The sequence below is a fragment of the Runella sp. R0.1_18 genome (assembly GCF_057652155.1).
In genome coordinates this window covers 22,441-132,824 of the sequence record NZ_JBYFCK010000018.1, presented here as the reverse complement: position 1 = coordinate 132,824, position 110,384 = coordinate 22,441, and the positions used below count along the sequence as shown (strand labels likewise).

The 110,384-nt window shown below is 40.9% G+C and carries 101 protein-coding genes and 2 pseudogenes; 68 read left to right on the top strand and 35 right to left on the bottom strand.

The window, feature by feature from the left end; all coding sequences use genetic code 11:
• Window positions 1-41: 41 nt before the first annotated feature.
• Entirely contained in the window at window positions 42-368 is a 327-nt protein-coding gene (locus AC23P2_RS24675; RefSeq protein WP_487775653.1) for a hypothetical protein, read from the bottom strand.
• Window positions 343-876: a hypothetical protein gene (locus AC23P2_RS24670; RefSeq protein ID WP_487775652.1), complete on the bottom strand. Its 534-nt coding sequence runs from the start codon at window positions 874-876 to the stop codon at window positions 343-345. Before AC23P2_RS24670 ends, AC23P2_RS24675 begins: the two co-directional genes overlap by 26 nt.
• 178 nt (window positions 877-1,054) lie before the next feature.
• Between AC23P2_RS24670 and AC23P2_RS24665 the strand changes: the two genes are divergently transcribed.
• From AC23P2_RS24665 to AC23P2_RS24635, 7 genes are all read left to right on the top strand, one after another.
• Window positions 1,055-1,342 carry a hypothetical protein gene (locus AC23P2_RS24665; protein WP_487775651.1) on the top strand — a complete coding sequence of 96 codons (288 nt, stop codon included), beginning with the start codon at window positions 1,055-1,057 and terminating at the stop codon, window positions 1,340-1,342.
• 117 nt (window positions 1,343-1,459) lie between these two features.
• Window positions 1,460-1,672 (top strand): helix-turn-helix transcriptional regulator, encoded by a 213-nt coding sequence (locus tag AC23P2_RS24660; protein ID WP_487775650.1) that lies wholly within the window; start codon window positions 1,460-1,462, stop codon window positions 1,670-1,672.
• Window positions 1,665-1,994 carry a HipA N-terminal domain-containing protein gene (locus tag AC23P2_RS24655; protein ID WP_487775649.1) on the top strand — a complete coding sequence of 110 codons (330 nt, stop codon included), beginning with the start codon at window positions 1,665-1,667 and terminating at the stop codon, window positions 1,992-1,994. Before AC23P2_RS24660 ends, AC23P2_RS24655 begins: the two co-directional genes overlap by 8 nt.
• Window positions 1,991-2,929, top strand: a complete 939-nt coding sequence (locus AC23P2_RS24650; protein WP_487775648.1) for a HipA domain-containing protein — start codon at window positions 1,991-1,993, stop codon at window positions 2,927-2,929. Before AC23P2_RS24655 ends, AC23P2_RS24650 begins: the two co-directional genes overlap by 4 nt.
• Window positions 2,930-3,029: 100 nt before the next feature.
• A complete protein-coding gene (locus AC23P2_RS24645; RefSeq protein ID WP_487775647.1) occupies window positions 3,030-4,157 on the top strand; it encodes a hypothetical protein in 1,128 nt (375 codons plus the stop codon).
• The gene (locus AC23P2_RS24640; protein ID WP_487775646.1) at window positions 4,158-5,795 is read left to right on the top strand and encodes a hypothetical protein; all 1,638 of its coding nucleotides are present in this window, start codon (window positions 4,158-4,160) and stop codon (window positions 5,793-5,795) included.
• Entirely contained in the window at window positions 5,792-6,907 is a 1,116-nt protein-coding gene (locus AC23P2_RS24635; protein ID WP_487775645.1) for a DUF2135 domain-containing protein, read from the top strand. Before AC23P2_RS24640 ends, AC23P2_RS24635 begins: the two co-directional genes overlap by 4 nt.
• A gap of 3 nt (window positions 6,908-6,910) precedes the next feature.
• Here AC23P2_RS24635 and AC23P2_RS24630 read toward each other — a convergent pair whose 3' ends face one another.
• From AC23P2_RS24630 to AC23P2_RS24575, 12 genes are all read right to left on the bottom strand, one after another.
• Window positions 6,911-7,474 (bottom strand): conjugal transfer protein TraO, encoded by a 564-nt coding sequence (locus AC23P2_RS24630; RefSeq protein WP_487775644.1) that lies wholly within the window; start codon window positions 7,472-7,474, stop codon window positions 6,911-6,913.
• Window positions 7,475-7,495: 21 nt separating this feature from the next.
• Window positions 7,496-8,431 carry a conjugative transposon protein TraN gene (traN, locus tag AC23P2_RS24625; protein WP_487775643.1) on the bottom strand — a complete coding sequence of 312 codons (936 nt, stop codon included), beginning with the start codon at window positions 8,429-8,431 and terminating at the stop codon, window positions 7,496-7,498.
• 14 nt (window positions 8,432-8,445) lie between these two features.
• Window positions 8,446-9,921: a conjugative transposon protein TraM gene (gene traM / locus AC23P2_RS24620; protein WP_487775642.1), complete on the bottom strand. Its 1,476-nt coding sequence runs from the start codon at window positions 9,919-9,921 to the stop codon at window positions 8,446-8,448.
• A 253-nt stretch (window positions 9,922-10,174) separates the two neighbouring features.
• A complete protein-coding gene (gene traK, locus AC23P2_RS24615) occupies window positions 10,175-10,789 on the bottom strand; it encodes a conjugative transposon protein TraK (protein ID WP_487775641.1) in 615 nt (204 codons plus the stop codon).
• Window positions 10,786-10,995, bottom strand: coding sequence for a hypothetical protein (locus tag AC23P2_RS24610; protein WP_487775640.1), 210 nt, complete (start codon window positions 10,993-10,995; stop codon window positions 10,786-10,788). Before AC23P2_RS24610 ends, traK begins: the two co-directional genes overlap by 4 nt.
• A gap of 4 nt (window positions 10,996-10,999) precedes the next feature.
• Window positions 11,000-12,265, bottom strand: coding sequence for a TraJ family protein (locus AC23P2_RS24605; RefSeq protein WP_487775639.1), 1,266 nt, complete (start codon window positions 12,263-12,265; stop codon window positions 11,000-11,002).
• A gap of 1 nt (window position 12,266) precedes the next feature.
• Window positions 12,267-13,268 (bottom strand): hypothetical protein, encoded by a 1,002-nt coding sequence (locus tag AC23P2_RS24600; protein WP_487775638.1) that lies wholly within the window; start codon window positions 13,266-13,268, stop codon window positions 12,267-12,269.
• 11 nt (window positions 13,269-13,279) lie between these two features.
• Window positions 13,280-15,802 carry a TraG family conjugative transposon ATPase gene (locus AC23P2_RS24595; RefSeq protein WP_487775637.1) on the bottom strand — a complete coding sequence of 841 codons (2,523 nt, stop codon included), beginning with the start codon at window positions 15,800-15,802 and terminating at the stop codon, window positions 13,280-13,282.
• Window positions 15,799-16,131, bottom strand: a complete 333-nt coding sequence (locus AC23P2_RS24590) for a DUF4133 domain-containing protein (protein WP_487775636.1) — start codon at window positions 16,129-16,131, stop codon at window positions 15,799-15,801. Before AC23P2_RS24590 ends, AC23P2_RS24595 begins: the two co-directional genes overlap by 4 nt.
• Window positions 16,128-16,547 (bottom strand): DUF4134 family protein, encoded by a 420-nt coding sequence (locus tag AC23P2_RS24585; protein ID WP_028666164.1) that lies wholly within the window; start codon window positions 16,545-16,547, stop codon window positions 16,128-16,130. Before AC23P2_RS24585 ends, AC23P2_RS24590 begins: the two co-directional genes overlap by 4 nt.
• Before the next feature lie 2 nt (window positions 16,548-16,549).
• On the bottom strand, window positions 16,550-16,939 hold the full coding sequence (locus tag AC23P2_RS24580) for a DUF4134 family protein (RefSeq protein WP_487775635.1): 390 nt from the start codon (window positions 16,937-16,939) through the stop codon (window positions 16,550-16,552).
• Window positions 16,940-16,943: 4 nt separating this feature from the next.
• Complete coding sequence (locus AC23P2_RS24575) at window positions 16,944-17,261, bottom strand: DUF4134 family protein (RefSeq protein ID WP_487775634.1); 318 nt, start codon at window positions 17,259-17,261, stop codon at window positions 16,944-16,946.
• A gap of 267 nt (window positions 17,262-17,528) precedes the next feature.
• Here AC23P2_RS24575 and AC23P2_RS24570 point away from each other — a divergent pair, with 267 nt between their 5' ends.
• The 5 genes from AC23P2_RS24570 (at window position 17,529) to AC23P2_RS24550 (ending at window position 21,685) form a co-directional block, all read left to right on the top strand.
• Complete coding sequence (locus AC23P2_RS24570) at window positions 17,529-18,125, top strand: nucleotide-binding protein (RefSeq protein WP_487775633.1); 597 nt, start codon at window positions 17,529-17,531, stop codon at window positions 18,123-18,125.
• A 14-nt stretch (window positions 18,126-18,139) separates the two neighbouring features.
• A complete protein-coding gene (locus AC23P2_RS24565) occupies window positions 18,140-18,409 on the top strand; it encodes a hypothetical protein (RefSeq protein WP_487775632.1) in 270 nt (89 codons plus the stop codon).
• Window positions 18,410-18,412: 3 nt separating this feature from the next.
• Complete coding sequence (locus tag AC23P2_RS24560; protein ID WP_487775631.1) at window positions 18,413-18,853, top strand: hypothetical protein; 441 nt, start codon at window positions 18,413-18,415, stop codon at window positions 18,851-18,853.
• 105 nt (window positions 18,854-18,958) lie between these two features.
• Window positions 18,959-21,112, top strand: coding sequence for a YWFCY domain-containing protein (locus AC23P2_RS24555; protein WP_487775630.1), 2,154 nt, complete (start codon window positions 18,959-18,961; stop codon window positions 21,110-21,112).
• Window positions 21,113-21,160: 48 nt separating this feature from the next.
• Entirely contained in the window at window positions 21,161-21,685 is a 525-nt protein-coding gene (locus tag AC23P2_RS24550) for a hypothetical protein (protein WP_487775629.1), read from the top strand.
• 39 nt (window positions 21,686-21,724) lie between these two features.
• Here AC23P2_RS24550 and AC23P2_RS24545 read toward each other — a convergent pair whose 3' ends face one another.
• Window positions 21,725-22,246, bottom strand: a complete 522-nt coding sequence (locus AC23P2_RS24545; protein WP_487775628.1) for a M23 family metallopeptidase — start codon at window positions 22,244-22,246, stop codon at window positions 21,725-21,727.
• Between the two features lie 197 nt (window positions 22,247-22,443).
• On the opposite strand from AC23P2_RS24545, the gene AC23P2_RS24540 reads away from it, so the two are divergent.
• From AC23P2_RS24540 to AC23P2_RS24525, 4 genes are read left to right on the top strand one after another with little or no spacing between them, the layout of a single operon-like run.
• Entirely contained in the window at window positions 22,444-22,725 is a 282-nt protein-coding gene (locus tag AC23P2_RS24540; RefSeq protein WP_487775627.1) for a hypothetical protein, read from the top strand.
• A 20-nt stretch (window positions 22,726-22,745) separates the two neighbouring features.
• The gene (locus AC23P2_RS24535; protein WP_487775626.1) at window positions 22,746-25,061 is read left to right on the top strand and encodes a toprim domain-containing protein; all 2,316 of its coding nucleotides are present in this window, start codon (window positions 22,746-22,748) and stop codon (window positions 25,059-25,061) included.
• Window positions 25,062-25,068: 7 nt separating this feature from the next.
• The gene (locus AC23P2_RS24530; RefSeq protein WP_487775625.1) at window positions 25,069-25,506 is read left to right on the top strand and encodes a DUF1896 family protein; all 438 of its coding nucleotides are present in this window, start codon (window positions 25,069-25,071) and stop codon (window positions 25,504-25,506) included.
• A complete protein-coding gene (locus AC23P2_RS24525; RefSeq protein WP_487775624.1) occupies window positions 25,496-30,493 on the top strand; it encodes a helicase-related protein in 4,998 nt (1,665 codons plus the stop codon). Before AC23P2_RS24530 ends, AC23P2_RS24525 begins: the two co-directional genes overlap by 11 nt.
• Window positions 30,494-30,509: 16 nt before the next feature.
• Here AC23P2_RS24525 and AC23P2_RS24520 read toward each other — a convergent pair whose 3' ends face one another.
• Complete coding sequence (locus tag AC23P2_RS24520) at window positions 30,510-31,562, bottom strand: helix-turn-helix domain-containing protein (protein WP_487775623.1); 1,053 nt, start codon at window positions 31,560-31,562, stop codon at window positions 30,510-30,512.
• Window positions 31,563-31,781: 219 nt separating this feature from the next.
• Here AC23P2_RS24520 and AC23P2_RS24515 point away from each other — a divergent pair, with 219 nt between their 5' ends.
• The 12 genes from AC23P2_RS24515 to AC23P2_RS24460 all read left to right on the top strand — a co-directional run bounded on the left by AC23P2_RS24515 (window position 31,782) and on the right by AC23P2_RS24460 (window position 45,354).
• Complete coding sequence (locus AC23P2_RS24515; RefSeq protein WP_487775622.1) at window positions 31,782-32,357, top strand: restriction endonuclease subunit S; 576 nt, start codon at window positions 31,782-31,784, stop codon at window positions 32,355-32,357.
• Window positions 32,350-33,849, top strand: coding sequence for a type I restriction-modification system subunit M (locus AC23P2_RS24510; protein WP_487775621.1), 1,500 nt, complete (start codon window positions 32,350-32,352; stop codon window positions 33,847-33,849). Before AC23P2_RS24515 ends, AC23P2_RS24510 begins: the two co-directional genes overlap by 8 nt.
• 12 nt (window positions 33,850-33,861) lie before the next feature.
• A complete protein-coding gene (locus AC23P2_RS24505; RefSeq protein ID WP_487775620.1) occupies window positions 33,862-35,022 on the top strand; it encodes an SAVED domain-containing protein in 1,161 nt (386 codons plus the stop codon).
• A gap of 2 nt (window positions 35,023-35,024) precedes the next feature.
• Window positions 35,025-36,236: a nucleotidyltransferase domain-containing protein gene (locus AC23P2_RS24500; protein ID WP_487775619.1), complete on the top strand. Its 1,212-nt coding sequence runs from the start codon at window positions 35,025-35,027 to the stop codon at window positions 36,234-36,236.
• Entirely contained in the window at window positions 36,217-36,702 is a 486-nt protein-coding gene (locus AC23P2_RS24495; protein WP_487775618.1) for a type II CBASS E2 protein, read from the top strand. Before AC23P2_RS24500 ends, AC23P2_RS24495 begins: the two co-directional genes overlap by 20 nt.
• Window positions 36,703-36,713: 11 nt before the next feature.
• A complete protein-coding gene (locus tag AC23P2_RS24490) occupies window positions 36,714-37,793 on the top strand; it encodes a Fic family protein (RefSeq protein WP_487775617.1) in 1,080 nt (359 codons plus the stop codon).
• Between the two features lie 133 nt (window positions 37,794-37,926).
• Complete coding sequence (locus AC23P2_RS24485) at window positions 37,927-39,117, top strand: restriction endonuclease subunit S (protein WP_487775616.1); 1,191 nt, start codon at window positions 37,927-37,929, stop codon at window positions 39,115-39,117.
• 5 nt (window positions 39,118-39,122) lie between these two features.
• A complete protein-coding gene (locus AC23P2_RS24480) occupies window positions 39,123-39,869 on the top strand; it encodes a DUF3800 domain-containing protein (RefSeq protein WP_487775615.1) in 747 nt (248 codons plus the stop codon).
• 220 nt (window positions 39,870-40,089) lie between these two features.
• A complete protein-coding gene (locus AC23P2_RS24475; RefSeq protein ID WP_487775614.1) occupies window positions 40,090-40,974 on the top strand; it encodes a CBASS cGAMP synthase in 885 nt (294 codons plus the stop codon).
• Between the two features lie 77 nt (window positions 40,975-41,051).
• On the top strand, window positions 41,052-44,300 hold the full coding sequence (locus AC23P2_RS24470; RefSeq protein WP_487775613.1) for a type I restriction endonuclease subunit R: 3,249 nt from the start codon (window positions 41,052-41,054) through the stop codon (window positions 44,298-44,300).
• Entirely contained in the window at window positions 44,287-44,997 is a 711-nt protein-coding gene (locus AC23P2_RS24465; RefSeq protein WP_487775612.1) for a M48 family metallopeptidase, read from the top strand. Before AC23P2_RS24470 ends, AC23P2_RS24465 begins: the two co-directional genes overlap by 14 nt.
• A gap of 54 nt (window positions 44,998-45,051) precedes the next feature.
• Complete coding sequence (locus tag AC23P2_RS24460; RefSeq protein ID WP_487775611.1) at window positions 45,052-45,354, top strand: hypothetical protein; 303 nt, start codon at window positions 45,052-45,054, stop codon at window positions 45,352-45,354.
• Window positions 45,355-45,516: 162 nt separating this feature from the next.
• On the opposite strand, the gene AC23P2_RS24455 is transcribed toward AC23P2_RS24460, so the two are convergent.
• Together AC23P2_RS24455 and AC23P2_RS24450 are read right to left on the bottom strand one after the other, a co-directional pair.
• Window positions 45,517-46,476 (bottom strand): tyrosine-type recombinase/integrase, encoded by a 960-nt coding sequence (locus AC23P2_RS24455; protein WP_487775610.1) that lies wholly within the window; start codon window positions 46,474-46,476, stop codon window positions 45,517-45,519.
• Entirely contained in the window at window positions 46,466-46,864 is a 399-nt protein-coding gene (locus AC23P2_RS24450; protein ID WP_487775609.1) for a hypothetical protein, read from the bottom strand. The genes AC23P2_RS24455 and AC23P2_RS24450 overlap by 11 nt, the downstream gene beginning before the upstream one ends.
• 205 nt (window positions 46,865-47,069) lie before the next feature.
• On the opposite strand from AC23P2_RS24450, the gene AC23P2_RS24445 reads away from it, so the two are divergent.
• From AC23P2_RS24445 to AC23P2_RS24320, 26 genes are all read left to right on the top strand, one after another.
• Window positions 47,070-47,510 (top strand): HYC_CC_PP family protein, encoded by a 441-nt coding sequence (locus AC23P2_RS24445; protein ID WP_474721866.1) that lies wholly within the window; start codon window positions 47,070-47,072, stop codon window positions 47,508-47,510.
• Window positions 47,511-47,631: 121 nt separating this feature from the next.
• Window positions 47,632-48,195 (top strand): helix-turn-helix domain-containing protein, encoded by a 564-nt coding sequence (locus AC23P2_RS24440; RefSeq protein ID WP_474721867.1) that lies wholly within the window; start codon window positions 47,632-47,634, stop codon window positions 48,193-48,195.
• Between the two features lie 18 nt (window positions 48,196-48,213).
• Window positions 48,214-49,692 (top strand): multicopper oxidase family protein, encoded by a 1,479-nt coding sequence (locus AC23P2_RS24435; protein WP_474721868.1) that lies wholly within the window; start codon window positions 48,214-48,216, stop codon window positions 49,690-49,692.
• 2 nt (window positions 49,693-49,694) lie between these two features.
• Entirely contained in the window at window positions 49,695-50,981 is a 1,287-nt protein-coding gene (locus AC23P2_RS24430) for an efflux RND transporter permease subunit (protein WP_474721869.1), read from the top strand.
• Window positions 50,978-52,912, top strand: a complete 1,935-nt coding sequence (locus tag AC23P2_RS24425) for an efflux RND transporter permease subunit (protein WP_487775608.1) — start codon at window positions 50,978-50,980, stop codon at window positions 52,910-52,912. The genes AC23P2_RS24430 and AC23P2_RS24425 overlap by 4 nt, the downstream gene beginning before the upstream one ends.
• Window positions 52,878-54,176 carry a TolC family protein gene (locus AC23P2_RS24420; protein ID WP_487775607.1) on the top strand — a complete coding sequence of 433 codons (1,299 nt, stop codon included), beginning with the start codon at window positions 52,878-52,880 and terminating at the stop codon, window positions 54,174-54,176. Before AC23P2_RS24425 ends, AC23P2_RS24420 begins: the two co-directional genes overlap by 35 nt.
• Entirely contained in the window at window positions 54,151-55,752 is a 1,602-nt protein-coding gene (locus tag AC23P2_RS24415; RefSeq protein WP_487775606.1) for a heavy metal-binding domain-containing protein, read from the top strand. The genes AC23P2_RS24420 and AC23P2_RS24415 overlap by 26 nt, the downstream gene beginning before the upstream one ends.
• Entirely contained in the window at window positions 55,749-56,957 is a 1,209-nt protein-coding gene (locus AC23P2_RS24410) for an efflux RND transporter periplasmic adaptor subunit (protein ID WP_487775605.1), read from the top strand. The genes AC23P2_RS24415 and AC23P2_RS24410 overlap by 4 nt, the downstream gene beginning before the upstream one ends.
• A 162-nt stretch (window positions 56,958-57,119) precedes the next feature.
• Window positions 57,120-57,587 (top strand): 5-fold beta-flower protein, encoded by a 468-nt coding sequence (locus tag AC23P2_RS24405; RefSeq protein ID WP_487775604.1) that lies wholly within the window; start codon window positions 57,120-57,122, stop codon window positions 57,585-57,587.
• A 75-nt stretch (window positions 57,588-57,662) separates the two neighbouring features.
• The gene (locus AC23P2_RS24400; protein WP_487775603.1) at window positions 57,663-58,229 is read left to right on the top strand and encodes a DUF3347 domain-containing protein; all 567 of its coding nucleotides are present in this window, start codon (window positions 57,663-57,665) and stop codon (window positions 58,227-58,229) included.
• An 8-nt stretch (window positions 58,230-58,237) separates the two neighbouring features.
• On the top strand, window positions 58,238-58,684 hold the full coding sequence (locus AC23P2_RS24395) for a heme-binding domain-containing protein (protein ID WP_487775602.1): 447 nt from the start codon (window positions 58,238-58,240) through the stop codon (window positions 58,682-58,684).
• On the top strand, window positions 58,681-59,553 hold the full coding sequence (locus AC23P2_RS24390; protein ID WP_487775601.1) for a DUF2911 domain-containing protein: 873 nt from the start codon (window positions 58,681-58,683) through the stop codon (window positions 59,551-59,553). The genes AC23P2_RS24395 and AC23P2_RS24390 overlap by 4 nt, the downstream gene beginning before the upstream one ends.
• A gap of 14 nt (window positions 59,554-59,567) precedes the next feature.
• Window positions 59,568-60,215, top strand: a complete 648-nt coding sequence (locus AC23P2_RS24385) for a class I SAM-dependent methyltransferase (RefSeq protein WP_277341183.1) — start codon at window positions 59,568-59,570, stop codon at window positions 60,213-60,215.
• Between the two features lie 7 nt (window positions 60,216-60,222).
• Window positions 60,223-60,432 (top strand): GDCCVxC domain-containing (seleno)protein, encoded by a 210-nt coding sequence (locus AC23P2_RS24380; protein ID WP_277341238.1) that lies wholly within the window; start codon window positions 60,223-60,225, stop codon window positions 60,430-60,432.
• Window positions 60,432-61,682, top strand: a complete 1,251-nt coding sequence (locus AC23P2_RS24375; RefSeq protein WP_277341184.1) for a hypothetical protein — start codon at window positions 60,432-60,434, stop codon at window positions 61,680-61,682. Before AC23P2_RS24380 ends, AC23P2_RS24375 begins: the two co-directional genes overlap by 1 nt.
• A 50-nt stretch (window positions 61,683-61,732) precedes the next feature.
• On the top strand, window positions 61,733-62,206 hold the full coding sequence (locus AC23P2_RS24370) for a DUF3347 domain-containing protein (protein WP_277341185.1): 474 nt from the start codon (window positions 61,733-61,735) through the stop codon (window positions 62,204-62,206).
• Window positions 62,206-62,967, top strand: coding sequence for a hypothetical protein (locus AC23P2_RS24365; RefSeq protein WP_277341186.1), 762 nt, complete (start codon window positions 62,206-62,208; stop codon window positions 62,965-62,967). The genes AC23P2_RS24370 and AC23P2_RS24365 overlap by 1 nt, the downstream gene beginning before the upstream one ends.
• A 5-nt stretch (window positions 62,968-62,972) precedes the next feature.
• On the top strand, window positions 62,973-65,006 hold the full coding sequence (locus AC23P2_RS24360) for a copper-translocating P-type ATPase (protein ID WP_277341187.1): 2,034 nt from the start codon (window positions 62,973-62,975) through the stop codon (window positions 65,004-65,006).
• A 149-nt stretch (window positions 65,007-65,155) separates the two neighbouring features.
• Window positions 65,156-67,567: a TonB-dependent receptor gene (locus AC23P2_RS24355; protein WP_277341188.1), complete on the top strand. Its 2,412-nt coding sequence runs from the start codon at window positions 65,156-65,158 to the stop codon at window positions 67,565-67,567.
• A 5-nt stretch (window positions 67,568-67,572) separates the two neighbouring features.
• A complete protein-coding gene (locus AC23P2_RS24350) occupies window positions 67,573-68,247 on the top strand; it encodes a response regulator transcription factor (RefSeq protein WP_277341189.1) in 675 nt (224 codons plus the stop codon).
• Window positions 68,248-69,507 carry a sensor histidine kinase gene (gene porY / locus AC23P2_RS24345; protein WP_277341190.1) on the top strand — a complete coding sequence of 420 codons (1,260 nt, stop codon included), beginning with the start codon at window positions 68,248-68,250 and terminating at the stop codon, window positions 69,505-69,507.
• A 101-nt stretch (window positions 69,508-69,608) separates the two neighbouring features.
• Complete coding sequence (locus tag AC23P2_RS24340; protein WP_277341191.1) at window positions 69,609-70,019, top strand: PepSY-like domain-containing protein; 411 nt, start codon at window positions 69,609-69,611, stop codon at window positions 70,017-70,019.
• Between the two features lie 100 nt (window positions 70,020-70,119).
• A complete protein-coding gene (locus AC23P2_RS24335) occupies window positions 70,120-70,509 on the top strand; it encodes an EamA family transporter (RefSeq protein ID WP_487775600.1) in 390 nt (129 codons plus the stop codon).
• 41 nt (window positions 70,510-70,550) lie between these two features.
• On the top strand, window positions 70,551-71,228 hold the full coding sequence (locus AC23P2_RS24330) for a response regulator transcription factor (RefSeq protein ID WP_487775599.1): 678 nt from the start codon (window positions 70,551-70,553) through the stop codon (window positions 71,226-71,228).
• The gene (locus AC23P2_RS24325) at window positions 71,197-72,507 is read left to right on the top strand and encodes a sensor histidine kinase (protein ID WP_487757733.1); all 1,311 of its coding nucleotides are present in this window, start codon (window positions 71,197-71,199) and stop codon (window positions 72,505-72,507) included. The genes AC23P2_RS24330 and AC23P2_RS24325 overlap by 32 nt, the downstream gene beginning before the upstream one ends.
• 71 nt (window positions 72,508-72,578) lie before the next feature.
• On the top strand, window positions 72,579-75,041 hold the full coding sequence (locus AC23P2_RS24320; RefSeq protein ID WP_472490390.1) for a TonB-dependent receptor: 2,463 nt from the start codon (window positions 72,579-72,581) through the stop codon (window positions 75,039-75,041).
• Here AC23P2_RS24320 and AC23P2_RS24315 read toward each other — a convergent pair.
• The 13 genes from AC23P2_RS24315 to AC23P2_RS24255 form a co-directional block, all read right to left on the bottom strand.
• Window positions 75,031-75,288: an acyl carrier protein gene (locus tag AC23P2_RS24315; RefSeq protein ID WP_277341196.1), complete on the bottom strand. Its 258-nt coding sequence runs from the start codon at window positions 75,286-75,288 to the stop codon at window positions 75,031-75,033. The two genes, AC23P2_RS24320 and AC23P2_RS24315, sit on opposite strands and share 11 nt — an antisense overlap.
• The gene (locus AC23P2_RS24310; protein WP_277341197.1) at window positions 75,288-75,722 is read right to left on the bottom strand and encodes a DUF2147 domain-containing protein; all 435 of its coding nucleotides are present in this window, start codon (window positions 75,720-75,722) and stop codon (window positions 75,288-75,290) included. The genes AC23P2_RS24315 and AC23P2_RS24310 overlap by 1 nt, the downstream gene beginning before the upstream one ends.
• A 15-nt stretch (window positions 75,723-75,737) precedes the next feature.
• On the bottom strand, window positions 75,738-78,263 hold the full coding sequence (locus tag AC23P2_RS24305; RefSeq protein WP_277341198.1) for a DUF5686 and carboxypeptidase-like regulatory domain-containing protein: 2,526 nt from the start codon (window positions 78,261-78,263) through the stop codon (window positions 75,738-75,740).
• 13 nt (window positions 78,264-78,276) lie between these two features.
• Window positions 78,277-79,143 carry a sterol desaturase family protein gene (locus AC23P2_RS24300; RefSeq protein ID WP_277341199.1) on the bottom strand — a complete coding sequence of 289 codons (867 nt, stop codon included), beginning with the start codon at window positions 79,141-79,143 and terminating at the stop codon, window positions 78,277-78,279.
• A gap of 79 nt (window positions 79,144-79,222) precedes the next feature.
• Entirely contained in the window at window positions 79,223-80,140 is a 918-nt protein-coding gene (locus AC23P2_RS24295; protein ID WP_277341200.1) for a DUF4249 family protein, read from the bottom strand.
• A gap of 5 nt (window positions 80,141-80,145) precedes the next feature.
• Complete coding sequence (locus AC23P2_RS24290; RefSeq protein WP_487775598.1) at window positions 80,146-82,446, bottom strand: TonB-dependent receptor; 2,301 nt, start codon at window positions 82,444-82,446, stop codon at window positions 80,146-80,148.
• Window positions 82,447-82,778: 332 nt separating this feature from the next.
• The gene (locus AC23P2_RS24285; protein ID WP_277341202.1) at window positions 82,779-83,033 is read right to left on the bottom strand and encodes an acyl carrier protein; all 255 of its coding nucleotides are present in this window, start codon (window positions 83,031-83,033) and stop codon (window positions 82,779-82,781) included.
• A gap of 1 nt (window position 83,034) precedes the next feature.
• Window positions 83,035-83,985, bottom strand: a complete 951-nt coding sequence (locus tag AC23P2_RS24280; RefSeq protein ID WP_277341203.1) for a PepSY-like domain-containing protein — start codon at window positions 83,983-83,985, stop codon at window positions 83,035-83,037.
• Window positions 83,986-84,012: 27 nt separating this feature from the next.
• Window positions 84,013-84,858: a hypothetical protein gene (locus AC23P2_RS24275; RefSeq protein WP_277341204.1), complete on the bottom strand. Its 846-nt coding sequence runs from the start codon at window positions 84,856-84,858 to the stop codon at window positions 84,013-84,015.
• 52 nt (window positions 84,859-84,910) lie between these two features.
• Window positions 84,911-85,003 (bottom strand): hypothetical protein, encoded by a 93-nt coding sequence (locus AC23P2_RS24270; RefSeq protein WP_487775654.1) that lies wholly within the window; start codon window positions 85,001-85,003, stop codon window positions 84,911-84,913.
• A gap of 41 nt (window positions 85,004-85,044) precedes the next feature.
• Entirely contained in the window at window positions 85,045-85,191 is a 147-nt protein-coding gene (locus tag AC23P2_RS24265) for a hypothetical protein (RefSeq protein WP_472490396.1), read from the bottom strand.
• Window positions 85,192-85,416: 225 nt separating this feature from the next.
• Window positions 85,417-86,961: a hypothetical protein gene (locus tag AC23P2_RS24260; protein ID WP_487775597.1), complete on the bottom strand. Its 1,545-nt coding sequence runs from the start codon at window positions 86,959-86,961 to the stop codon at window positions 85,417-85,419.
• A gap of 47 nt (window positions 86,962-87,008) precedes the next feature.
• On the bottom strand, window positions 87,009-87,569 hold the full coding sequence (locus AC23P2_RS24255) for an RNA polymerase sigma factor (RefSeq protein ID WP_277341206.1): 561 nt from the start codon (window positions 87,567-87,569) through the stop codon (window positions 87,009-87,011).
• A gap of 392 nt (window positions 87,570-87,961) precedes the next feature.
• Here AC23P2_RS24255 and AC23P2_RS24250 point away from each other — a divergent pair, with 392 nt between their 5' ends.
• The 11 genes and pseudogenes from AC23P2_RS24250 (at window position 87,962) to AC23P2_RS24200 (ending at window position 100,175) form a co-directional block, all read left to right on the top strand.
• A complete protein-coding gene (locus tag AC23P2_RS24250; protein ID WP_487775596.1) occupies window positions 87,962-89,173 on the top strand; it encodes an IS256 family transposase in 1,212 nt (403 codons plus the stop codon).
• A gap of 197 nt (window positions 89,174-89,370) precedes the next feature.
• Complete coding sequence (locus AC23P2_RS24245; protein WP_487775595.1) at window positions 89,371-89,709, top strand: hypothetical protein; 339 nt, start codon at window positions 89,371-89,373, stop codon at window positions 89,707-89,709.
• Window positions 89,700-90,119: pseudogene (locus tag AC23P2_RS24240) on the top strand (transposase family protein); the annotation flags it as partial. The gene AC23P2_RS24245 and the pseudogene AC23P2_RS24240, both read left to right, overlap by 10 nt.
• 97 nt (window positions 90,120-90,216) lie before the next feature.
• Window positions 90,217-90,537 (top strand): DUF6660 family protein, encoded by a 321-nt coding sequence (locus AC23P2_RS24235; protein ID WP_310586047.1) that lies wholly within the window; start codon window positions 90,217-90,219, stop codon window positions 90,535-90,537.
• An 88-nt stretch (window positions 90,538-90,625) separates the two neighbouring features.
• On the top strand, window positions 90,626-94,996 hold the full coding sequence (locus AC23P2_RS24230; protein ID WP_487775594.1) for a CusA/CzcA family heavy metal efflux RND transporter: 4,371 nt from the start codon (window positions 90,626-90,628) through the stop codon (window positions 94,994-94,996).
• Between the two features lie 12 nt (window positions 94,997-95,008).
• Entirely contained in the window at window positions 95,009-96,259 is a 1,251-nt protein-coding gene (locus AC23P2_RS24225; protein WP_487775593.1) for an efflux RND transporter periplasmic adaptor subunit, read from the top strand.
• A gap of 44 nt (window positions 96,260-96,303) precedes the next feature.
• On the top strand, window positions 96,304-96,927 hold the full coding sequence (locus tag AC23P2_RS24220; RefSeq protein WP_487775592.1) for a hypothetical protein: 624 nt from the start codon (window positions 96,304-96,306) through the stop codon (window positions 96,925-96,927).
• A gap of 13 nt (window positions 96,928-96,940) precedes the next feature.
• Window positions 96,941-98,944 (top strand): heavy metal translocating P-type ATPase, encoded by a 2,004-nt coding sequence (locus AC23P2_RS24215; protein ID WP_487775591.1) that lies wholly within the window; start codon window positions 96,941-96,943, stop codon window positions 98,942-98,944.
• A gap of 58 nt (window positions 98,945-99,002) precedes the next feature.
• The gene (locus tag AC23P2_RS24210; RefSeq protein WP_028523419.1) at window positions 99,003-99,371 is read left to right on the top strand and encodes a DUF3703 domain-containing protein; all 369 of its coding nucleotides are present in this window, start codon (window positions 99,003-99,005) and stop codon (window positions 99,369-99,371) included.
• Window positions 99,372-99,484: 113 nt separating this feature from the next.
• Entirely contained in the window at window positions 99,485-99,853 is a 369-nt protein-coding gene (locus AC23P2_RS24205) for a hypothetical protein (protein WP_487775590.1), read from the top strand.
• A gap of 91 nt (window positions 99,854-99,944) precedes the next feature.
• Window positions 99,945-100,175: a hypothetical protein gene (locus AC23P2_RS24200; protein WP_487775589.1), complete on the top strand. Its 231-nt coding sequence runs from the start codon at window positions 99,945-99,947 to the stop codon at window positions 100,173-100,175.
• Between the two features lie 218 nt (window positions 100,176-100,393).
• On the opposite strand, the gene AC23P2_RS24195 is transcribed toward AC23P2_RS24200, so the two are convergent.
• Window positions 100,394-100,999 carry a recombinase family protein gene (locus AC23P2_RS24195; protein ID WP_487775588.1) on the bottom strand — a complete coding sequence of 202 codons (606 nt, stop codon included), beginning with the start codon at window positions 100,997-100,999 and terminating at the stop codon, window positions 100,394-100,396.
• 196 nt (window positions 101,000-101,195) lie between these two features.
• On the opposite strand from AC23P2_RS24195, the gene AC23P2_RS24190 reads away from it, so the two are divergent.
• Window positions 101,196-102,647: a DUF4158 domain-containing protein gene (locus tag AC23P2_RS24190; RefSeq protein ID WP_487775587.1), complete on the top strand. Its 1,452-nt coding sequence runs from the start codon at window positions 101,196-101,198 to the stop codon at window positions 102,645-102,647.
• A gap of 8 nt (window positions 102,648-102,655) precedes the next feature.
• Window positions 102,656-103,045 (top strand): Tn3 family transposase, encoded by a 390-nt coding sequence (locus tag AC23P2_RS24185; protein WP_487775586.1) that lies wholly within the window; start codon window positions 102,656-102,658, stop codon window positions 103,043-103,045.
• Between the two features lie 645 nt (window positions 103,046-103,690).
• On the opposite strand, the gene AC23P2_RS24180 is transcribed toward AC23P2_RS24185, so the two are convergent.
• Complete coding sequence (locus tag AC23P2_RS24180) at window positions 103,691-106,654, bottom strand: Tn3 family transposase (RefSeq protein WP_487775585.1); 2,964 nt, start codon at window positions 106,652-106,654, stop codon at window positions 103,691-103,693.
• A 66-nt stretch (window positions 106,655-106,720) separates the two neighbouring features.
• Between AC23P2_RS24180 and AC23P2_RS24175 the strand changes: the two genes are divergently transcribed.
• Entirely contained in the window at window positions 106,721-107,374 is a 654-nt protein-coding gene (locus AC23P2_RS24175) for a recombinase family protein (RefSeq protein WP_487775584.1), read from the top strand.
• Window positions 107,375-107,570: 196 nt separating this feature from the next.
• On the opposite strand, the gene AC23P2_RS24170 is transcribed toward AC23P2_RS24175, so the two are convergent.
• Together AC23P2_RS24170 and AC23P2_RS24165 are read right to left on the bottom strand one after the other, a co-directional pair.
• Window positions 107,571-109,580 carry an Ig-like domain-containing protein gene (locus AC23P2_RS24170; protein ID WP_487775583.1) on the bottom strand — a complete coding sequence of 670 codons (2,010 nt, stop codon included), beginning with the start codon at window positions 109,578-109,580 and terminating at the stop codon, window positions 107,571-107,573.
• A gap of 65 nt (window positions 109,581-109,645) precedes the next feature.
• Window positions 109,646-110,384: pseudogene (locus AC23P2_RS24165) on the bottom strand (hypothetical protein); the annotation flags it as partial.

Genomic DNA, 110,384 nt, shown 5'->3' with positions numbered 1-110,384 from the left:
ACCTTAATTTATTAAAAGCCTTCTAACCTTTGGCTTCTGATCTATCTTACTTTTGGCCCGAATCGGGAGTTGCAGCCATCAACAATAATTCCTTGGACTTTGTACCGACAGATTACACCTGATTCTATATCATTTTGGAAGCCGATTGAACGAAGCCGTTCATCCAAATTTCCATAATTTTTGTAAGAAGCGAGTTCAATAACCACGTCAACGTCATTTGTTGGCCTGATTTCTACTGATTTTTGAACGTCGGCATAGAGCGCAACAGTAGCTCCACCAACAAAGACCACATTTTCATTGAGTTCTTGTAAAGCCGTGGCCACAGCTTTAATTCGCAATAAATTAATATGCTGGTTGTACTGAGGCATCGAAAAGGGTTTTAAGTGCTTGATTTGCTAATTTAATTTCACGTGGTCTTCCAATTCTTAATATGTCAATAGAAGCTAATATTTCATACAAAATAGGGTCATTTTTAACCGCATTTGTTACTGAAACATATAAAGGTTCAATTACTTGTCCACGGATACTTCCTTCAGGGTTAGGCCAAACAAACGCTTCATTTGAAATAAATTGGGCTTGGAAAAATGGGGCAGAGTGTGCCGTCGGCGTACCTATTGATAAGGGGCCAGGTATGGCAGGAAACACATATTTGACGCCATGTTGCAAAAAATCCAATAAGTTATTTCTAAATACTTTACGTTTTTCATTGTCTATTAAACCCGCAATCATGGAGCGATTGAGTGATTCGCTGATTTCGGATAAACTAATACCCAAATCATTCGACAAATTACGGGTTTTCCACTCGTCATGCCCGTAAGCGATAATTTTTGATAGAACCACTATATCAAGTGGTCGCATTCCATTGTGCTTTTTCATGTTCGTTGTTCGCAAATTGCGATATGCGAACAAAAATAGGTATTATTGTCGTAACTCAATCATTTTCAAATCAAAAATGTTAATCCATTGGATAAAAAAATTAGGCATTAAACCCTCATTTTTGGTGAAATAGTTTATTATCTGTATATTTAGATATTAAAATATCTAACTATTTCCAATGGAAACAACAACTTTACCCATTGAACAATCATCTAAACGACGAGCCGAAGCATTGGGGTTTCGATTGGTTCGAGTACAACAGCAATCGGCAGATATGTATCAGATTTTTGATACAACAGGGTATTTGTGGCAAATCAGGCTTTGTGATGAATGGAACGAGCTACCAAGTTGGCAGCGTAGGAGCGAGGCCGAAAGAGATGCCTTGTTCACCTTGGCAATGGATGAATACTACGGCTCACCTTGGTGGGAAGAAGGTGGAAGCTTAGGAATAATGCCTTGTTTATAATAGGATTGAAAATAGTCTGTACCCATTCGGGTATAAACTGAATAATATTTGCTATATTCGTACCCGAACAGGTATAAAATAGCTAAGTATTAGTAAAATAACCCCGAACAGGTATAAATGAAAAGCCTTATTGCTCAATATGTGAAGGATAAACGCAAGTTGTTAAAATTGACCCAAGTGGATTTGGCCGAAAAATCGGGCGTAGGACTTCGCTTTGTTAGAGAGCTTGAACAGGGTAAAGAAACCTTACGACTTGACAAGGTAAATCAGGTTTTAGATTTGTTTGGATGTGAAGTTGGACCCGTTAAGAAGGAGGTTGACCATGAATAGGAGCGGAGAAGTTTATTACCAAGACCAATTAGCGGGCATCATTAGCGAAGAAGATGATGGATACGTATTTACGTACGAGGCGGGGTATTTGATGAATAATGATTTACCAGTGAGCTTAACTTTACCTTTGAGGGGGGCTCCCTATAAAAGCAAGGTGCTGTTTCCATTTTTTGACGGATTGATTCCAGAGGGTTGGTTATTAGATATTGCCATTCAAAATTGGAAGCTCAACCCACGAGACCGAATGGGGCTATTACTTACCGTTTGTCAAGATTGCCTTGGGGCAGTAAGTGTAAAGAACATTGAAAATAGTGAGCCATGAACCAACGCTGCCTTTATTGTTATCAGCCTTTGAGTGAGCAGGAACAAGACTTCCATACCAAGTGCTGCAAGAAGTTTTTTGGAACAACCATACCGCCAACCCTCAATTTGGGAACTGATGATTTGCGAGAAATGGCTCGACGACTTATCATTCGTAGTGTAGCTGTAACGGGTGTGCAGCCTAAACTTTCGTTAGATTTAGAAAAAGTAAATGCCCAAACAAGCCGCCTTACAGTGGTAGGGTTGTGGGGCAGTTACATTCTCAAACCACCAACCGACCTTTTTGAATCACTACCCGAAAATGAAGACTTGACTATGAAGTTGGCGGCTTTGTGTGGGCTCAAAACGGCAGAACATACACTGATTCGACTGCAATCGGGTAAATTGGCATATCTGACCAAACGATTTGACCGACAAAAAAATAGAAAAATCCACATAGAGGATTTATGTCAATTGACGGAGAATCTAACCGAACACAAATACCGAGGCTCTATTGAAAGAGTGGGTAAAACGATTCGTACCTATACAACCAACAAAGGGTTGGAAGCGTTGGCTCTATTTGAGTTGGTGGTTTTTTGTTTTATCACGGGTAATGCCGACATGCACCTGAAAAATTTCTCGTTGATTCGGTTTGACAACGGAGAAGTGGCTCTATCTCCTGCCTATGATTGGGTTTCTACTAAATTGGCTATGCCTGAAGACCTGGAAGAGTCAGCTTTAACGATAAATGGCAAGAAAAACCGACTCAAACGAGCCGATTTTGACGAATTAGCCACAAAGCTGGGTATTCCTGCCAAATCTTGCGAACGGGTTTATGCTAAGTTTGTCAAGAAACAAACGGCCCTGTTAGGGCTGATTGAACAGAGTTTTTTGTCGGATGAGATGAAGGAGGAGTATATAGCGTTGTTGGTGGGCAACATTGAAAAATTAAAATAGTTGAGTATTTAGATAGGAAGATATTTTAGTATTTTGCTTAAAAAGCAACACCAAATAATTCGATAAATTATATATTGCAACTTTAACACCATAATATAAAATGACCACCAAACCCATCCAAAGAATTCTTTTCGGAAGCCCAGGAACTGGCAAAAGCCATAGAATTACAGACGAGATAATACCTAAAAGGCTTGATATCCAAAGTTTGACCAACGTTTTCAAGACTGTTTTTCACCCTGAATATACTTATGGTGACTTCATGGGTAAACTATTGCCCATTTCTAAAAAGAAAAAAATGGAGCATAAAGTTGAATATAACTATTACGCTGGACATTTTCTCAAAGCTCTTGCTCGTGCTTACAGGAATATTATAGACACATATATAGATGAAAATGGAAACATTTCTGACAGCCCTTCGAGACAGGCGGATAATGTTGTATTAGTTATCGATGAAATAAATCGAGGGAATTCAGCAGCAATTTTTGGTACAGTATTTCAATTGCTCGACAGAGAAAAAGATGGTTGGTCGTCTTACGGCATAACTATTTCAGATTTAGAATACGAAAAGCTCTTGGCTGAAATTGGTTTTGAGAATAAGTCCAGCTACAACGACTATGATGAACAATTGAATAATAATTTTAAGTACAATCAGCACACAGGCCTGTCAGAAACTAAAAAGGATAAGTTGTTAGAAAACCTTTTTAAGAATCTAAATGAAAGAGAAAAAAATCAGGTAACAAAAGTAGTATTCAAAGAGAAATGGATCTTTATTCCCCCGAATCTATCGCTACTAGCCACCATGAACACCTCCGATAATTCCATTTACTTCATGGATAATGCTTTTAAACGAAGATGGGACTGGGAGTTTGTGGATGTGGACGATGACGACCAACGGGAATCCGTAGCACACCGAAATGTGATGTTGTATGGAACAAAAAAATGTACTTGGGTAGATCTTGTTGGTAAATTGAACGACTACATACGTAGCAAACACATACGCAAGATTGAGGATAAGCAAATCGGTTATCGTTTTATCAATGAAGAGGTTATCACCGAAGAACATTTGAAAAACAAGTTGATGTTTTTCTTGTGGGATAGCGTTTTCGGCAATAATAAAAAGCCTTTGGCTGATTTATTGGGCGTAACTGAGAGTGAAATAGTCACTTTTGGACAGTTTACTCGCAGAGAACAGGTTGAAAACTTTGTTGATAAAATTCTGAATCGTTAGATGTTTGACCTCTCAAAAATAGATTTTATCAGAACCGACGAAGAGCACGGACGTAGGCACTATTCGTTTGTAGGGATTCAACGTAGCCAATCCAGCCCTGACCGTTTAGAGTTTTGGCTTCCGCTTGGTTTCGACGATTTTAACCCCAATAATGATTATGAAACTACTAAATCATTCTTTTTTAGGATGTATCGTACGTTCAAAGTTTACCTATCTCGAAAGGTAGAAGGCTTGAACGATGAAGAACGAAAAACCGACCGTGACGGAATTTATGAGTTTGAAAATGGTTTTAGTTTCGTCAATCAAAATCAAGAACAGACCGTATTTTACGGAAAACTCAATGCCCTTGATAAAATTTTGGAAGGCTATGACGAACTCAAAATATCATCTTTGGAGAAAAAGCAAGTTCGTACCACCGACATAGATTACTCAAAGATTCACCGTTATCTGCACCAAGCCACCTATTTAGAAAATGACGTCATTTATTTAGACGAAATGACTATCGCAAAAAGTGTCTTGGTACAAAGCAGCCCGCCTATTCTTCAATTTTTTAGTTTTATTTACACTGAAATCAAGAAAGAGTTGGGTGAATTAGACACCGTCCCTGACAAAGCATTTGAGTTATCTGAGACTTTCAAAGAGCATCATTTACAACCAGATAGTAGCCTTTTTGATGAGATTACATTTGCTGAAACCTTGCAGGTATTAAGAATACAATTAGAAGACATCGAAAGCGAAACAGTTTATAAAGACGAAGATTTTTGGCATTTCTATGATGCCATAGAATCGTTTTTGTATGGAGAGAAAACAAACGATACCGAAGGAATTTTTTGGGGTATCAGCAACTTCTATGATGTTTGGGAGGATATGTGCCAAACGTATATGTTGCAAAGCTATTTGAAGCCACAAATTTTATTTGCTGATATTAATGGTAAATTATGGCTACGTGACGGCATCAGAAACAGCCCCTTTGTATTGAAAATCAACGATATTAGCCGCAACCCTCCAAGAGAGTTAAGACCTGATTTAGTTTACTTGGAATTAGTTGATTTTAGAGGTGAAGTTCTATTAGAAAAACTTTACACAAAACAATCTCTTACTAACGCACAGGGACGTGAATGGGGATATAAAGTACTATTCAATCAGTTACCCAAAAGGGTTTTTGACAGGTGTAAACAAATTTTAGACGATCATTTACAAAAAGGGCCAATATATGGTATAAATTATGAGTCTCTGAATAGAGGATTATTGCAATATGTCTATAATGAGCTGAACTATGCTGATGCAATTGAAACAGATTTAGCAAAAATTGGCCTTAAAATCATTGATTACAAGTATATGAAAGAAGCTGACTACCACAACTATCATGAATTTGCAGTTGATGAAAGAGGAGAGAACAAGATTAAAGCCGATATTCAGAAGCAGTTGATATATGAGTGGACAATTCAACAAAACATAGAAAATTCTCAAACAGAAAGCGAATTTTGGATTCCATATTACTCTGAAAATCCGAACTTTGAAGCATTTAAAAAAGTGTTAGATACTCCAAGCGACGACTTCAATAAATCACAGATTAAGGTTTGTAAAATTAACTTCAACATTTTACAGCAACACTACGTCAGCCTTTATGCCGTATGATAAAATACAACGCTTCTCATAATGTCATCAGCCCATTTAATCCTATGTTGGCGCTTCATCCAAAAATGCGTAGGGAGGTAAATGAGCGTTTCATTCAGCCTATTTTAGAAACATTTTTCAAAGACAAAAAAGGGGCAAAGGGTGAGTGTGGCATTGCAAACTTCGAGGCTCTGGATGTTGATAGACTCAAAACAGAAATAGAGTTTCAGCAGGAAGAGAACTATGTGCAAAATTATATCTATGCGGAGTTAATCAAAGATATACAGAAAGACAACAACGGAAAAGTTATTTTCAAAACAAGATATTCGATTTCGTTTGATTGGGATTTGACGTATTACAGAATGGATGGCTTTAAAAACAGTCCTAAAAACTATCCATACAAACAGATTTTCGGAGATATAAAAAAAGAGGAAAAGCAAATCAGATACGGTGCTTTACGCCTTGGTGATACCCCAATTCTTTACATCATCTTCATTGATTTTCAAGAGGTTTTGAAGTTTATTAAGAAGGGAATAGAGGTAAACTTTGACAATGAGACCGAATCTGTAAAAGTCGTAGAAGAACCAGAAATAAAAAAAGAGCGGCTTTTTGATACTGTCATTCAGCAGACTCAAAGAAAATTACGTGAAACCACTGATAGTGCAGCCAAAGAAAGATTACGACAAGAACTGAATAGACTTAATTACTTGCGAGATGAACCACTACAAGGCACAGCAGGTAAACTTCGGGTCAATCTGGCTTGGAACACCACTGATGACTTAGACTTACACGTAGAAACACCAAATGGGACTATTTCTTACAATAAAAAGATAGTTGAATATCAGGGCGTTATTGGTGAATTAGATATAGATAAAAATGCCAGTGGTGAATTTGTAAGCAATCCCCAAGAAAATGTCAATTGGGACAGTATTCCTTTGGGAAAACACACGATTCGAGTTAATCTATATAAGAGCCGAGAAAAAGCCAAAGTCCCTTTTACTATTACAGTTCTGAACGAAAATGGAGATGGGCGTATCTATAATAGTTATGTTGAAGTAGGAACGATTCCCAACAGAAGTGTGGCATCTTTTGAGTTTACTAACGGAAAATTAATTTTTGATGATATTGAGTGATTATCACCTCCCATGCCACCTCACCCCCACAAACACCGTTGAATGAAAAGCCTGCACCGAGGAGGTAGGGTTCCACCGTTGGCGGAAACCGAAGACAACGGGGTTTATTTCTACTTCGAAGCCAGCGTCCAGGCCTACCAGAAACTTGGAACGTTGAGTTGCAGTTTCGGAAATAGCTTGGTCATGGTTGATTGACTCATATCCAGCGAAGGGTTGAGCCAATCCCCGTACAAAAAAAGTACGGGTGGCATTGCGGTGTAAAATAAATTCGTAGCCATATCCCAAGGTAAATTGTTCTTGTGGGATGTTGGTTGAATCAACGAGTTCAGAGGTTTTGCGTTGGTAACTGGCAGTGGCTTTCCAGGCGTTGTAATGACGGTTGTATCTTCCTGTTGAAAGTAGTATTTGGAGGCCACTAAGCGGGCGAAAACCGTCCACTGTTCCCAAATAACCTTCAAAAAACCGTTGCCCTTTTAAGTGGTTTTGGGCATTTGCCGCAAGTCCAAAGACGAACCAAACGGTAGCTATTTGAATAGAAAAATATTTTGATAGTTTAGTATTCTTCATTGTTGACTCAAAATCAAAGGATTAAAGATTCTTGGCTTGCAGCATGATGTCGCTTTCCACTTGGAAACGCAAATGGCGACCACCGTCTTTTTCGTATAGCTCTACTTCAATTACCTTGTCTTCAGGAAAAGTTCGTAAGGGAAGGGCATACACTGTGGTGTATTCGGTATTACTGCGGATGGTAGTCAATGTTTTGGGATAATTGGTAAAAGGTTTTATCTCTACTTCTTGGGCCGCCATTCGTTTGAGTACATCTTTGTCTCGCAGGTAAAATTTGAAAAAATCAATTTCGTAATCAATCTCTGAGTCATTTTTGATGCTCATTTGAAAATAAATTGTTTTGTTTTTCACGTATAGGCTGGTGAGTAAACATGTCATTTTCATTTTAGAAGCACCTATATTCCGAATGTATGAAGTCAATTTTTGAACCTTCTGACATTCGGTTAGCATCTCGTTTTCATTTTTCTCACTGGACAATGAAATAATAGGGCTGTGGTTTATCCCTTTTTGGTCAGAAGTAAAATTGTCTGCCAATAGATTATTGGCGATGTTGATGTTTAGGATTTCGGGATCCTCTTGAAAACGAACCAAGAAACTGTAAAAACCGCCTTCTTCGGTGATAACCGTCATGTTGGTTTCGCAGAAATCGGCTTTTTCTTTGGCTTTTACTCGCAGGATATTCGGCACAGTTTCGGGTATTTGGGTAATTACATCGCCTGTGCCAGCGTCAAATTCTCTGATTTTGGCGGGAAAAATAATATGAGTTGTTTTTCGATTAGAAACCCCAATGGGGTAACTTCCTTTTACTGAGCCTTTGTCAATGGGTAAAATGTAAGGAGTGCTGTTTATTGATTGGGTCAATATTGGGTTAGCTACTGAAACCCCTTCTTTTTGAGCATAACCTGAAAACGACAAGATGAGACCGACCAACATAGTCGGATAGAAAAATAGTTTCATATTAAGATAGTTTATTATTCGTTGATTGTTCCGAACGAACTCCCCCGTTCGGTGGGTTTGAGTAAGATTTTGTAATTGGGTTTTACGGTTACTTTCACATTCGCAATTTTCGCTTGGGCATAGGCCCTGACCCCAGAGAATAGTGAGTTACCTGCTTGCAGGGCCATTTGAGTACCCACTTGTTGCCCTAAACTGCCTTGCTGAATAAAGAAAGATGGTGAAGCCACCGCCGTTTGTGCTGATTGACCCAAACTATTGGCCATGATGTTTTTCTCTCGAATTTTAGGAACATACAACCCCGCTCTACCATCTAAGTCGTAAACAGTAAGATTGGTTTGGTAAAGGGCCGCTCCGAGTCGAATGCTACTGACGATAATGCTGATTCTTTCTCCGTTAATCTGACAAGTTCCTGCCAGTAGTGTGTGGGCTGGCAAGGTAACTCGTTCGCTATTTAGCAGAAGTTGTACGGTTTCAGTCAATCGAATTTTCAGCGTACTTCCATTTTCCACTACCACTTTGTCACCGTCGCCGTGTATTACTGCTTCAATGGCCGTGTTGTTTGTTTGGGCTGATTTTGGGTTGGTTTTTGTACTGTTAGCTCCGTAGAAACCGTTAGTACTTTTCTTTTCGGATCCTGTCAAAATTAAGGTACTGGGCTCTACAGCTTCATTTTTAAGCAGCCCCTTGTTCTCTGCTTCTATTTCCTTTTTGAACAATGTACGGTATTCGGCAGGTAACTGGCCTCCGTAGGCTTTTTTGAGGGTCAAATATTCTTTGCTCATTAGTGGCTCGGCAGATAGGGTAGGGGATGCTCCAACTTCGGGTTGCCCACCCATATTTCTTTGATTGGCCATTTCAATTTGACGCAAAACAGTTTCGGTTGCACGGCGATTAAAATCACGGTCGGCTTGGTCTTGGCGTTCCTCGGTTAATTGCTCCTTACTTTTCGGACTGCGATACATCGTATTCAACACCCGTTGCTGTTCCCTCAGTTGTCGTTGGTTTTGCTGGGTAAACTGACGCTTTTGAAATGCTTTTTGCTGAGTAGGTGAAGCGTATTGTAGTTGATTATTCCGTTGTTCAATTGCTTGCAAATCATTTTCAGTCAAGTATTCATTTGTACCCAGGCGTTGCGTCGGGTTCTGCCCCGTGAGGATTTCGGTATTTTGAGCAGCGTGTTGATCAAGGGGATTGGTACCCGAACGGTTCGGGCTTAGGTCGGAGGGGGTAAAGTCTTTGTCATACTTCTCATCCCCCTTCACATTTTTTAGCTTTGCTTCGGGTGGAGCTAAGTCGAGGTGAGTACTGTCAGTAGAAGTACTTTGGTCAGTGGAAATAAATCCCCCCATCACGCCAAAAATTCCAATTCCAATCAAGCAAGCAATTGGGATTAGAAACATGGCCAACTGTTTTTTGTTCAAACTCAATTTTTTAGCCGTTTCAGCTCCTGCTGTTATGGGTATGTGGTGCGAATTTGGGTTATCATTCATGTGCATTATTTGAGAAAATATCAATCGCTGTTAAAAACATTGCTTAGTTGCCAGATGAACCATACAAATAAAAAAAGCAAGACAGTTAAAATCAGGACGTTCCTTACTCGAAAACCTGCTCGGTATTGCCAACTATTTAGATAGATTGCTATTTTAATAGCTTGTTCTGAAAACCATTTGCCAACTTGTTCGCCTACTTGAAAAGCAGTGAGTTCTTCCTCTTTTTTGGTTTTTCTGAATAATGAGCGCATACCTATTTTGAACGTTCCCGTACGATTTTGGAGGTAAGAATTTGAAAGTCACGCATCAAAAAACCATTCGGTGAGTTATCAGAACGATTGATGTCCACCAGATACGATTGCGTAATAAGTTGCCTCTCTGAAATGGCGGTAGCTCGTTCTTGAATCAGCGTAACGTAGGTAATCGCTCGGTAAGGGTATGCTCGTAAATCTGCCAGAACAGAGTCTATTTTAACCCGTTGAGTTACGTTTCCTTGAATCATTTCACGATAAAAATTTTGCTCGCTAAGGTTATCATGTAACTTCTTGGCTGACTCATCGCAGAGAAACAATGCCTTTTTCATATTGTCATCAATGGATTTTGGGTCAGGCGAAACATTGAAGAATAGTTCGTGAAAACGGCTTACATGATGACGGGCTTCGGCAGGACGATTGTCAGTAACGTCTCCGCAGGTTACTTCGATGGCCTCACCTCGATTGACCAGATAGATGCGTTTTGAGAAATCGTTACTGTATTTGAACGCCAGCACCACTGCCGCAATAGAGATGAGAAACGAACAAGCAAACGCCACGATGACCAGCAATCTACCTCGCTGGAAGTCCTTTTCTAATTGCAATAATTCTTTCATTTTTTGTCGTCGTAAATTTCTATGGATGCCCCTTTTTGATGAAAAACATAGGTTTTAGCCGTGTTGCGTTGGTATTTTTTAAATGACCAAATTACTATTGCAATCGTCATGAAGGCCAATAACCCCAACGCTCCAAGATTGAAATTGAGCGCTTTTCGGTGGCGGTACAGTAGGTTATTTCGGTATTGAATTGATTTTAAAAGCATGGGTTTACAGACGGTTAATTTTACGATTCAAGCGATTCTTTTGGCGTTTAACTTCCTGTTTAGTAGCATTGAAGGCTCCGAGGGCTGTTGCTCCAACGGTAGATTTAGCCAAGCCACCAACTCCACCAATTACCCCGCCGACTACTTTCCCTTGTGAACCATAGCTTGCACCTTTGTTAGAACCTTGTTGGGCACCTGCTGAAACGTTCTTGGGAATGTTTACTAAACCATCCAATGAAGCTTTGCTCGTATCTCTCAATATTCGAGTACCTGCCCCAGTCGTTCCTTTGGTAACTGATGAGGCTGCACTACCAAGCGTTTGATTAACCATGCGAGTAGCTCCTTGCACCATTGCACCAACACCTCCTACGGTTACGAGCATATTGGTCATAGAAGGAACTTGAAAATAGCCGATCAGAAACATGACGAGTAAGGCGATGTAGGCCAATCCTAAATACTCAGGTTGCTGAGCCTCAGCTCCTCCCGACTGTATAGCAGCAGCAGCATCGTAGGCATTCAGGTAGGCATCAGAAGCGGCAAAGGCAATGCTGCTGTACAAAGCCGCAACGGTAGGCATAAGTGTGTAGTTGATGTAACTACCAAACCAACTGGCTATATTTTGAGTAAAGCCAGGAAATATAGCTAATACAAAAGCAATGGGTGCGCCCATTCTTAGCACGAGGCGGTAACAAATGGAAATCAAGAATAAAATGGCTTCGGCCAAGTGCATGATTGCCATTAAAATATCTTGAAGGGCAGACAAAATCTGAAACTTAAATTCCTCTGAAAAACGTTGGAATCCAATTTTGAAATCAACGCCTACACTACCCAAACCCATGAATGCTTCACGGTCTTCGTTTAAGTCACCACCGAAAATTTCTCTGTAGCGTTGTGGGTTGGTACCAATTTCGTCCCACTTCTCCCGAATTTTCTTTTGTATCATTTCGGTGTTCTTCTTGACCTTTTCGTACAAATCTCCGTTTGATGCGTTGACCAAACCTACTGTTTTCTTGCCAAAAGCGTCCATCACATCACACATTTTGGGAGCGGAAGCAATGAGTAAGACCATAAGAAACGGACGTAGATACGGGAAAAAGTCAATCGGTTCGTTACGGGAAATTTGCCCAATCAATCTCGAAAAGATATAGACCAACGCACCAATCCCCGCCACTGCCCGTATGCTGACTTCTATTTTCTCCGCTGCACCATTAGAACTGGTGAGTGTACTTTGATAGACGTATTCGAGCGTTTTTAGAATATCGAAATTCATGCTATTTTAGTTTGATACCCTCGTCAATTCGGTATTTTCTGGTCAGTTCTTCTCGCATCGGAACCAGTAATTCTCTTCCGAGTATTTTGACAATGACCTCAAATTCTTCTTTGGAAATCTCTTTACCGTCAGGGGTTGCCCAACCTACCGTTTTTGTCCCAGCCCAGTTTTCAATCGGTCGGTATCCTTCTGCAATTTTCATGGATAAAGCTATGCGCTGTGCCTTCATTTCGGCGATTTGTAATTCATCTTGATAATTTAAAAGACGTTTGTTAAAATCCTCTTGTGCCTGACGCATTTTGACAGCATCCTCGGTTTCGGTGTAGTTGTCCAAAACAGAACTTCCTTCTGGGTAAAAAGCATCATAAGCTTGTTCGTTGCCATTGTTAAAGTTAAAATTTCCCCCTAATGGGTTACTTGTAACGTTTGCTAAGGCAATGTCATAGAGCTTGGCCGTAGCCTGTCGATCTCGTAAATTTCCAGCTCTCCTCATGGACATAGCTCGGATTCGATTGTAGTATGCTTGTACCAGATTTTGAAATTTTCCCGCTCGTTCGTGCGCCATGTTGAGCCAGTTCATTCGTTCGGAATCATTCATTTCAAGGATATTTTGTGAGGTAGATTGCCTCATATCTTTCAAAATATCCGTTCCTGCTTTGGTTAAACCTTGAAAATCCTGAATAATTAGCTGGTACTCGGCAGGATAAATATGCCCATCCCTTCCAATTGAATTAGCCATTTGATTGAGCATCGAAGTTGTTTGGGTAATGGTTGAAACCAACTGGGTTCCCCTGTGAAATTGTTGTACTCCACTGGCTACTTTTTTCAACTTTTCGACATTTTTGACCAAGGTTTTAAATGAAGGGTCTTGCAGCAGTTTGATGAGTTGTGTAACTGCCGTATGCAAAGGGTCAGAGACTACAAACTGTGCATTGGCTTTCAATTGAAAAAAGGCCAAGAAGCCTATTAGAGCCAGTAATTTTAAGGGTTTTAAGCGTAACATGAGAGTAAGTATTAAGGTTGAAAAACAATTGTTCGTTCACCGTTTGCCCACGCTTTTACGGCACTTTCAAGGTTGCCATTGTACTTGTTTTGGGCTAAATCTTGAATTTCCTCCACTTCTCGTCGTTCAGTGGTAAAAGTCCCATAGGCCGTTTTGGAAACTTCAACCCCATAAACTTTGCAATAGTCCCCCACTAACAACGCCAATTCTTTGTATGGTGGACGGTTTGGGTTTTTACCTTTGTTGATACTCAAAATGATGTTCGCTTGCTTTTCGGAGAGTGCCAGTGTCTGCATGATTTCGCCAAAACGTTTCTCATAATTGCTCTGGTCGAGCAGAAATTTAATGGGCGAATTGTTGATAATGGCATCTTTGACGATGACATTTCCAACCAAATCATCTACTTCCTGTGTAACAACCCCCAATGAGCCGTAATGCTTCCTAACGGTCTTTGAACACCATCGCAAGAAGTCAGAAAAACTGTCTTTTGCCAAAGCTTTCCACGCTTCTTCAATGACCAACATTTTTAATACTCCTTTTACACTGAATAGTTTACGAACGTAGGTGTTCATAATCATAATGGTTGTCACGGGAAACAATACGGGGTGGTCTTTGATGTTGTCTAACTCATAAATTACGAAAGGTAAATCCATGAGGTCAATGTTTTGCCGAGAATTGAGCAAGTAGTCATATTGCCCACCTTTGTAATAGGGACGTAAAACGTATAGAAAGTTTTGTAAGTCAAATTCCTTTTCTGAACGCCCCTGGTTTTGCTTAAAGATGCCAGGATAGTGATTTTGAGTGAACTCATAAAAGCTATCAAAACATGGAAAAATATCATTTCCGTCATTTCGATTGCGACGTAGAGCCACGTAGTATTCGTGAACAATGCTCGAAATTGTTACTTCTTCGGATTTGGACGACCGTTCCCCGTCTTTTTTCCAAAGGGCCATCAATAAATTCGCCAAAGCATCCTTTGTTTCTTCATCAGGGTTCAAGTCCTTCATGTAGAAGGGATTGAAATTAATGGGGTTATCTGTTTCGTAGGTAATGTACCTTCCGCCCATGAGTTTGCACAGTCGTTTGTACGAGTGCCCCACATCCACCATGCTGATGTGTACACCATGGGAAAGCAAGTAGTAAATGATGTTGTTCATTGTGAACGACTTACCTGATCCTGATGGGCCAATGACCATAAAATTTCGGTTGGAAATCAACCCTTTTTCCAACGGGGCAAAGAATGGGTCAACCATACATGGACGCCCAAAGCGATCGGTCAGTAGAATTCCGTTTTTGTTGAAAAAGCCGTCTTGGTAGTTGGTTTCTACGTTCCAAATGCTCGTTGCTTCCTCCAAAAAACAGGTAGCCAAGTTATCCGTTCCAATTTCAGAAATATTCCCAGGGATGCACGCCCAGAACAACGTTTCAGCATCCCAAGTGGCTAACTTTGGTTTGAAACCTAACTTAGAAATTGCCGCCGCAGTCAATGAACGATAATGGTCGGCGATTTCGGAATCTCGGTGAAAAACCATCACATTGAAGTGTGCTTTTACGACTTTGCGGTTGTTGGCTTTCACTTCTGCCATAAAGGCATCTTTGGCTGAAATACTCACTTCGTTTTCCTTTGACCATGCCGAAAAAGAATAGTGCCGTCGTACTTCTCCGACCATTTCGTTTACCATCGTATCACCATCGCAAATCACTAACGCTTGGTTATATACGTGATTGCAAGATAGCATCATTCCCAGCGTCGAACCCGTTGAAATGGGAAAATGACTGCTGTCGGTGGAGAACTGTTCGAGCCGAGCCGAATTTTGTAAATCGTTCGGAAAATCGTTGAGTTCGGTAATGGCGTAGGTGTAAGTTGTATTACCTGCCACTTTTAACCCGTCTTTTGTTTCGAGGTCATATAACACTTCGTCATCGAATGAAAGCGAAAAGTATTTTTGAAAAAGACCTGTTTCAGTTTTTGTACCGAGAATTTCGTCTTTATTTAGCCTGTTTAGCTTTACCTTTCCTGAATCGTTGAAGATTGCCTCGAATTGATTCACAATGTCCGTAAATTCAATCCATGTTTTTGGGTCTTGGATTTCCTTGGGTACTAAATGACGTTTGAGGAACGAGGACTGCTGACTGGTTCGTTTTAAAGGTGAAGAAGCAGGACGAGTAATGTACAAATAACACCGATGCCGTAGGTAGGGGCGCTCGGCAAAGTGCCGTTCGTTTTCCCACGCCACATAATTGTTAGATTGCAGATAGGCACTCTCAAAATTTGGATGGTATTCGTCCTCAATAAACATATCCTGCTTATGAATCATGTATCCGATGGGTAAAATCTTGATTGCTCGAACCAACACATCGTGCAGCGTATCGTATTCGCCGTCCGAAATGGCGAAGATTTCAGGCACCTTCATTTCAAAAGCTACCGTCAAATCTGCATTTTTGGAAACAATGATGTCTGTTTCGGCATCCACCGCCAAAATTGGGAACAGCGTTTCAAGGTTTTTTGCTTTGTTTTGGTTGATACTTTTCACTTGCGTTTGGATAAAGTTTGTACTTCAATCAATCGAGCAAACGAACGGTTTTGGTAAACAAAAAAGGGTTTGTGATTTTTGACCGCTAATTTGATTTCTCCCCAGCGTCCGTGCCGTTTATTGGCATCATAGGTATAAAAAAGCGTGCTGCCTGCACTCATCAACAATACCGAAATAGCAATCAATGTATTCAACCCGATGATGTACAAAAACAACGTCAGGAAAATACTGGCAATGATGCCGACAGCGGCGTAATAGAAATATTTGCCTCGTAATCCTCGAAACTCAATTTCATTGTCAACGCCCCTAAAAACAGGAAAAGACTTCATAGAATTGCACTGATTAAATAGCCCATACTGAACAAAAACAACAATGACCCGAACCATTTGAGCATATATTCATAAAGGTCTTCTTCACCATTTTGAAATTTTCGGTAGATTTTGATGATACCCACAATTGTAATGACAATACCAAGTAATAGTGAAGCATGATAAAGTTCAATGGAAAGTCCTTCTGCTGTCCCCGAAATACCAGTGAAGAAGACATAAGCTCCACCCACAATAAAATTATCTACCATGACTACGATACCACCCGCAAACAGGATTCCGATTAACCAAATAAAAATCATGCCTTCCACTTCTTCACCTCGATTCCATTTTTGGAACAGTCGCAGTCCAGCTATCACCGCAGCAGCAGCAGCCAGTGATAGGCATGTATTTCGGGCTATGGCGTAGAATGAATCCATCGTTAAGGGTTAATGCCAAAATCTTGTTCAGTAACCCGCGGAGAACCAACTTCCATTGCTGAAACATAAGCACTCAGCCCCGTAGTGATAGCAATCACAGCAAGTATTGCGGCTGCCCACCGCCAAATTTCAGTGGTAATGCGTTCGCTTTCACCTAATTGCCAGCGAGTATAAATCCGAAGCCCTCCAATCATACCCATGAATCCACAGACCAAATAAGTAAAGGTGACGAACATAGAAAGATTATTGTGTAGAGGTTCGGTAAACTGTTCACCAATTCCCACCCTCGAAAATCCACTTTTCTTTGTCAAATCCACTGATTGAGCAAATGTATATTCATTCATTAGTGTAGCCAGCAAAAATGAAGAAACGATATATTGAAGTCGTTTCATTGGCTTAAAAGAACACAGCTTGTAGTGTAGCTGCAATGGCCAAAATGAACAAAATGGCTCCCATCCAACCCACGGCGGCTTTTTGGGTATCTTGGTCTCCGTTTTGCCATTTGCTGTAAATTCTAAACCCTCCGACTAAGCCAACAATAGCTGCAATGACGTAAATAATGGTAGTCACTGGCGTAAAATAAGCTTGTAAAGCAGCTGCTTGTTGTTCTATCACTTGGGCTCCTCTTTGAACACCCGCGTTCTGTGCATTGACTTGTTTTAGGGCTACTGTCGCTAACAGAAGCGTGTACAAGTAGCAATTTTTCCTTTTCATAAATACATGAATTATTTGGGCTTATTACTAATTTGATGTGCAAAGTAAATAACAAAACAATTATAATGTCAATTAAAATAAAAAATATTATTTATTTAAAACTTGAAATGTATTATTGTTCATGTATTGATTTAGGGTAGAGATGTACAAATACAAGGAGGTAGTTTATATAAAGATATTTTAATATTTTTATATTCTAGTATATCTTTATTTTGATATTTTCCTATTTATTGGTTCATTTGTGGCAGAAAAAAGCAAATAAACGCAATGAAAGTAATCACCGTAGCGCATCAGAAAGGAGGAGTCGGTAAAACGACTTTGGCACTCAATCTTTCTTTTTTGTTTAAGGATACACTCAAGGTAGGTATTCTTGATACCGATTTACAAGGGAGTGTCGTTGGCTTAGGAGATTTACTGGAGGGAGTAACACTTGTACCGAGGGAAGCTTTGGAAACGGGAGAAGTACCCGAATTAGATATTCTGATAATTGATACGCCACCTTATTTGACTGATCAACTTTCCACTTTGTTTGAAATTTCAGACTTTGTTTTGGTACCAACAAAAGTGAGTTACTTAGACGTGATGGCAATTAAAGCAACCATTGCCTTGATTGCAGAAGCGCAAAAGAAAAACCCCGATATGAAAGCAGGTATTGTCTTAAACATGGTTAAATACCGAACGAGTGTAAATGCTGATATAAAGGGAATTTTGGATAGCTATTCTATTCCAACCCTGAAAACAAAAGTAATGGAACGAGTGAGTTACATACGTTCAGTTGTAGCTAATGGGGTAGGGAACATTGAGGATGAAAAAGCCCGTGAAGAAATGATGGCGTTAGCAGAGGAGATAGTTGAACAACTTTAAAAGAGTAATACAAAATGGCAGTAAGTGACGAATTTAAAAATCGGCTTGGTAAATTAAGTACAAAACTCGCAAAAGAGCCAGCTGAATTGCCGATGCAAAAAGTGGAGCCTGTTCAGGCTGTGACTCCTAAAACGGTAAAAGAGCCAGAGGATGAAATCACCCAATTTAATGTAAAAATACCTTCTTCCTTGATGAAGAAAATTAAACTTAAAGCGGTTGAGCAAGATATTAATATTAAAGATATGGTAGCTCAAATCTTAATTGAACATTTTAAGAACATGTAGAGGATGAGGTGGGAATACGAAAAACATCACTCAGAAATTGAGTACCCGATTGGTATTTTAGATTATGAAGCACTGGCTATTGGTATTTATGCAGGGTACAAAGTCTGTAAGGTATATGATTTGCATTGGTCGTACGGTTTACTGACATTCTTCGTTGCTGCGGTGACCTTTTGGGCATTGATTCAGGTGAGGTTTGTTCGTCTAATCTTAATTTGGAGCTTGACGCTCATCATTGGGTTTTTGACCTACTACATGGTACAAGACTCAGTAGATAATTTCATGGGAATTGTGGCTGGCTCATTAGCTGGGGCATTTATCTACTACAAACACACCAACGATTACAAAGTGTATCGCTATTATCAACACCTTAAAGAACGAATGCAGGAGGATGAAACTAAGGATTTTAAGGCATGGGAGTTAAAAAGGGTATTTGAGAACAAATAGTATAAATACAGCCGTTTATCTATTTGAATAACATAAAAATATATTTTAACTTCACACAATTAAATATTTTTATTATTTTAAGCCCCGAATTAAATTGATTGTTCAATGTCGGGGCTTTCGAGCAAGGAAAAAGAGGGATATGCTCAGGGGGTTGAGCTGCTATTGATTATTGCCATACTGTTGTTAGTATTTCATTTTCTGTGGTTTTGCCATGAGATTTTAGCTGAAAGTCTGCCAATTCGAGGCTTTATTTATACGTTTTTGACTAAGCTTCATCGACAATTTGGATTGTTTAACACACCGATTCTATCCAAAATTCTGACCTATTTCTTGATTTTTTTATATTCACTTGGCTCAAAAGGAAAGATTGACCCAAATGTGAAAAGGCAGAAAATAATGATTGATGCTGCAATTGGGACTGCTTTATTCATGGGTTCAATTTTTTTGCTTTACCTCAAAACAGCCTTTTCTCCTATCTTGATTGATACGCTTTATATTATCGTAACATTGGTAGGTACGTTGTTTTTGGTCAAATCAGGCCAATACCTTTCTCGTTTGCTTTTTGCTCAGCCTGAAAATGACATCTTTAATGAAACGAATGAAGAGTTTCCCCAAAACGAAGCATTGGTAACGAATGAGTTTTCTATTCATTTTAAAACAACGTACCATTTTCGAGGTAAATGGAGAGAAGGGCTGATAAATATTGTTAATCCGTTCCGTTCCACAATGGTATTAGGGGTACCTGGGTCGGGTAAATCGTATGCAATTTTGATACCTGCACTTTGGCAGTCTATATATAAAGGATATACTGCTTACGTTTATGACTTTAAGTTTCCTGACTTAACCGAAGAAGCCTACAATGCTTACCTAAAAACACTAAGAGAAAACAGCTTTGCATGGGGAAAAAAAGCCAATGGTGATCCGCTCATTCCCCAATTCTATGTCATTAATTTTGATGATATAGAGTACTCACATCGTTGCAATCCGCTTCTCCCCGAGTTGATGACCGATGTTATGGACGCCTATGAGTCTGCTCAAACAATCATGTTGAACTTGAACCGTACTTGGGCGCAGAAACAAGGTGAGTTTTTTCCTGAGTCAGCAATTAATTTTTTGACCTCTGTTATCTGGTATCTACGCACTGTAAGTATGAAATATCGGGAATTGTACGAACAGGAGAAGCAGAAGGTGGAAGGTGAACAAAGTCCCAAACTGTTACAAGACTTTAAGCGATTGGGACAAATTTGTACGTTTCCCCACACGCTGGAATTTACAAATCGACGTTATGATGAAACATTCCAAGTGATGGAACAGTACCCCGAAGTCGAGATTTATGTACGTCCTTTTATTGACGCTAAAGCAGGAGGGGCAATGGAGCAGTTGGAAGGACAGATTTCATCAGTTCGTATTCCGATGGCGCGGCTTTCGTCGCCAACGTTGTACTGGGTGATGACAGGCAATGATTTTAGCTTAGATATTAATAACCCCGACGAACCTAAAATACTATGTACGGGAAATAATCCTGAGCGGGTCAGCGTGTATGGAACTGCCTTTTCGCTTTACACGTCTCGCATGATGAAATTGGTGAATAAAAAGGGTAAATTAAAGTCGGCATTGTTTTGGGACGAATTGCCGACGATGTTTATCAAAGGAATAGACATGCTTATTGCTACTGCACGGAGTAATAAAGTAGCGACATGGTTAGGATTGCAAGATTTTGAACAGCTAGTTCGCGACTACGGTGAAAGGGAGGCTAAAGTAATTATCAATATTGTAGGTAATATTTTCTCGGGAACCGTAGTTTTTGAAACTGCCGAAAAGTTGGCTCGTCGATTTGGTAAAACAAACCAAGAGAAAGAGTCGATAACGTATTCTAAAAATGATACTACCATCAATGTATCGACACAGCAAGCGGATGTGATACCTGCCTCAAAAATTTCTACCTTAAAACAAGGAGAGTTTGTGGGGCAGTTTGTGGATAATTTTGGCGAAGAGTTTGATTTGAAGACGTTCAAAGCATTTGTGAGCGTAGAAAAAGACCAACTTCAAAAATCGGAGAAGTTACCTAAAATCAACGATTTAGGGAGGTTGGTAGAGAAGAAGTACGAGGTAGATTACTATGCCCTTACCGAGTCTGAAAAGGTTTCTTATAAGAATAAACTCCTACAAGAACATTATCATCGAGTGAAACAAGATATTTCGCTACTCATAGAGTACGAAATGGCGGAATACCAAATAACCATACCCACTAAAAAGTAACTAATCTAACCACCGCTCAAGCGGTTTACCTTGAAAAAGTAAAATACAATGAATCCAAGAGGAAGACCTAAGTTAGCTGCCGACGAAAAAGGAAACTATAACCCGATTTTAGTTGGCGAGGATGTGCTAAAAACGTTACAGATTTCTTCAGAACAGCCTGAAGAACAGGCCGAGTTGCAAGCCAAATTAGCGACTATCAAGGAAAATACTGAAGCAAGTGAGTATTATTGGAAGCTGGTCTTTACGTATTCTTTTTTTGTGTATAAAAATCGTAAAATGACGGATGCTATTTTTGACAGAGCTGATACTACTACCCTTGAGTCAATCAAAAAAATGAACCTAAAGCAGTTAGCGGAGACTGTAGGGATTGAGTATCATAATTTTAAAAATATGTACTCAGGTCGGGGGAATGCCAAAAATTTGCTTCAATATCAGTCATTTTTGTATGAAAACGGAGTCAATTTTATTTCGTTGCAGTACACCGATACTATCATCAATAAAGCGTATTCTTATTACCAACTATTGATAAGCAATAAGTATTCGAACGAGGAACTGAAAAACTTATTTTTTTGACGGTGAGCGGTTTCAACGAGGCTATAGAGTTAATACAGGTTATTTCCATTGTGAAAGTGCTTCAAGAAATTTCAATCCAAGGGTCAAGTACTCAATGGGACTGACATATTGACCATTTTTTTTGATGGCATAATGCAAATGCTTTCCAGTGGAGTGGCCTGTGTTACCTAATATTCCAATGGTTTCTCCAATTTGGAGAAATTGTCCTTCTTGCACATGTACACTTGCCAGGTGCCCATAAATGGATTGATAGGAATTACCGTGATTTATAATAACAAAGAGCCCCAGTCCGTTATCATAATCTATTTGTTCTACTAAACCTGTTCCTGTCGTTCGGATATACTGGTTATTTCCCGCAATGTCCACACCATTGTGATGCCTAAATCGACCATTGAGTGGGTGTTTTCGCCATCCAAAGTTGGAAGAGACTCTATTCCCATCCCAATAGTTTACGGGGGGGAGGCAAGGAATCGTGAAAGCGATTAAAGCATCTGACTGAACGATGTTGGGAAATTGTCGAAGAATATCTGCGTGAGATAGTCTTTTGAGTGTTGTAATCAACTCCCTTTTTGATGATTGAATACTATCTTTAGAGGGCTGACCGTTTGTTGATAATGAAAGTAAAATGCAAATTATTTTCAATATATATTTAATCATAATAGCAAAAATAAATAATTTGTTTTATTAAAATGACTTAACTTACTTTGTGATTGAAAAATAAGTTGTGCCATTTTTCAACTGCTAATCCATAACAATTGATGATGTTATCTCTTAATGACCTAACAAAAAGGTACGGGGCCGAACGAATCAACGTAGCTATTCAGCCGCTTTACATTGCTGATGGGGATGAGCCGCTCGACCCAAGCAGATACGTAATAAATGCTTCAGTCAATGATATTGAATTATGGGAATCTTTATCAAATGACGAGAAAAACTTACTTTACACGGCTCATTTGGATACTCTTTTTGATACCAAAGACTTGGTAAACTCATTGTTTGACATCAACGAGCCCGAAGGTGGTTTTGAAATTCCTGACTAACATCTAAGCCTGAAAAGACCATGCAAGATGTCAAAAACCGAGCTTCGAGAGAGCAATTAGCCATCCTTCGACATTTAAACAAAGAAGCTGTACGCTACATAGCATTTGGTGATTTTGCCTTAAATGGCATTGATAATACTCGTACGATTGGAAATGTTCAACTCTGGATTGAACCTACACCCGATAATGTTGAAAGATGCAATAAGGCCATCAAAAATATGTATGGGGCCAGAAGTATTACCCAATTGCCTCAGAGCGTCGTTACCAATCCAGAAGCCAAACGTACTTTAACGCTGGGTAGTGGCGAGGTTAGAGTTGCTGTTTACCCAGCAATCAGTGGTTTTCATCCTGCCGAGTTTAAAGAAGTGTATCAACGAAGTGAGAAAGGGCGAGCGTATTTGCCAAGCCAAACGGGAAAATTTGATGGTTCTGTTGGGTACAAGCAGTTAAATATGAACGACTTGTATCATAATATTCAAGAATCGAAGTCAGTTCATAAGGCTTGGAATCTGGAGACCATTGAGCGATTTGCGGCGAAAAATGATGTGACCTTAAAAAAGCCTGATGGTAGTGAAATTACGGAACGAGATAAAGTAGCCATATCATCCCAAACCCAACGAAAAGGCGGACGTATGACCCGAGATTTAAGCCAAATAAAGCAGGAGTTAGATTTAGAAATTGTACTACAACATTATGGTTATCAGTTGGATAAAAAGAAGTCCCGTCCCAACGATGCTTGGCGGCTGTACGAAACGGGAATAAAAGGAGATAAGCAACGTTTGGCAGTTGCGGCCGTCAAAGATTATGGGGCTAAATTTTTTGTGGATTTAAACGACCCACAATTCAAAGGTGATATTTTTAAGTTCATGGAACGGATGGAACACGGAAACTATCGCCATATTTTTCAGACGATTGACTCGATCATGATGCAAGATGGATTTGCTGAAAAGAAGAGAATGGTTGAGCCAATGATTGAAGTTCCTGCCAATTATTTCTTGAAAGATACGCAGCTCCGTGAGCAGGATTTGTACAGCAAATATCAGATCGCTCCGTTGACTGATACCGAATATTTGGAAGGACGGGCTATTGAAAAACAGACACTTTTTTCCAAAGAATTTGAGGGACGAATCAAAAACGTGGCGTTTGACACGGGTGTGATTCGACACGTAAATACAGCCTTCCCTATGTACGCCCGTGATGGAAATATTGCATCAATGGATATTCGGAATGTGGCATATAAAGCATTTCCCGAAGGGGAGCGAGGAGAAGCACTTTGGCACTCAAATCGTTTTTTTGAGGCAAGAGAGGCTATGAAAGATGAAAAAGGACAAGAAATTTTACAGGGGACTATTGGTACAATTTACCGCCAAGATGCTAAAAACGTAGTATTTTTATCTGGAGAATTAGGCGAAGAAAAACGTGCTGTTTTGTCTATTGAGCAAGCCAAAACGGGTTTTTATGAAGTCCCCGTTCAACGAATTGTTATTTCTGAATCGGCCATTGATGCGATTTCGTTAAAACAATTGAACCCCGAACAAGCTGATGAACGACGTTTTTACGTCGCTACTGGTGGGCAACCTGGCGGGAAACAAGTGGCTTTTTTGCAAGAAATCCTCAATAGAAATCCGCAAGCGCAATTAGTGATTGCACAAGATGGTGATAATGCTGGGTTACGGTTTGCGGTGAATTATTTGGCTTTGGACCATCCGTCCGAAAACCCTGAGATGAAGGTTAAACCCTACCTGACCTATTCATCACCTACTAATCAGCAAACAAAAAAAACGGATGAAAATACCGAGAACCAAGAATCCGTCGGAACAAATCGGTTGAACTTGGAGCTTCGCTACCCCTTAGCGTTGGGAGCAAGAAAAGCGCAGGAACTAAACGAGAGCTTCATAAAAGATTTGGTCGAAGACATGAATTTGTTTGTGAAACGATATAGCACGGATTTGAACGATAAAGAAAAGAAAATCAATGAGTTTCAACGAGAAACCATGTTGGATGAAAACATGAAATACATGATAACCCGTACTACGATTCACTTTCCGAATGATACTAAATTATTGACTAAGGCATTGAATCGTATTAGTGATGAAATCGAAAAACGGCAAGAACAAAAACTATTTCAAGTCGTGCGTCCAACTCGTCAGCAAAAAGATTTGAACGATGTGTTGAGAGAACGTAAGGGTCAAGCCTTACCTCTTTCTCATAACCTTAAATTGCCCGCACCGCCCGCAATTAAACCTTACCAAGAGATTCAAAAATCAAAACAGGAGGAAATGAAAAATTCTGAATCACAGGGGTTTGGGCAAGGGAAGAATAAAATTAGTTTTTGATGCAACTATGGAGCAGAATTACTTTACCCTATACTTACAGAGTTATTTGCAAAGCGATTTTCCTGATTTGCTGGCTCAACTCGCCCCAGAAGAAATAGAGAATCTTGTATTAGAGCGAGCAAATCAGGCTGCTTCTATTTTTGAAAAGGAACGATTAGCAGGTAAGGACGTTTTACAAGCCCAAGAGGTAGCCATTGCTGAACTCACCAATGGCCTATCTTTCTCGACCTATTCGTTTTTGAATAATTTGCTCGAAACCGAGTTTCTGTCTGATTATCAAAGATTAATCGCAACAGAGAAACGGCAAACCTTTGTCATTGCTATTTGCCCATTGCTCGAAAAACTTGTACACAAGTACGAATCTGAATCGGGCGAGAATCAGCGACTCTGCTACCATTTAATAATCGGTCAACTTGAAAATTTGATTCAAGCTCATGGCCTTTAATCCCAAACACCACCTCGTACAAAATACCGAGGCGATAGCTCTTGCGTTGCAATTGCAAAAAGAAGGAGCTAGTCCAACGTCTGAGCAAGCCGATTTAATTCGTCGCTATGCAGGTTTTGGTGGAATCAAGGCGATACTTTTACCCTTGGAAGACGACAGTGCTTGGCAAACGAAAGCAGATATTGAATTACGCCCCCTTGTTCAAACACTGTGGGAAACAATAAAAAATGCGGCAGGTGAACAACGGGCCGAGGAATACTGGCAAAGCCTTAAAAATAGTGTATTGACCAGTTTTTACACTCCTCCAGCGGTGATTGAAGCGCTGGGAGAAGCTATCCAACAAACGGGGTTTGAAGTGAACAACTTTTTAGACCCTTCGGCGGGGTTGGGGCAGTTTTCGGAAGGATTTCAGCAAAAAGGTTTATCTCTCACCAATTCCCTTTTGATTGAAAAAGACCTACTGACGGCTACGCTGTTGGAAACGCTGTATGGTAAAAATCAAGTAAAACAACAAGGGTTCGAAGACATCAGCAGTCGCTACTTGAATACCTTCGACTTGGTAGCCTCCAACATTCCCTTTGGCGACGTGGCCGTGTGGGATGCCGCCTTTGCCAACAGCAAAGAAAAAACCAAACGCCAGGCTTGCCGAAGTTTGCACAGTTATTTTTTTGCCAAAGCCGTGGACGTAGTTAAAGAGGGTGGGGTAGTGGCCTTCTTGACAACTGATGCGTTGATGAATAGTCCAAGTAATGAGCCTATCAGGCACTATTTGATGCGGAATACAAATCTGATAAGCTCAGTTCGCTTACCTCACAATCTATTTACTGATTTTGCGGGCACAAGTGTTGGCAGTGATTTGATTATTCTCCAAAAAGATACCCAAAAAACAAACCTTAGCCATCGCGAACGGCTCTTTATCCAAAGTCCACGGGGTGAGTATCCGAGCAACCGCTATTACGAAAACTTGGGGCGTATTGTCCATACCCAGCTTCAATTTGATACTGACCAGTATGGTAAACCCGCTCGGATTTTCATTCATAAAGGGGGAGGCGAAGCCATTGGTCACGAATTGAAAAAAATGCTGGACGAGGATTTGGGCCAACACCTCAAAATCGCTGTACCAACTGAAAAAGCGCGGGTTGTCATTAGTAAAGCCCCACCTACGCCTCAACTTGACCTTTTTGCGACGCTTCAACCAACGTTGGTGATTGAATCTCAGCTTTTTGAAGGCATAAAATACCCTCACTTAAAAGAAGGTTCGTTGGTAGAACAAAATGGGCTTGTGGGAAAGGTGTACGAGTTGGCCGAGGCAAAACCTTCTTTTCGTCCTCTGGAAGTCTCGAAGGCCCAACAGGAAAAAGTGAAAAGCCTGATTCAGCTTCGAGATAATTACCAGCTACTCTACAATTTTGAGCAGGAATTTCAAGCCGAAAATGCAGGATTACGCCAGCTGCTAAATGAATCGTATGAGCGCTTCATGGCCCAATACGGTCAGTTAAACCGCAAAGAAAATGTTGGAACCGTCTTGCTCGACCCGCAAGGGAAAGAACTGTTGGCTTTGGAGCGGGTCAAAGAGGGGCAGTTTATTAAAGCCGATATTTTTGAACAGCCTGTTTCATTTTCCACAAAACAACGCATTGAAACGGCCGAAGATGCCTTACTTGCGTCGTTGAATTGGTTCGGGAAAGTCAATCTTGACTACATGCAAGAAGTGAGTGGTTTAAGCGACGAAAAATTGCTGAATCAGTTGCAAGACCGCCTGCTCTTTGACCCGATTCAAGACGAATACAAAACCCGAGAGATGCTGCTCTCTGGTAATGTTTTTGAAAAATTGAGGACGATTGAAGAATACCTCGAACAAAATACGACGGAGCAGCATCAGGCACAGGTGGAAAAAACGCTGGAAGCACTACGTGAAAGCCAGCCAGAAAAAGTACCGTTTGAACTGTTGGAATTTAATTTTGGCGAACGTTGGATTCCGACGCAAGTATATCAAGATTATTTGAGCCATTTGTTTGACCTACCCATTCGGATTCAGTACGCACCATCTACGGATACGTTTACGGTGAGACCCTTGCGAAGTACCCAAAGTAACGCAAAAATTACCACTGAATTTGCCGTAAATGCTCAAACCCGCACCTACGATGGCCTAGATTTAGCCGAATATGCGTTGCTGAATACCAATCCTCACATTACCAAAAAGTTGTGGGAAAATGGCCAGGAAATGACGGTCAAAGACCAGGAGAAAACGCAATTGGCGGCCAGTAAAATTGAACAAATTCGTCATCAGTTTCCTGTTTGGCTAAACGAGCAGTCAAAAGACCTCAAAACAGAGATAGAACAACGTTATAATCAACTGTTTAACTGCTACGTCAAACCTCAATACGATGGTAAGCACCAGCAGTTTCCGCACCTCAATTACAAAAACTTGGGGATAACGAGTTTATACCAAAGCCAAAAAGATGCCGTGTGGATGCTGCTTCAAAACGAAGGAGGAGTGGCAGATCACGAAGTAGGTTCGGGTAAAACCCTGATTATGTGCGTGGCTGCCTATGAAATGAAACGGTTGGGCATTGTCAACAAACCCATGATTATTGGACTCAAAGCCAATGTTCACCAGATTGCGGAAACCTTTCAGTCGGCCTACCCAGAAGCGAAGCTGCTATATCCCCAAGCTAGTGATTTTAGTCCCGAAAACCGTGTCAAACTATTTAATGACATCAAAAACAATAATTGGGATTGTCTCATTCTGACCCACGACCAATTTGGGAAAATTCCTCAGTCGTACCAAATCCAGCAAAAGACGGTTCAAGCGGAATTGAACAACGTAGAACTGGATTTGGAAGTAATGCGTCGCCAAAACAACGAAGTATCCAAGGCTGCTTTGAAAGGACTCGAAAAGCGCAAAGCAAACTTGACGGTTGAGATGGCTCGTATCAACCACCAACTCAAAGAAAAAAGAGACGATGTTCCTGATTTTCAGCAAATGGGCATTGATCACTTGTTTATTGACGAAAGTCACCGCTTCAAAAACCTGATGTTTACCACTCGCCATAACCGAGTGGCGGGTTTAGGCAACCAAGAAGGTAGCCAAAAGGCCATTAATTTGCTGTACGCGATTAGAACGATGCAGCAACGCAAGAACAAGGATTTGTGTGCTACTTTTCTTTCAGGGACGACTATCAGTAACTCATTGACCGAACTCTATCTAATATTTAAGTACCTCCGCCCCAAAGAACTCCAAAAACAGAATATTGTCAACTTTGACGCCTGGGCCGCAGTATATGCCAAGAAAACCACCGATTTTGAGTTTTCGGTCACCAATAACCTGATTCAGAAAGAGCGTTTTCGATACTTTATCAAAGTACCTGAGTTGGCTATGTTTTACAATCAGATTACCGATTTTAGAACGGCCGACATGATTGGCATTGAGCGCCCTCAGTTGAACCAAAAACTCATACACGTATCTCCCACGCCGCAGCAAGAAGATTTTATTCAGAAATTAATGAAGTTTGCCGAAACGGGCGATGCGACCTTGCTCGGCCGTCCCAAACTAAGTGAAGGAGAAGAGGCGGCGAAGATGCTAATTGCGACCAATTACGCCAAGAAAATGGCCTTGGATATGCGTTTGCTCAATCCAAATTACGATGACCATCCCAATAATAAAGTGAGCCAATGTGCCCAAAAACTGGCCGAACACTATCAGCAAACCCTGCCCCACAAAGGGACACAGCTAGTATTTTCGGATTTGGGAACGTACAAACCTCAGCAGTGGAATGTGTATAGCGAATTGAAACGAAAGTTGGTAGAAGAGTACCAGATTCCACCTCATGAAATCAGGTTCATCCAAGAATGTAAAAATGAAGCCCAACGAACCAAACTCTTTGCCGATACCAACGCAGGCAAGGTAAGAATCCTGTTGGGTTCAACCGAAATGTTGGGGACGGGCGTGAATGTACAGCAGCGCATCGTGGCCTTGCACCATTTGGATATTCCTTGGAAACCCTCCGAATTAGACCAACGTATAGGGAGAGGGGTTCGTAAAGGAAACGAGATTGCAAAATTGTACGGCAACCAAGTCCACAACTATGTGTATGCCGTCGAAAAGACCTTGGACAACTACAAGTTCAACCTGTTGCAGAACAAATCGTTGTTTATTAGCCAAATCAAAAACTCTAACTTAGCTACCAGACGGATTGACGAAGGCAGTTTGGACGAAAAGAACGGCATGAATTTTAGCGAATACATCGCAATTTTGTCGGGTAATACCGATTTATTGGAAAAAGCTAAGATAGAAAAGCGGTTGGGCAGATTAGAGTCCGACTTGTTGATTTACAATAAAGACGTGATAACGGCACAACAGAGGTTGAATGCCCAACAACAACAGACCGAAAAAACAGCGCAAAAATTGGAGAGCCTAATCGCGGACAGAAGACTGTTGCGAGAAAAACAGGCTTACACTGAAACGGACCAAATTACTGGACAGCTTAAAGTGGCAGGCTTAGAAAGTGAAGACCCCAAAGAAATTGGTAAAAAACTGGTCAGTATTGATAAAAACAACCGTAGTGCTTCAGAACAAAAGGTGGGGGAATTACACGGGTTTCAGCTAGTAGTGTTCACCAGTACTCATTTTGTAGATGGGTACGCCCATAAGGTGAATTATTTCTCGGTAATTTCACCAAATGGTGCAAAGTACCAACATAATGGCGGCCAAATGCCACGAACGCCAGAGTTGGCCGCTCAGTTTGCCCATAATGCACTTGAAAAAATCCCCAAATTGATAGAAGATCAACGCAAGCGGGTAGGAGACTTCAAACGTGACATTGAGCAATTACGAGATTTTATATCGAAGCCGTGGCCCTACAAACAAGAGCTTACGCAGCTTCGCCAAGACTTGCAAAGCATAGAGCGTAAAATTCAGGATTCGCTCACGGAGAAGGTTTCGGAGAAAAAAGAAGAGAAAAGGGTGGGGGCGAAGGTGGGGTGATAGTGCTTTTTAATACTTATCCATGCGTTAAGCCTGTTAATTCCTGTCTAAACTCCGCTAACTTCTGATTATTCAAGGCCGCCGCTTTCGACATAGATATGATTTCTTCGGCTGCTGCTCGGTAGAGTAGCTGCTTGAAACGTAGGGCTTTTTCTTGTCCAAGGTATCGTCCAGGTTCATTTTTTCGATAGCCTAATTTACTGAATAGAATACTAAAGTCTTGATACCCAGTCTCGCTGATGATGCCCAATGCCTTAGCTCGTGCCATAATGGCCTGAATAGAAACACCATATTGTTCTTTCACCTGCACCAATTCGGCTAAGGAAATATAGCGACGCCGTACGGCCATTTCTTCAATAAAAGTTTCTTTTGGCAACAAAAAGGCTCCTGCAAAAGCGTGGCAGAGTTTTTCAACCTGTTTTTCGGGTATGTCTGGATTAAACCTCAATACGCAGTGGGCCAGCTCGTGCAAAGCGGTAAACCGTTGCCTCACTACATCAAAAACGGTGTTAACTACAATGACAAGGCTATCATTACCCATGGCAGATAATCCATCAAAACTTTCGTTTGCCGACACCTGAAATACTTTAATGCCTCGGTCTTCGAGAGTTCCAATCACGTTTCCAATAGAATCCCGTCCTAACTTCCAAGCGTCTCGTAACCGCTCCGCCGCGGGGTCAATGTCTTCAAAGGAGTTAATAACAGTACCTTCTATTGGATTCTCAAACTTGATTTGAGCATCCAATAGCGATTCTAATTCATGGTATCTTTCTAAAAAATCAACGGTCTGCTCTCGTACTTTTTCTTCTTCGGTTTTGGTAAGTTTTACTCGCTTTCTGAATTCTACATTTTGGAGGATAACCCGCTCAGAGCGAAAGAAATAATTGACTCGAACGCCTAATATTTGGGCGATTCGTATTAAGCGTTCGCTATCGGGTCGGGCTTTTCCTTGTTCGTACTGATGAAGGGCTTGTTTGGAAACATCCCCTAAACTATCTGCGAGTTCTTGTAGCGACATTCCAGCCATTTTTCGAGCCGAAACAAACCTATCGGCAAAAGTAGATTCCATTTTAGTGAATTTTATATTGACAAAATAAGTAAAAAATATATATTTGTCAATACGACTATTGTTTTTACTTTTGTTGTGTCAACAAATAAAATACATAATTTCTATCATTTGGTTATTTTAACACCTATTTTTCTATAAAAAATTTTATTACATTAAAATAAAATAAAAAATATTTAACAAAAATGAACTACTTTTGTATAAAGTAGGTTAATGTGATTGATGGAAACAATTGGAAATATAGCAGAGATACTTTTTGGAGTCAATATCCAAAATCGTCATTCGGCGGGCGAGATACGTTATTTGCAGATGAGTGATTTTGATGATAGTGGGTTGATAATCAACAACCAACCAGCCGTTTTTGTAGAAACTGCTGACCTCACAACTGAGCGACAACTTCTACAAACAGGCGATATTTTGCTTCCTGCTAAGGGAGGGCGTAATACCGCTTTTTATATCGAGGAAAGCTATTTGCCTGCTGTGGCCTCATCGTCGTTTTTTGTCGTGAGACTCCAAACTACTTTGATTGATGCTCGGTTTTTGATGCTTTACCTCAACCAACCCAGTACCCAAGTGAAAATTAAATCCATGATTAGTACCACGGCCACCGTACCCGTACTCAACAAAAAAGATTTTTTGAATCTGCTCGTGCCGATTGTTCCTCTCGCCCAACAGTACCAAATTATTCAACTTCACCACCTCCATCAGCAAGAGCGACAGCTTACAATGCAAGCGTGGGCTCAGAAAGAATTACGTTTTCAAGGAATTTTTACACATATCATTCAAAATCATGTCTAAGCTCATCTCACAAGCTGAAATTAACAATACCGTCTGGAAAGCCTGCGATACATTCAGAGGCGTAATAGACCCCAGTCAGTACAAAGATTATATTTTGACTTTCCTGTTTGTGAAGTACCTTTCTGACCTCTGGAAAGACCGCTATAACTATCATCTGAACCGCTACGATGGCAATACTGAACGAACCGAACGCGCCATGCGAAACGAGCGTTTCCAATTGCCCGAGCATTGCCAATACGATTACCTGTATAACAACCGCAACGAACCCAACATCGGCGAATTGATTAACGAAGCCCTCGAAGAGTTACAAGACTCGAACCGTGCTAAGTTAGAGGGCGTGTTCAGGAATATTGACTTTAATTCAGAGGCTAATTTGGGGCAGACCAAAGACCGCAACCGCCGTCTGAAAAATCTCATTGAAGATTTCAAAAATGTGGATTTATCGCCTTCTCATTTAGAATCGGCCGATGTCATTGGCGATGTGTATGAGTACCTGATTGAACGCTTTGCCTCTGATGCGGGCAAAAAAGCAGGGGAGTTTTATACGCCCTCGCCCGTGGCTACGCTTTTGGCTGAACTCATGAACCCCCAGCCAGGTAGTCGCATTTGCGATCCTACCTGTGGCTCTGGTTCATTGCTAATTAAAGTGGCTCAAAAAATTGGCAACAACAATTTTTCGGTCTATGGCCAAGAAGTAAACGGCTCTACCTACGCCCTGGCTCGTATGAACATGTTTTTGCACGGCATGGACGATGCCACCATTCGTTGGGGTGATACCATCAATAACCCCCTGTTATTGGAAGGCGACCACCTGATGAAGTTTGACATTGTAGTGGCCAATCCGCCCTTTTCGCTTGATAAATGGGGGGCAGAAGAAGCTCCCCACGATCGCTACAACCGTTTTTGGCGGGGAGTTCCGCCCAAATCAAAGGGGGATTTTGCCTTTATCAGCCATATGATAGAAACAGCCTACGAAGGCCGTGGCAAGGTAGGAGTAGTGGTGCCGCATGGGGTATTGTTTAGAGGAGCAGCCGAAGGCAAGATTCGCCAACAACTTATCGAAAACAACCTCCTTGAAGTAGTAATTGGTTTGCCTGCCAATCTATTTTTCGGAACGGGTATTCCTACCGCTATTTTGGTGTTCAATCGTGGTAAGCAGCACCAAAACGTGTTGTTTATTGATGCCTCCCGTGAATACACCGAAGGTAAAAACCAAAATACCCTCAGCACCGACCATATCCAGCACATCGTAAGTACCTACCGTCAAGCTTCCTCATTGGGGGCTGTTGAACCTAAATACGCCTATTGGGCCACGCTCGACGAAATCCGCCAAAACGACTACAACCTCAATATACCACGCTACGTGGATACTTTTGAGGAAGAACTCGAAATAGACCTGAAAGCTACCCAAAACGAGATTGATTATCTTGAAAACCAACTTACTGACATTAAGCAGCAAATGAAAGCCTATTTGCAGGAATTAGGATTTTAAATAATTACAGCCATGAAAACAATTACGAAAAAAGAAAAAAATAGAACTCCCATACCTCCTAAAACAATTTTAAGGCTTTGGGTTAAAGCTGCTGGAAGATGTCAGTTTGAAGGTTGTAACAAGCAACTTTGGCGAGATGATATAACAATGAAAGAATGCAACAAGGCCTACGTAGCTCACATTGTTGCGGCAGAAGAAGGTGGAGAACGTGGAGATCCGATAAGGTCGAAGCTACTTTGTACTGAATATAGCAATTTGATGTTGTTATGCGCTGATTGTCACAATAGAGTTGACGAAAAAGGTATTGGAGGCAAAAATTATCCAGAAGTTGTACTTCTCAAAATGAAACAAATTCATGAAGAACGTATTGAGAGACAAACAGGAATACATCAAGATAAGCATAGTGAAATCTTACTTTTTGGAGCAAACATAGGAAAGCATGATTCCCCGCTGTGCTATAAAATGGCACATCAAACAATCATTGACACACATTATCCATCAAGCCAAAGCGGAATACAACTTGGATTGACAAATAGTGGAATACTTGACCATAATCAACGATTTTGGGAATATGAAGAGGATAACTTACGGATAAATTTTGATAATTATGTAAAACGCCAAAGGCAATCAGGTACAATCAAACACCTATCTGTCTTTGGGTTAGCTCCCCAGCCTTTACTGATTCTTTTAGGAAGCCTATTGGGTGATTTACACCCAACGGAGGTTTATCAGCTTCATCGAGAGCCGAAAACATGGAAGTGGTTGAATGAAACGGATGAGGTAACTTTTGAGATTATAAAACCTCAAAATAATTACCCCACCGTTGCTTTGGTATTTGCGTTGAGCGCTTCGATTACGGAAGACCGTGTTGTGAGCGTATTAGGTGAGGAATGTTCGATTTGGACATTTACAGTGAACAAACCCAACAATGACTTTCTGAGAAACAGAGAGCAATTGGCACGGTTTAGAACGGAGTTGCGATCGCTCTTGAATGAAATAAAAGCCCGCCATGGTCAAAATAACCTCATTCACGTATTCCCTGCAATGCCTAATGCCATGGCCATTGAATTGGGAAGAGTAAGAATGCCTAAGGCAGACTTGCCAATGCTCGTTTACGACCAAAATTTTCAAAACCCAGCTCGTGGGTTTTATCCAACAATTAAAATTGACTAAAAATGACGCCTGAAATAGACAGAGAGTACAGCAAAATTCTTGATAAAATTGCTGAAAAATTAGACCTTACAGATACCCAGTATGAAATCGCTACCCGCAGTTACCAAGCCGTAGCAAGTTGGTTAGATGCCCCCGATTCACCATTAAGGCCCTACCGTCCGCATATTAGCCCCCAAGGGTCTTTTAGGTACGGAACAGTAATCCGTCCGCTTTTGGAAGATGAAGATTACGACGTTGATTTGACCTGTAAACTACATATTTCTGAAAGCCAAATTACGCAACAGTGGTTAAAAAAAGTAGTAGGTGACCGTCTGAAAACGAATGAAACCTACAAGCGTATGCTTGCGCCCGAAAAACGGAGATGTTGGCGACTGCAATACAATGATCAGTTTCGTTTTCATTTAGACATCGTACCGTCTATTCCCGACAGCGCTCAGTATATTCAACAACTCACTACACTACTGGCTGTACCCAGTTCGCTTGCCATTCATGCCCTTTGTATTACTGACAATGAAACGTGGGATACCGATATTGATTTTCCCAAAAGCAATCCTGAAGGCTATGCACTGTGGTTTTTGCAGTGTATGAGGGTCGAATTTGACCGCCGACGTATGCTTTTGGCGGAACAAATGAAAATGAGTGTGGACGCTGTACCTGAATACCGAGTAAAAACCCCTCTACAACGGGTAGTACAACTTTTGAAGCGGCACCGAGATTTGCGCTATGGCGATAACCCCAATGCACCCATTTCGATAATCATTACTACCCTTGCCGCCAAAGCTTACCAAAACGAAACCGATATTTTTGTAGCCCTACGTAATGTATTGAGCCGAATGGCAAGTTTTATTGAGTTGGATGAGCAAGGCAATAGAGTTGTTAAAAACCCCGTAAATCCACTCGAAAACTTTGCTGATAAATGGGCAGAAAACCCTGAAAAGGAAGAATTGTTTTTTGAGTGGCTCAACCGAGCGAAGCGAGACTTTGACCAGCTCGCCCAAAAACGTGGACTACCCGAACTTGCAGTACCGTTGCAACAATACTTTGGTGAAAATATAGTGAGAAAAGCTCTTAATGAGGTGGCTGAACAAACGCTGAAAGAACGAGAAGCCAACCGACTCTTTATGGCGGCAGGAACGGGAATTTTGAGCTCACAACAGACCCCAAAAAGTGTACCTGTAACCCAACACAATCCGTATGGAAGCGATAAAGGTTAAAAAACTGACCCCTATAATGCAGGGAGCAAGGTTAAAAACCTTATTCCCCCTGTCTGATTTTACGGTGCTGGCACATGGTTTGGGTATTAAGTGGAAAGGCTGCCTACAACCCAATCCTATCAGCCAACTTTATCAAATAAGCGTCACGTATTTGCAAGGTAAAGCGCCAATTACCAAAGTCCATACGCCATTAATCATTCCTGATGGCAAAAAACTCCCTCATGTGTATTCGCAAATCAAGCAGGAGCTTTGTCTCTATTATCCCAAAAACAACGAATGGCACAGCGGTTTATGGATTGTAGAAACCATTGTCCCCTGGGCATCAGAATGGCTATATCATTACGAAAATTGGGTAGCAACTGGCGATTGGAAGGGTGGTGGAATTGAGCACGAACAACCCAGCAAAGTAGAGGTAGAATCAAAGAAAAGATTTAGTGTATTACTACCTAAATTATTGAAACGCTAATCAAGCCCAACATGGAATACACCATACCGCTACTGCCACTACCCCAAGACATCGAAACAAGAGTAGTATTGAAAAAAACGGCCAAGGCACATCAGAGTTTGGCCGAACTGAAAGGTATTGCACAAACTATCCCTAACGATGCCATCATTATCAATACGCTGGCTTTGCAAGAAGCAAAAGACAGTTCGGCTATCGAAAATATCATAACTACCCACGACGAGCTTTACCAAAGTGATGCCCTCAAACGTCACTTTGCAACAATGGCCGCCAAAGAGGTGCATAGCTACGCCCAAGCCCTCAAACATGGCTATGAATTGGTACGCTTGCATAGTATCTTGACCAACAATTACATTATTCAGATACAGGGCATCATCGAAGAAAACAATGCGGGTTTTAGGAAATTGCCAGGAACCGCCCTGAAAAACGAACAAACTGGCGAAACGGTTTATACTCCGCCACAGACCCACGACCAGATTGTAGCTTTGATGCAAAACCTCGAACAGTTCATCAACGACTCGGAAAACTCAGACCTCGATCCTTTGGTCAAAATGGCCATCATTCACCATCAGTTTGAGAGTATTCACCCGTTTTACGATGGAAACGGCCGTACGGGGCGTATCATCAATATTCTGTATCTGGTTAAAGAAGGACTGCTGACACTCCCCATTCTGTACCTAAGCCGCTACATCAATCAGTACAAAGCCGAATATTACCGCCTGCTGCAACTGACCCGCCAAACCCAAGATTGGGAGCCGTGGTTGTTGTTTATGCTCGAAGGGGTGGCCCAAACCGCCCAGCAAACCACTCAAATGATTGTGAACATCAAAACCCAAATGCAGGAGGTGAAGCATACCATGCGGAGCCAACTCCCCAAAATATACAGCCAAGACTTGCTTAACAACCTGTTTAACCACCCCTACACCAAAATTGAGTTTGTCATGAACGAGTTGTTGTTGAGTAAACCCACCGCTATCAAATACCTCGACGCACTCATTGAAGTAGGTATTTTGCAAAAACACAAAATAGGACGAGAAACCTATTATATCAATCAACGACTTTTTGAAACAATCATGAATGTTCCTAAAATGTAAACAAAACGCCGTTTTTCTTTACCTATTCTCAAAACAAGTAAACAAAACCCCCATTTTCTTTACCTATTTTAGGCATTGTACTCGATTTCTAATTTATGCAAGTCTCACTTGCATAATTAACCCAATAACCCCCATGAATAACCCCAAAAACTCCCTCCCCAATGGCTGGTCCCTCAAAAAATTGGGGGAGATTGCGAAGATACAAGGAGGCTTTGCATTTGACAGTAAGAAGTTTCAAAACGCTGGTTTATATCAGGTCATCAAAATGAGTAATCTGTATGGCAGTAAGTTAGACTTAGAACGGTCTCAATCTTTTATGAATTCACTGTCAAGTCGTGAAAGAGAATATCTGTTAAAACCAAATGAAATCCTAATAACACTAACAGGTACTGTTGGAAAACGGGATTATGGTTATACATTTCAAATAACAAATGAAGAACGTTTACTATTAAATCAGCGAGTAGCTCGAATTATTGCAAATACAGAGTTGTTAAATCCTAAATATGTTTTTTATGAATTAAATACTAATCGTTTCCTTAATCAATTCTTTTACGTTGCAAAAGGCGGAACAGGCAATCAAGCTAACGTAGGTATTGAAGATATTAGTAATATACAGCTAGTTCTCCCCCCCCTCCCCGAACAGCAGAAAATAGCGACCATATTGGGTACTTGGGATGCCGCCATCCAAACAACCTCCGCCCTGCTCACCGCCCTCCAAAAACGCAAAAAAGGACTGATGCAACAACTGTTAGATACAGAGAAAAACGAAATAAAAGCAGGAACAATTTTCCAAAATATTTCACAAAAAAATTATCCAAATGAGCCATTATTATCTGCAACACAAGACAGAGGTGTTATTTTAAGAAGTATGTTAGAAGGTAGGGTTGCATCACCAGAAGGTTCAACAAATGGTTACAAACTTGTTGAGATAGGAGATTTTATTATCTCGTTACGCTCATTTGAGGGAGGAATTGAGTATTCGGAATACCGAGGGATTATTAGCCCTGCTTATACAATTCTACGACCTAAAATATTAATTTATCGAGATTACTATAAACATTACTTTAAGTCTGACAGATTTATTAAAAAATTAGGTGTCGCAGTAATAGGAATTAGAGATGGTCGCCAAGTAAGTTTTGATGATTTTTCAGTAATAAAGATACCTTTCCCCTCCCTCGCCGAGCAAACTCGCATCGCCGTCATTCTGAACACTGCGGATGCGGAGCTACGGCAAACGGAGGCGTATTTGGAAAAACTCAAAACCCAAAAACGGGGCCTGATGCAGCAGTTATTGACGGGGAAAGTGCGGGTAATAACAACATAAAAGCGATGCAAATCATGTACGTTGACGAAAGCGGAGACAATGGTCACTCAAAATATGGTTCACAACACTATATTTTGAGTGGAATTATCGTGAGTGAAGATGACTGGCAGGAGTCTCTCAATAGAATGAAGTCGTTTCGTAAATACCTCAAAGATACGTATGGATTATTGATTCGGACTGAGCTACATGCTGCTGAACTGATACGGGTTAGCAAAATCGAAGAATACAGAAAAATTCATAAATCTCAAAGAATCAATATTTTAAAAGAGTTTATACGGCAGATACCCGTTATCTTTAATAAGTCTGTCATTATCAATATTGTACTTAACAAAGACCATTTTCCAATCGGAACAAACTTTCAGGAGTTGGCTTGGGCGAGGCTAATCCAACGTTATGATATGTATCTGAAAAAATCACAAAAGGGACGTGGTATTATCGTAAGCGACGATTGCCAAGATGCCAACATTAGGAAGTTATTACGCAAAATGCGGGTTTATAACCCAACTCCATCGCATTATGAAGGATACTATAATGCCCCCGTGGACAATATCATTGAGGATGTGTTCATGCGCAGTTCGCAACACTCAACGTTTATTCAAGCCGCTGATTTTGTGGCGCATACACTCTATCGCAAAGAGTTTCCAAAAGGTAGCTTAAAGAAATTTGGCTTGGATAAGATTTTTGATGAGTTAGAACCTATTTTACTAAAAAAAGCAAGTAGAAGTGATCCATTAGGAATCGTCAGAAAATGAAAAAGCCCTGGTTACAAACCAAGGCTCAAAAGGATTTTGATTGTTGCGGCCCGATACAAACAAGGGTTTTACCGAGTCGACTTGATGCAAAAGTGTTTAAATATTTGAATATTTCCAAATAAAGTACAATATTTTTTGTACAATGTACAATAAAAATCAACAAAATCACCCTAAAACACAAAACTAAGTGTACACTTAGTAATTATAAAAAGATAACGTCATGGCAAATTGTCATCAACAATTCATTACTTATCGGAGTAACTTGGATATACCGCCAACTACCTTTAATCGCTTGAAAACTGCCCAATATGGGGTAGAAAAACAACTGAGAAAGTATTTCGACAAAAGGGAAGGGTATAATGTAAAGGGCTTCAAGGTACAAGGTTCAAAAAGTATCAGCACCATGATTCGAAAGCAAGGCGATACAGTAGATATAGATTTTGGGATTTATTTTTATCCCAAACCCAATGTACAGCCTGCTACACTGATTGAGCGAGTATATGATGCTCTTTATGATTTGCGTACTACTTATGCCCCTACTCGCAAGAATAAATGCGTGAGAGTAATTTATCGTGAAGAATCAAAAATCCACATTGATGTACCTATTTTTTATTTAGAGCAGCTAAGGGGAGAGCGCAATCCACAATTGGCTACTCGAAACGGTTGGATTTCGAGTGATGCAACCGAATTTGAGGCATGGTATAAAGCCAATAAGGGCAGCAGAAATGTTCAATTGACGCACATTATTCGCTATCTAAAAGGTTGGGCAAGCTACTATGCCCAACAGAATGAAATGCCTAAAGGAGTAGCCATGACCGTTTTAGCAGCTATTCATCACGAAAAACACAGCCGAGATGATATAGCATTTTTAAAAACTTTAATAAGTATCAGGCAAACCTTACAAAGAGATTTTAGCTGTAATATGCCCGTAAAACCGAATGACGACTTATTGAGAAACATAAACACATTGCCAAAGCGACAGGCATTTTTTCGCCTTCTTAATGCCCTCATAGAAGATGGAGAAATTGCTGTTAAAACAACAAAGAAAGAGAAAGCAATCCAACTTTGGCGAAGGCACTTAGGCAAACATTTCCCCCCCTATTAACCTTTTACAAGAAAAATTTAGTAACCGTTTAACCACCGTAAATCATTGAAGAAGTACATTATTTAACGTCTAAAATTATGAATCCTTCCTACCGAGAAGACGACATCAGTCAAATACCCGCCCTGCTGGCCTTACAAGTCATAGGGTACAGGTATTTGGCTCCATCCGAAGCCCTCCAACTTCGGGGTGGCAAGACCAGCGGCATCTTGTTGGAGGAAGTTTTACGAGAACAAATACATAGAAACAACACTTTTCGCTACAAAGGTCGTAGCTATCCGTTTTCAGAAACCAACGTCAGCAATGCCATCTATGCCCTGCAAGATTACCCACTGCAAGAGGGCTTTATGGCCTCCAACAAATACATTTACGATTTGATTACGTTGGGCAAGAGCTTTGAAGAGACGATTTTGGGCGACCGAAAAAGCTACACTCTCCACTACATAGACTGGAAAAACCCTGCCAATAACGTTTTTCACGTAACCGAAGAACTCAACGTGCAGCGGTCGCATCGCTCTGATGGGGCTGCCGCCAGTCACTATCGTCCCGACATTGTGCTGTACGTCAATGGTATTCCGTTGGTGGTAGTAGAGTGTAAAAGCCCCAAGATAGACAGACCACTCAGCCAAGCCATATCACAGCATTTACGCAACCAAAACGAAGACGGCATCCGTAGCCTGTACGTGTATTCGCAGCTTTGTATAGCCCTGTGCGAAAATACCGCCCAATATGGCACTACCGCCACCGAAGAGGAGTTTTGGGGCGCCTGGCGAGAGCAATACCCCAACCGTCAGGCCGAAGAAAATCAAAAATCAGTCTTACAAACCCTCAAAAATGAGAGTATTAACAATACCATATACTGGAAAAACCTATTGCGCAATGAGGAGCGAACAGGACAATACAACCCCTACCAAGAAGCCATTGGAGCAGAATGGAGCATCACAAGTCAGGACGAACACCTATATAATATCTGTCGTCCCGAAAGGCTCCTCGATTTGATTTTCAACTTTGTAGTTTATGATGCTGGTGCCAAAATCATCGCTCGGTATCAGCAATACTTTGGCGTTCGGAAAACCTTAGAGCGGCTCAAAATTTCAAGTCCTTCGCCCGTAGTACCAGGCGTTATGGTGCGGACTGGCGGGGTGATTTGGCATACGCAGGGGAGTGGCAAATCATACACAATGGTCATGCTGGCGCAATTGTTGGCCATGGATAAAACAATTTTAAACCCCAAAATTATCTTGGTAACCGACCGTGTGGAATTAGACGATCAGATTTACCAGACTTTTGCCAAGTGCGACAAAGAAGTAGTACAGGCCAAGACAGGCAATGATTTGGTAGAATACCTAAGCCAAAGTTCGGATGCCATCATTACAACCATTATCAACAAATTTGACGCTGCCGTCAAAAAAATGACGGAGGCCATTAGTACCCCCAATATTTTTGTATTGGTAGATGAAGGACACCGTACCCAATACGGCACACTGAACGTAAAAATGCAGCGGGTGCTGCCCACGGCTTGTTTTATTGCATTTACGGGCACGCCTTTGATGAAAAAAGAAAAGAATACCGCTGCTAAGTTTGGGGGTATCATAGACAGCTATACCGTATCTGATGCCGTAGCCGATGGGGCAGTAGTGCCACTGTTGTTTGAAGGCCGTTCACCGCTTTTCAACGTCAACGAAAGACCCTTAGACAACTACTTCAATAAGATTTCAGAGCCATTGAATGACTATCAGCGGGCCGATTTGAAGCGAAAATTTAGCCGTCAAGATGCACTTACCGCAGGAGAGCAGGTGATTTACGCCAAGGCTTGGGATATTTCTAAACACTATAAAGACAACTGGCAGGGAACGGGTTTCAAAGGGCAATTAGTAGCGCCCAACAAGCAAGCCGCTGTAAGGTACAAACGATTTTTGGATGAAATTGGGTTGCTATCAAGCGAAGTGTTAGTATCGCCACCCGACGACCGAGAAGGGACAGAAGATGCCTACGGCCACATTAGCGATGAGGTGTTGATTCATTGGAAAAAAATGATGGATAAGTACGGCACGGCCAAGAAATACGATGAAACCCTACGGCAAGCCTTCAAAAAAAGTGATACGCCTGAGATTATCATCGTAGTAGATAAACTGCTGACGGGCTTCGACAACCCTCGCAATGTAGTGTTGTATTTGTGTCGAAGATTGAGAGAACATACGCTTTTTCAGGCGATTACTCGTGTAAATAGAAAGTATGTGGGAAAAGAATTCGGCTACATTATTGATTACGACGGCGTAATTGAGGAATTGAATCGTACCCTGCAACTATATACCAGTTACGAGGATTACGATAATCAAGACTTGGAAGATACGATTACGGACATTCAAGAAGAAATAACACAACTACCGCAGGTACATTCGGTGCTTTGGGATACCTTCAAAACCATAATAAACAAGAAAGATTCTGCAGCCTATGAAAACTTTCTTTCAGATGAGGCGTTACGAACCATGTTTTTTGAAAGACTATCTCGTTTCGCTCGATTACTTAAAATGGCGCTTTCTTCGTATCAATTTGTCAGTCAAAGTCCTGAATCAGAACAAGAAAGGTACAAAAATGACCTTGCTTTTTTTCAGAATTTGCGAAAAACCGTTATTCAAATATATTCGTTAGAGGTTGATTATAAGCAGTTTGAAGGACAAGTACAGAAGCTGATTGATACCCATGTATCTGCCGATGAAATCATCAGTATTACCGAGCAGGTCAATATTTTTGACAGAGAAAAATTTGAAGCAGAGGTACAAAAAATAGCGGGAACGGCTTCCAAAGCCCATGCGATTGCAAGTCGTACCCAGAAAACAATTACTGAAAAAATGGATGAGGACCCCGCTTTTTATAAGCGATTTTCAGAAATGATTAAAGACACCTTAGATGCTTATCGGCAACAGCGTATCAATGAAATTGAATTTTTAAGCAAAGTTAATGACATCAAAGAGGCTGTGCTGAACCGACAGGCCGATGATTTGCCCGACTTACTCCAAGGCCGAGATACTGCCCAAGCGATTTATAGACTTTTGACCGAACAAGAGATAGAAAACTTATCGGGTCAAACAGCCTTGCTATCACTTCTTATTGAAGACAAGATTAAAGATAATGTATTGTCGGGCGGAGCTATTATTGTTGATTGGCAAAACAAGAGTGAAGTAATTGGTAAATTAAAAACAGCTTTTGACGATTCATTATGGGAGTTCAAAAATGATTATGGTTTAGCTTGGGATATAGCTACACTTGATGATTTAATCGAAAAATTTGTCAGCATCGCCAAAGTTCGTTTTAATGGAAAATCATAGTATTCAATTTGGGTCAATCGTAGTCAATTTTTCGGTCGAATATCGAAAACGTAAGAGTTTAGCGATAACTGTTTACCCCGAAGGGTTGGTAATTGTTACTGCTCCGTTGGGTGCTACTATTGAAAAAATCAAGGAAAAAGTGCATCGTCGAGCGGCATGGATACTCAAACAGCAGGATATTTTTCAGCAGTATGAGCCCCAAAATACACCCCGAAAGTATGTTTCAGGTGAGACACATTATTATATGGGTCGTCAGTATCGTTTGAAAATCATCGAAGAGCCAAGACAGAAAGTTGTTTTTCGAGCGGGTTATATTGAGATTTTCGTACCAAATAAAAACGATAAAAAGACCATTCAAAAAATGTTGGAGTTATGGTATAGAGATAAGGCAAAAGAAAAGTTTGAGCCCATTTTTAGAAAATGCCTCGAAAAATTACCCTTGGACATCGGCCGAAAAGAGCAGTTAACTTACAAAGTGATGGCGATGCCGAAACGGTGGGGGAGTTGTACTAAAAGTGGTAATATTTTGCTTAACCCCAATCTTATTAAGACACCCAAATCATGTATTGAGTATGTTATTTTGCATGAATTATGTCATTTAATAGTGCCTTATCATAATGTTTTGTTTTATGAATTGCAGTCAAGTTTGATACGTGATTGGAGAGATTCGAAAAAAAAGTTGGAGTTTTATAGATAAATAAATATATTTATATCGTTATTATTTCGTTTTAAATCTATTAAATACAATTTTATGCCGAAATTAAACCGCTCAGATTTTAAATACAACGCCAAAGTTTTTGAGAAAACTTGTCTTTGGTGTGGAACTCCTTTTTTTGCTAGCCGATCTACAGCGAAATATTGTTGTGGAACTTGTAGGGGATATGCTAATCAAGCCAAACAATCTGAAGAAGCTATACCTTATGATGAAACTGAAAAAATGATTTCGGCACTGCTTTCTGAGAATGCTTATCTCAAAGGGCAACTCCAAAGGTATGTCACTGAAAATGAAGAACTAAGAAAACAGATTCAAGTGACAACGAAAATAAAGAGCTAATCTTCGGCTACTTTTTTATACACATTTAACACCAAAGTAGGTTTAATGGCAAATCCTGGCACTTCTGCGCTTGTTACAGAGTAGACCTATGTAGTTCACTGAGAATTCAATAAAAACAATAATCTGGACAGTTTACTTAGAATATTCAATTCTCAGGCGCCTTCAAAGTCCTAATTTAGTGGCAGCATTGTGCTCCTTGATGTCTTCAATTCGGGTGTATCGTTGAATCATCAAACTCGTTTTATGTTTGGATTGTCGCATTATTTCCGAATCATCAGCCCCGTTGATTTTGGCAATGGTTATGAAAGAAGCTCTCAACGAGTGAGCAGAATAGCGCTCCCCAAAATACTTCTTAACTGTCTCATAAACAGTCATATCATTTAATCGTTCGTCTGTAATTTTATCACCTTTACGCACCCGCACAAACAAGGGGCCAGTGGCGTTATCTAAACGACTTATCCAATTTTTTAATGTTCGGATGGGACAAAAGTCGGCTTCTGGACTAAAGAAAAAAGCTTTTTCTTCTGCTTCCCCATACTGATTGGTTTTACTTTTAGATAAAGAGATAATCGCGCCATCATCGCTAAAATGTACGTCCTCAATATTCAGGCTTACCAACTCCGAGCGTCGATAGGCTCCTGCAAATCCCAACAGAATCAAGCACTTATCCCGTAATCCTGCATTGGTTGTAGTATCAATTCCGCGTAGAATATTTTTGAGTTCTTTCATTTTAAACGCAGGTGCTTGCTTCTGACGCACCCCATTCGTTCGCTTGATACCCTCCATAACAGCCCGAAAAGCCCTGTCTTTAGTCGGCAAATCAAGGTTATTTAATTCGTGAAGTTTACGAATAGCGGATAATTTACGATTGATACTCGCCCATTTGTGCGTATCGGCCAAATGAGAAACATATGCTGCCAGTGTAGCAGCCGTTGCAGGCATTTCAACTTGGCAAGTTTCAGCACACCAACTTCGGTAATACTTGAGGTCAGTTTGATATGCTCGTTTTGTATTAGCTGCTCCGTCTAGCCCTTTACGGGCATAGTCGGCTACTTTTTGGGAAAGTATTTTGCTAATTGGTTGCGCTGTATGTACCTCTATTTTAGCTGATTCACTGTCCATCTTCACTACTTTTTTTAGAATCATTCCATTTTTCCCAATCATTCGGACGCAACAATTTTTGAATGAACTCATCCATGCCAAGGTCACGACGTTCCATCACATGACGCCGAAATGGCCAAGCAGTTTTGGCCGCTTCAAATCCTTCCTTCTCAAAAACCTGTCTAGCATTGTCGGGCAGCCCCTCAAGCCAATCCTCAAAATCCTCCAGTGTCTCTTCCCCCTTTGCTAGGCTCATATATCGATACGACGCATTTCCAAAATTGAACAACAAAACCAAAAAATCAAATTGGTCCACTGGGCTCTTCTCCAAAGCCTCAATCTGATTCTGTCGGATTTGCTTATTAGGATGTTTGACATAAATGAGCTTTTCTAGTTCTTCTTGCGACATGATTTTAGGTTTTTACAAAAATACACATTACCTATGATAATTAAACGTTATCGTAAGTAATAAAAAATTATTACGATTACATCTCTTATACTGGTATTAGTGTTTCCTTCGTTTAATCTGAAAATTATGTAAAAAGTATCGAAAAAAATGTAACCTTCTATTCCCTTGCATCTTCGTACATTTGTCGGTATCAAAGCATAGTGTAATGAAGCAAATCATCGAGCGCACATTTTGCCTTTACTTAGCCATCCAAGTGTTGTTTGCCAGCACAGGGTTTGCTATGTATGAGCATTGGTGTTTGATGAAGGGAACAAAGACAGTTTCTTTTGTTCATGAAGAAAAATGTCAGAAAGTAAGCCATAAAGCCAGTCATAAAAAGTCTGGGTGTGGAGAGAGTTTTAAGCGTAGCAAGTGCTGTTCCGACAAAGTTTCTTACTATAAAATTCAGACCCCTTCGGCTGATGGCAGTTCGGTACACTTCATAAGTCAGCACATTGATTTAGTTTCTATTTTCAATCCTACTTATTTCACTCCTGCGGCTTGGATTAACCAAACCGTTTCATTCCGTTTACCGCACTTTTACAGCCCTGCGCCACCACTTCATGGGCGTAGTATGCTCATTTTTGTACAATCCTTCTTGATTTGATTAGGTAAAATGCCCATTACTGGGCTTACAGCAACCTTTCGAGTTGCTTTTTGGTGTTTTCTTTTTTCACCATGATTACCTAATTCATTATGTCTTCCTACCTACGTTTCTTAGAAAACTTATGAAACTATACATCAAAAACATGGTGTGCGGTCGCTGTAAAACGGTAGTTCGTCAAGAACTCGAAGCACTCGGACACCAAGTGTTAACAATCGAGCTAGGTGAAGTTGTCCTCGAAAAATCTGCTACTGATAGGCAGCTCGACCAAATTTCTGAGCGATTACAAACGCATGATTTTGAGTTGTTGAGTGACAAAAAACAACAGCTAATTGAGCGAGTAAAAACGACTATCGTTGAGTTGGTTCGCCTCCAAAACGACGGGCTTCGTCGGATGAAACATTCGGATTATATCACCGAAAAAGTAAGTCGAGATTACCGATACCTCAGTACACTTTTCTCAGAAGTGGAAGGTATTACCATTGAGCAATATTTAATCCATCAAAAATTAGAACGGGTAAAAGAGTTACTGGTCTATGATGAATTGACTCTTTCACAAATCGCCGACTTACTTAATTACAGTAGTGTCGCCCACTTATCGGCACAGTTCAAATCCATTACCGGAATGACTCCTAGTCAGTTCAAACGCTTGCGGGATAAAACACGAAAGCCTTTGGATGAAATTTAACTCCAATAAACTACTACAATGAAACGAAATGACTTTTTGAAAACCCTTGGCTTTGGCTCCGCAGGCTTACTGGTGGGGGAGAGTCTATTATCAAGCTGCATGAACCACGACATGGCAGCAATGAACATGACTACGGCTCCTTTGGTAATAGAAGGGGCATTTACTACTCCATTAAGTTTGCCCGAAACACTTACAACGGGTGGCGTTTTAACCGCTGGCAACCAAAATGCAACCATTATAGCAGGTAAGAATAGCCAAGTACTTGGTTATAAAGGCAGCATATTAGGCCCCACTTTTCGGATTCAACGGGGAAGTAGCATTACCATTCCTTTCTCAAATGGACTTAGTGAAGAAACTAATATTCACTGGCATGGTTTACTTGTACCAGCTGCTATGGACGGACATCCCAGTCAAATAGTTTCAGCAGGACAATCGTTCAATTATACTTTTAAAATTGACCAAGCAGCAAACATGGCTTGGTATCATCCGCACCCGCATGAGAAAACGGGTAAGCAGGTGTTTATGGGTTTGGCAGGTATGTTTATCGTAGAGAGTGCCGAAGAGAAAGCCCTCGGATTACCTTCTGGAAGTTACGAAATCCCGCTGGTGATTCAAGATAAACGCTTAGACACCAACGGAGGAATCGTCTATTCCCCTACCATGGACGAAGTAATGATTGGATACATGGGCGAAACGGTATTGGTCAATGGCATTCAATCGCCTGTTCATCAAGTAGCTACCCGGATGTATCGGTTACGGGTACTCAACGGTTCCAACGGACGCATCTACAATTTGTCACTAAGCAATGGGGCTTCATTTTCAGTCATTGGTTCTGACGGCGGGTTATTGCAAACAGCCGAATCAGTAACCAGCCTCCTACTTGCTCCCGGTGAACGAGCTGATTTATTGGTAGATTTTGGTAAAATGGCCCTCAACGCCGAGGTATTTTTACAAAGCAATGCTTTTTCGGGGGTGAGTTCGCAAGGAAGCCAGTCCTTTAAAATAATGAAGTTTCTTGTCAATAAATCTGAAACCGAAACTTTCAAAATGCCCAATTCATTCAATACGATTCAGGCACTCAACGCTTCCTCTGCTACCAAAATCCGCACATTCGACATCGGTATTGCGATGGAAGGTGGACACGGCTCAATGGCCATGAAAGGGATGCACACCATCAACGGAAAGGTTTTCAGTATGAATCGTATTGACGAAAGCGTAACGCTAAACAGCACCGAAATCTGGGAATTTGACAACACCAATGGCGACGAGCCCCACCCTATGCACTTACACGGTGTATTTTTTCAAGTGATGAGTCGAACAGGTGAGCGAGGAAGCATCCAATCTCACGAAAAAGGATGGAAAGACACCGTATTGGTAATGCCTGGCGAAAAAGTAAGGATTATCGCCAAGTTTGAGAAGGTAGGCACGTTTGTGTTTCATTGCCATAACCTCGAACATGAAGACGATGGAATGATGCTCAACTACGAAGTAAAATAGCTATGGTAGAAAAACTCATCCATTTTGCCCTCCACAACAAATTGATTGTGATGGTACTGGCGTTGGGCTTGTTCGGTTGGGGCGTGTATTCTGTCCGAACCAACCCCATTGATGCTATCCCAGATTTGTCCGAAAATCAGGTCATTGTTTTTACTGAGTGGATGGGTCGTAGTCCACAGCTCATCGAAGACCAAATCACTTACCCATTGGTTTCTAACTTGCAGGGTATTCCTAACATCAAAAACGTAAGGGGTACTTCCATGTTCGGAATGAGTTTTGTATATGTCATTTTTGAAGACAACGTGGACATTTATTGGGCAAGAACTCGGGTTTTGGAGCGGCTTAATTATGCCCAACGATTACTCCCACAGGGTATTACTCCAACACTTGGCCCCGACGGCACAGGCGTAGGCCATATTTTCTGGTATCACCTCGAAGCCCCCAACATGGATTTAGGAGAACAAAGGGCTTTGCAGGATTGGTACGTCAAATTTGCCTTACAAACTGTGAAAGGAGTAAGTGAAGTAGCTTCATTTGGTGGGTTTGGCAAACAGTATCAAATCAACATTGACCCCTACAAGCTTAATTACTTTAATGTCCCGCTGATGGATGTATTGAATTCCATTCGTAAGAATAATAATGATGTGGGTGGTCGAAAATTTGAAATGTCCGACATGGCCTACATCGTGCGGGGCTTGGGCTACATCAAAAATGTAAAAGACATTGAAGATATACCTGTGGGCAATTATGGCTCCGTTCCTGTGAGGGTACGAGATGTAGCAACCGTTCAAATGGGCGGAGAACTCCGTTTGGGTATTTTCGATGTAGATGGAGAAGGCGAAGTAGTAGGCGGGATCGTGGTGATGCGTTACGGTGAAAACGCTGATGCAGTTATCAAGGATGTAAAAATCAAAATGAAGGAAGTTGAGAAAGGGCTTCCACCAAACGTCAAATTTAAGGTTTCCTATGACCGCAGTGAGCTGATTGAAGCGGCAGTAGAGTCAGTAAAAGGGACCTTGATTGAAGAAATGATAACCGTTTCGATTGTAGTTCTCATCTTTTTGCTGCACTGGCGCAGTGCCTTAATCATCCTTATACAGCTGCCTATTTCGGTGGCTATTGGCTTCATTCTGCTCAATGCCTTTGGTATATCTTCAAATATTATGTCATTAACGGGCATTGCTTTGGCTATTGGCGTAGTGGTAGATGACGGTATTGTGATGGTTGAAAATGCCTATCGGCATCTTTCGGAAGCCCAATTAGATAAAGAAAAAAATCAAAGTATATGAGTTGGTTTAAAATTAAATTTCGAATCTCAAAAGACCCACTTACTCCCGATGAACGCTCGGAGATTATCGAAAAATCATCGAAACAGGTAGGCCCCGGGGTATTTTTTTCGACGATTGTGACGATTGCTTCTTTCTTACCCGTCTTTTTGCTGACGGGTATGGAAGGCAAGCTGTTTTCTCCTTTGGCTTGGACTAAGACATTTATCCTGCTCGTTGATGCGTTTTTGGCAATTACCCTAACGCCTATACTAATTGTTCTACTACTTCGGGGGAAATTGAAGCCCGAAAGTGCCAATCCAATCAACCGATTCCTCGAAAAAATCTATACCCCTATTCTAAAATGGTGCTTAAAGTATCGTAAAACCACCATTAGTATTAACATATTGGCCTTGGTCGTTAGTGTGCCAATGATGCTAAATTTAGGAACGGAATTTATGCCTCCACTCGACGAAGGTTCGCTGCTCTTCATGCCTGTCACTCTCCCGGACGTATCCAATTCAGAAGTAAAACGCTTGCTGCAAGTCCAAGATAAATTGATGAAAACAGTGCCCGAAGTAAGCCACGTTATGGGAAAGGCAGGTCGAGCCAACACCGCTACCGACAATTCACCTATCAGTATGCTGGAAACAATTGTGCTACTTAAACCAAAAATTGAATGGCGGGAAGGAAAAACGAAAGATGATATTATCAACGAGTTGAATGCAAAACTGCAAATTCCAGGCGTAACCAATGGCTGGACGCAACCCATCATCAACCGCATTAACATGCTTTCGACAGGAATTCGCACCGACGTAGGTTTGAAGGTGTATGGTCAAAGTTTAGATTCGATCAATCGGGTTTCGCAGATGCTTAAAAAGCAATTGGATGGCATTGACGGGATAAAAGACTTATATGTTGAACCCATTACAGGTGGTAAGTACATTGATATAATAGTCAAAAAGGAAGAAATCGGGCGTTATGGATTGAGTATTGATGACGTAAACATGATTGTAGAAAGTGCGTTGGGCGGGATGATTCTGACCACCACCGTTGAAGGACGACAACGGTTTACTGTCAATGCTCGATTTGCCCAAGATTTCCGTAACAACATTCAAGCCCTAAAACGGATGCAGGTTCAAACCGCAAGCTATGGTCCAATTCCCTTGGATGCCGTTGCCGAAGTGAAAATTTCAGAAGGTCCACCTATGATTAACTCAGAAAATGCCATGCTTCGGGGTACTGTGCTTTTCAACGTCAGAGACCGAGATTTGGGAAGTACTGTGGAGGAAGCGATGAAGAAATTGGAGTCTTCGGTAAAAAAACTGCCAAAAGGTTATTTTATTGAATGGAGTGGGCAATGGGAAAACCAAATTCGGGCTAATCATACCCTTAAAATTATCCTGCCAATCGTGCTGGTCATTATCTTCTTCGTGTTGTATTTCACTTACAACTCCATGAAAGAAGCCCTTATTACCATGATTACCGTGCCATTTGCCCTCATTGGCGGAGTATATATGGTGTATTTCTACGGAGTCAATCTTTCGGTGGCGGTGGCGGTGGGTTTCATTGCCCTGTTCGGGATGGCTATCGAGACTGCTATGCTTATGACGATTTATCTCAATGAAGCTATGCAAAATTTAGTGTTTGACAGAGGTAATTCAAAAGAAACCATCACCAATGCGGATATTCGAGAATATGTGATTAAGGGAGCAGCCCAACGACTTCGCCCTAAACTCATGACCGTCTCCGTTTCTTTGTTTGGCCTAATTCCTATTCTTTGGGCAACAGGCGTAGGTTCAGATGTGATGCTGCCCATTACGATTCCGCTCATTGGCGGTACAATTACTTCTACAATTTATGTGCTATTGGTTACACCCGTGGTCTTTGAGATAACCAAAGAGTGGGAGCTCAAACGCTATGGAAAAATTGAACTTTATGATGTTAAAGAGTAAAAAGCCATGGTTAGCAATAGGGTTATCGCTCTATACTATTGTTTGCGAAGCGCAACAAAAGCTGAATTTGAGCGGCATACTCCATCGAATTGAGGAAATCCACCCTGATTTAAAAATGATGGATGCCAAAGTCAAAGAGCTGGATGCTTATGCCGAAGGTGCTCGAAACTGGGAAGCCCCCAAATTTGGAGCAGGATTCTTTATGACCCCGTACAACTATATGATGTGGAGTCGGGCGGGGGCATTATACCATGAGGGCATGAATCAAGGCATGGGTTCATTTATGGTTCAGGGCGAACAGATGATACCCAATCGTAAAATGCTGGATGCCGAAGAGCGCTACATGAAATCCATGTCGGGTATGGAAGTTGCTCAAAAAGGCGTAATGCGAAATATGCTTTTTGCCGAAGCTAAAATGGCCTATTACCGTTGGTTAGTGTTAGAAAAGAAGAAAAATGTATTGAAAGAAAGTCAAAACCTACTCAAATATATGATTGAGTCGGCAGAGGTTCGGTACAAATACAATCAGGAGAAACTAAGCAGCATTTACAAAGCCAAAGCTGCCCTCTTAGATTTAGACCGTATGAATCTAATGTTTGACGGCGACATTCGTCAGCAAAAAGTAATGCTCAATACGCTCATGCTGCAAGATCGAGCCACTGATTTCCAGATTGACACGCTTTCTTTGACCTATCTGTACCCAAATACTCCGTTGAATTTGGATACCAATGCCGTAATAAACCGCAGTGATTTGAGGGTGATTGACCAAAACCTGACCATTTCCCGCTACAAACAGGAGGTGGAGTTTCAGAAACTCAAACCCATGTTCGGTGTACAGTACGGCCACATGTTCGCTTTTGGTAACCAATGGCAGTTTACGCTTATGGGTATGGTCACGATTCCTTTTGCCAAATGGTCAAGCCGACAAATTAAAGCCAATATTAAAGGGCTTGATTATCAACGACAGGCCTATAATAAACAACGTGACGGTTTGACTAATCAGATTTTGGGGAATTTGGCTGATCGTCAGGTAATGATGCAATCATACCAAGCCCAAATTAAGCAATACGAAAACGAGCAGTTTCCCGCTTTGCGCAAACGTTATCAAAGTACCTTATTGGCTTATGAACAGAACACCGACGAATTGTTCATGGTACTTGATGCATGGATGGAGCTCAAAATGGCTCGTATGAACCAGTTAGATTTATTACAACAACTACTGCAAGCACAGGTAGAATATGAAAAAGAATTGGAAAAAAGATAACCGCCTCGGTTGGCTTGTTTTTGTCTTGTTCATTGGTTTATTGGGTTGTCAATATATCAACCAATATTTCCAAAAAGGCGAAGACAAACCAAAAGATGTGTATGCCTGCCCCATGAAATGCGAAGGCAACAAAACCTACGACGAACCAGGATCCTGTCCTGTTTGCGGTATGGATTTGGTAAAAGTGCCTAACCACCAAACCCACGGCGATACAGCAACGGTTATGATGGGGCAAATGAAAAAAGCGGGCAAACATTATTACTGTACCATGAAATGTGAGGGCGAGAAAACCTACGATAAACCGGGTTCTTGTCCCGTGTGCGGTATGGATTTAGTCGAAAAAAAAGATACTGTCTCGGCTGAAAAAGCTGTTTATACCTGCCCTATGCACCCTCAAATTCAGAAAGACAAAGCAGGTTCTTGCCCGATTTGTGGGATGGACTTAGTAAAAAAAGGAGGTGCTACCGAAGCACTTTCGTCCAATGACAGTTTAGCAATTCTGGTGAAGCCTACTTATGAGTATGTGTTGAGTGGCGTAAAAACTACCCAGCCAGAGCAACGCTCACAAAAACTGGTAGTCAACACTTTCGGTTTTTTGAGTTATGACGCACGAGCTTTAAACAGCATTGCCACTCGTTTTGGTGGACGTATTGAACGACTGTATGTGCGATATCCATTCCAAGTGGTGAGCAAGGGGCAGAAAATAATGGATATATACAGCCCCGAAATTGTAACAGCACAACAAAACTTAATTTTCCTTTTACAAAACGATGGCGATAATCAAGCTTTAATAGAAAGTGCCAGACAACGACTGTCGTTGTTGGGCTTAACTTCTGAGCAAATAAAGGATGTCGAACAAAGCAAAAAACCAACGATGCAATTGAGCATTTACAGCCCGTATAGTGGTGTGATTGTCGAGCGAGGTGTTGGAGGGGCTGCCCCGATGCCTTCGAGTGGAAGCAACAGCATGGGTAGTGGGATGGGCAGCTCCAAAACTGTTCCGTCAATTGCGCCGCCACCTGCCGCTCAAAACGGTGAATTGACCCTCAAAGAAGGTATGTACGTCCAAAAAGGGCAACGCTTGTTCGAGGTACAAAGTACAGCTACGGTCTGGGCAATGCTTGAATTTTATCCAACTGATGTACCCAAAGTAAAAGTAGGACAGTCGGTTATGATTATGTTGGAAAACAACGAAGAAAACCAACTTTTCGGTAAAGTAAACTACCTCGAACCCATGATTTCGGCCAACAACCGCAATCCACAGGCAAGGGTATATCTGAGCAATCCCAATGGCAAATTGAAAATCGGTTCATTGGTCAAAGCCTCTATCAATGCGGGCAGTCAAGTTGCGTTGTGGGTACCAACAACAGCCTTACTTGATATGGGAAGAACCAAAACCGCATTTGTACAGGAAAAGGGGGTATTCCGCTCCCGTACAGTTAAAACAGGCTTACAACAAGGTGGTTGGATTCAGGTACTATCGGGTCTTTCGAGCCAAGAAACGATTGCTGAAAACGCCCAATTCCTCATGGATAGCGAAAGTTTTGTGAAGTCAAACGAAATCTCAATGCGATGAAAAGACGAGCATTTATCAATACCGCAGGTTTGATGGGACTAACAGTGCTTTGGGAATCTTGCAAGCCTAAAAACACTGAAAAAGTACCCGACAATGTGTTTTATACCTGCTCAATGGACCCACAGGTGATGGAAAAGAAGCCTGGAACCTGCCCGATTTGCAAGATGGCTTTAACCAAGATTGTCATTGACCCCAACATGAAAAATCAGGGGTTGAAATTAAGCGACCAACAGAAACAACTGGCAAACGTACAAGTAGAAACGGTAACCCTGCGGCCACTCGGTGAAGAAATTACACTGGCGGCTATGCTCACTGAAAACAAAGACAAACTCTCAACCGTCACAGCTCGGATACCTGGACGTATCGAAAGGCTATTGGTACGCAACGTAGGCGAATTTGTGCGAGTAGGGCAACCCATTTATGAAATATACAGCGAAGAATTCTCGGCTTCGCAACAGGATTTCTTGATTGCTTCGCAAAAACAGAAAGTGCTGAAAGACACGGACATCAACTTCAAACAGTTGGTGGAAGCCGCCAAGAATAAATTGATGCTCTGGGGAATGACTGATGCCCAAATTACTGAATTGGAGAAGTCAGAACAACCCAACAATAAACTAACCGTGAACAGCAAATATGCAGGAGTAGTAAGTGAAGTTCTTGCCGAAGAGGGCTCATACCTCAGCGAAGGCAGCACCGTCTTGAAGCTCTCTGACCTTAGTATGCTTTGGGCAGAGGCACAATTGTATGTCACCGAATTGCCATTCCTAAATCAAACAAAGGAGGCCCTTGTCGAGATTCCGTACTATGCCGACCGCATCATTAAGGGTCAGGTTAATTTCATCAATCCTGAGTTGATGCCTTCGAGTAAAATCGTCACGATTCGGGTGGATATTCCGAATGGTAAACAGGAGTACCAGACAGGCATGCAAGCCTATATTACTCTCAAAGGCAAGGTGAAAAACACCATAGCTGTACCTACTAACGCCCTTATTCAGGATACTAACGGCGTTACCGTCTGGTTAGAAAACACGGACGGCGCATTTGAAAGCCGCATGGTAAGCGTGGGCATGACCAACAAAGACTATACCGAAATCACCGAGGGCCTAAAAGCAGGTGAGAAGGTAGTAGTATCAGGAGCATACTTGCTCAACAGCGAATACATTTTTAAAAAAGGCAATAATTCGATGGAGGGTCATAATATGTAAGACCATGAAAGAATGTTGTAAAACAGGGAATGAACCACCTCAAAAATGGGAAAAGTATCTCAAATGGCTGATTATTATCATTTTAGTAGGGCTGGTTCTATTCGTAACTTTTCAGAAGTGAACCAATTTTAAAATTTTAATTAACAATCAATTTCAATCAAAATGAAAACAAACCAATTATTCCGAATCGGGGCTTTTATCGCCCTATTGTCTATTGTATCAACATTTGCCTTTACCCAATCCGATTACAAACATCCTTTTAGTATTGGTAAAGACGGTAAGGTTACGGACAGCAAAGGCACAAGTGTGGGGCTGGTAACCAAGGACCAAATCATTAAAGACCACGACGGTCACAAAATTGCTTTCGTAGATGGTGAAGGTAATTTAATAGATGCCAAGACCAACAAAAAAATGGGCAGAATGGGCAAAGACGGCAAAACATACTACAACGCACAAGGCCAGCTACTATTCACAATAAAAGACAACCCTGACGAAACTTGTGACATTATAGATACCAAGGGAAAAATAATTGGAAACGTACATGATAGCTTAAAAGGTGTTGCCTGCGCTATCCACTGCTTCCAAAACGGTATGGGTAAGAAAGCCGACGGCAGCCACATGAAACACTAATTTTTGTATTCAATTGACTCCAACCCGCCATCCTAAAATAGAAGTGTATTTTAGGATGGCACAAAACCTACAAAAATGAAAACCCTAATCGCAACCACCATAATGGGTATCGCTTTGTTCTCATCGTGCAACAACCAAACGAAAGAACAAAAAGAAGTTGCTAATGAAACTATTGCAGCGACCACACCCGAAACCACAACAGACGAAAAAGCATCTGTACAAAAATTCGTTGCTGGCTATTTGGATTTAAAAAATGCACTGGCAAACGACAATGCGATTGATGCTGAATCAGCTGCAAATGCAATGATGGCCACGATGAGCGGTTTAGATGAATCGGGATTCACGGCTAATCAAAAGAAAGTATATGATGCCGTAAAAGAAGATGCCAGAGAGAACGTCGAACACATTGCCGAAAATGCCAAAGATATAGACCACCAACGAGAACATTTTGAGATGTTGAGTGGGGATATATACGATTTGGTAAAGGCCTTCGGAAGCGAAAAGCCACTCTATAAGGACTATTGCCCCATGTACAATAACAAAAACGGGGCGTTTTGGTTAAGCGAAACCAAAGAAATCAAAAATCCTTACATGGGTAAAGAGATGTCGTCTTGTGGCAAGGTGCAAGAAGAAATAAAGTAGCCCGTCAAGTGAAGACTTCTAAGAAAATAGTAGCAGAGCTATTTATCATTTTGGTAGGCATACAGTTCATACGACCCGACCTCAACAATGATGATCGTGTCATGGCTACCGATTTTATTAAAACCTACGCAGCGCCAACTCAAATAGGTAATATTCTTAGACGGTCTTGCTATGATTGCCACAGCAACAACACCGAATACCCGTGGTATTCATATATCCAACCAATGGGTTGGCTACTGAATAAGCACATCAGAGAGGGTAAAAAGAATTTGAATTTCAGTGAGTTTGGGACTTACTCTGAAAGAAAACAAGTCAGTAAGTTGAAGTCCATCGCAAAACAAATAGAGCAAAACAAAATGCCTTTGGCATCTTATACCATGGTTCACCCAAATGCCATACTTACCTCACAAGAAAAAAATCTAATCATAAATTATATAAACAACTTGACCCAATGAAAAAATCACTTATTCTCGCACTTTTAACGGCAAGCCTTTCGGCGAATGCCCAATTAAACTTTCCCCCAGCCAGCCCAGAAGCACATTTTACCCAACAAGTGGGGTTTTCTCGAATTACAGTCAAATACGAACGTCCTTTGGCTCGTGGACGCAAAATCATGGGCGGTTTAGTCCCCTATAACGGCGAACTCTGGCGAACAGGTGCAGGCGATTGTTCAACCATTAAATTTAGTGAAGACCTTACTATGGGTGGCCAAAAAGTACCCGCAGGAAACTACTCGCTTTTCTCAATCCCCGCTGCGGATGAATGGACAATTGTACTGAATCGTGATACGACCATGCACGGTACAGGTGGGTACGACCAAGCAAAAGATTTGGTACGATTCAAAGCAAAACCTGAAACAACGAATCGTTTTTATGAAGCCTTTACAATTGAAATACAGGATATTGTTAAAAACAACGCCAACCTGTATTTGACTTGGGAAAATACTTCGGTGAAAATTCCGATTCAGACGACTGCCGATGAGAAAATCATGGCCGACATCAAGAAGAAAATTGTAGATGAAAAAGGCACTCGCCCTATGCTCTTATTTCAAGCGGCTAACTATTACTATGAAAATGATAAGGACATAAATCAGGCATTGACATGGATTCAGCAAACCACGGCGCAAGAAGCCAAAGCTAATTTTTTATTGACCCAAGCCCGAATCCAGATGAAAGCTGGCAAACACAGCGAGGCCATAGAATCCGCAAAAAAATCGGCAGAAGTAGCTCGGGCTGATAAAAACGAAGCTGCTGCCAAAATCGCTGAGGCGTTTATTGCCGATATGAATAAAATGCACGGTGGAGCAATGGAGCATAAACACTAAAACCGATTGTTTCTATGAGCGACACCACCTACATCCCTGCCCTACGATTCAACTGGTTGACGAAAGTATATGACCCGTTGATTCAATGGACAATGCCCGAAAAGCAGTTTAAAAATGACCTAATCCGAGAAGCAGGTATCGAAACAGAATTCCATGTCCTTGACTTTGGCTGTGGAACAGCTACGCTTTCGATGATGACTAAATCAAAACACCCTTCGGCATTTGTCACAGGTGTGGATGTAGATGCAGAAGTACTGGCAATTGCCCAGCATAAATTACGAAATTTCCCATATCCTATTCGCCTTGATCAATATGACGGCATGAAACTACCTTATCCCGATGAAACATTTGACCGAGTGATTTCGAGCTTAGTATTTCATCACCTCACCCCCATTCAGAAAGCAAAAGCCTTACAAGACATCAAACGAGTATTGAAATTCGATGGTGAGCTATTTATAGCAGATTGGGGAAAAGCCGAAAACAGCCTAATGAGAGGGTTATTTTATGGTGTGCAATTGTTAGACGGTTTCAAAACCACCCGTGACAATGTAGCAGGTTTGATGCCTTCTTACCTACTCGAAGCTGGTTTTTTAAGTGCCAAAGTGTTGAAAAAATACCGCACTGCATTTGGAACATTAGAACTATTTAGAGCTAAGAAATGAACCTATGATGGCAGCTATCATTTTACAATCCGAAGTAACTTGCCCAAACTGTGGTCATCAAAAAACAGAAACTATGCCCACAGATGCTTGTCAATTCTTTTATGAATGTGAGAAGTGTAAAACTATTTTGAAGCCCAAAAATGGCGATTGTTGTGTTTATTGCAGTTATGGCGATACACCTTGTCCACCTATTCAACAAAACCAAACTTGTTGCTGATGAACACCAACCTGAGCCATATCATCAACCAATACAAGTCCGATCAAGAATCGGTGTATAACACATGGTTCATCAACAACGAAGAACGTCTGAAAGCCTTTCGTTCTATTCGGCGAGGTGTACAGCAAATCGTGGCCGACATCAAGCAAGGCAAGTTTCCTAATGATTTCAGAGGGTCTTCGCTCGAATTTGTATTGAACTGCATTACTGAACAAAAACAGGTTTTTGAGGGGGCTTCACACCCATTTTATTGGAAACCCAAGCTCAGAATACCAGACATTTACGAAAATCAAGACCACAAAAAAGCCTTTGGGCAATTTCTGGAAAACTGCCTCAATGCCACCAAAGAAGAACAGCTGCTTCGAGAAATCATTCGCTTAGATGAACTCAAAATCAAAGGTTTGGGGCCTTCTGTGGCTAATATTCTGTATTTCCTTCATCCCACGTTTATTCCGCCGTTCAATACGGCTATTCTAAACGGCTTTAATTACTTGTTTAAAGACAAGAAAAAATTGGGTTCGTGGTCCGAGTTTCTGAAAATGCGAGAGGTGATGCTCAAAACCAACCAAGAATACCGAAATGAACTTTCGTCTGACTTGGGAGCTTTGGCTGGATTGCTTTTTGAAATTGGTACACAAAAAATGATACTGGGCAACGACGAATACCTTTCTGCCGAAGAACGACAGAAGTTGGAAAAACTCATTGAAAAACGCCATCGTGAAGTCCAAACCGAGCGTCAGGACGATAACCTGCACACCGAAATGCAGTACCATTTGCTTAAAATCGGTCAAGCATTGGGTTATGATGCTTTTCCTGCCACAAACGACCAATCAAGAAGTTACGATGGACACAAGTTTTCATTCTTATGCCAAGCCGTTTTCCCATCCATTAAGTGTGATATCGAAACCCGCAACACCATTCGATTGATTGATGTGCTTTGGTTTGAGAAAGACACCGACAATGTACTGGCAGCGTTCGAGGTAGAAAAAAGTACCTCTATCTATTCTGGCATTCTACGTCTGAGCGATTTGTCGTATAGCATAGCCGACGGTGACGAAACGTTTTATTTAGTCGTACCAGACCATCGAGAGAAAGATGTATGTCTGCAATTGGCCCGCCCATCCGTCAAAAGCAACAACGTTCCTATCAAATACATTTTGTTCTCTGAACTTAGAAAAAACTGCGATGCGCTTTGTCGGTTTGGTGACAGCCACCGTATCATGGACAAAATTGCAAAAACTGTATGTTAACTCTTTCACTTTCAATCTATTATTTTTTACCATCAAACAATTCAAACACAATGAAAAAAACAATCGTTTTCGCATTTGCTCTTTTGATTTCGAGTGTAACATTTGCCCAACACGAAGGACACAATATGGCAGCAATGGGTGTTACTCCCGTACTGACAGCTTATTTTAAAGTCAAGAATGCTTTGGTAGCTTCTGATGCCAAAGCTGCTGCTTCCGAAGCCAAAACATTATCGGTTGCTCTAAAAAAGGCAGGTAAAATGGTAGGAGCTGATGCGCTCAAAGCCGCAGATGCCATTACCAAAGCATCAAGTATTGATACCCAGCGAGCACAGCTTGGCTCATTAACTAATGCTGTTTATGCCGCAGCCAAAACCATGAAACCAAGCAGCCCCGTTTACTATGATTTTTGTCCGATGGCCAATGACAACAAAGGTGGCTATTGGTTAAGCGAAAAAAAGGAAATTGCCAATCCTTATTTTGGTGATATGATGCTCAAATGTGGTAAAGTCAAAGAAACGCTTTAATGAAACGAGCGGAACTACACCGTACAATTCGCAAGAGTCACCGCTATCTGGGGGTGACTCTTGGTGTTCAATTCTTGTTTTGGACGTTGGGCGGGTTGTATTTTAGTTGGTCAGATTTAGACGATGTCCATGGTGACCACCAAAAAGCCCACATCCATCCCATAAGAGGCAATATTCAATTAGCTCCGCTCTCTGATGTTTTACAAAAGCTCAAAGCGAAGGATAGTGTTAATTTTATTTTCGATACCCACTTGGTTCAGATTTTGAGCGAACCCATCTATCAAATCATCTACTCCAAAGAACATGACCGAGGCAAAAAAATACAATTAGCCAATGCAGTTTCAGGCGAACTAAGACCTGCATTGAGCCGAACCGAAGCCACCCAAGTGGCTCAAAGCAGTTTTACTGATGAGGCAAAAGTAAAATCTGTGGAGTATCTGACTACTACCAATGGACATCACGAATACCGAAAAGAACCCTTACCCGCTTACGCCATTACTTTTGACCACCCCTCTAACACAACGGTTTATGTAAGCACCCAATTAGGCACTGTTCAGAAGTTCAGAAACAACAAATGGCGAGTTTTCGATGTTTTGTGGATGCTCCACACCATGGATTACCAAACCCGTGACCATTTTGGCAATTGGGTGTTAAGAGCATTTTCTGTTTTAGGGCTTATAACTGTCTTCTCGGGATTTTGGTTGTTTTGGTTGAGTCGTAAAAAGAAAATCATAAAACCTTCTCCTGTGTCAAAACACTAACAATTATGGAACACCAGCACTCGACCCACGATAAGCATGACAATCCTGTTGGCCACCACCAACAAACTAACCACACAGGACATCATCCCAAGCATGGAGAAGCAGGTCATGACCATTCGGCTATGATTGAAGACTTTAAACGACGTTTCTATGTAAGTTTAGGATTGACGGTTCCGATTTTGGTGCTGTCTGACATGATTCAACATTGGTTGGGCTTTCAATTGGAATTCGTAGGAAGAAAATACCTGCTTTTGGCACTCTCGTCGGTATTGTTTTGGTATGGTGGCAAACCATTTTTAGAGGGGTGTTTGGATGAACTCAAAAGTCGTCACCCAGGCATGATGACCCTCATTGCCATGGCTATCACTGTGGCTTTTGTGTACAGCGTTGCCACTGTTTTTGGTTTTCAAGGTATGGACTTTTTCTGGGAGCTGGCTACGTTGATTGTAATTATGCTATTGGGACATTGGCTCGAAATGCGTTCAGTGGCCAATGCTTCCAAAGCACTCGAACTTCTCATTCAGATGATTCCTGCGGAAGCTCACGTAATGCACGGAGAAATGTTGCACGATATGCCGTTGAAAGAAGTGACACCTGGGTTTCATATTTTGGTACGCCCTGGCGAAAAGATTCCTGTGGATGGGATTGTTTTGAAAGGAGAAAGTTATCTCAATGAGTCTATGCTTACGGGAGAATCCGCCCCTGTCCTCAAACAAATCGGCGCAAAGGTGATTGCAGGAGCATTAAACGGAAATGGTTCGCTTGAAATAAAGGTAGAACAAACGGGCGAAAGTACCTATTTGGCAAAAGTGATTCAAATGGTACAAGACGCTCAAAACACCAAGTCAAATACCCAACGGCTGGCTGACCGTGCGGCCTTTTGGCTCACCATAGTTGCCTTAGTAATGGGTTTTGGTACGTTGATAGTATGGCTCATGGTGGGTCAATCGTGGGCGTATGCTATCGAACGGATGGTAACAGTCATGGTGATTTCGTGTCCTCACGCACTGGGTTTAGCTATTCCACTGGTAGTAGCTATTTCTACTTCCCTTGCGGCCAAAAATGGATTACTGATTCGCAATCGTACTGCTTTTGAAAATGCTCGTAAGATTTCTACCCTCATTTTCGATAAAACAGGAACGCTCACCACGGGTATTTTTGGAGTCACTCGTATAAGTAGTTTTCTGTCTAATCTTACCAAAAACGACGTTTTGGCGTTGGCAGCAGCGTTGGAACAAAACTCGGAGCATCCCATTGCTACGGGTATCATTGCCGAAGCAAAAGCCCAAAAAGTATCCATCCCAAATGTAGAGGATTTTCAGGCAATTACAGGAAAAGGTGTTTCGGGAAAAGTGAATCAAAAAAATGTATGGGTTGTAAGCCCAGGTTATTTGAGAGAAAACAACTTTAATATTCCAGAAGGGGCAGTCGCTGACGCCTCCGAAACGGTCGTTTTTGTGTTGATTGATAACCAATTAGCTGGCTTTATTTCCCTTGCTGACCAAATCAGGGAATCATCCGCCGAGGCTGTACAAATCTTAAAAAAGCAAGGTATAAAAACGTTCATGCTGACAGGCGACAATCAAAAAGTAGCCGAAACCGTCAGCAAAAAATTGGGTATGACGGGCTATATGGCCGAAATATTACCTCATCAAAAGTTAGAAAAGATAAAGGAACAACAAGCCAACGGAGAGTTTGTGGCCATGACCGGCGACGGTGTTAACGATGCTCCCGCCCTTGCCCAAGCCGACGTGGGCATTGCCGTAGGGTCAGGCACTGATGTAGCCGCCGAAACCGCCGACATTGTTTTGGTAAACAGTAACCCAAAAGATGTTGCCACCTTAATCCAATTTGGTAGGATTACCTATCGAAAAATGATTCAAAACTTAGTGTGGGCTACGGCTTATAATGCCATTACTTTACCATTAGCCACAGGGTTCATACCCGGCATTGTTATCTCGCCTGCCATTGGGGCTGTGTTCATGAGCCTGAGCACGATTATTGTGGCCATTAATGCTCAGACGTTGAAAGTAAAATAATTCAGATGAATTATTTTACTTTCAGATTTTGACTAACCGAAAAGGTATATTACTTCTTCAACATGTAGCCTTTTGAGATTTTGCTTCATTTCTACAAACTTCTTACAGATTTCAAGTACATTTTGCAGGCAAATTCTAATTTTTTCACCATGAAATCTGTAAGAAAATATTTACTCATAGGGTTTATTCCCCTCATTTCAACGGTCTCGACCTTCGCACAAAAGGTGGCTGTTTCGGGCAAAGTGCTGGATGTAAGCAACAAAAACCCCTTACCCTATGTCAACGTTATTCTCAAAAAAGAAGCTGACAGCTCGTTTGTGACTGGGGCGGTGAGCAACGAAGAAGGCATTTTTGTGTTGAACAACATCGTCAAAGGCAACTACTTACTTAGCACTTCATTAGTAGGCTATTTGCCTGTTAGTAAGAAAGTTTCGGTGGGGCAACTGAGTGAGTTTTTAGACCTCGGCAAAATTGAATTGACCGAAAACAAACAACTGCTCGAAGAGGTAAAAGTGATAGGGCAACAAGTGGGTGTATCAAGTAAAATGGACAAACAAACCTACCTCACAAGCGACAACTTGGCACAAAGCGGCGGGTCAGTGTTACAGATGATGAACAACCTGCCCGGCGTAACTACCACGCAAGAGGGTACGCTTCAAATCAGAGGCAGCGATAAAGTAGTAGTGTTGATTGACAGCAAACAAACCGCCTTGACGGGATTTGGTAGCCAGAAAGGTTTAGAAAATATTCCTGCATCAGCTATTGAAAAAATTGAAATCATCAACAATCCTTCAGCCAAGTACGATGCCAATGGTAATGCGGGCATTATCAACCTGATTTTCAAGAAAAACGAACAATTTGGCTGGAATGGCAAGGTAGGGCTTACGGCTGGGCTGGGGGCGTTGTGGCAAAAACAAACAAACTTGCCCAATGTACAACCGCAGTTTCAGGCTACGCCTAAATATAACCCTTCGTTTTCGGTGAATCATCGTAGCCAAAAGGCCAATGTTTTCTTGCAGGGCGACTGGCTTTATACCCAAACACTGAACAAAAACGAGTTCTCGACCCGTACCTATACCACAGGCGAGCGGATAGTGCAGCAACTTGTACGCAATCGTACCACTACTTACGCCACCGTAAAAGCAGGTTTAGATTATACTTTCGACAAAAACAATACACTTACGGTTTCGGGTTTGTTCAATCGTGAAAAGATTTTGGACAATGGCGATAATCCGTATTTTTTGGGTAACGACTATGCAAATCGTTATCGTTTGTGGCAATTTCTGGAAGACGAGGTAAAATATACGGCGATAGCCACGGCGGTTTTGGTGCATAAATTCAAGCAAGCGGGGCATTTACTCAACTTGAATTACAATTATACCTTCCATAGAGAAGACGAAAAATATTTTTTTACGAATACATTGCCCACTTCAAAAGGAACCGATTCGTTTAAATTGCTCTCCGACGAACAGGTATCAGACCTCAATCTTGACTACGTGAAGCCGCTGGCACATGGCAAATTGGAAACGGGCATCAAACTGCGGAGGCGGACAATCCCTGTGAATATGCAGTTTTTCCCGGGGGCTAATTCGGTCATTGATGTCAATGCGGGCGGCTGGGCAAATTATTATGAAACCATTCCTGCCCTCTACGGAAATTACATTTACGAAAACCCCAAATTAGAAGTAGAAGCAGGACTTCGCCTCGAATACGTGCGGGTAAACTATGAAATCAATCCCAACCATAACACCTACAAAAGCGACGGATACAACTACACGCAGCCCTTTCCGAATGTGCGATTGGCTTATAAAATCAACGAAAATAACAAGCTGTCGGTGTTTTTCAATCGGCGGGTGGACAGACCCAACGAGGTGGATATTCGTATTTTTCCGAAATATGACGAACCCGAATTGATAAAAGTGGGCAATCCTACCCTCAAACCGCAATTCACAACTTCGGTAGAATTGGGCTATAGGCATTTGTGGAATAGCGGCAGTTTGTACGGGACGGTTTATCATCGCCTCACTGACGGTACGATTAGCCGCATAGCCACGCAAGCCCCCAATAACGTAGTGTTGTTCAATATTTTTCAGAACATTGGCCGCAGCTATAACACAGGCGTAGAGTTGGTTTGGCAACAAGATTTTTCTAAATTTGTAAACCTCAACGCCAGCGTAAATATCTATCAAAACACCATTGAGGCGTTCAGCATTACCAACAAATACCCCATTCCGACCACCTACACGGGGCAAAAGCAACAACTCACTTCGGGGAATTTTAAAGTAAATGCCTTGCTGCACCTACCACAGAGCTTCGATTGGCAAGTAACGAGCATCTATCTTGCCCCTGACTTGATTCCACAGGGACGCATCGGGCAGCGGTATTCGCTGGATATGGGTTTGAAAAAAACCTTGAAAAAAGGTGAGTTATTTTTAAACGCCACTGATTTACTCAATACCATGAACATTCACAAAACGATCAATGGCACGGGTTTTACCTTAAATAGCACCGACTACTACGAAACGCAAGTGGTGCGGGCGGGGTATAGTCGAAAATTTTGACAACGATGAAAATACTTTTGATTGAAGATGAAAAACCATTGGCTGAGGTGATGATGGATTTCTTAAAATCGCAACAGCACGTGGTAGAATGGGTGGTAGATTTGCCTGATGCTGAAGAAAAAATTGGAGTTTACGCCTACGACTGCGTATTGGTGGACCTCATGCTGCCGAGTGGGTCGGGGCTTACGGCGATAAAGTTGCTCAAAAAACAACAGCCAGAGGCGGGTATCATTATTATTTCGGCAAAAAATGCCTTAGACGATAAAATAATAGGACTTGACTTAGGTGCTGACGATTACCTTACCAAGCCTTTTCATCTTTCCGAACTCAATGCTCGTTTGAAATCGGTTGGTCGCAGAAGACAGTTTAATGGTAATACCGAAATTCAGCACGGCCAAATTCGGGTCTATCCTGATTCTTTTGAGGTTTGGGTCAATAATAATGGTGTTTCACTTACCCGAAAAGAATACGATTTACTGATGTATCTGCTAGCAAACCCCAACCGAATACTGACCAAATCGGCTATTTCGGAACATCTCTACGGCGATGACATAGACCAAGCTGACAGCTTCGATTTTTTGTATTCGCAAATAAAAAATCTACGCAAAAAACTTACCGAACAAGGTTGCCTTGATTACATTCAAACAATCTACGGCATTGGTTATAAATTCGTCAAATGAATGACCCTCAGTAACAAAACAGCTCTTTCTTTTTTAGCTTCTGCCTTTGTCGTAGCGGCACTTGGTGGCGTATTTAGTCACTATTTACTCATGTACGTATTCGACAGAGAAGCAACTGAGCAATTAAAGGCACAACAAGCTAAGATACTTCGAGAAATTGACAAGATTGAGGACAGTGAGCAAAAGTGGTTTGCGCTGGCAGACAGTATTAGCATTGAAAATACTAATTTTTTGGTCAAAGAATCTTTGTCTGATACCCTGCTACCCAATCCGCTCGAAACAGGAGAAATGCTTGATTATCGAATACTGATTTTTGGTGTTAAAACTCATACAGGTTTTGTAAAAGTAACTATCTCGAAGGCTCTTTACGAAACCGAAGACTTAGTAGGGGTAATTCTCTTAATTTTCGGCGTGGTATTGTTAGGCTTGATAATTGGCTTATTAATAATCAATTACATCATATCAAATCGTCTTTGGCGACCGTTCTATCAGGCCCTGCAACAACTACAATCATTCAAAATTCAAGAACAGAAGCCACTTTCTTTCATGGCTACCACTACCAAAGAATTCGGCGTTTTACAACAAAACATTAACCACCTCACCCACCGAATATGGCACGATTACAATAGCTTAAAGCAGTTTACTGAAAACGCTTCGCACGAGTTTCAAACACCATTGGCGGTTATTCAATCTAATTTAGAACAACTGATACAGTCCGACAACTTACACGAAAAACAACTTACCAAAATCAGCGAGTTGATAGAAAGTGTGCGGCATCTTTCAAAACTCAATCAAACCTTGCTGCTATTAGTGAAAATAGAAAATCAGCAATTTACAGAAATGGTTGCACTCAATTTAGGGGACTTTTTTAGGCAAAAGCTACAATTTTGGGAAGTTTGGATTACTCACAAAGCCTTAGAAATCAGCATTTTAGTTGACAAAGAAATTCTATTGAATATCAATCCTTATTTGGCAGAAGTGCTACTCAACAATCTGTTGGGAAATGCCATCAAACACAACATACCACGAGGAATCATTACGATAAAATTAACTGACAACTCGTTGATTATCAGCAATACTGGCAACGAGCCTTTACAAGATACCGAAAAACTATGGCAACGTTTTCAGAAAGGTAATCATTCTTCAGACTCTCACGGATTGGGTATGGCACTCATTCAGCAAATTTGCGAGTTTTATGGTTTTGAGGCTCAATACCAATACAGTGCCTTATTGCATACTGTCAAAATAGCATGGAAATAGATTTAACAAATCTTAACAAACCAATTGCTTCATTTACAGAATCTCTACAAAATCAGGGTGTAAAATTGTATTGTAAATTTAATTTTTAAACAACTATAATCATGAAACGTACCTTATTGATGGCGGCTTTCGTAGCTGCTACGCTCACAGGGGCAAACGCCCAAAAAGTCAATGCCGACAAATTGCCAAAGGCAGTAAAAGAAGGCTTTGCCAAGCAGTATCCTCATACTAAGCCTGTCAAATGGGACAAAGAAAATGCCGATTACGAGGCTTCTTTTAAGCACGAAGGCAAAGAACTATCAGTAGTCTTAAATGCCAAAGGGGAAGTGCAGGAAGTAGAAACTGAAATCAAAGTATCGGCATTGCCTGCTTCGGTGCAAGAAGCCCTCAAAGGCAAAAAAATAAAAGAAGCCGCCGAAATAAAAAAAGGTGGTAAAACCTACTACGAAGCCGAAGTAAAGGGCAAAGATTTGTTTTTTGATGCTGGCGGCAAAGCAGTAGCAAAGATTTGATTTGAATTTATAGTGAGCCGTCCTGCTACTATTAGCAAGGTGGCTCACTGTGTAAAAAATAGTATGAATGGAAAAATGGACACTATACGCTCTTGCTTCTATGGCATTTGCCGGTATTACTTCAGTGCTTGCCAAGTATGGCTTGAAAAACATTCACCCTGATTTGGGTTTAGGCATCCGAACCGCCGTTATCTTTTTTCTGATTACCCTCATCAATGTAGTAGGCAGCAAGTACAAAGATTTTGGGTTGCTTACCCAAAAGCAATGGCTTCTACTTGTTGCATCGGGTATTACCACCACCGTTAGTTGGGTGTTTTACTACCGAGCCATGAAAGATGGGTTGGTGTCGTATGTGACGGCTATTGACAAAGCCAGCATTATCATTACCCTTTTGCTCTCCTTCTTTTTGTTGAAAGAGCCAATGACTCCCAAAGTTTTAATCGGTGCAGGACTGATTTTTTTTGGAATGATTGTGTTGATTTGGAAATAGTATTCAAAATTTCTTCTAAATCATTCACTTACCTTAGCCCAATGAGAATCTTAATCATTGAAGACGAACCCGAATTGGCTAAGAGCATCGCCGATTATTTATTGGGCGAAAACTATTTGTGTGAGTTTGCGGCTTCGTTTGAGGAAGCATTCGAGAAAGTTACGACCTACGAATACAACTGTATTTTGCTCGACTTGATGCTACCTGGGGGCGATGGGATGAAGATTTTGGAAGAACTCAAAAAACAAAACAAGCAAGACGGTGTCATTATTATTTCTGCCAAAAATGCCCTCGACGATAAAATAAAGGGCTTGCACCTTGGGGCAGATGATTATTTGGCAAAACCCTTCCATTTGTCAGAATTAGCCGCTCGAATTTACTCGGTCATTCGTCGCCGTCAATTTGCCAATGCCAACATCATTCAACAAAATGAGCTACAAATTGACTTATTGGCAAAAACCCTCTTGATACACAACACGCCCGTTTTGCTTACCAAAAAGGAGTTTGACTTGTTGCTGTTTTTTATGGGCAACAGGAATCGGGTGATTTCCAAAAATGCCCTTGCCGAGCATCTTTCGGGCGATTTGGCCGATATGCTCGACAACCACGATTTTGTGTATGCCCATATCAAAAACCTAAAAAAGAAATTGACCGAAGCAGGTTGCGACAATTACTTAAAGACCGTCTATGGCACAGGTTATAAATGGGAAAATGAATAAATTGCTGAATACGCCACTCAAAGCATTTACGCTCTATGCCTTGTTGGTGTTGGCAGGTAGTATCCCAGCTTATTATTACATCGTAAATCGCATTTGGTTGAGCGAAATAGACCTGCATAATAAATTTGTAAAAAGAAAAATTGAGACAGAATTCAGTAAAATCGTTATCAACGACACCATTCTGATCCAAAGTCTCAGCCTTTGGAATCGCATTGAACCTGGCATTGACCTACGGCCCTTAGCCAAACCTGTTCAGAAATCAGATAGTCTTTATACGGTTATGCGAGCCAACAACCTACATTCAAGGCACAGTAACCGCTTTCGTGGGCTGTCTTCTTATCTGATTATCAACGGGAAACCGTACCATCTTACGGTCGAAACCAATGTAGAAGAAGCCGATGAAATCATCAGCGACATTGCTTTTGTTACCTTCGGATTTTTCATCCTGTTGGTCATCGGTTTTATCGTACTCAACCAACGAATATCGGCCAAACTGTGGAAACCATTCTATAAAACATTACACCAAATCAAGGCTTTTGACCTGAGTAGCCAGCGAAGTATTGCGTTTGAAAAAACAACTATTCTCGAATTTGAAGAACTAAACGGCAGCTTGCAAAGGCTCATTGAGAAAAATATATCGTCTTACCAAGAACAAAAGGAATTTACCGAAAACGCTTCGCACGAATTGCAAACGCCCTTGGCTATTATCCAGTCGAAATTGGATTTGTTACTTCAAAATGAAGCATTGACTGGCAAAGAATCTGAAATTATTGAAGCTGCGCATAAAGCATTGGCAAGAACTTCGAGAATCAACAAAAATCTGTTGCTACTTGCCAAAATTGAAAATCAGCAATTTGTTGATACGGAGCCCATCAATTTGAGCCAGTTGATGAATGATAGCCTCGACTTTCTATCCGAACATATCGAAGCTAAAAACATCACCATCGAAAAACAAATAGAGCAAGGTGTTTTTATAGAAGGCAACCGAATATTACTCGAAATCTTGATTAACAACCTGTTACTGAACGCCATTAGGCACAATGTAGAAAATGGAAAAATAGGGGTTGAGTTTTCTAAACACCGCTTCATTGTGTCCAACACTGGTCATAATCACTCGTTAAATACCGCCAATCTGTTCAAACGGTTTAGCACTTCTTCTGCCGAAACGCCCAGCAGTGGCTTGGGTCTGGCCATCGTGAAACAGATTTGTAATCGTTATCATTGGCAAATTCATTACAGTTTTGACCAGCAACTACATTGTTTTTTCGTGGCATTTTAAAATTCAAAATTTCTTCTAAATCGTGCCGTAGGTTTGTGGTGTCACCTCAGAAAAGGTGTGAATCAAGTGCCATGAAAACCATTATTTTTATGTTCAAAAATTTGTTCTTTATCGCTTTTCTATTGGCTAATGTGGCCGTAGCCCAGCAACCTACTTCTACAAAAATTGGAAAAATCTTGGGTAAAACCTTCGATGCCTCCACCAACCAAGCCTTAGCCTTTGCGTCGGTAAGTGTTTTTAAACCCCAAAATACCAAAGATTCGCTCGTGGGTGGCGTGATAGTCTCCGAAACGGGTGAATTTATCATCAACAATCTTCCAACGGGCAAACTGACGGTCAAAGTTTCATTTATTGGCTATCAAACCCTGAGCCAGCTCGTCCAATTGACCGAAAATCCGCTTGATTTGGGCAGTCTAAAACTACTGCCCGATGCCAGTATGCTCAAAGAAGTGGAAGTAAAGGGTGAGAAAGACCCGCTCTCGATGGGCATGGATAAACGGGTTTTTAATGTGGGTAAGAACCTGACAACCATAGGTGGTACGGCTGAATCGGTGTTGAGAAATGTACCCTCCATTAGCTTGGACGAAAGCGGCAATGCAACTTTGCGGAACATGGCCACGACCATTTACATCAACGGCAAACCCACCCAACTTACGTTGGCGCAGATTCCTGCCAATCAGATTGAATCGGTGGAAGTCATCTCAAATCCATCGGCACGTTACGATGCCTCCACTTCGGGCGGGATTGTGAACCTTGTTTTGAAGAAAAACCGTAAAACGGGCTACAACGGTACGGTCAGCGTAGGCGTGGGCAACAACGGACGGTACGATGGCTCGCTGAACTTGGATTACCACGAAGGAAAGTGGAATGTAACGGCTCTCTACAATATGAATTCAACCAAAAACCCGCTTACGGGCTACGTGCATCGCACCAATTTTGCCAATGGTTCGCCCGTTAGTTACTTCAACCAAAATACCGATATTAGCCTTGATAACATTTTCCACAACGGTCGTTTGGCGGTTGATTATGCCCCCAACAAATACAACACTTTCTCAGTAGCAGGCAATATCGTGGGCGGGGCTTTCAATACCGTTACCAATCAACAATACGACTACCGTAACGCTGAAAAAATGATTACGAGCTACGGCGGTCGTACTACACTACCCGAAAACGCCTATACCAACGTAGGGGTGGAGTTTGACTGGAAACGCACTTTTGCCCGAAAAGGGCGAGAATTGAGTTTGATTACCTCTTACACCCGCAACAACGTATCTAACGCCGCTGATTGGCTCACTACGGCCCAAAATGCCGATGGAAGCAACCAAAAATATTACCCAGAAACTGACAAAATTACGGGTTGGCAGATTGGTAGTCAGTATTTGGCGCAGTTAGATTATGTTCATCCAATCAACGACTCCACCCGACTCGAAATGGGCTTGCGTAGCTACACCTTTGACCGTGACCAGCAGTATTTGTTCAACCAACTCAACAACGAAACGCAAGCCTATCACCTGTTGGTCAATTATTCACAGAACGCCAATGTGTTAGAAACCATCAACGCCGCTTATTTGCTGTACAGTCGCCGACTACGCAACCACGTGCAGATGGAAGCGGGGCTACGCATGGAACAATCGTTTCTGCACGGGCTTTCCAAGTTCGACAATTCGACTTTTGGCTATACCTATCCATCGGCAAAGGGTGGCCATTGGTTTCAGGCGTTTTTTCCGTCGTTTGCTTTGTCCAAAAAATTCAGCGAAGATTCAGAAATTGGATTGAGTTTGAGTCGCAAAGTAGGACGGCCTAATTTTCGACATTTATTTGTCGGGATTCAGGCCAATGACCGCCAAAATATCACCATTGGCAATCCAAATGTGCAACCCGAATTTGTAAATACCGCCGAACTGAGCTACAATCGAAATATCAGAAACCTGAGTTGGTTTGCTTCGGCCTATTACATTTACGAAGACCACACCATCAAGCCTTTTGTGCAGCCTTCGGCCACTGAACCCACGATATTGGTAACGACCTTCATCAATGTCAAAGCGGACATTCAATACGGCATGGAAAATACGTTGAAATATGCATCTGGGCCGCTTACGATTATGGCCAATGCCAATGTGTTCAACTTTATTTTGCAGACGACTACGTTACACAAAGAACTCGTTACTGTTCGGGCCAAACTGAGTGCATCATACCGTTTTCCTGCCAATTATTCCGCCCAACTAAACCTCAATCGGGATGGCCGTTCGCCAGCTTTACAGGGCGACAGACTACCTGTTCAAGCCGCCGACTTTGCGCTACGTAAGTCATTTATGAAAAACCGTGCGAGCGTGTCGTTTAGTATCAATGACATTTTCAATTCACGAAAATTTGTTACCACTTTTGAACAACCTGCTATTTATCAATCAAGTATGAACCGTCGTGAGGTACGTTTTTACAAACTCACCTTACAATTACCCCTCGGCAAACCCGACGCAACTTTCCGCAAAAAAGAAAGCAAACTGGCAAAACCTGATGTAGATTTTAGTAATTAGTGACGGTGGCATTTTTGAGCCATTGTTCAGTCAGCAAAACCAAATCACCTACTGTTTTAACTTGCTGCAAATCAGCATCAGGCAGCGTGATTTGGTTTTGAGTTTCCAACAAAAAGACAATTTCCATAAACTCAGCGCTGCTGAAGGCTAACCTCCTAAAAAGTAAATCAGAGACAATCGCTTTTTTCGGTACAAAAAATGATTTCGTCAGGTACGTTTGAATTTGTGAGAACGGATTTGGATTCATTATTGTATTTTGTTGAATGTGAGACTTTTACCAAATAATTCAATTCCCCAATATCCCCTGACAATGAGCCTATCAGGTGATTGTAGCCTAACCACTGATTTATATGTTCTACCCGAATTGGGGTCGTAGATATTACCGTCCTTCCACTCACTTTTACCGTCAAACTTCAAGTCGTTTACTACTAACATGCCCAGCCAAGGGCGATTTCTCAATTTGGGGTCTGGGTTTTCGATATCTTTGAAAGAGCGCATTTCCGGAGTTTTAGGGTCGCATAAAAACCATATTACCTGTGCCGAATAACTATTATTTTTTTTAAATATTTCAACGGCTATGTCTTTATCTTCCGACATCCATTTACCTATAATCTGTTCAGCGGTTATACTTTTTTCAGAATGCAGTAAAAGCAAAGTTGCAAGTATGAATAGTGTTTTCATGAGGAAATTTAGGAGTTAGAACTGAATTTTTACACCAGTATATATGCCGAAGCGGGTAATACGAGCTACATCAACGCCATCAAGGTGATTGAGTCGCCACACACAATCAATCGAAAAAAAGTTGAAAATATTTTCCACTCCTATGCCTACTTCGGCATAGGGAATGTTTCCGGTAATGCGGAATGTGTTAAGTTTATTAAAGGCAATATTGTTGGTCGTGAGGTCTCCCCAGAAAAAATTGGCGGTTATTCTCTCTCGAAGATTAAGTTTATTTAGTAGAGGAATTTTGTCCAAAATCAGCCCTCCTAAAGAATAACGGGTCAGCAAACTGACATATCCATCAGCCGCAAATTCGTAAGGGCTCATGCCATAAAAAGCGTAGCGGTCAGCGATGTAAAATGGATTTCCCCTCGGAATGTGCAATAGCAAAAGTGGTAGTGTCCCAAATATCTTGCCTACGCCGATATTGTAGTAAAAATTACCTTTGAGTGGCATAGGCAGGTCTTGTGAAAGACTTATGTTGGTTTTCAGGTATTCAAAATAGGTGTTGTTAAAAATGGGTATGCCCGTGCTGATATGTAACTGTAAGACAGGATGCCGGGTAAATATGCGTATTTTATCGTAGTTAAAAATGGTTGTCCGTTCATTGTGAGCATACCGAAGCGTCAATCCAAGTTCTGAATTGTACAAAGCATTGAGCCGACGTAAAGTTGTATCTGTTAAGTCAATGATGTCGTCGGAAGGTAAATAGCTAAATTGAAAAGTAGGTGTAATTGAGCCATACGAATAATATGCCTTTGCTGACCAGTTGTGATTAAGGTCTCGTTCGTGAGAAAACTTCACTTGGCGCAGGAAATTTTGATATACAGGAATCGGCTTTCGCAAGGCAAGCGTAAATAAATTGTCGTGGTCTAACTGGTCATCAAATTCGGTGAGTGCGTCGTAATCATTCTTGAACAAGACCTCGTACTTTCGGTAATTTGCTCGGTTGGGTACATACTTCACGCCCAATGCTTCTTTAAACCGGCCCTCTTTAGTCCCGTAGGCGGCATACCCCCAAAAACACCAATTTTTACTAATATCTTCCATTGACCAAACCCCCGTTCGAATTCGGACTCCTTCAGTAGGATTGGCACTTACCAATGAACTGTACGGACCCAGTCGCCAGCGGTTTCCAATGTCCCAATAACCACTAAAGACAAACGAAGAAAAATGAGTCGTGTTGATAAATCGTGAATTATGTTTGAGCGAGTCTGCGGTTTGATAAATAGCTTGTTCACGAGACGTTAGTGCGGTTAATCTATATGAATCTTTGAATTGTGCGTTGTTATTACCGTTTTTTTCACTGCTCATAAAATTATCGGCATTGACTCCCTTGACATTACTCTGATAATTACTGTAAATACTATTGGATTTTAGCTTCACGGCGCGACCCGTGGAATCAATTCGGCTGGGAAGTCCTAACAGTCCCAACCCGTTTTCAAAAACATATACAATTCGACTCTCGGAAGGTACCCAGACCTTGCCTTTGTCAGCGTCATAAATTGGAACAAAATTTTGGCCGATAGATAATTGCTGCACAAAATTGAGGTTAACTGTCGGACTGGTCTTCATTTCTATTTTTGCCACAGCATAGGTATCCGAATCTATCCATAATGTACCCTCAAACGTGTTTTCATTTTTGTATTTGGGCTTAAAATGAAGCGAATAGGTGTAAACATTGCCTTCTACCAAGGTGTCGGGTTTGTCGTAGTCGTAAAATGAAAGCCCAAGGTCAGAAATTGGCCCGAGAAACGATGTTTTCAGAATCGGAATCACGCCATCATACGCATTAGGTCGAATGCTAAATTTGTCAAACTTAGCCCCCAATTCGTCTGTTTTTAAACCTAAGTTTTTTTCGGCTATGAGATATTGAGCATCGGTTTGGGCAGCTTTGGCGTGAAATTCCTTATAGTATCGTTCTTGAAAGAAAATAGGTAGAGAATGGGCATTTATACTGTCTTGGTTATATTTTTGGTAAACCGACATGATATTGGCCAGTAGAGAGCGTTTCTGATTGGCCGTTAGATTTTCTATATCAATTTCCGTTTTAAGATAATTATTACGAATATAGTTTTTTAGTCGGGCGGGGTCATTGGATTTTTTGTGGGCAATCACCATTTTCATCAACGCTTTGCCTGGATCTTTGTATGCCGTTACGACCACCTCTTGCAACTGGTTGGGAGTAGTGAGTAGTTCGATTTTTAGCTCACCCACGGGAGCCTGCGAAATGACATGATGCTGAGACTCGTAGCCCACCTCCGACACCAGCATAGTATCGGGTAATGATTTGACCGTAAGTGCAAAAAAACCATTTTCATCGGTGGTCATTCCATTTTTGCCGACTTTGAGATATACACTTGCAAAAGCTATGGCATTTCCCGTGGCTTGTTCAACTACCTTACCTTTTAGTATGATAGACGTATTTGTTGGCTTTTGTCCCCACAAACTTGTAGCTACCAAGAGCATACTCCACTTCAATTGGAGCAATATTTTTTTCATCGTGATGATATGTTTAAATGACCAATAACTCATCGTCATTACGAACGATAGACTGTTCAGGTATGGTGTGGGAGGAACTATGAGCTGAGAAGGGCATAGTAAGCAATTTCTGAAAAACAGCATTTTCTTTGCTTTCCAGGTGCGTATCAACCCCAAACACTACTTTTGCAGCATCCATTCTACGGAAAGTGCCAAAAAGCCTATCCCAAACGCTTAATACATCGCCATAGTTACTGTCTGTATAGGGCAATTGAAAATGGTGATGAACGTGGTGGGCGTTGGGCGTGATAAACACCCAACTTACTATTTTATCAACTCTTTCAGGTAGCCGAAAATTAGCATGAGCAAATACATTTGAAATAACCTGAATAAATTGTCTTGCCAGAATCATCCAAAACCCTGCCCCTGTTATCAATACCCAAAATATTAAAAAAGACAGTCTAATCGCCGTCTCAAAAGGATGTTCCCTTAGTACAGTTGAAGTATCAACGACCCTGTCGCTATGATGCACAAGATGAAACATCCATAAAATTTTTACCTTGTGCATCAAGATATGATAGATATATTCCAGCAAATCCAACAAAATAAAAACCACCACAAATTGAGACATAGAAGACCTTAATGGCAATTCATGAATCAGACCCCACTCATGACTCGTCACCCAAGTAGAAGTGTAGGTAAGTGCAATTCCCAAAATAAACTGTATAGGGGCATCGGTCAAGGAAAAAAGACTATTTGTAATGGCATGATTCCATTTTTTGTAGTTAAAATTAAGCGAAGCAATGTTTTCAACATTCCAGAAAATAATAATTGATAGCGTCAGAACCGCAATGCGGTGTGAATCAGGTTGATACTCGAAATAGGCTTGTAAACTCTGCATTGGTTATATTATTTATGGCTTTTATTCTCAGAAGAGAAATGTCTTGATTTATTTTGTAAGAGTTAAAGTTTTATCTTTATCATTCTGGATATACAAATTTGACTGAATCAGACACGGCAATGGCCCCAAAAACCCCAAAAGCATTTTTGAATTGGGTAGGTTTGAGAAAAACCGGCTCTACAAAAGGGTTGAACTGTGAGAGTTTCTGGCGGTCTAACTGGTCATAAAAATCATAGGCGTTTTTGTCCATTGTCTGCAAACGAATATAGCCTACGTCCCCGTTTTTATGTTTAAATGTCGGTTCGGCTACAATCGTCAGCCCGCTACTGCCTTTGCTGGCATAAGTCGTGCGGCCTATTTCCAAGATTCTCACTTTTTTGTCAGTAAGGCAAGGGCTTTTTGTTCCGCCTGCATCACGGGCGGTGCTGTCTATCATTCGGGCCATCGTATAGCGATAATACAGATTGGGTTTGTTCTGATCTTTGAAATTTATAACTACGCCCTCGTGTTCGCCATACAAGTCGTTGAACGCTTGAATATAGCTTGAATTTTCGACAGGCGTAACGGGCAAGTCGGTAGTAGCCGTAGCCGTATAGTTTTGCCATTGCCATTGAATATCCAGTTGGTATATGCTGTTGGTTTTAATAGCGATTTTGCCTCTATAAAAATATTCAAATCCACACCTAAAACCGTTGTAGGTTGAATCAGGGCGAAGTACATCGGTTTGGCCACCGCTCGTTATTTTTACTACGGCATCTCTAATAAAAAGCTGGGCATTGGTTTGTTTTGGGTCAAAATAAGGTACGGTTCGGTCCAGATAGAGCTGCGGCACTTCGTTTGGGCTGAGTAGGCATTGTATCGAAACAGTACCTGTATAGGGCAAGGGCGTAACGCCCAGATTTTTTTCGCACGAGGCCAAACTCAATGCGATGACAGCCACAATGGACGCAAAAAACAAAACCTTAAAACGAATATATGTAGTTGATAATTTGTTCATTTCGATTAAAATTTAAAATTGTAGCTCACACTCGGAATAATGGGCAACAGCGAAACCTCTTTGGCCTGTGGGACTTTGGTGATAGGGTCGGTGGTTAAGTAAACAAAATAGGGATTTCGGCGGCTGTATAAGTTATAAATACCAAATACCCATTCTCCGTCATAATTTTTCTTGAAAAATTTACGATTGGGCTTATGCAAAATAGCACTTACATCGAGGCGATGATAAGGCCTAAAACGGTAATTGTTGCGAGTGGTATAGTCTGAGTAAGTGCCATCGTAGAGCGAGCCATCTTGAAAGACTGGAATACGGCCTGTCGGCATCGTAAAAGCCCCACCGCTTGTAAACACAAAATTAGCCGCAAAAGTCCATTTTTTATTAAACTCATAAGTAGCCGCAACGCTAAGGTTATGGCGTTTGTCATAAGTAAACGGAAACGGATTGCTGAAATTGAGTGAGTCGAACTGTTGGGTGGTTTTAGAAAGCGTATAAGACACCCACCCTGTGAGTTTTCCTACATTTTTCTTCACAAAAAACTCAATGCCATAACTATTGCCATTGCCAAATACCAATAGTTTTTCTAATTGGTTGGACAATAATGGCTGTGTGCCTTCTCGAAAAAGCACTTGGTTTTGCATCGTTTTGTAATAGGCTTCTACACTGGTTTCGTAGGCATTATTCTCAAAATTTTTGAAAAGTCCCAATGCTATCTGTCGGCTGTTTTGGGGCTTCACAGTAGGGCCACTACTTATCCAAATGTCGGTTGGCAACGATGCCGTACTGCTCGGTACTAAATGCACAAATTGGTTCATTTCGGTATAAGCCGCCTTAATCGATGTAGTAGGATTTAGGCTGTATTTAATATTAAGCCGTGGTTCAATAAACGAATAAGAAGTACCACTACGAGTAAAAGTAGGCAGTCGCAAACCGATATTGAGGCTTAGGTTGTCGCTGGCTTTTATTTCATCGTTAGCATAAAAAGCCCAAACCGTTGAATATTGTCGGGGAATACTGTCTGATTTTACGACTTTGAATATACCCGACTTAGGAATTTTGGTAGAAGTAGAAGAAGGAAAAAAGGTATTGTCAGAATAATTGACCCCTGCATTGATTTTGTGCCGATGGTTTGGGTAATATTCAAGGTCAAATTTGGCATTGAGGTCTCGTATTCCCGAATAGACCTGAGCGTAGTAGTTGTTCTGAATCGTTGAAAGGTTGAGGTGGTAGTCATTCAGAATGACCGATGTATTGGTAAACAACTTACTCGAAAATTGCCGATTCCAACGAATCGTAGCGGTATTATTCCCAAAATTGATACCATAATTAAGGCTATTGGCCCCTGTGTAGGCGGCATTGTCTAAGCCTGTGAAGCCGCTAATAAAAAGGCGATCTTTTTTGCTCAACCAAAAATTGAATTTGGCATTGAGGTCATAAAAATAATAGTTTGTGCCCCCCAAAAAAGGCTTTGCGAGCAAGTCCACATAAGTACGGCGAGCCGATACAATGTACGAAGACTTGTCTTTTTTTAGCGGCCCTTCAATGGTCAGATTCGAGGTTAGCAGCCCAATGCCGCCCGAAACAGCCGATTTTTGGTTGTTTCCATCTTTCATTGAAATATCTAAAATTGAACTCAAACGCCCACCATACTGAGCCGGAAAGCCCCCTTTGATAAGCGACACGTTTTTGAGGGCATTGGTATTGAACGTACTAAACAAACCAAACAAGTGATTGGGATTATAGACCGTGGCCTCGTCTAACTGAACCAAATTTTGGTCGGTATTGCCCCCTCTCACAAAGAACCCTGTTGTACCCTCTTGACCAGCCTGTACACCGGGCAAAAGTTGAATAATTTTGAGTACGTCTCTTTCGCCCAAAACAGCAGGCAAGGTTTTGATTTGCTTCATTGGCACGTCTATCACACCCATTTGTGGGGCCGATACGTTTTGGTAGTTTCGAGTGGCACTTATCCGTACCTCATCAAGCTGCCGTGCCGATTCCGCTAAGGCAATAGTCAGCGAAAGGCTGTTTTGGCCTGTTATTTTTTTGAGTTGAGGCTCATAGCCCACCATCGAAAAAACAAACCCAAGCGTGTCGGCCTTCTGCATAGTGAGCGAATAAAAACCGTAAGTATTGGTGGTTGTGCCTATTTTTTGGTTGGTATTAAAAATGGTAGCCCCAATAAGCGACTCACCCGTTCGAGTATCTCTCACATAGCCGCTAAGCGTAATACTTTGAGCCATAAGCACAGACTGTACGCTTAAATAAAAGCATACAAAACCCAGAAGTTGTAGATAAGTCTTTATCATAGTTCTTTGGTTATTTTCGATAAAGTAAGAACGGGATATCTCTCCCTTTTATCCAAAAATTTTTGGCGAAAACACCGGATATACAACGAAATTTGAATATCAGTGGTCACTACTGTAGTAAGAAAAGAGAATAGTCGATTTATTTTTACATACCCCTAAAAATCTCAGAGCTAAGTCTAACTAACAACAAGTTTCACTGATTATCAATATTTAAAAAAAGAGAATCAATTACACAATTTGCGTCATATTTAATTGATTTGAACGATTTAAAAAGATAGCAGACTTTGCCCGCTATCTTTCTGACTTAATTAAACAGCCATAAAAAGGGGGATTTATTGGGGTATTGCTTGCTCCATTTTCTTCAATACCACATAAATTATCAATTCGATAATACTTTCGTAACGGTTCAATGACTCTTCTGGAAATTCGACCTCGTAGCGTTGTTCCAAATACATCAAAAGCTCCATACGGTCTAATTCATCTAAACCAAGGTCATCCACTAATCCAGCGCCAAGATTTATCTTAGCGGGGGCAATTCTGAATCTACGGTGCATGAACTGTCGCAAGGCCACGAGGTCGAAAACCATCTTAGTCTAATTTTAATAACTTACCTGAGGCATCAAACTCAGCTTCGTAATTTTTGGCTATAAGTGTGAATTTCACTTCATAGCCCGTGATAACCCCTACTTTGTCTTTCTCTACAACAGCACTCACAAAAGCGTAGCCTTTATAAGTGGCATCTAAATAGGCAGTAACTGAGGCTGGCAGGTCTTTTTGGGCAATGACCGTGTCGTTATGGTTATTGTCAGAGTCGGCTGACCCTTTTCCTTCACTATCACCTTTGCCACCTGTATTTACACTAACAAATGCACCAGCGACATCGAAATTAAGGTGATATTGAGTATTGTTCTGCACAATCTCAACTTTGTAGCCCGACAATACCCCGTTAGCCATTCTGCTTTCAGCCTCTTTGAAAGTATAACTTACATAATTGGCTTTGAGGTAGGATGTTATTGCTGCTAACAATGTTGATTCGGCAATACCCGTTCCTTGATCGTGGCCATTAGGGGTTTCGAGTTTGGTAAATTTACCAGCCGCATCAAATTCTAATTCGTACTGGGCTGTGCCAACGGTAATGAGTGCTTCGTAGCCTTTTACCAAACCAGAAGCATCTTTTTTGACATCGGCTTGCACAATGGCATAACCTGCATAATTGGCTTTGAGGTAGTCGGTAATAGCTGTTGGCAGGATAGCAGGGTCTATGACATCGCCCGTTTTCAAGAAAACACCGTTGTTTTGAAAGGTAGCCGTTTTTCGTGCATTACCCTGACTAAATGAAGCCATATAGGCCGTTGGTGCTGTCTGTGTCCAAGTGGTTTGGGTGGCCGATGGGAAATTTTTAGACATAGACGAAAGCACTATTTGCGGAACGTTAGCTACACTCACAGTATTAGCCACCTGTGGGGTCAGTGCATCATTTTTTGAGCATGATGATAGCATGAGCAACCCGCTAAAGGTTGCCAAAATTGCATATTTCATTGTTTTAATAGCGGGTTTAAATATGAATTAATTTTTAGATTGTCTGTATTTTTTAATTTTTGATTTCCGTGGCTGGTGCAGGGCGTAGTCAAACAAACCTATTCGAACCCCAGCCGTAACATTAAGGCCACTCAACTGCGCTGCAGTAGGGGTAGGCAACATAGTCATGGAAGTTGTCATGGTCATGGTCATCGTTTTTGCCATGACGGTAGGTACTATACGATAACTCAATCCTAAGAATACTTTGGCATATCTGAACATATTAGCCTCTACATTAATACCTGGTTGAATAACGAAATAAGACACATCGCCACCGTAGTTTTTATCTCTCCGGTTGGCTTCATTTTCGTTGTGCCTTCCACTATTGTTGTCGATATCTTGACCTTTTTCGTTGCCAATGGAATCTATTTTGGCCATGCCGCCCCCTATCAACAAAGGAAACGAAACATGAACAACGCCATCGGGTTTGGGGGTATATTCGAGTTTGAGGCCGCCATACATATTACTCAGGCTGAGGGCTTTGGTACTGTTCAATTTAGTAGGAGCAAAACCGTCGTCAATGGTGCTGTACCCTGCCAAACCAATACCCCATTTTTTGTTGAGGTGCAACATTCCCAATACTCCCGCCATGGGCGTAAATTGACCCGCCAAACCACCATAGATAATTTCTGAACCCACCGACAATCCTAAATGATGGAGTTTTTTAAGCGGATTTTTTACCCCCGAAAAAAGCGTACTCATTTTTTCTGATTGTTTGGCTTCTACCTTTGGGGTTGGATTTTCGGGCAGTATTTGTGGGGTGGTCTGTCCAAACGAAAAGGACGTAAAAAGTAACCCTACGACAGTAGCCACAAGCAAATTGTTTGTTTTCATGATGTTTGTTTTAAAAATAAAAATTAAGAAAAGATACGTAATGAAGTATTATTCAATTGATTTCACCTTCACTGTTTAAGCCCTTACCTGTGGTCGTAAATCTGGCACCATGAGCTGTGCAGTAAAGTTCTCCGTTTCGGTAAATAACCTGTCGCTGTCCTTCATGACTGCAAATCTGCGTAACTGCTACGTATATCCCCCCTGACTCACCTGCGCAACTACCGTCGTGTTTTGAATGAGATAACCGCCCACTTTAGACAAAGCAGCATTATTAAAGCTACTTAAGTCAATGATAAAATCAACTGGGCTACTTGCTTGGGGTAACGCCTCCACTGCTGCATGAAGTTAACGTTTCACCGGCACAATACACCGCTAACAGTAACGTCCCTTTCAGACCAATACTTTTTAAAAACTTGTTACAGTTTAATTTTTTATTGATTTCCATTTTACTTATTTGTCTTAAATTGAAAAAGTAGCTGTGTTTTAAATGCCTTCTATTAGTAAGTTGTAAACTGTAAAAGAAAGGTTGGGTAAGTGGTCAAAAAAACATTTTTTTTGTCATTTCCCAAAATTCCACTTAGCTCCCATTTTTACGCCAAAACTACTCACGACTGAGCGTATGGGCATCTCTCTCACCAAGCTCGATATACCTTGTGAGTAGTTGGGTTCAGCAAATAGATTAAAATGTTTCCCTATTCCCAATTCAACCCCAGCCCCTAAATTTACGCCATAAGAATTACGTAAATTTTGAAAATTCGTCAGCTCGGCTGTAAACTCCCGTCCCGAATTTTCAAAAACCTCTATTTTACCTTCTTGCAGAATAGGTAGTTGCGAGTATCCTCCCAATAGCCCATAAAATTGGAGTTTAATAGGCACTTGATTCAAGAATCTAAACTGTTTATCCCATACATTGTAGCGAACCAATAACGGCACGTTAATCACGTATCTTTGAATTGGCTCATGTATCTCTATCCCAACTACACTGCCCGATTGGGCAAGGACAGAAAGTTTTTCTGCTGGAATTTCCACCTTACCCAAGGCCGTTCGATATATATAGCCAAATCTGTCATTGATAGCTTCGGCAGTCAATATTTGTCGAAGATTTCGGTCATCAAAACTTGCCCCGCTAAATTCTACTCCCGCCAGCAACTGCCATTTTTCAGAAAGCCGTATTCCAGCTCGTAATCCAGCCGTTATGCCTGCCTGTAACTCTTCGTCACCATAATTAAATGCCTTTGGCTCATTTCGCCGCACATCAATTCCATTCCATTCCGGCGACACATAACTTGATAACGAAAGCCTATCTAATAATGGCGTTCTGACTTTGGGTAGTTTTAGTGCAGTTTTAATGTTTGGGTGATATTTTATTGAAGGTATGCCTAATGGGGCGTTTGGAGTTATGGGTAGTGGTTCTAAATAGTTTACTGTAAAAGTCTTAAAATCAAGAGCAGCCTTTTCTTCATTTTCACGACTACTGAGCGAACTCTCCTGGAGTAATGACGTATTGTTTTGCTCATTGCCAACTTGGTTTTTGGTTTGATTATCTTGTTCAAAATGATTTGACTTTTTACTATGCGTAATGCCTAATTTATTTTTGATTCTTCCTTGGTTATTCTGCTTTGTACTTATTATCAAGTCATTTTGAGTAATTTGTTCTTTATCTAAGCCGTGTTTGTCGTCTTCGGCTGGGTTATTGTCAGGTGTAATGATTTCGTAATTCTGTTCCTTTTTATTAAAATTAGGATTGATTTCGTTTGTTTTAGCATGCAAATTTTCAGCATATACAACTACGGGGCGATTCACGAAAACCCTTTCAGTTCTCGTCAAATAAACTGTATCTGTCTTTCTGGTAGTCACCACCTCTTTCTGCGCCAAAAGAGAGTCGTTTTGAGTCAAGTACAAAAAGGCCGTTCCACTTAAAAGAGTCGCTAACACACCTACAGTACCTTTAAGCCATAGATTTACACACTGATAGCGAATCAGTTGACGTTCGAGTACCGAAATTCGGATATTCGCCCACAGCGACCCAGGAGGTTCCACATTTTTACCTTCAATTACTCGGCGGAAACCCTTGTCTATTTCGTCTTCATTGAAATCAGCCATAGCTAATCAATAATTAAAAGTCCAATAAAAAATTCAACAAATGTTCGCTAATTTAGATTAAGCATTACTCTTTCTATCTTTTTCTGCAAAATTCGTCGCGCATCTGATAGATTCGATTTGGACGTTCCAACCGAAATATTCAGTTTTTGCGCAATTTCTTCATGCTTCATTCCTTCAAAAACGTACAGATTAAATACTATTTTATATGCAGGGGGCAATTCCTGTATCATGGCGATCAATTCATCAAAACTCATTTGAGAATAAATATCATCCGCAGAAATAGGATGATATTCTTCATGAATATTTTCAATACTACCCCCATAACTTTCTCGCTGTCTAGTATCTTTTCGGTACTGTTCAAGGGCTGTTAGAACCATAATTCGTCTAATCCATCCTTCAAACGACCCTTCGTTTCTAAATTTATGCAATGATTCAAAAACTTGGATAAAGCCTTCCTGCAACAAATCCTTAGCTTCGTCTTTGTCGTGGGCATAGCGCTGGCAAACCGCCAACATTTTGGCAGCAAAACGGCGATACAAGGCTTCAAAAGCAGACCCGTTGCCATTTAAACAGGCACGAATAAGTTGCTGTTCTTCGGTCAATAGCATTTGAGGTAGTTCTATTATGTTAGTTGCATTTGAGCAAGGAAAGGTTGGGTAAGAACTGCAATAATGCGATTGAAATTTGTAGAAATTCTGGATAAGTAATTTTACACCAGAAAAAAGTCTATGTATAATAGAGTTGTAGTCAATTGATTATCAATATTTTAGATGAATAGAGTTATATTTGAGCCATGATTAGCTACAAACATATCCGCAGTGACCGCCAATGGCGAGGCACAATTGGCTTAACAGAAGCCAAATTTCATATTTTGGTAAGCAAGTTTTCACAAGCCTATCAAAAAAAAAACGGCATAAGCCTACGGGAAAATGCCTCAAACTTAGCAACGAGACTGTAAATTAAACTCTGTCCAAAGGTTTTTTAACTTTACGACAGAACAATGGAAAAGACAGAATTTGAACAGATGCGCGATAAAGCGCTAACCCAGTTGATGAATGGACAATCGTTAACGGGCAAAGATGGAGTGTTCGCTCCCTTACTCCAACAATTTTTAGAAAGTGCTCTAGAGTCTGAAATGAACGCACATCTTGATGAAAAACAGCGAGAATTAGGCAACAAGCGTAATGGCAAAGGCAGCAAGCGTCTAAAAACAACCTCAGGTGAGATTATTTTAAGCACACCTCAAGACCGACAGAGCAGCTTTACTCCTCAAATCGTCAAGAAACGCGAAACAGTACTAGCTGATAACTTAGCCCCTCAAATCATCGGCCTCTACAGTAAGGGGATGAGTTTTCGAGATATATCCGATCATATCCAACAAATGTATGATGTGGAAATATCTCATGCTACTCTTTCTGAGATTACCGAACGAGTAATTCCGCAGGTCAAAGAGTGGCAGAGTAGACCTCTGGAAAATCTCTACACCATTGTTTGGTTGGATGCCATGCACTATAAGGTAAGGGAAGGCGGTCGAGTTGTTACTCGTGCTGTTTATAATGTATTGGGAGTTAATCGACATGGGTACAAAGATTTGATTGGTATGTATGTATCTGAAAGTGAGGGGGCTAACTTTTGGCTGTCAGTGCTTACGGATTTAAAATCCAGAGGGGTAAAAGATATTTTGATAGCCTGTACGGATAATCTTACGGGTTTTTCAGAGGCAATATTGGCTTGTTTCCCTCAAGCTGAGGTTCAGACTTGCATTATTCACCAGATACGGAACTCACTTAAATATGTGGCTTCCAAAGACCAAAAGGCTTTTATGCAGGATTTAAAAATGGTCTATCAGGCTCCCACAAAGGAGAAAGCTGAATTGGAACTAGATAAACTCGAAGCAAAATGGGGGGTAAAATATCCAGTTGTGCTCAAATCATGGCAGAAGAATTGGCATAAATTGTCTACCTATTTTGCTTATGATGAGCACATTAGAAAGTTAATCTATACCACCAATGCTGTGGAAGGGTTTCACAGGCAAGTTCGTAAAATCACTAAGACAAAAGGTGCTTTTCCCAATGATATGGCCTTGCTTAAATTGATTTACCTGGCCGTTGAAAATATAAGTCAAAAATGGACTTCTCCGTTGCAGAATTGGGCACTTACGGCTCAACAATTACACATCAAATTTGGCAATAGAATGCCAATAGATTTGTAATTTTTTCTTTCAATTATAAAACGCAAAAATAGCCTGTTATTAAATTTGTCAAGGGTATATAAACGGCCTCGTACCTCAGCCGCCCTTGACAAATCCAATAACAAATCAAAAAAGCATTTGAAATCGAAAGAAAAAACTAAATTTGGCCAAAACTAATCATTAGACAGAGTTTGTATTACACTCCCTTAGCAACAACTTTGCTGCTTCCAACCTATGAAGATTGTGTTTTTTATGTACTTTTTCAACTCAAAAATAGCCTCAATTATGATAGTTTAGGGTTATTGATTCACACTGATGCCAGCAATGCGAGGTTAAATTTTGAGAAATATCTTTCTTATTTGAGCGACATTCTCACCGATTTAGGTGCTATGCCCAAACATTCTTTTTCCAGTGTTGAAGAGTTTGAATCTTACTTTTTAGGTATCGAAAGTCTTTTGATTGATGCTTCTGAGCAAGCTATTAATCGCCCACAAGGCAACGAGAATCAAAAAGAGTCGTACAGTGCAAAAAAAAGAAACACCCCTATAAAGAATTGATAATCAGCGGTAAAAACAAAATAATTCATTATGTTAGTAAAACATATAAAGGAAAAGTACATGATTTTACAATTTTGAAACAAGAGTTTCCTTATCAACAAAAATGGTTTGCCAAATTTCGTACTCGTTTGGATTTAGGTTTCCAAGCAATAGCTGATTTATATACATTTTCAGAGTTGGTTATCCCTCACAAAAAGAAACGAGTAAAAAAAGGGGAATCCAATCAACTCTCGCAGGAACAAATTCGATATAATAAACAAGTGGGTAAAGAGAGAATTTACATAGAACATAGCATTGGAGGTATGAAAAGATATAAAATTCTCGTTTACCGCTGTACTTTAAAATCCGAAAACACTCGAAACGTAATTGTTGGTGTTTGTGCCGCTCTTTGGAATTTTACTATAACCTAAAACCCTGATTATCAATTTAACACAACTCTAATACTTTTTTAGAATATGAATTATATATGAAACCTTGTTGCACAATATTTTAACGTACATTTGTCATGTGAAAATTTTAGCTGTCATATTATCCATTTATGTATTGGTGCTGTCAGGTCTCCCTTGTGAAGATGATGCCTGCCATGGAATGAATAATGGAAAAGCATCATCTTCACAAAGCAACCACGCTGACCATCAGGGAGACACAAAATGTTGTTCTCCTTTCTGTACTTGTTGTGGCTCAAACATTGCATTTAGCTTTCACTTTCCTGTATTAGTTCCTGAAAATCGAACCTCCTTTTTTACCCAAAAAGTAAAAATCGCCTTCCACAACGATTCTTTCTTTTCTAATTTCTACGGAAATATCTGGCAACCGCCCAAAATCTAATTTTGAAAGTCTTATGGCCATTTCTTCCTGTTGATAGCTACCTATCAATAGGGGTATTTGTTTATGGCACTTGCGGAACACCGCCTGTATGAATTTTTCAAAATTAGATTCATTAGAAATGTTAGATAAAATCATTCAATTCTCAATCAAAAATAAGTTTATCATAGGCTTATTTACGATGGCACTGGTCTTAGTAGGTATTTACAACCTCAGCCGACTACCAATTGATGCCCTGCCTGATATTACCAATAATCAAGTTCAGGTCATTACTAATGCCCCTACCTTAGCTACGCAAGAGGTAGAACAGTTTATTACCTATCCCATTGAGCAAACCATGAAAACCGTCCCACGCATTGTAGAAATGCGTTCACTTAGTCGTTTTGGACTAAGTGTGATTACCTTAGTTTTTGAGGAAAGTGTGGACATTTATTGGGCAAGAACTCAAATAAGTGAAAGACTAAAAGAGGCCGAAAGGCAAATTCCGAAAGGTATAGGCACACCAGAATTAGCACCTATCAGTACCGGTTTAGGTGAGATTTACCAATATGTGATTTACGCAAAAAAAGGCTTTGAAAAGCAGTATAGTGCGTCCAAACTACGAAGTATTCAAGACTGGATTGTAAAACCTCAATTGTTGGGTACGTCAGGCATTGCCGAAGTTACCACCTTGGGCGGTAGCCTCAAACAATACGAAATTGCAGTTGATCCTGACCGCCTAAAAAGCATGAACATTACCATTACTGATGTTTTTGATGCCCTTGAAAAAAACAACGAAAATACTGGTGGTGCTTATATAGATAAACAACCATACGTCTATTTTATCCGGGCTTTGGGAATGGTGAAATCTATCCCTGATATTGAAAAAATAGTAGTAAAAAACAACGATGGTATTCCTATTTTGATTCGAGATGTGGCAAAAGTGCAGGAAGGTTCGGCTTTGCGATATGGCGCAGTTACCAAAGATGGCAAAGGAGAGGTAGTAGGCGGAATGGTATTGATGCTCAAAGGCGAAAATTCTTCCGCTATTGTAAATCGTACCAAAGAGAAAGTTGAGCAAATTCGAAAATCATTGCCCGAAGGCATTGCCTTAGAACCATTTATAGACCGTACCAAATTAGTAAATAATGCCATCGGAACAGTCCAGACAAACCTACTCGAAGGAGCTTTGATTGTCATTTTTGTCTTGGTTTTGTTACTTGGCAACTGGCGTGCAGGTTTGGTAGTAGCCTCTGTGATACCTTTGGCACTGCTTTTTGCCGTCATTATGATGAATCTATTTGGCGTAAGTGGCAACCTGATGAGTTTGGGAGCAATAGATTTTGGGTTGATTGTAGATGGTGCTGTCATTATTGTTGAGGCGGTTATTCATCGGCTACATCTCAATAAAGAAGGGCGATTAACTGCCCAACAGATGGATGAAGAAGTTTTGGGCGCATCAAGCAAAATTAGGAGTAGTGCAGCTTTTGGCGAAATCATCATCCTCATCGTTTATTTACCCATTTTGGCATTGGTTGGCACCGAGGGAAAGATGTTTAAACCTATGGCTCAAACGGTCTCATTTGCTATTTTGGGAGCTTTTATCTTGTCTCTTACCTACGTTCCAATGGCTTCGGCTTTGTTTTTGAGCAAAACAATTAGCCATAAAAAGAACATTTCCGACAAAATCATTGACACCATTTACCGTTTCTACAAACCCGTTCTGGACAAAGCTCTACAAATGAAGGCTTTAATTTTGGGTGTATCGGTCACGATGTTTTTGATTGCTTTGTTGGTTTTTAGTAACATGGGTGGCGAATTTATTCCAACCTTAGAAGAAGGCGATTTTGCTATCAATTTTCGCAACGCCAACGGAAGTTCGTTGAGCATGAGTATTGAAACGTCCACCAAATTAGAGAAAATTCTGAAAACAAAATTTCCCGAAGTGGTGGAAGTTGTTACAAAAATTGGTTCAGCCGAAATTCCCACCGACCCAATGCCCATCGAATCAGCGGATATGATTATCATTCTCAAACCTAAAAAAGAATGGACAACTACCAAAGATTTCTACGAATTGGCCGATCTGATGAAAGAAGAATTGGAGCAAATTCCTGGCGTAGGTTTTGAAGTGTCACAACCCATACAAATGCGTTTTAATGAGTTGATGACGGGTGTTAGAAGCGATATTGCCATTAAGATTTTCGGAGAAGATTTAGAAAAACTGGCTGCTACATCTACAAATGCCATTGGCTTAATTGGAAGTATAGAAGGAGTAGCGGATATAAAAGACGAGCGGATAACAGGGATGCCTCAAATCACCGTGCGGTATAATCCTGACAAATTGGCTTTATATGGCTTAAATGTCGGCGACTTAAACAAAGTTATTAGAACAGGTTTTGCTGGCGAAGTCACTGGCAAAGTATATGAAGGCGAAAGGCGATATGAATTGGTAGTGCGATTAGACAAAGATTTTCGTCAAGATATTTCTAACGTAAAAAGTATTTTTGTGAGCCTACCGAATGGCAACCAAATTCCACTGGAACAGGTAGCAGAGGTAGGTATTGAGCAAGGTCCTGCCCAAATCAGCAGAGAAAATGGCAGAAGAAGAATCGTAATTGGGCTGAATGTTCGTGGTCGTGATGTAAAAAGTGTGGTAAACGAAATTCAGGCGAAATTAGACACTAAACTTAAACTGCCCGAAGGTTATTACGTAACCTACGGCGGACAATTCGAGAATTTAGTAGAAGCCAACAAACGCCTTTCGGTGGCTGTGCCGGTGGCGTTACTCCTAATCTTTGTATTACTTTTCTTCACTTTCAGCTCGGTCATGCAATCTTTATTGATTTTTACAGCCATTCCACTTTCAGCGATTGGTGGCGTGTTTGCGCTTTGGATGCGTGGAATGCCGTTTAGTATTTCGGCGGGTATCGGTTTTATTGCCTTGTTTGGGGTAGCGGTTTTGAACGGAATTGTGCTAATTGGCTATTTCAATCAACTCAAAGCCGAAGGTTGGGACGATGTGCTGGAAAGAATCAAAGAAGGCACAAAAGTACGGTTACGCCCTGTGGTGATGACGGCGGCGGTAGCTTCGATGGGTTTTTTGCCCATGGCATTAAGCAACGGTGCTGGGGCAGAAGTTCAAAAACCACTGGCAACGGTCGTAATTGGAGGCTTATTAACGGCCACTTTGCTTACACTTATCGTTTTGCCGATTTTGTATTTATTACTTGAAAAAGGAAGAATAATTCGTAAGAAAAAAAATATCTCATCGCTTTTAATCTTAATCGGATTATTTCTGGGAGGAAATGTACATGCTCAAACTTCTCTCAATCTCCAACAAGCCATTGAGTTGGGCACTAAAAACAGTGGACCTGTACAAGCCGGCGAGTTAGATGTCAAACTGCAAAATCAGTTAAAACCTACGGCGGTCGAATTGCCCAAAACCAATATCAACGTCATGCTTGGGCAATATAATACCCGTAGTTTCGACCAAAATTTTAGCATTTCACAAGGATTTAGCCCTTTTCTATTTCAAGCCAAACGAGGTTTAATTAACGAGTATATTAAAGGTAGTGAACTGAAATTGCTGACTACCAAATATGACATTGCCTTTCAAATACGACACTCTTGGAATACCATTTTGTATCTGACCGCCCTGAATCAATTACTTCAAAAGCAAGATGAATATTTACAAACATTCGTCAAAGCGGCAAACCTTAAATTCAAAACGGGTGAGAGTAATTTATTGGAAAAAACCACGGCCGAAACCAAACAACAGGAGTTGGTACAAATTAGAAATCAAAATAAAGGCCTGATTTTGAGTGAAAAAATCAAGCTAAGAAGCATTTTGAATTTGAATAACGATTTTATGCTTGTCGAAAATGAGTTTTTGCCCTCAAAACTCCTGAGTAGCGATTCAACTCTTATCAATCAAAACCCGATGCTACAAATGGCATTGCAACAAATTGAAATAGCGTCGGCAAGCAATAAAGTAGAGAAAGCCCTGAGAAAACCTGATTTTTCGGCAGGCTATTTTCTGCAATCGCTCACAGGAAATCAACAAGTTGGTGACAAAACAATTTATTATAACGGACTGCCACGCTTTCAAGGGCTAACCTTGGGCATAGGTGTCCCGATTTTCGGAGGGGCTTCCAAAGCACGAATCAAAGCATCAGAAACTGACATTCTGCTACAACAAAAAAATGCTGAATACCTTAAAAATCAACTCAATAGTCAGCTTTTGCAGCAAATTCAAGAGCAAAGGGTTAATCAGTCTCTGCTTGATTATTATATCCAAACGGCTTTGCCCAATGCTGAAAGCATCACCAAAAATGCTGCAAAAGCCTACCAGAGTGGCGAGGCGGGCTATGTAGAGTACCTGCAAGGATTAGAAACGGTTTTGAGTATTCAACGCAATTACCTGCAAGCCATCCATAATCTGAATCAGAACCTCATCAATATTCAGTATTTGTTGAACAACTAAATTTTTGATACAATGAAATTTCATACAAAAAATATTTTTCCGCTAAGCACGGCTCTTGCCCTTTGTTTTCTGTTTCTTACCTCTGCTTGTGATAAAAAAGCAGAAACCACACAAGCCGAAGAACACCATGACGACGCAAAAAACGTGGTAGAACTTACACCGGCCCAAGTAAAAGCAGCACAAATTGTCTTCGGAAATTTTGAGAGGAAAAACCTCAGCGAAGTAATCATGACCAACGGTTATACCCAACTGCCTCCCCAAAGTCAAGCGGATGTATCAGTTTTTATGGGTGGAATCGTCAAAACAATTGCCGTTATTGATGGGCAGTATGTAAAGAAAGGGCAATCAATTGCGACATTTCAGAGTATGGAGTTTAATAATCTTCGCCTTGAAAAAGCAAAATTGACGGAGGAGTTGCAACAAGCCAAAGTCAATAAGGAGTTTTTGGATTTAGATTTTGCCCGACAAAAAGAATTGAGTGATGAAAACGTTACGGCTAAAAAAACGTTTCAAAAAGTCAGTTCAGAACTTGATTTGGTAAATAACAAAATAAAAATAACCCAACAGCAAATTGAGATTTTAGAGCAAAACCTACTCCTTAGCGGTAATGGCAACTCTACCATAATTGTGATTACCGCCCCAATTTCTGGATATATCACCGCCGTAAATGTAAAAATAGGGAGTAACATTTCGGCTAATACTTCCTTGTTTTCGATTGTAGATAACTCAGAAATGTACGTTGAATTAATGGTTTACGAAAAAGACCTCTTTAAAATAAAAGTTGGGCAAAGTTTACGCTTTGTGCTTACTAATCAGGGCAATAAAGAGATTATCGGCAAGATTTTTAGTATTGGTAAAGCCTTTCAGGAAGAAAATAAATCGGTGGCAGTCCGTGCAAACATCAACAATAAGACTGTTGGTTTAATACCCGGAATGTATGTCAATGCCCTGATTGATATTGGCAATAGTGATGTGAATACCCTGCCGGCTGAAGCCATTATAAAAGCTGAAGGCAAAGAATTTATCTTTATTCATGAAGCCGAAGAAAAACATGAACATGCTGCCACCGAGAAAGTGCATGAGGAAGATACAGGTGTTCATTTCAAGCGAATCGAGGTAAAAACAGGTACTACTCAATTAGGGTATGTTCAGGTTACACCCTTGGAACAAATTCCAGCGGGTGCAAAAATCGTTACAAAGGGGGCTTATTATCTACAATCGTCCATTGCCAACGCTGAGGGTGGTGATGAGCATGGGCATTGAGTAACCCCCTATTGGTCGCCTCTTTTATTAAATTCATCAAATAAATGACCCAAATCCTCATCGGCTCATTGACACTGAGCATTTTACACGCACTAATTCCCAGCCACTGGTTGCCCTTTGTTACAATCGGCAAAACGGAACGATGGACAGAAATGCGCACACTCACCGTTACGGCATTGGCAGGTCTTGCCCACACGATTAGCACCACTATCTTGGGAGTAATTGTAGGCTTGGCTGGCTACGAATTAGCCGAAAAATACCATGAACTTGCTGAAAGCGTGATTCCCGCCGTATTGTTAATGCTGGGCTTATGGTATCTAATGCAACACCTACGGCATCAACATGCCCACGAACACATTGATACCCAAAAACAAAAAGGGAAATCATTCAAAGGTCTTCTGTTTTCGCTTTGTATCGGTATGTTTCTGTCGCCTTGTATGGAAATCAACGCTTATTTCCTGAGTGCAGGGGCATTGGGCTGGCAAGCGTTGGGTTTGGTGACACTTATCTATAATGTAGTCACACTCGCTGGAATGCTTATGATGGTCTGGGTAGCAGGACGTGGACTTCGACTCATTAATGCCCACTGGTTTGAGCATAACGAAAACCTTATAACGGGACTAACACTCCTTGGGTTAGCCATTCTCAATTTCTTTATCGAATTCTAACTGATTATTTTTCATGGAAAAGAAAGTGCAGAAGCATAAAAATCATACAACAGATGATTGCTGCGACAAGCCGATAGAAGTGCAAATGCCAACACATAGCGATAATGACGGACACGACCACGAGGAAGAACCAGGTGAAGAAAGCCTGTTGAAAAGTCGTTGGCGACCGTGGTTGAGTTTGACAATTCTGTTGGGGTTTGTCGCCATTACGCAACTTTTTAAGGTGGAGGTTTCTAAGCCAATTGAAATTGGTTTGATGGGAATCGCTTATCTATTAGCAGGCTACAACACCCTCGAACGAGCTTTTCGATTGTTGAGGCGGGGTGATTTTTTCAACGAATTTACGTTGATGTCCATTGCCACGTTGGGTGCGTTTTACATTGGCGAATACAGCGAAGGCGTAGCTGTGATGATTTTCTACGAAATCGGTGAATTGTTTCAGGATTTGGCCGTTAATCGCTCCAAGCGTTCTATCAAAGCCTTATTAGATGTGCGTCCCGATACTGTAACGGTACTACGCAATGGAAAGCAACAGAGCGTTGGGCCGTCAGAAGTACAAATTGGGGAAAGCATTTTGGTGAAGCCAGGCGAAAAAGTGGCCTTAGACAGCACCTTATTGACCGACAACGCCAGTTTCAACACGGCAGCTCTCACTGGCGAATCTCGCCCCGACACCAAGCGCACGGGCGAAGCTGTTTTGGCAGGTATGATTAATTTAGACAAAGTAATTGAACTAAAAGTAACCACGGCTTTTAAGGACTCCAAACTTTCCCGTATTTTGGAAATGGTGCAAGATGCCACCTCTCGAAAAGCCCCCACCCAGTTGTTAATCAGCCGTTTGTCCAAAGTTTATACACCCGTTGTGTTTGGGTTGGCATTGACAATTACCCTGATTCCTTACTTTTTTGTAAATGACTATTTGTTCAATGAGTGGCTGTATAGAGGCATGGTATTTTTGGTCATTGCCTGTCCCTGTGCCCTCACAATTTCGATTCCGTTGGGTTATTTTGGCGGTATTGGCTTGGCTTCTCGCCATGGAATTTTGGTCAAAGGTTCCAATTTTCTGGACGTAATGACCGAACTCAATACAATCGTTTCAGACAAAACGGGAACACTAACCAAGGGGGTTTTTAAAGTACAAACAGTTAGCCCCCCACTCCCCGATGGGGAAGTTTCCGAAGAAGAATTTATCAAACTAACCGCCGCTCTTGAAAGTAATTCTACGCACCCCGTGGCGAAGGCGGTGGTGGAGTATTCTAATGAACAGAAGGTAAATTGGCAAAATAGCAAAGTCGAAGCCGTAGAAGAAATACCGGGTCATGGCTTGAAGGGAATGGTAGATGGCAAAGTAGTACTGGCGGGGAATTTGAAACTATTGCAAAAGTTCGTTGTTTCATACCCCGCTGAATTGGTGCAAATCGTTGAAACGGCTGTGGTCATAGCCATTGATAATCAGTACGCTGGCTATATCACCATTGCCGACGAGGTAAAGGAGGATGCAGCCCGAACCGTGGCCGATTTAAAGAAATTGGGAATTGAAACGATCATGCTTTCGGGTGATAAGTCAGCAGTAGTTCAAAAAGTATCCCTCCAACTGGGCATTACCCAAGCTTACGGAGATTTGCTGCCCGAAGGCAAGGTAGAAAAAGTGCAAGAACTCAAAAATCAAGACAAAAAGATTGCTTTTGTTGGTGATGGTGTGAACGATGCTCCTGTGGTAGCCCTCGCCGATGCAGGAATCGCCATGGGAGGCATGGGTTCGGACGCTACAATTGAAACTGCTGACATTGTGATTCAGAATGACCAGCCACACAAAATCGTTTCAGCTATTAAAATCGGAAAAATTACTAAATCTGTTGTTTGGCAAAATATTTCACTGGCGATGGGTGTGAAAGTCGCTGTTATGTTGTTGGGGGCAGGAGGCATTGCTACCCTTTGGGAGGCCGTTTTTGCCGATGTGGGTGTGGCTTTATTGGCTATTTTGAATGCCTATCGAATTCAGCGAAAAGAAGTTTGAGCTCACCGAAGAACACCAAAATCAACGTATTTTATCACTCATTTATCACTGAATTTTTATGAAACTTTATTGGAATATGCCCGCATCGGTGCGGCAGCACTATCAGCAAGAACTACAACATTACCAAAACGCTTTTGCTGCGGGACATTTATCAGAAGCGTGGCATCGGCTCGAAAGAGCACACATTTTGGGACAGGCTTGGCCACTCGAACATTCCTATGTGCATTGGTTGATGCTCAAATTTGGTGTTCATATCAAAAGTACTAAAGAAGTATTGGGACAAATTCCGAGGTTATTGGTAGGAGGAGTTAAATCTTTTGTAGGGCAGATTCCAGTGGGTAATACGGGCGGGGCCAACGTTCCTCCTCTTCGTCTAATGGACATTTCCCCAGACTTGAAACAAATTTTAGAATCCAATCCCTCTTAAAGTGGCTGTTCCAAATTATTTTATCAAAGTCACTGCCAATATCACTAAACAATATTTGGATTTCCCTTAAAGAATACTGAATTGTATATCAAATTTCTAAGAGACTGATTTTCTTGTTGTTCCATTTACACATACGTCAACGAATTGCTACTTTTTTTGCGATTTTCATGCTGTTGATTCAATTCAACAACGTGCTATTTCGCCATGCCCACCGCTTAGCAAACGGAAAGATTATTTCGCATGCTCACCCCTACAAGCCTGTTGGCAATAGCCCATTTCAGCCCAATAATCACTCGGCTAACGAGCTGCACCTTTTAGATACGGTTTGTAATCCTATTTTTTTAGGATTAACAGTTTCCGTCTTTTCCTTTGAGTTACTGGTGTTTTATTTTATCAACGAAGTAACTGTTTGTTATAAAACGCCATTTATAGCTTCTTTTTTTGATACACCTTCGCTGAGAGGCCCGCCGCTTGTTTGTTGAAATATTGCCTATCTCTACGCAGAGCAAGTACATGTACTGTACGGCTCTGGTTGGGGTACCTTTCTTATTTTCAACAAAAAAATGCAAACTGATGAAACCAATTTATTACTTATGCCTGCTGGCATTTGGTGCTTTTGCCATTACTGCCTGCGAAAAACTACTACCCACTGCACCCGAAGAACACGAAGTGTTGGACGGAACCATTGAAGGGCTGACGGGTACCGAAAATGCCCAATTCTTACGGGGTGACCTTGCCTTCAGCCGAAACTTTACACCTGCTACGGGGTTGGGGCCGCTCTTTGTTTCAAACTCCCTAAATTGAGGTTCTCGTTACAACCGTGCGAAAATTTACGGTTTTTAATTAAAGTATTAGTTCAATTGGGGTTAATTTTAACTTTGGAATAGAATGTCGTTCTCGGATAAAATTTTATAGACCGTGGCTCTAAAAGGAGTACAGTTAAACATTTAGGGGTAAAGTTACATGCAATAATTGTAACGCATTTATAATGAGTATTTTATGGTAAGAAAGTTTAATTTTTGTCAGTCGACAGTTACCTTCTTATCATAAATCTGAACAGGAACCTTATTTTCAGAAAGTATTTTATAAACCGTAGTGGTGGATGGAATCTTAAAGGCCTTCATAATTTCACGAATACTTCTTTGCTCCTTGTAAGCACTAATCACAAGTGGTGCAATCTCTTGATAATGTGGCGAAAGCCCTTTGGGTCTTCCACCCATTCTGCCTCTGGCTCGTGCAGCTTCCTGCCCGGCTTTCGTCCTTCGAATCAGTCTTTTGCGTTCATGTTCTGCTAAGAGAGCAAAGAGTTTAAAAACGAACTCTCCTGTTTCGGTAGTGGTATCAATGAGCGATTGTGAAAGGCTTTTGAATAAAATACCTTTCTGATTCAACTCATCGACAAACAGGATCAATTCAAGGGTTGTTCTTCCCAATCGGTCAATATCCCAGACCACTAATTCATCTTGTTTGCGTAGAGTTTCTTTCATTCGCTCGAATTCCACTCGATTTTTTGAAGTACCTGAAATCTTCTCCTGGAATATTTTTTCACAGCCATACTTCTGGAGAGCATCCAGCTGGAGTTGTAGGTTTTGTTCTTCCTTTGAAACTCTGACGTATCCGATTTTCATTTCATTTAAATTTTATTTTACCCATTGCAATTTAAGTAAAATAAAATTTGATTTAAAGAACGGCAATATAAAATTTAAAATGACTATTTTAGGACGCAGTAGGGTTGATTCTGCCACCGATTTAAGATTTTAGAAAACCCTTCATTTTTATGGAACAGCTTCCATGAATTGGCAATAACTACAATCACAAATTGATATGGCTTTTTCATTTTTAACAATCAAGGAACGGGAGTACTATCAGGCTCTTCCTCAAAATATCGAAGAAGATACCCTGATGAAATGCTTCTTTCTAAACAGGGAGGATAGAACCTTCATCCATTTTTTTTATGGTAACCAAACTAAAATAGCTATTGCCCTGCAATTAGGGATAATCCGGTTTTTGGGGTATCTCCCTGATAACTGGATTTCACAGATAAGTAATGATTACTTAATTTTTATCCTGGAACAATTGAAGATCGGCCAGCCATCATTGGGAGGCTTAGCTGAATATGGGAGAAGGGCCGCAACAAAAACACAGCATCTGCAACAGATACTCAAACATCTGAATTACCGCAGATGGCAACCCATTATCGATGAGCCAGTAATGGAAAAATGGTTGATAGACAGAGGGATGGAACATGACAATGAACGGTTCCTCTTGGAGAAGCTTTGTCAAAAGCTGCATTATGATAAAATTTTGCGTCCGGCTATCAGCTCATGGGAAAGAATGGTCGCCGGTATTGGCGAACGTTTACATGAAGAAACATACAGACGGTTGATGTTTTTATGGACAAATGATTTATTGAAAGAGCTGGACGAAGTCCTTGACTTTGATCCGGTCCGCAAACAAACGCTTCACCGCTGGCTATGCACTGCCCCGACATCCAATATGGCCCGAGTAATCAATCAAACACTCGAAAAAATAACATTTATGCAGGCGTTGAAAGTTGACTCCTGGGATTTATCGGTCATTCCGGCCAACCGAAAAAAACGTTTAGCCAATATCGTTCGTAATAATTCCAACTCCTATTTGCAGCGCTTGAACCCTATCAAGCGGTATCCATTGTTGGTCTGTTTCCTATGGGAAACCCTTTTGGATACAACTGACAGTGTCCTGATTATGTACAATGATTTTTGGACGCAAGCACTGAGCGATGCCAAAAAATCCTTGGAGGCATATCAGCTTGGCCTTATCAAAACACACAACCGGGCTGTAAAAACACTTACAAAAACTGTTGAGATGGTGGTTGATGATTCCATTGAAAATCAATCCCTAAGAAATAAAATATTTGAAAGCCTGCCGAAAGAACAGATACAACAAGCTTTAAATGTTGTCTTAAAAATAACAAAACCGGTTCATCAGACGCCATTATTCTTTTTACTCAAGGTTTATGGCCGCTTCAGGCAATTTACGCCCGAGTTTTTAAAAATATTAGATTTTAACGTGGCTTTCTCGAAAGATAACTTCAGTAATGGACTGAAAGCAGTTGCAGACTTACAAACAACAGGTAAACGGAAATTGCCTAAGGATGCCCCTACCAACTTTATTACACAGTCCTGGGGTAAGCTTATCAAGGGGGATAAAAGCCAGGAGCCACAGGCATATGAACTTTGTGTATTATCGGTGCTCAGGGACAGGTTAGCAATTATCTGCTCAAACCACCATTGAGAAAAAAAGTGAACAAGCAACTAAATAAAGGGGAGCAGCTCCATAATTTACGGATATACCTACGGTTCGGTGGTGACGGTTTTGTACGTAAACAGCAAGAAACCGAACAGCAGCTTTCAGCACGAAGCCTTAATTTACTCTCCAATATCGTTATGGTCTGGAATACCGTTTACATTCAGCAGATCATAAAGGAACTTCAAAATGAAGGGCATGTGGTCAATGAACATGATTTTGACCGGATTTCACCTGCGCCTTTTGAACATATCAACCGGTTGGGCAAATACAATTTTAAAGCGGCCGCCGCTGCGGACCAAATCCAATTGGAAGATAATGGTCTCAGAGCTTTAAGAAAGCCTAAAAGCTCGAAACAAAACCAATGTATTAGTTATAAAACGTAAATTTTCGCACAGTTGTAACGAGAACCTCATTATTAATTACCTATTTGAGCAAGGATGAGCAAAGTACTTCGTAATCATACCACTCGCATTGAGGAAAGCGTGCGGGTTATCAAACCATTGGAGGTCCTTAGACACTAATTAGGTAAACTCAAATTGCATGACAGTCCGTTATAAAAGACTCTCATTTAACATTTTCTTATCACTATCTGTATTTTTGGTGGAGCCCCCTTTTAGTGTCTTAATACACTTTTTCTGTTTCAATCCCCAATAGCTTGCGTTTGATTTTGTCCTGACAAAGTCATGGCTTGCTAACGCTTTGCTTTGTCTTCAATCTCCGATAATCTCCCATTATCTTCTCCAATCTCCTCTAAAAGAGGGATTCAATATTCCATCAGTCCTGAAAATCGAATAAACTATTAGGTGGTTTTCGCCTCATTATTGTGGGTAAAATGGGCTTACGTATCATTACGTTTCATTACACTTTCAGGCCTGTGAGGTTTCCTAACGTTTCCTAACAAAGGAAACCTTGTCAAAGTCCATGGAAAACCAGTCTGAACCTAATAGGTTGATGGGTATTTGTTTATCTGATGTATAACTACTGTATATGAGGTTCTTCTTCCAAATCTGCGAAAAACAACGATTTCACTATTTTCTCAGTGGTCTAAGCCCATTGGAATCCATTTCAAAGGCGATTTCAAAAGAATATTTTCCTAAACGGTTAATATGTTCAAAAGGAGCAGGGGAAATATGCTCAAAATCATTTTCATCTACCCGAATTCCTTCATTTTGAAGCTGTTTTAAAACTTCTTGAATGTAAACAGTATTCCAAACAATGACAATATTAGTCAATAAATTAAGGCTTCGGGCGGTTATTTGTTGCTCATGTTCTTGTCTTTTACGAATGAATCCATCACCACCAAACCACAAATATACTCTCAATCCATGCAGTTGCTCGCCCTTATTGAGTTGTGAATTTATTTTCTTTCTCATGGGTTTTTCCAACAAATATTTGCAAATAAAAATGGTTTTGACCAATTGCCCGTATGTTTGCAAGACATACATCAAATTGTTTTGTTTGGGATAGGCTTGCAGTTTACTAATGAGAGTTGAAGGAGTCACAGAACCTATTTTTAATGAAGCAGCCACTCTTGTCATTTCATCAGCATACTTTTTGAGATAATCAATATTGACTGTTCCTGTAAATTTCAATGTTGGATAATTGAGTTCTTTGGCATTTTTTCCAACAATTTTATAAAGTCTTTGGCTTTTGAGGTCTCTGATTCGAGGAGTGAATTGTTTCCCTACCAAATCGAATAGCGCAAAATTCAAATCTGTATAACCATGAGTATCAGTCGTATGCTCATCAAGTTGCAAGTCTGTTTCATTTGCCAAAATTTCATTCAAAACATAAGTTGCATCACGCTCCTGGACACTAATAATTTGACTACCAAATTGAGAAAATTGGTCGGCTGTATGGGTGTAAATTTGTACTCCTTGCCCATAACCAAAGTATTTTGGTAGGGTTTTAGCATTTCTGATTTTACCGCTGGTTGGAAATCGTTGCCCATCTGAAGATGATAATGTACCACCGCCCCAATACCCACTAAGCCATTGTTTATTGTGGTAATTGACCAATAAATTATTAGCTTTTTTGAGATTTTCATCAGCAAAATAATTATTAGTTACCCACCAAAGCGGCTGATAATCTAAATCAGAAGAACGAGCCAAATCAGCCAATGAAAGATTACAAGCATTGGCAAATAGAGCTGCATATTTGAGATTTTGGTGTTGTGGATTACGTGCTGAATACGCATTTTCTAATTCTTTAGAATAGTTTATCCAACTATCCACCTCTTGAATCATCTCTACCAATGAAACCCTTGGTAGTCTGGCATTGATTTGTTTTTGTAACATTTTGGCAGACAATGGCACATCATCAACACTCAAAGGCGACACTACCAAGAGGTCATTTTCTATACGAATATCGTTAGCTTGAGCCAACTTTTCTGACAATTTGGGTAATAAATCGGCTAATTCCTGTACTTTTTCATCTATTTTTACAGCTAAATTAGGCAAATTCAACTCTTGGCAAATACGCTCTTGCTGTGTTTTCCAATAATTTTTCTCAAGTAAAAGACTTTCAAGATTGGTAAATTTGCGAGATAAATCTACATACACATCGCCCGATTGCAGCCTATCTTTTAGTAATGAAAGCACACAGAGTTCATAGCTTTGTTGATGAATTGTCCCCCTTTGAAGAACAATTTTTTGCCAATTAGCACTCACAAAATTCATAGGAGCATCTTGGGGTATTTTTCTTTTCTTACCGTTTTGCAGGTCTTTTACCAAAGTTAATGCCGAGTCAAAATTATCTTTTGTAAAAGCTACTTTGAAATCAAACTTTGCTAACAAGTTAGGGGTGAATTGCTTCATGGTTGGGTATGAATACCTCAAAAATGATAAGTGAGAATACGTTTTTTGCTGTTTTTCTGTAAGCATTCGGAGGGCATCTTGAATCTGCATTTTAGGCACTTTTTCATAAATTTTAGGGCGTAAGTGTGGGTCGTCAATGCTTTCATCTACTACTATTTGGCTTGTTTGGGTTACAATTTTAATGGCTTTTTGTTGTGATCTTGCATCTTCCAATAAACACATATCTAATGTTTTTTTAGCTTTATTGTTCATTTGTTGCCAATAATCAGCATACATTACCAAAATAATATCCGTTGTGTCCAATAATACTTCTCTAAGAAAACAAACCAGCATAGTGTAGCGTTTTATAGGGCTAAATCTTTTCAAATGAGCATTGGAATCGCTTCTAACAGCATGAGCCAATCGTTTTTTACGATTTTCAGAAAGTTTGGATAAATCCCAATATTTAACCCCCATTTCGGTCAAAAAATCAATTTTTTCAAACATTTGATTGATTTCTTTAGCACTATTGGTAGATGGGACGTTACAAAGCCAACGATGTAGCGTTATTTTTCTATGCGTATCAACCTCTAACAAATTATCTAATTTCTTTTCAAAATCATCTGTCCAAAGAAATGACAAACGTTGATAGGTTTCGACCTCCAAGCGTTCTCTTATGCCCGCCACTAAGGATTCTAATGTGCCGATGGCAGGACGAAGTATTTTTTCTCGATGTAATTTCTCACAGAGCATTACTAATAAATACCGCTCGTTATCATGTTCCATACCTTGCTGGACAAGCCATTGCTCAAAAATGGGTTCATCTATCAAGGGTTGCCACTTGCGAAATTGTAAATATTTAAGTATTTGGTTCAGGTGTTCCGTTTGAGTCTGCTCTCGCTTGCCGTATTCTAAAAGTTGAACATAAGAAAACTCAATACCCAATTCTTTGATTATAAAATCGAAAAACAACATTGATAAGTTTTCCTTCCATGTATTTGGAACAAAACCCAAATATCGTAATAGCCCAATTCGGATTCCAACCGCTATTCGATTAACGTTGCTATAAAAACTCTTAATGAAAGTTAAATCATCAATTGTTAAATGAAAAAATTGCCTTAAATCGCCTTCTCTAATATCTTCAGGCATTTGCTCATATCTTTTTCGTTCTAATGAAGTTAAAAACGTGATTGGCATACTAAATTGAGTTATCAAAAAGGGTGTCTAAAATTTCAAAAAATCAACCTTGATAATCAATAAGTTATGAAAGTTATTTTTATATTTGTAAAGGAAATCCTTTTTGATAATACAACAATGGCAAATACATCCAATTTAAGAGTGGCTCTATACGCAAGAGTTTCAACACTCGACAGAGGGCAAGACCCCGAAACTCAATTGATTCAACTGCGTGAGTATGCTCAAAGGCGAAATTTTGAAATTGTAGGGGAGTTTATTGATTTTGCTTCGGGAACAAGTGAAGAACGTAAGCATTACAAGCAAATGATGGAAGCTGCCAAGAAACGAAAGATTGACCTCGTTTTGGTTTGGAGATATGACCGTTTTGCACGCTCAACGCAAGCATTAGTCAATGCCCTCAAAGAGTTTAAAAATTTAGGAATTGATTTTATTTCTTATCAAGAAAATATTGATACCACTACGCCAACAGGAGAATTGATTTTTCATGTGATGGCTTCTTTGGCTCAGTTTGAAAGTTCTCTCATCAGTGAGCGTGTAAAGGCAGGAATGCAAAGAGCAAAAGCTCAAGGCAAAAATATTTCAAGACCAAAACTGGCAAAAAGTAAATTGAACCGAATAATGGAATTGAAACAACAAGGACTTTCTATGAATCAAATCAGCATTCAAGCAGGAGTGGCTTATGGTACAGTTTATAATTATTTAGCAAAACATAAACCTTAATCTCAAACCATCTGAGGGGGCCGCTATTGTTCGTCCATTTGTAATAAGAACCTCCATTTGTAAATCGGTGTTTTCCGCAGATTTGGAAGAAGAACCTCTATATCAATTTATAAATCAAGGGGGGTATTTGTCATGTGTATACCATGAATGATATTCACATGACAAATACCCCCCTTGAGAAAACAAACAATTTATGTTATTTTTTTCTTTTTACGACTGTAAAAGGAGCACACAGCTGGACAGGGCAACAATTATCCCCATTTTCTATTACCAAAGGACAACAACCGTTGGCAGGGCAAGTTGCATTACTTGCCGTAAAGGTATACGTACCTACTTCTGAGAACAGTACTACGTTCCCAGTAGCAACTTGCTGCCCCGACTTAAACCATACAACGTTCGTATAATTGTTGGGGACCGAAGCTTCTATTTTCTGATTTGAGCAAAGTTTAACAGGAACCGTAACACAAGCCTCTGTGCTATTGTTATTACTAATAGGGTCTGTTTGATCAGCACTAACTAAGGTAGCATAATTAAAACTGATTCCTTCCGCCTCAACTTTGGCCCTAACTGTCAAAATAGCACTGTCACCCGAAGCTAGGGAAGGTATGCTCCAAAGTGGCGAAGAGAAAGTTCCTTTATTAGTAGGGCTTCCACTTAATAATTTTAGGCCATTTCCTACACTGTCTTTGAGGACAATATTCGTAGCTGCATCAGGGCCAAAGTTGCGGATAGTTATAGTATAGGTTAGGGTGTCATTCAGTGTTCGTACCTTGTTACCAGCCAGCGTTTTGGTAACTCTTAAATCAGAATTACCTGCGGAGGGACTAAAGGGAAGAATAAATACAAGCGCTTGACTACATGCATTGGGGTTATAGGAATCACAAACTTCGTAGGCAAACTGATCTAACCCCGTATAACCCGAGGATGGCGTGTAGGTAAATGTCCCATTGGCTGACAATACAACTGTTCCATTGGAAGGAAGAGTAATTGGAGTCGTATTGACAGTAAGAGTTCCACCTTCTGGATCTTTGTCATTGGTTAGTACGTTACCAGTTGTAGGGCTCGCAGGGGCTCGCAAAACTATGTCGGCATTGGCAACAGGTGGTAAATTAGCAGCCGAGCTTGCATAAATATTAATATCAACTCGGGCGACTGAACATTGCTGTGGGTTTCCGTTATCGCAAGCCTTGTACGTAAACCAATCATCCCCTAATGAATTGGCACCCGCTACGTAGGTATAACTGCCATTAGGATTAAGCGTTAAAGTTCCTTTTGTGGGTGTAGTTACTACAGTTGCCGTTAATGTTTGGTTCGCGTCTAATTCAACATCATTCAGTAATACATTTCCAGAGGCGGAAGCTCCTTGTTTCACAGCAATGTTATCGGCAGCTACAATTGGGGCTCGATTGGTACTTCCTGGGTCAAAAATTGTAATCGTAACTACTGCGGTATCACAAATGGCTGGGTTTCCACTGTCACATACCCGATACTTAAAGCTATCAGTACCTACGTAGTTGGTATTAGGCTGATAGGTATAACGACCATTGGCATTGATAGATACTGTCCCGTTGGTAGGAGTTACAACAGGTGTAGTTGTAATTACCAGTGGAGCAACCCCTGTCCCAATGTCGTCGTTAGACAATACATTGTTGGTAATAGAGCTACCTTTGGTGACTACTCCATAGTCATCGTAGGCAAAAATATATGGATTAGTAGTGGCAGCAACTATCTTAAGTTTAGGTTGAAGATTGTTGTTGTTAGGTGAATCTGTAAAGGCCGAAAAATTGCTAACAGGCTGTACATTGATATTGGTTACTTCAAATCCTGGTGATACAGCCGTACCACGTACTTGCAAAGTTATGGTTCCTCCACCAAAAGCAGGTATGGTAGCCGTGTTGCTACCGCGCCAAGTGTCTTTACCTAAATATGTCCATGTAAACAAAGCTCCGCCCACTCCTCCAGGTATACTTGTACCGTTGCTGCTGTAATAATTGCTTGCGGTGCTTATAGTCAGTTCGATTGAAGAGGCAGGTATAGCGCTTGAACCTGAATTAGAAAAGCTAATGGTAAGGGTGGAGCTTTGACCTACTTCGATTGAACCAGGCACAAAATTGGCACCCGTTAGAGCGGGTTCGGCATACTGTGCCCATGTCCATTGGAGGCTCAGTAATGTTACCGATAGTATTATTAAAAAAAACTTTTTCATAGAAACAATGATTTAGAAGTTGCCCCCCTCTGAAATCTTTCGATCTCAGAGGGTTAAAGCGTTAATTAATTTTGAATAGACATGGCCAATACAGCTATGTTGTTTGTAGTGACACCATCCCCCCCTGAACCAGGGGTAATATTGGTAGTTAGGTTGGCCGTTGTACCTGCGGTATCGGCTTTGATAGTAAGCGCAATACGGCTACGTCCGTTGGCAGCAATGACTACACCTGCCTTTAAGCTAAACTTCATTCCTGTACCTGTGTCAACCATCACCCAGTCACTGTTGTTGACGGTTTCATTCGCAGTAACAGTGGCGGAAGTTTGCGTTGAATTGAAAGTAACAGTAAAACCTGCCATCGAGGGTACAAAGAATTCCACTGTACCATTGGTAGCGCCGCCGTTGATTTCGTTGATGTTTATAATCACAGTTTTAGTATCCGCTGCTGCGAAGGTGATGTTACCGAAAGTGTAGTTTCCGAATAAGTCAGCTTTGGCGGCAGCATCAATTAAATCAGGTACACCATCTCCGTCAGAGTCAGGTAGGGTATATTTACCACTTCCGTCGAGTGTTCCCATTTCAGCAGTATCGAGAATACCGTCGTTATCATCGTCAGTGTCAGTGGCATTTGGTGTACCATCATTGTCGGTGTCAAGTGCTTTACCCGCTGCTTCGGCTGTATCGAGGATACCATCGCCATCATCATCGGTGTCAGTAGCATTTGGTATACCGTCGTTGTCAGTGTCAAGTGGTAGTTTATCCTGTGTATCCAGAATACCATCGTTATCATCATCCGTATCGGTA

Bases quoted from the DNA above. Each gene is read 5' to 3' on its own strand.
- AC23P2_RS24510 (WP_487775621.1), top strand. From the start codon at position 32,350: ATGTCTAAGCTCATCTCACAAGCTGAAATTAACAATACCGTCTGGAAA.
- AC23P2_RS24325 (WP_487757733.1), top strand. From the start codon at position 71,197: ATGGCACAGGTTATAAATGGGAAAATGAATAAATTGCTGAATACGCCA.
- AC23P2_RS24540 (WP_487775627.1), top strand. From the start codon at position 22,444: ATGATGTTATCTCTTAATGACCTAACAAAAAGGTACGGGGCCGAACGA.
- AC23P2_RS24525 (WP_487775624.1), top strand. From the start codon at position 25,496: ATGGCCTTTAATCCCAAACACCACCTCGTACAAAATACCGAGGCGATA.
- AC23P2_RS24530 (WP_487775625.1), top strand. From the start codon at position 25,069: ATGGAGCAGAATTACTTTACCCTATACTTACAGAGTTATTTGCAAAGC.
- AC23P2_RS24425 (WP_487775608.1), top strand. From the start codon at position 50,978: ATGAGTTGGTTTAAAATTAAATTTCGAATCTCAAAAGACCCACTTACT.
- AC23P2_RS24535 (WP_487775626.1), top strand. From the start codon at position 22,746: ATGCAAGATGTCAAAAACCGAGCTTCGAGAGAGCAATTAGCCATCCTT.
- AC23P2_RS24190 (WP_487775587.1), top strand. From the start codon at position 101,196: ATGGCTTTTTCATTTTTAACAATCAAGGAACGGGAGTACTATCAGGCT.
- AC23P2_RS24320 (WP_472490390.1), top strand. From the start codon at position 72,579: ATGAAAACCATTATTTTTATGTTCAAAAATTTGTTCTTTATCGCTTTT.
- AC23P2_RS24285 (WP_277341202.1), bottom strand. From the start codon at position 83,033: ATGGTTTTCGACCTCGTGGCCTTGCGACAGTTCATGCACCGTAGATTC.
- AC23P2_RS24585 (WP_028666164.1), bottom strand. From the start codon at position 16,547: ATGGATTCATTCTACGCCATAGCCCGAAATACATGCCTATCACTGGCT.
- AC23P2_RS24365 (WP_277341186.1), top strand. From the start codon at position 62,206: ATGAAACGAGCGGAACTACACCGTACAATTCGCAAGAGTCACCGCTAT.
- AC23P2_RS24450 (WP_487775609.1), bottom strand. From the start codon at position 46,864: ATGTCGCAAGAAGAACTAGAAAAGCTCATTTATGTCAAACATCCTAAT.
- AC23P2_RS24505 (WP_487775620.1), top strand. From the start codon at position 33,862: ATGAAAACAATTACGAAAAAAGAAAAAAATAGAACTCCCATACCTCCT.
- AC23P2_RS24455 (WP_487775610.1), bottom strand. From the start codon at position 46,476: ATGGACAGTGAATCAGCTAAAATAGAGGTACATACAGCGCAACCAATT.
- porY (WP_277341190.1), top strand. From the start codon at position 68,248: ATGACCCTCAGTAACAAAACAGCTCTTTCTTTTTTAGCTTCTGCCTTT.
- AC23P2_RS24340 (WP_277341191.1), top strand. From the start codon at position 69,609: ATGAAACGTACCTTATTGATGGCGGCTTTCGTAGCTGCTACGCTCACA.
- AC23P2_RS24280 (WP_277341203.1), bottom strand. From the start codon at position 83,985: ATGAAATATGCAATTTTGGCAACCTTTAGCGGGTTGCTCATGCTATCA.
- AC23P2_RS24420 (WP_487775607.1), top strand. From the start codon at position 52,878: ATGGAAAAATTGAACTTTATGATGTTAAAGAGTAAAAAGCCATGGTTA.
- AC23P2_RS24210 (WP_028523419.1), top strand. From the start codon at position 99,003: ATGAAACTTTATTGGAATATGCCCGCATCGGTGCGGCAGCACTATCAG.
- AC23P2_RS24255 (WP_277341206.1), bottom strand. From the start codon at position 87,569: ATGCTATTGACCGAAGAACAGCAACTTATTCGTGCCTGTTTAAATGGC.
- AC23P2_RS24295 (WP_277341200.1), bottom strand. From the start codon at position 80,140: ATGAACAAATTATCAACTACATATATTCGTTTTAAGGTTTTGTTTTTT.
- AC23P2_RS24650 (WP_487775648.1), top strand. From the start codon at position 1,991: ATGAACCAACGCTGCCTTTATTGTTATCAGCCTTTGAGTGAGCAGGAA.
- AC23P2_RS24630 (WP_487775644.1), bottom strand. From the start codon at position 7,474: ATGAAGAATACTAAACTATCAAAATATTTTTCTATTCAAATAGCTACC.
- AC23P2_RS24665 (WP_487775651.1), top strand. From the start codon at position 1,055: ATGGAAACAACAACTTTACCCATTGAACAATCATCTAAACGACGAGCC.
- AC23P2_RS24260 (WP_487775597.1), bottom strand. From the start codon at position 86,961: ATGGCTGATTTCAATGAAGACGAAATAGACAAGGGTTTCCGCCGAGTA.
- AC23P2_RS24310 (WP_277341197.1), bottom strand. From the start codon at position 75,722: ATGAAAACACTATTCATACTTGCAACTTTGCTTTTACTGCATTCTGAA.
- AC23P2_RS24670 (WP_487775652.1), bottom strand. From the start codon at position 876: ATGAAAAAGCACAATGGAATGCGACCACTTGATATAGTGGTTCTATCA.
- AC23P2_RS24590 (WP_487775636.1), bottom strand. From the start codon at position 16,131: ATGAAGTCTTTTCCTGTTTTTAGGGGCGTTGACAATGAAATTGAGTTT.
- AC23P2_RS24430 (WP_474721869.1), top strand. From the start codon at position 49,695: ATGGTAGAAAAACTCATCCATTTTGCCCTCCACAACAAATTGATTGTG.
- AC23P2_RS24550 (WP_487775629.1), top strand. From the start codon at position 21,161: ATGAATCCAAGAGGAAGACCTAAGTTAGCTGCCGACGAAAAAGGAAAC.
- AC23P2_RS24570 (WP_487775633.1), top strand. From the start codon at position 17,529: ATGAAAGTAATCACCGTAGCGCATCAGAAAGGAGGAGTCGGTAAAACG.
- AC23P2_RS24440 (WP_474721867.1), top strand. From the start codon at position 47,632: ATGAAACTATACATCAAAAACATGGTGTGCGGTCGCTGTAAAACGGTA.
- traN (WP_487775643.1), bottom strand. From the start codon at position 8,431: ATGAAACTATTTTTCTATCCGACTATGTTGGTCGGTCTCATCTTGTCG.
- AC23P2_RS24405 (WP_487775604.1), top strand. From the start codon at position 57,120: ATGAAAACAAACCAATTATTCCGAATCGGGGCTTTTATCGCCCTATTG.
- AC23P2_RS24170 (WP_487775583.1), bottom strand. From the start codon at position 109,580: ATGAAAAAGTTTTTTTTAATAATACTATCGGTAACATTACTGAGCCTC.
- AC23P2_RS24675 (WP_487775653.1), bottom strand. From the start codon at position 368: ATGCCTCAGTACAACCAGCATATTAATTTATTGCGAATTAAAGCTGTG.
- traK (WP_487775641.1), bottom strand. From the start codon at position 10,789: ATGAAAGAATTATTGCAATTAGAAAAGGACTTCCAGCGAGGTAGATTG.
- AC23P2_RS24415 (WP_487775606.1), top strand. From the start codon at position 54,151: ATGAAAAAGAATTGGAAAAAAGATAACCGCCTCGGTTGGCTTGTTTTT.
- AC23P2_RS24335 (WP_487775600.1), top strand. From the start codon at position 70,120: ATGGCATTTGCCGGTATTACTTCAGTGCTTGCCAAGTATGGCTTGAAA.
- AC23P2_RS24315 (WP_277341196.1), bottom strand. From the start codon at position 75,288: ATGAATCCAAATCCGTTCTCACAAATTCAAACGTACCTGACGAAATCA.
- AC23P2_RS24410 (WP_487775605.1), top strand. From the start codon at position 55,749: ATGAAAAGACGAGCATTTATCAATACCGCAGGTTTGATGGGACTAACA.
- AC23P2_RS24445 (WP_474721866.1), top strand. From the start codon at position 47,070: ATGAAGCAAATCATCGAGCGCACATTTTGCCTTTACTTAGCCATCCAA.
- AC23P2_RS24460 (WP_487775611.1), top strand. From the start codon at position 45,052: ATGCCGAAATTAAACCGCTCAGATTTTAAATACAACGCCAAAGTTTTT.
- AC23P2_RS24355 (WP_277341188.1), top strand. From the start codon at position 65,156: ATGAAATCTGTAAGAAAATATTTACTCATAGGGTTTATTCCCCTCATT.
- AC23P2_RS24195 (WP_487775588.1), bottom strand. From the start codon at position 100,999: ATGAAAATCGGATACGTCAGAGTTTCAAAGGAAGAACAAAACCTACAA.
- AC23P2_RS24330 (WP_487775599.1), top strand. From the start codon at position 70,551: ATGAGAATCTTAATCATTGAAGACGAACCCGAATTGGCTAAGAGCATC.
- AC23P2_RS24180 (WP_487775585.1), bottom strand. From the start codon at position 106,654: ATGCCAATCACGTTTTTAACTTCATTAGAACGAAAAAGATATGAGCAA.
- AC23P2_RS24385 (WP_277341183.1), top strand. From the start codon at position 59,568: ATGAGCGACACCACCTACATCCCTGCCCTACGATTCAACTGGTTGACG.
- AC23P2_RS24350 (WP_277341189.1), top strand. From the start codon at position 67,573: ATGAAAATACTTTTGATTGAAGATGAAAAACCATTGGCTGAGGTGATG.
- AC23P2_RS24215 (WP_487775591.1), top strand. From the start codon at position 96,941: ATGGAAAAGAAAGTGCAGAAGCATAAAAATCATACAACAGATGATTGC.
- AC23P2_RS24515 (WP_487775622.1), top strand. From the start codon at position 31,782: ATGGAAACAATTGGAAATATAGCAGAGATACTTTTTGGAGTCAATATC.
- AC23P2_RS24500 (WP_487775619.1), top strand. From the start codon at position 35,025: ATGACGCCTGAAATAGACAGAGAGTACAGCAAAATTCTTGATAAAATT.
- AC23P2_RS24200 (WP_487775589.1), top strand. From the start codon at position 99,945: ATGAAACCAATTTATTACTTATGCCTGCTGGCATTTGGTGCTTTTGCC.
- AC23P2_RS24305 (WP_277341198.1), bottom strand. From the start codon at position 78,263: ATGAAAAAAATATTGCTCCAATTGAAGTGGAGTATGCTCTTGGTAGCT.
- AC23P2_RS24660 (WP_487775650.1), top strand. From the start codon at position 1,460: ATGAAAAGCCTTATTGCTCAATATGTGAAGGATAAACGCAAGTTGTTA.
- AC23P2_RS24605 (WP_487775639.1), bottom strand. From the start codon at position 12,265: ATGAATTTCGATATTCTAAAAACGCTCGAATACGTCTATCAAAGTACA.
- AC23P2_RS24555 (WP_487775630.1), top strand. From the start codon at position 18,959: ATGTCGGGGCTTTCGAGCAAGGAAAAAGAGGGATATGCTCAGGGGGTT.
- AC23P2_RS24475 (WP_487775614.1), top strand. From the start codon at position 40,090: ATGGCAAATTGTCATCAACAATTCATTACTTATCGGAGTAACTTGGAT.
- AC23P2_RS24380 (WP_277341238.1), top strand. From the start codon at position 60,223: ATGGCAGCTATCATTTTACAATCCGAAGTAACTTGCCCAAACTGTGGT.
- AC23P2_RS24470 (WP_487775613.1), top strand. From the start codon at position 41,052: ATGAATCCTTCCTACCGAGAAGACGACATCAGTCAAATACCCGCCCTG.
- AC23P2_RS24575 (WP_487775634.1), bottom strand. From the start codon at position 17,261: ATGAAAAGGAAAAATTGCTACTTGTACACGCTTCTGTTAGCGACAGTA.
- AC23P2_RS24465 (WP_487775612.1), top strand. From the start codon at position 44,287: ATGGAAAATCATAGTATTCAATTTGGGTCAATCGTAGTCAATTTTTCG.
- AC23P2_RS24635 (WP_487775645.1), top strand. From the start codon at position 5,792: ATGATAAAATACAACGCTTCTCATAATGTCATCAGCCCATTTAATCCT.
- AC23P2_RS24520 (WP_487775623.1), bottom strand. From the start codon at position 31,562: ATGGAATCTACTTTTGCCGATAGGTTTGTTTCGGCTCGAAAAATGGCT.
- AC23P2_RS24560 (WP_487775631.1), top strand. From the start codon at position 18,413: ATGAGGTGGGAATACGAAAAACATCACTCAGAAATTGAGTACCCGATT.
- AC23P2_RS24485 (WP_487775616.1), top strand. From the start codon at position 37,927: ATGAATAACCCCAAAAACTCCCTCCCCAATGGCTGGTCCCTCAAAAAA.
- traM (WP_487775642.1), bottom strand. From the start codon at position 9,921: ATGAATGATAACCCAAATTCGCACCACATACCCATAACAGCAGGAGCT.
- AC23P2_RS24370 (WP_277341185.1), top strand. From the start codon at position 61,733: ATGAAAAAAACAATCGTTTTCGCATTTGCTCTTTTGATTTCGAGTGTA.
- AC23P2_RS24225 (WP_487775593.1), top strand. From the start codon at position 95,009: ATGAAATTTCATACAAAAAATATTTTTCCGCTAAGCACGGCTCTTGCC.
- AC23P2_RS24495 (WP_487775618.1), top strand. From the start codon at position 36,217: ATGGAAGCGATAAAGGTTAAAAAACTGACCCCTATAATGCAGGGAGCA.
- AC23P2_RS24390 (WP_487775601.1), top strand. From the start codon at position 58,681: ATGAAAAAATCACTTATTCTCGCACTTTTAACGGCAAGCCTTTCGGCG.
- AC23P2_RS24400 (WP_487775603.1), top strand. From the start codon at position 57,663: ATGAAAACCCTAATCGCAACCACCATAATGGGTATCGCTTTGTTCTCA.
- AC23P2_RS24230 (WP_487775594.1), top strand. From the start codon at position 90,626: ATGAATTTTTCAAAATTAGATTCATTAGAAATGTTAGATAAAATCATT.
- AC23P2_RS24655 (WP_487775649.1), top strand. From the start codon at position 1,665: ATGAATAGGAGCGGAGAAGTTTATTACCAAGACCAATTAGCGGGCATC.
- AC23P2_RS24220 (WP_487775592.1), top strand. From the start codon at position 96,304: ATGACCCAAATCCTCATCGGCTCATTGACACTGAGCATTTTACACGCA.
- AC23P2_RS24480 (WP_487775615.1), top strand. From the start codon at position 39,123: ATGCAAATCATGTACGTTGACGAAAGCGGAGACAATGGTCACTCAAAA.
- AC23P2_RS24300 (WP_277341199.1), bottom strand. From the start codon at position 79,143: ATGCAGAGTTTACAAGCCTATTTCGAGTATCAACCTGATTCACACCGC.
- AC23P2_RS24360 (WP_277341187.1), top strand. From the start codon at position 62,973: ATGGAACACCAGCACTCGACCCACGATAAGCATGACAATCCTGTTGGC.
- AC23P2_RS24640 (WP_487775646.1), top strand. From the start codon at position 4,158: ATGTTTGACCTCTCAAAAATAGATTTTATCAGAACCGACGAAGAGCAC.
- AC23P2_RS24645 (WP_487775647.1), top strand. From the start codon at position 3,030: ATGACCACCAAACCCATCCAAAGAATTCTTTTCGGAAGCCCAGGAACT.
- AC23P2_RS24275 (WP_277341204.1), bottom strand. From the start codon at position 84,858: ATGAAAACAAACAATTTGCTTGTGGCTACTGTCGTAGGGTTACTTTTT.
- AC23P2_RS24600 (WP_487775638.1), bottom strand. From the start codon at position 13,268: ATGTTACGCTTAAAACCCTTAAAATTACTGGCTCTAATAGGCTTCTTG.
- AC23P2_RS24610 (WP_487775640.1), bottom strand. From the start codon at position 10,995: ATGCTTTTAAAATCAATTCAATACCGAAATAACCTACTGTACCGCCAC.
- AC23P2_RS24375 (WP_277341184.1), top strand. From the start codon at position 60,432: ATGAACACCAACCTGAGCCATATCATCAACCAATACAAGTCCGATCAA.
- AC23P2_RS24250 (WP_487775596.1), top strand. From the start codon at position 87,962: ATGGAAAAGACAGAATTTGAACAGATGCGCGATAAAGCGCTAACCCAG.
- AC23P2_RS24435 (WP_474721868.1), top strand. From the start codon at position 48,214: ATGAAACGAAATGACTTTTTGAAAACCCTTGGCTTTGGCTCCGCAGGC.
- AC23P2_RS24580 (WP_487775635.1), bottom strand. From the start codon at position 16,939: ATGAAACGACTTCAATATATCGTTTCTTCATTTTTGCTGGCTACACTA.
- AC23P2_RS24565 (WP_487775632.1), top strand. From the start codon at position 18,140: ATGGCAGTAAGTGACGAATTTAAAAATCGGCTTGGTAAATTAAGTACA.
- AC23P2_RS24490 (WP_487775617.1), top strand. From the start codon at position 36,714: ATGGAATACACCATACCGCTACTGCCACTACCCCAAGACATCGAAACA.
- AC23P2_RS24290 (WP_487775598.1), bottom strand. From the start codon at position 82,446: ATGATAAAGACTTATCTACAACTTCTGGGTTTTGTATGCTTTTATTTA.
- AC23P2_RS24175 (WP_487775584.1), top strand. From the start codon at position 106,721: ATGAAAGTTATTTTTATATTTGTAAAGGAAATCCTTTTTGATAATACA.